This is a genomic window from Streptomyces sp. NPDC033845, from assembly GCF_055576225.1.
This window is the reverse complement of sequence record NZ_JBVIRI010000001.1, coordinates 55,273-169,551: the sequence shown is the minus strand read 5'-3', so window position 1 is coordinate 169,551 and position 114,279 is coordinate 55,273. Positions and strand designations below refer to the sequence as shown.

Sequence of the window (114,279 nt, the reverse complement as noted above, 5' to 3'; positions counted from 1 at the left end):
CGGCCCGCTGCCGGGCCGCCGCCCGGGAGGCCCGTACCGTGGTCAGCGCGCCCAGCCCCCGCGCGTGGTCGGTGCGCGGCTCGCGGGCCAGCCCCGAGTCCACCACCACCCGGACCCCCGGCACGGTCAGCGAGGACTCCGCCACCGCCGTCGTCAGGATCACCCGGCGCCGCCCGCCGTCCTCCGGCCCGGCCAGCACCGCGTCCTGCACGGCCGCCGGGGCCCGCCCGTGGATCTGCAGCAGCTCCGCGTCCGCCCCGGCCAGCTGCCCGGCCACCCGGGAGATCTCGCCGACCCCGGGCAGGAACACCAGCACGTCCCCGGGCCGCTCCGCCAGCGCCCGCCGCACCACCCCCGCCACGTGCGCCAGCTGCGCCGGGTCCACCCGCATCCCGTGCGGCGGCCGCACCGGCCGGACCGGCGGCGCCCACACCACCTCGACCGGATGGGACACCCCGGCGGCCTCCACCACCGGAGCGTCGCCCAGCAGCCGGGACCAGCCCGCCGCGTCGGTGGTGGCCGAGGCCGCCAGCAGCCACAGCTCCGGCCGCAGCACCGCCCGTACGTCCAGCAGGAACGCCGCCGCCGTGTCCGCGTCCAGATGCCGCTCGTGGCATTCGTCCAGCACCACCGCGTCCACGCCCGCCAGCTCGGGGTCCCGCTGGAGCCGCTGGAGCAGCACACCGGTGGTCATCACCTCCACCGCGCAGTCCGGGCCCACCACCCGCTCGCCGCGCACCGTGAAGCCCACCGCGCCGCCGACCCGCTCGCCCAGCAGCCAGGCCATCCGCCGGGCCGCCGCGCGCACCGCGATCCGCCGCGGCTCCGCGACGATCACCCGCCGCCGCGGGCCGCCACCCGTCAGCCCCGCCAGCACCAGCGGCACCAGCGTGGTCTTGCCGGTGCCCGGCGGCGCGCACAGCACCGCCCGGCCGTGCCCCTCCAGGGCGGCCAGCAGCGGGGGGACGGCCGTCCCGACCGGCAGGGCGTCCAGGGCCTCCGAGCGCAGCGCCACGGTTCAGCCCCGCCCGGCCCGCTCGCAGACGAACACCGCGGTGCCCGGGATCAGGTTGCCGCGCAGCGGGGACCAGCCGCCCCACTCCTGCCCGTTCCAGGCCGGCCATTCCGGCTCCACCAGGTCGACCAGCCGGAACCCGCCGGCCACCACGTCCCGGACCCGGTCGCCCAGCGTCCGGTGGTGTTCCACGTACACCGCGCGCCCCTGCTCGTCCTGTTCCACGTACGGGGTGCGGTCGAAGTAGGAGGCGGAGACCGTCAGCCCCTCCGGGCCCGGCTCGTCGGGGAAGGCCCAGCGGATCGGGTGGGTGACGGAGAAGACCCAGCGGCCGCCGGGCCGCAGCACCCGGTGCACCTCGCGCATCACGTTCACCGGGTCGGCGACGAAGGGGACCGCGCCGTAGGCCGAGCAGGCCAGGTCGAAGGAGCCGTCCCGGAACGGCAGCGCCCCCGCGTCCGCCTCCACCAGCGGCACCTCCCCGCCGATCCGCAGCGCGTGCTGGAGCTGGCGGTGCGAGAGGTCCAGGGCCACCGGGCGCGCCCCGCGGGCGGCCAGCCAGCGCGAGCACTGGGCGGCGCCGGCGCCGATCTCCAGCACGTCCTTGCCGCGCAGCTCCTCCGCCGGACCCAGCAGGCCGGCCTCCGCCTCGTCGAGGCCCTCGGGGCCCCAGACGAAGCGGTCGTCGCCCAGGAACGCGCCGTGCTCGCTCTGGTACTCGTCGGCGTTGCGGTCCCACCAGCCGCGGCTGGCCCGGCTGCTCTCCGCTTCCCCGGCGTCACGCCGGGTGGCCTCGGCCTCGTCCGAGAGCTCGTTCGCACCCTCCGGGGCGTCTTCGGGTGTGTAGTCCTCTTGGTTCATGGGGCCCATCGTCGTAGTCTGCCGGTCAGCCGGAAGGTTCGTGGAGAAGCTTCGGGACGGGCCGGAACCTGCTCCAGGGGCCGCCCGCCCGCGAGTTGAGTGCCGGGTTCGAGGCTGTTCGCCCGGGGTGGGCGCCTTCGCGCATTGACCCTGTCCGGCTGCCCCCGTATGCTACAAGTTGCGCTGCGAGCCTGTGCTCCTCAGACCTAGCAGGCTGCGCTCGCGTCTGTTGCAGTCCCCTCGGTTTTAGAGGCCTTCAGGCCTCCTTGGCTGTCCGGCGTATCAGAGGCGATAAGGGCTCCCGGCGTAGCAGTACCTACGACTTTCTGTCCGTAACCGGAGCCCTTTCCCACATGACGAGCAGCACCGAGACCACCGCCACCACCCCTCCGCAGGTAGCGGTCAACGACATCGGTAACGAGGAAGCATTCCTCGCCGCGATCGACGAGACGATCAAGTACTTCAACGACGGCGACATCGTCGACGGCGTCATCGTGAAGGTCGACCGGGACGAGGTCCTGCTCGACATCGGTTACAAGACCGAGGGCGTGATCCCGAGCCGCGAGCTCTCGATCAAGCACGACGTCGACCCGAACGAGGTCGTCAAGGTCGGCGACGAGATCGAGGCCCTGGTTCTCCAGAAGGAGGACAAGGAAGGCCGTCTCATCCTGTCCAAGAAGCGCGCTCAGTACGAGCGTGCCTGGGGCACGATCGAGAAGATCAAGGAAGAAGACGGCATCGTCACCGGTACCGTCATCGAGGTCGTCAAGGGTGGTCTCATCCTCGACATCGGCCTCCGTGGCTTCCTGCCGGCCTCTCTCGTCGAGATGCGTCGTGTCCGCGACCTCCAGCCCTACGTGGGCAAGGAGCTCGAGGCCAAGATCATCGAGCTGGACAAGAACCGCAACAACGTGGTCCTGTCCCGCCGCGCCTGGCTGGAGCAGACCCAGTCCGAGGTCCGCCAGACGTTCCTCACCACCCTGCAGAAGGGTCAGGTCCGCTCCGGCGTCGTCTCCTCGATCGTCAACTTCGGTGCCTTCGTGGACCTGGGTGGCGTCGACGGTCTCGTGCACGTCTCCGAGCTGTCCTGGAAGCACATCGACCACCCGTCCGAGGTCGTCGAGGTCGGTCAGGAAGTCACCGTCGAGGTCCTCGACGTGGACATGGACCGCGAGCGCGTCTCCCTGTCGCTGAAGGCGACCCAGGAAGACCCGTGGCAGCAGTTCGCCCGGACCCACCAGATCGGTCAGGTCGTCCCGGGTAAGGTCACCAAGCTGGTTCCGTTCGGTGCGTTCGTCCGCGTGGACGAGGGCATCGAGGGTCTGGTCCACATCTCCGAGCTGGCCGAGCGCCACGTGGAGATCCCGGAGCAGGTCGTCCAGGTCAACGACGAGATCTTCGTCAAGGTCATCGACATCGACCTTGAGCGTCGCCGGATCTCGCTGTCGCTGAAGCAGGCCAACGAGTCCTTCGGTGCCGACCCGGCCTCGGTCGAGTTCGACCCGACCCTCTACGGCATGGCCGCGTCGTACGACGACCAGGGCAACTACATCTACCCCGAGGGCTTCGATCCCGAGACCAACGACTGGCTCGAGGGCTTCGACACCCAGCGCGAGACCTGGGAGCGCCAGTACGCCGAGGCGCAGGTCCGCTTCGAGCAGCACCAGGCCCAGGTCATCAAGAGCCGCGAGGCCGACGAGGCCGCCGCTGCCGAGGGCGCTGCCGCCCCGGCCGCCGGTGGCAACGCCGGTGCGGGCATCTCCGGTGGTTCGTACTCCTCGGAGTCCGACGAGACCTCCGGCGCGCTCGCCTCGGACGAGGCCCTGGCCGCGCTCCGCGAGAAGCTGGCCGGCGGCCAGAGCTGATCGCAGGCGCAGTCTTCGCACTCCGGTGCGAGCTGAGCTGAAACGGTAAGGCCCGTCCCCTTCGGGGGGCGGGCCTTGCCGCGTTTTCCGCCCCCGGTTCCCCAACGGGGGAATGGGGGCGCGGCTTTGAGTGTTCCTGTCAGAGAACGCGGCGAGGAGGAGTGGTGGCGGTGCTGGATCCAAAGGGGCTGTACGAGTGGGACGCGAAGGGCTTGGCGGTGGCCGACCTGGCCCTGGCGCAGGACTCGGCGGGGCTGGTCATGCTCTACCACTTCGAGGGGTACATCGACGCGGGTGAGACCGGGGAGCAGATCGTCGAGCGCCTCCTGGACACCCTCCCGCACCAGCTGGTCGCCTCCTTCGACGTCGACCGGCTGATCGACTACCGGGCCCGGCGTCCGCTCCTCACCTTCCAGCGGGACCAATGGACCGACTTCGAGGAGCCGAAGCTGGAGGTCCGGCTGGTGCAGGACGCCACCGGCGCGCCCTTCCTGCTGCTGTCCGGACCCGAACCGGACGTGGAATGGGAGCGGTTCGCCGTCGCCGTCCGGCAGATCGTCGAGCGGCTCGGGGTCCGGCTGTCGGTCAACTTCCACGGCATCCCCATGGGCGTCCCGCACACCCGGCCCGTCGGCATCACCCCGCACGGCAACCGCACCGACCTGATGCCCGGACACCGCAGCCCCTTCGATGAGGCCCAGGTGCCCGGCAGCGCCGAGTCCCTGGTGGAGTTCCGGCTCGGACAGGCCGGCCACGACGTCCTGGGCGTCGCCGCCCACGTCCCGCACTACATCGCCCGCTCGCCCTACCCGGACGCGGCACTGACCGCCCTGGAGGCCATCACGGCCGCCACCGGCCTGGTCCTGCCGGGGGTCGCCCACGGGCTGCGGACCGAGGCGCACCGCACCCAGACCGAGATCGACCGGCAGATCCGGGAGGGCGACGAGGAACTGGTCACCCTGATCCAGGGCCTGGAGCACCAGTACGACGCGGCCGCCGGGGCGGAGACCCGCGGCAACATGATCGCCGAACCGGCCGAGATCCCCTCCGCCGACGAGATCGGCCGCGAGTTCGAACGCTTCCTCGCGGAACGTGAGGGCGACTCGTAGGCGGAGCGTTAAGCTGCGGCCCATGCTGAAGGTGGGCCTTACGGGCGGGATCGGAGCCGGCAAGAGCGAGGTATCGCGGCTGCTGGCGGGGTACGGGGCAGTGGTCGTGGACGCGGACCGCATCGCCCGGGAGGTCGTGGAGCCGGGCACGCCCGGACTGGCCGCCGTGGTGGCGGCCTTCGGGGAGGAGGTCCTCACCCCCGAAGGCACCCTCGACCGGCCCCGGCTCGGCGCCGTGGTCTTCGGCGACCCGGCCCAGCTCGCCCGCCTCAACGCGATCGTCCACCCGCTGGTCGGCGCCCGCTCGGCCGAGCTGGAAGCCGCCGCCGGACCGGAGGCCATCGTGGTCCACGACGTGCCGCTGCTCGCCGAGAACGGCCTCGCCCCGCTCTACGACCTGGTCGTCGTGGTCGACGCCCGGCCGGAGACCCAGCTGGCCCGGCTGACCGCCCTGCGCGGGATGACCGAGGAGGAGGCCCGGGCCCGGATGGCGGCCCAGGCCACCCGCGAGCAGCGCCTCGCCGTGGCCACCCTCGTCATCGACAACGACGGGCCGCTGGAGGCGCTGGAACCCCAGGTCCGCAAGGTCTGGGAAGACCTCCGGGCCAGGGCCGCGGCGGAATAGGGGCCCGGAGCCGGGCGTTGAACACGCCCAGCAAGGGAAGGAGACCCCCTGTGTCAGACACCAGGCCCACGCCCGCCAGCAGCCCCGAGACGCATGTCATCGACTACCGCGCCGCCGAGCAGCTGCTGGCCGCGCGGGACCCGCGGGGGGCCGTCCGGCTCCTCGACTCGGTCATAGCCGCCCATCCCGAGAACACCGCGGCCCGGCTGCTGCGCGCCCGCGCCTTCTTCGCCGCCGCGCAACTGCGCCCCGCCGAGCTGGAGTTCGAGCTCGTACTGGAACGGGAGCCGGACAACGCCTTCGCGCACTTCGCGCTGGCCCGCACCTTCGAACGGGCCGGCCGCCCCGGCCCGGCCCGCAAGCACTTCCGGCTGGCCGCCGCACTGGACCCGCAGCCCGAGTACCTGGCGGCGGCCCGCTTCGAGGACTGACCGGCCCCCGGACGGGTTCCGTCCCCCGTCCCGTCCCGTCCCCCGTCCCGCCCCGTCCGCTAGTGGGAGCGGGGCGGAGGCTCGTAGGGCGGGACCTCGGGACCGGGCTGGAAGTGCGGCCCCTGCCGGATGTGCCGCAGGACGACCACCAGGTCCACCAGCACGATCACGGCCAGCACCGCACAGGCGGCCGCCCAGCCGGGCCGGCCGGCCAGCGCGAAGGCGGCCGTCCCCCCGGCCGCCCACAGCAGCCCCCAGACGCCCAGCCACAGCCGGAGCCGCAGCGGACTCCGCGCGGTGGCGGGCTCGTTTCCGGAACGCACGGCCCTCACCTCCCGGCCGCGGCCTCCTCCGGCCACGGCTCTCCAGGCCCCGGTTCCATGGTCCCACCCGAGGACGGTTACGGGTTGAGCTTGTTGACCGCCGTGACCGTGGACTTCTTGAAGGCGGGCACCGGGCCGTCGGCCAGATATCCCATCTGGCTCCACTTCACCACGGTCACCGTGGCACCGTCCCGCCCGATGCCGTACAGGCCCACGCCCGGCTCGGACTCGGGGATCGAGCTGTGCACCCCGTAGACGTGCGCCCCCTCCTCGACCTTCAGCTTCCCGTAGTCCTGCCAGGAGGCGGTGCCGCCCGGGGTCTTCCGCAGCCAGTCGGCGGCGCACCCGGCCACCTTCGCCTCCAGCGCGGCGGCCAGCTTGACGGCGGCCGCCTCCGAGGCCGCCCGTACGGAGATCTGGAGCGCACCGGTGTCGAACTCGGTGCTGAAGGTGCGGTGCCAGACGTTCGTCTTCGGCAGCACGCCCCCCTCCAGGCAGAACACCGGCCACTCCGGCAGCCCCTTGGCGACCGGGCCGCTGGTCCAGGCCGAGGAGGGGTGGCGGGGCAGGTCCTTGCCGGTGATGAACCCCGGCGCGGTGGCCGCGGCCGTGCTGGCGGCCGGTGTGGTGGCCGAGGCGGTGAGGGTGAGGGCGGCGGTGGCGGCCAGCACGGCGCCGAGCGTGGCGCCGATACGCTTGATCATGGTGGTGCTCCCCGTGGTCTTGATCGTGGTCGTCGTCGTGATCGTGATCGTGGTCGTGAGACCTGGTCGGCCGCCGTGCGGACCGCGGTGGGAGGCCGCTGCGACCTGTTGCTCCGCCAGCATTCCCCGGGGCCGGGGTGTCGGGCGACGGAACGCGGCGGATCCGGGACACTGGAACGGCGATACGTGCTGCCACCTGGGGAAACACCCCCGGCCTGGAACGGGCCGATGGGACGGCGGGACGGTCGGCGGAGTCGGGGACAGGGACGGGGACGGGGACGGGGGGGACGTGCCGTGGAGGAGACGGAGAGGTTCGCGCGGCTGATGCGCGAACTGAAGGAACGGTCCGGGCTGAGTTACGGGGTGCTGGCGCGCAAGCTGCACACCAGCACCTCGACCCTGCACCGGTACTGCAAGGGGGAGGCGCTGCCCGCCGAGTTCGCGGTGGTGGACCGGTTCGCCCGCGCCTGCGGGGCGACCCAGCCGGAGGCGGTGGACCTGCACCGAGCCTGGCTCCTGGCGGACGCCCGCCGCCGCGCCACCCCGCGCCCGGCCCCGGAGCCCGGGGCTGCGGCCACGGCTTCGGCTACGCCTACGACCACGGCTTCGGCCGGGCCCGCGCCATCGGCCGGGCCGGCGGAAGCCGGGGCCCTGCCGGGCCCGGCGGCCGAGCCCGGAGCCGGGCGGGCGCCGGCCGGCGCGGCGGACCACGGGGCGAGGCCGGCACCGGGAGCCGGACCAGGAACAGGATCCGGGACCTGGAAGGGGGCCGGACCGACCGGTTCCGAGGCGGCCCCGGTGCCCGGGAAGGCCCCGGAGGCGCGCCCCCGGGCGGACGCGGCGGCCGGCGCGGCCGGCGCGCGTCCGGAGCCCGGGGCGGAGACCGCGGCCGCGGACAGCGCGGATATCGCGGACGTCGTGGACGTGGCGGATACCGGTGGGGCGGGGCGGGAGCCCTGGTACCGGCGGCGGCGCGCGGTGGGCGGGGCCGTCGCCGGGGTGGTCGCGGCCGCGCTGGCCGCCGCGGCGCTGACCTCGGCGGGATCACCCGGCACGGACCGGCAGGCGGCGGGCCCCGCCCGCTCCGCGACGGCCACCGGCGGCACCGGCCCGGCCGCGACCCCGCCCCCCGGCGACGACGCGCGCCCCGGCGCGACCACGGGCCCGTCCCGGTCCCCGGGCGCCTCCCCGACCCGCAGCGCCACCGGTACCGGCACGGCTCCCGGTGGCGGCGACGGCGCGACGGCCGGGCCGCCGCCCACCAAGGCTCCCGGCACCACGGCGGCCCCGGCCCGACTGCGGACCTCCGTCCGCACCCATGTCTGGGCGAACGGCTGCGACCAGGCCTATCTGATCGGGCAGCGCCCGGAAGCGGTACCGCCACCGCCCGTGGAGGCGGAGGCCCGGGCCTGGGCCGACGCCCGCCGGGCCGTCCACGCCGAACGCCAGATCGTCGAGGTGACCGTGCACGGCGCCGGGTCCGGCGCCGTCGTCCTGGAGGACCTGGAGGTACGGGTCACCGGACGCCGTACCCCGCCCCCCGGGGGCGTCTTCCTGATGTCCCCGGGCTGCGGCGGCTCCCTCACCCCGGCGACCTTCGCGGTGAACCTGGACGCGCCCCGCCCGCTGGCCCGGCCGGTGGACGGCAGCGACGCGGGGAACCCCCTCCCGGCGCCGCGGTTCCCCCTGCGGGTCAGCGCCGAGGACCCGGCGGTCCTGCGGATCGACGCCACCACCACCGGCTGCGACTGCGAGTGGTACGCCGAGCTCCGCTGGACCGGCCCGGACGGCCCGGGCGTGACCCGCATCGACGACCGCGGCCGCCCGCTGCGCACCGCCGCCGCCCCCGACCGCCCCCGCTACGCCTTCGCCACCGAACTGGGCCACTGGTCCACCGACTGACCCCGGGCCCCCGGCCCCCGCCCCCGGCCCGGGTGCGCGTGTGCAGGTCAGGGCGTTGTCGGTGGGCGGATCTAGACTCGGCGGCAAGGGAGGGCGCCCGCTGCCGCGGGCCGTCGCCGCCGAGTCGAGGAAGGGGAGCCGCGCATGCCCACACCGCCGCCGGTGGTGCCGGTAACGGCCGTGCCCGCCCCCGTTCCCGCGCCCTCGCCGGACCCGGTGCTGCGGCGGGCGGCTGCCGTGTTCCTTCCCGCCGCCGTGCCCCGGGAGGGCCGGGTCGCCTTCTGGAGCCCGGAGGGCGAGCCGCTGCCCGGCGCGGCCCCGGCCACCGGCAACGGGAACGGCATCGGCACGGCCCCGCCGCCCGCAGGGCATGGCGCGGCGACGCTCACCGTCGTCCGGCCGCACGGCCCGTCCGGAGTGCGCGGCCGCGCGGTGCCCGCGGTGGTGCTCGGGGTGGCCGAGGCGCTGCCGCTGCTGGCCGCCGCCCCCGAGGACCGCGGCGCGCACCCGGCCACCCGCTGCTGGGGGGTCGCCGCCCGGCAGGCCCTCGCCCTGGTCGCCCGGGGACGGCTTCTCCCCGGCCTCACCCCCGAGGGGGACGACGCCTGGCGGGCCGGCCCGCTGGACGCCGAGGACATCGCGGCGCTCCGGGCCGTCGCCGCCGCCCTGCCGTACGAGGGGTACGCCACCCCGCTGCCCGGCCGCCGGCCCCTCCACCTGCCCGAACCGGAGGCGCTGCTCCGGGCGTTCCTCGACGCCGTCGCCGACACCCTGCCCCGCACCCCGGCCGGGCCGGCCGCGTTCGGCCGGCCCTTCGCCGCGGCCGAGCCGCAGCGGCTGCCCGGTATGGCCGAATGGGCCGCGCAGGTCGCGGCCGGCTCCGACGCGGGCATCGGACTCTCCCTCCGGCTCGACCTCTCCTCGTACCGCCTGTTCGACGAGGCCGAACCGGAGGACGTGCACCGCGCCGGGGCCGCCGTGGTCCAGCTGCACAGCCTCGCCGACCCCACCCTGGTCACCGACGCCGCCCAGCTGTGGGCGGGCACCGCGGCCTCCGGGTTCGGGCCCCGGGCCCGGGTGGAGACGGTGCTGGCGCTGCGCCGGGCCGCCCGGGTCTGGCCCCCGCTGCTGCGGCTGCTCGACCAGCCGGTGCCCGACGTCCTGGCGCTGTCCGATCCCGAGCTGGAGGACCTCCTCGGGGCCGCCGCGACCGCGCTGGCCGCCGCCGGGGTCCTGGTGCACTGGCCGCGCCGGCTCGCCCGTACGCTCACCGCCACCGCCGTGGTGCGGTCCACCGCGCCCGGGTCCGCCACCGACGGCACCGCCTTCTTCGACGCCGCCGGGCTGTTCGCCTTCTCCTGGGAGCTGGCGCTGGGCGGCGACCGGCTGACCCCTGGGGAGATGGACGCCCTGGCGCAGGCCCACCGGCCCGTGGTGCGGCTCCGCGACCAGTGGGTGCGGGTGGACCCCGAGCTGGTCCGCAAGGCCCGCCGGCGGGAGCTGGGGCTGCTGGATCCGGTGGACGCGCTGGCCATGGCTTTGGGCGGCACCGCCGAGGTCCCGGGGGAGCCCGAACCCGTCCCGGTGGTGCCGGCGGGCGCCCTCGCGGCCCTGCGCGACCGGCTGACCGGGGAGCTCGTGCCGCTGCCCCAGCCGCCGGGGCTCGCCGCGACCCTGCGGGACTACCAGCTGCGCGGTCTGGCCTGGCTGGACCGGATGACCTCGCTGGGTCTGGGGGGCTGTCTGGCGGACGACATGGGCTTGGGCAAGACGGTGACGCTGATCGCGCTGCATCTGCACCGGGCGCGGCCGGAGCCGACGCTGGTGGTGTGTCCGGCCTCGCTGCTGGGGAACTGGCAGCGGGAGATCGGGCGGTTCGCGCCGGGGGTGCCGGTGCGCCGGTTCCACGGCGGCGGGCGGACGCTGGAGGGCCTGGACGGGGAAGGCGGCGGGGGCGGTGGCGGGTTCGTGCTGACCACGTACGGCACGATGCGGGCCGCGGCCCCGGTGCTGGCCGGGCAGGCGTGGGGGATGGTCGTGGCGGACGAGGCCCAGCATGTGAAGAACCCGCACTCGGCCACCGCCCGCGCCCTGCGGACCCTGCCCGCCCCGGCCCGGGTGGCCCTGACCGGGACCCCGGTGGAGAACAACCTCTCCGAACTGTGGGCCCTCCTCGACTGGACCACCCCCGGACTCCTGGGCCCCCTCACCGCCTTCCGGGCCCGGCACGCCCGGGCGGTGGAACAGCAGCAGCAGGAGGACGGGGGCAACGAGGAGGCGGTGGCCCGGCTGGCCGCGCTGGTGCGGCCGTTCCTGCTGCGCCGCAGGAAGTCCGACCCGGGCATCGCCCCGGAACTGCCGCCGAAGACCGAGACCGACCATCCCGTCTCCCTCACCCGGGAGCAGGTCTCGCTCTACCAGGCCGCGGTGGACGAGGCGATGGCGGTGATCGAGGCGAGCGAGGGCATCGAACGCCGCGGCATGATCATGAAGTTGCTGGGCTCGCTGAAGCAGATCTGCAACCACCCGGCGCAGTACCTGAAGGAGGAGCGGCCCCGGATCCCGCACCGTTCGGGGAAACTCGCCCTGCTGGACGAGTTGTTGGACACCATCCTGGCCGAGGGCGGCGCGGTGCTGGTCTTCACCCAGTACGTCACCATGGCCCGCCTGCTGGAACAACACCTCACCGACCGGGGCATCGGCGCCCAGCTCCTCCACGGCGGCACCCCGGTGCCCCGCCGCGAGGAACTCGTCGACCGCTTCCAGGCCGGCGAGATCCCCGTCTTCCTGCTCTCCCTCAAGGCCGCCGGCACCGGCCTCAACCTCACCCGCGCCGGCCATGTGATCCACTACGACCGCTGGTGGAACCCGGCCGTCGAGGAACAGGCCACCGACCGCGCCTACCGCATCGGACAGACCCAGCCCGTCCAGGTCCACCGCATCATCGCCGAAGGCACCGTCGAGGACCGGATCGCCGAGATGCTGGAGATGAAGCGGGCCCTGGCCGACGCCGTGCTCGGTTCCGGGGAAGCGGCCCTGACCGAGCTCACCGACCGGGAGCTCGCCGATCTCGTCTCCCTGCGCAGGCCGCTGTGATCACCGCCCGGGAGGACCGCCGCCGCACCTTCGACACGGTGCCCGAGGGCGCCGAGGCCACCAGCTGGTGGGGCCGGGCCTGGGTCTCGGCCCTGGAGCGGCAGTCCGGGGACCCGGCCCGGCTGGCCCGGGGCCGCGGCTACGCGGCCACCGGCCAGGTCGACACGATCACCGTCACCCCCGGCCGGATGGTGGCCTACGTCCGGGGCAGCCGCCCCCGCCCCTACCGCACCGAACTCGGCCTGCCCGTCCTCGGCGACGAGGAGTGGCAGGAGCTGCTGGGCTCCCTCGCGGCGGACCCGGGCGCGCTGGCCGCGCTGGTCGAGCGGGAGGTGCCGCGCTCGCTCGCCGACCGGATCCTGCCCGGCCCCGGGGAGCTCACCCCGCGCTGCTCCTGCCCCGACCCGGCCCGCCCGCCGTGCAAGCACGCGGCCGCCCTCTGCTACCGGGCGGCCCGGCTGCTCGACCAGGACCCGTTCCTCCTGCTGCTGCTCCGCGGCCGGGGCGAGCGCGAGCTCCTGGACGAACTGACCCGGCGCAACGCCGCCCACGCGGCCCGCGAACAGGCGCCGCCCGCCCCCGAGTTCCCCGGGGTCCCGGCCCGCGCCGCGGTGTCCCGTCCGCTCGGCCCGCTGCCGGCCCCGCCCGGCGTCCCCCCGGCGGTCGGTGCGCCCCCCGCCTGCCCGGCGGACCCGGCCGGACCCGACCCGCTGGCCCTGGACCAGCTGGCCTCGGACGCGGCGGCCCGGGCCCACGTACTGCTGCGCACCGGCGCGGACCCCCTCGCCGGGCTCGGCCTGTGGCAGGACGCGGTCCGGCTGGCCTCCGCCCACCCCACCGCGGGGCTCACCGCCACCGCCCGCCGGCTCTACCGCGACCTCGCCGCCGCCACCGGCCGCACCACCACCGACCTGGCCCGGGCCGCCGCGGCCTGGCGCCAGGGCGGCCCGGCCGGGCTGGCCGCCCTCGACGAACCCTGGGACCCCCCGGCCGGCCCCTTCGACCGGGCCCGCCCGCTGCTCCTGGCCGCCGGACTGGGCCCGTTCCGCCCCCGGCACAACCGCCTGACCGGCCCCACCCGCCAACTCCGCCTGGGCCGCGACGGCCTCTGGTACGCCTACGAGTCCCGCCCCTCCGAAGACGACTGGTGGCCCACCGGCACCCCGTCCCCCGACCCCCTCACCGCCCTCCGCACCTGACCACCGGCCGGCCGGGGCGAGCCGTACGGGCACACCCTGATCGCGGCGGGGAACTGGAACGTCCGGGTGCTGCCGCGCGGCGCGACCGGGCAGGTCGCGAAGGCCCTGCCCGGGGCCGTGGTGCTCGCGCCGCTGTGGGCCCGAGACGAGTAGGACAGTCATCAAAGCTGTGGGGTGAAGTACACGATGGAGTGAAATGAGTACCGACCCTATAACCCGTATGGGTTTACCGCGTTGTCTCCGGTGCGGGTGCAGCGCCCGCGGAAGGCCTCCGGAACGCACCGGAAGGCACCGGAAGGCAGGGGAACACACATGCTTCAGGGGCGTCGAAGTGGCTTGCTCGCGGCCGTGGTCGTGGGTGGCGCGGTCTCGGTCGGGGCGGGCGGGTTCGCGTTCGCCGACGCGGATGCCCAGGGACAGGCCGAGCGGTCCCCGGGGCTGCTGTCGGGGAACCTGGTGCAGCTGCCGGTGGACGCTCCGGTGAACGTCTGCGGGAACACCGTGAGCGTGGTCGGACTGCTCAACTCGGCCGCCGGCAACAGCTGTGCCAACGTGGACCGGAAGGGCTCCGGGCATACCGGGCCGGGGTCCTCGTCCCATCCGTCCAAACAGCAGGGCGGCGGCCAGGGGGGTCAGCACGGGGGAGCGTTCGCCGAGGGACGCGGAAAGGATTCGCCCGGACTGCTGTCCGGGAACGGGATCCAGCTGCCCGTGCAGGTCCCGGTGAACCTCAGCGGGAACTCCGTGAGCGTCGTCGGGATCGGCAACTCCTCCCACGGCAACACCTCGGTGAACGGGGCGAAGCCCCCCACCCGGCCGCAGCCCGTGAAGCCGGTCCAGCCGGTGCAGCCGCCGGTCACGGCCCGGCCGGTGACCCCGCCGAAGGTGTCGGAGCCGGTGCCCGTCCCGGCAGGCCCGATCGGCAGCTCGCTGGCGCAGACCGGGGCCGAGAACATGGGCCTGCTGCTGCCGGGGGCCGGCGCGCTGCTGCTCGGCGGCGCCCTGCTCTACCGGCGGTCCCGGATCAGCCAGGGCTGACCCGCCAGGCGTCCAGGATCGCGTCGATCCGCGGAGCCAGCCGGGCCCGTGCCCTGAACCGGGGCACTCCGGCAGCCAGGAGCGCGTCGTAGTCGGTGTCGTCGTGCCGGACAGCCGCCCGCACGGCCACCGACACGGCGAGCTCGTCCAGAGCCCGGCCGGCCGCACTGCGCCCGACCCGGCCGCTGCCGCGCACCGAGGCGTGCGCGGCGATGGCCAGCGCGCGGTCGGCCGGGCAGCCGGGGAACAGCCGGCCGATCTCGGCGGCGAAGGCCGCCGTGAACCGGATGTCCTCGGCGGCCCGGCGGGCCCGGGCCCGGTCCCGGTGCCGGGCCCGCACATCGGCGTCCGCCCGGCAGGAGGCCTCGGCCCGGGCCAGCGCGCCCACCTCGACGAACAGTCCCCGCCGCTCGTACCGGCGGTGCCGGCGGTCGAAGCGCACCACCACCACGCTGAGCGAACTCCCCTGCCGGGCGCGGCGGGTGAGCGCCGCGTCCCCGCGCGGCAGATAGACCAGGTGCCCGATCCGGGCGCAGTCCAGACAGCGGGGGACTCCGGCGGTCCGCACCAGATGGGGGAGCGGGCTCCGCCGGCACTGGGCGCAGCCGATCTGCTTCAGCGGCTCAAGCACCAGGAGATCCATGCGATCCGTGCGATCCGTGCGGTCCATGCGGAGTTGATACCGCCGACCGGGCCCCATATCACCTGGAGCGGGCTGCCGGTCGAGTTTTCGTCGAATTCGCCGAAACGGCTGGTATCGGTCCTATCGTAGCCAGATGCTCAAGACGCAGTTCCCGGCGGAGCCGGTGGTCGACCGGATCACCCTCCAGCCCGGTGATTCCACGGGTTGGCACTACCATCTGGTGCCGATCCACGCGCTCGTCGTCTCCGGCACCCTCACCCGGGTCCTGCACGACGGCAGGGTCGAAATCAGCCCGCCCGGCGCGAAGTTCGTCGAGGAGGCGGGCCGGGACCGGGTCCATGTGGGACTCAACCACGGCTCCGAGCCGGTGGTCCTCCAGGTCGTCTACGCCCTGCCGCCCGGAGTCCCGCTGTCCTTCGGCGCCCCGCGGCCCGCGGTCTGCGGACCGGCCTGCCGCCCGGCCCGCGGCAAGGTCCGGATCCCCGGTCAGACCAGGCGGCGGATCTCCCCGCGCACCCGGTAGAACCCGCCGGCGGCCGCGTGCAGCCCGTCCACCACATAGCGGGCTCCGGGCTCCCGGATGCCCCGGGGGAACTGCACGTTCCAGGAGGGGTCGTACTCCCCGGACACCACGTGAACCCGCAGCCGACCGCCCTGCTGCACGCACTCCACGACCACACCGCCGGCCGGGGCCGCGGCCACGCTCACCGTCGCCACCGCCGCCGCCGACACCGCCGGGGTGTAGACGGGCAGGGCCGCCGCGGACTTCACGTCCACCGCCTGCGGCACGGTGCCCTGCTGGGCCGCCCCGATGGCCGCCTCGGTGGCGTCCACGCACACCAGCGAACCGTCCGTGGTCACCAGGTAGAGGCGCTCGTCCAGATACTGCATCGACAGCGCCGAACCGCTGCCCGTGCCCAGCTTCCACAGCCGGTTGCCGTCCGCGTCGAAGCAGTACACGGAGGAGCTGGAGTCCCCGGCGAACACGTGCCGGCCGTCCGGGGAGGTGGCGCAGGAGTAGACCGCCGCGTCACAGCGGTACGAGGCCTCCACCGCGCCGGTCGCCTTCGACAGCCGCTGCACCGCGTTCCGTCCGGTCCCCGCGTACACCGTGTGCTCCTCCTGCCAGCCGAACAGCACCCCGCCGTTGGTGGCCGTGTGCCACAGCTCCCGGCCGCCGTCCGCCGCGTACGCCGTCACCCCGGAGGTGTGCCCGTGGTAGACCGCCCGGTCGTCCGCGCGGACCATCCAGGCGTGGTCGCCGCCGGACTTCCGTGACCACTGGAACTCCTCCTCGTGGTCGATGACGGTCAGCCCGCCCTTGGCGTCGGAGACGTTCAGCACGCCCTCGCGGATGTCCAGCCAGTAGATGTCCACGTCCTGCGCGATGTCGTACGCCCCGAACGGGACCTTCGCCGACAGGTCGTAGACCGTGCCGTCATCGCAGCCCGCGTAGATCCAGAACTCGTCCGCGACCAGGCACTTGACCCCGTCCGGCAGGGAGTACCGGGCCAGCACCTCGCCGCCGTGGCTGAGGGTGTAGACGTCGCCCGCCTGGTTCCCGACCCAGCAGCGGTCCTCGTCCACATGGATGCCGAACGCCGAGGCGCCGGTCCGGAACCGCCACAGCACCGGGGCCACCGCCCGCGCCGTGGACGGGGCGGAGGTCACCTGGCGGCGGGTCACCGACCGGGCGGCACGCCCGCCGAGCACGGCCGGGGCGTACCCCTTGCGGACCTTCTCGCCGACCTTCTTGGCGGCCGCCGCCCGGGCCTTCTCGGCGGTCGGGAACGAGGAGTGCTGCAGCTGGCCCTCGGCCCCGATCCGGCCGTACCGCACCGAGACGGCCGTGCCGTCCACGGTCACCTCGTAGAACTTGTGCGCACCGCCGCCGTCCTGGGACAGCTCCAGATACGTGGTCTCGCGAGCCATGACAGACCCCTCCCCAACACCGGGCCCGACGGCTTCTTTCCCGCCGGTGATCCCTCGTGGGAAAAGCTAGGCGCCGGCACTGACAATGGCCTGGTGCAGCGACCCGAGCGCCTCGAAGCGATCACCTGGGAACGGCTGGCCGAGCGGATCGCCGGCCACCTCGACGAACGGGCCCCCGAGGGCGCCCGGTTGCGGGTGGCCGTGGACGGCGCGCCCGCGGCCGGGACCGCCCACCCGGCCGGGCTGCTCGCCGAGGCCCTCCGGCTGCGGGGTCGCTCCGTGCTCACCGTGGCCGCCGACGGCTTCCTGCGGCCGGCCTCGCTCCGCTTCGAACACGGCCGCGAGGACGTCGACTCCTACCTCGGCGGCTGGTACGACACGGCCGCCCTCTGGCGCGAGGTGTTCGGCCCGCTGGAGGAGGGCGGCACCGGCCGGGTGCTGCCCGACCTCTGGGACCCGGTCACCGACCGGGCCACCCGCAGCCCGTACGTGGAACTCCCGCCGGGCGGGGTCCTGATCCTGCACGGGCCGCTGCTGCTCGGGAACTGGTTCCCCTTCGACTTCACCGCGCACATCGAGCTGTCCCCGGCGGCGCTGGCCCGCCGGACCGCGGAGGCCGAGCGGTGGACCCTGCCCGCGTTCGCCCGCTACGCGCTGGAGACCGGCCCGGCCGGGGCCGCCGACACCCTGGTCCGCGCGGACGATCCGCGCCGCCCCGCCTGGACCGGCCTCCCCGACTGACCGCCCGACCGGCGCCCCGCACCCTCCGCGGCCGCGCGCCGCCCGCGCGCCTCAGGCAGCCGCGCACGGCCCGCCGCCCGTGCCGGATCCGCGTACGGCAACAAGGCGATCCCGGCTCGGTGACGAACCGGATCCGGCCGTCGTGCGGCCGGATTCCGGCCCGCTACGGTGACGCCACGCTTCCCCGACGGCCCCGAGCGGAGGCCGCGCCGAGGGAACGCGGGGACCCGAGGGAGACGACCATGAGCGGACGCGGCGACACGGCACCGGCCGGCGGCAGACGGTCCCACCGGGCGGCCCCGGCGGCCCCGGCGGTCCTGACCGCCCTCGCGCTCTGCGCGGCCCTGGCCCTGACGGGATGCCAGGACGGCGGGGACGGCGCCGGAACGGCCGGCCCGCCGCCCGGTACGGCGACCTCCGCGCCCGCGCCCACCGCGCCCGCACCCGCCCCGCCCGCACCGGCCGGGTCGAAGACCCCCGCCGCACCCGCGAGCGGGCCCGCCGACGGGCCGACCGCGGGACCCGCGACGAAGCCCCCGGCCAAGCCCGCCGGCACACCGGTCGGCAAGCCCACGGCCGGGCCCGCCGGAACCCCGGCCCCCGCCCCGGGCTGCGACCACAAGATGCCCATCTCGCCGGACGAGATCGCGGTCAACCGCTACACCCCCGAGGGCGGCTTCCACAGCCTGATCGTCCGGCACGGCAACTGGGGCTGCGGCACCCCCGATTCGGACGGCGCCCCGTTCGAGCCGATCGGGGTGGAGACCTTCATCCCGATCGCCGCCGACGCGAAGATCACCGCGGTCACCCCGATCGTGCACAGCACCGAGAACCAGAAGATCACCCTCCAGCAGCTCATCGACTGGCTGTCCGCCCACCCCGACCAGGGCCTCGTCTTCCGCTACCACCTCGGCCCGGGCGCCGCCATCGACACCCTGGACCAGGTGTTCACCCCCTGAGGGCCACCGCGCGGCCCCCGAGTGCCGCCGCGCGGCCCCCGAGTGCCGCCGCCGGGCGGTTCAGACCGGCCGGCCGCCCAGCCGGGCGACCGCCAGGGCCGCCGCCGCACAGCCCTCCCGGACCGCGGCGGCGGTGGGCCGGCCCGCCAGCCGGGCCGCCAGGAACCCCCCGGTGAACGCGTCCCCGGCCCCGGTGGTGTCCACCGCCCGGACCGGCTCCGCCGCCACCTCGGCGGTCACCGCGCCCCGCTCCGCGACCAGCGCCCCGGCCGGACCCCGGGTCAGCACCACCAGCGGCACCCGCCGGCTCAGCGCGGCGGCCGCCGGGGCGGCCGGGGACCCGGCCGGCAGACCGGCCAGCAGCCGCGCCTCGTCCTCGTTCGGCAGCAGCACGTCCACCCCGGCGGCCGCCGCCAGGAACTCCTCCGCGCCCAGCCCGGAGAGGAACCCCGCCGAGGCCGGGTCCACGCTCACCGGGATCCCGCGCGCCCCGGCCTCCCGCAGCGCCAGCCGGGCCAGCTCCCGGCCCGTGGCGGCGAAGAACAGATAACCCGACAGGTGCAGATGGGCCACCCCGTCCAGCAGTCCGGGCGCCCAGTCGGCCGGCGACAGCCGGGGCGCGGCCCCCTTGTCGGTGAGGAAGGTCCGCTCCGCGTCCGGGCCGACCAGGGCCACCACGGTGCCGGTCGGCTCCACCGGATCGACCACCAGGTGCGGCCGGACACCGGCGGCCAGCAGGGCGTCGCGGTGCCAGTCCGCCGAGTCGGCCCCCACCCGGGCCAGCAGGGCCGTACCGGCCCCCTGGCGGGCCGCCCAGCAGGCCGCGTTGCCCCCGGCCCCGCCGGGCAGGGTGCGGATCCTGGCGGCCGTGTCCGTGGCCGGGGCCAGTGGCTCCGCGTGCACCGCGACCACATCGGTCACCACGTCCCCGACCACCAGCAGCCGGCCGCCGGCTCCGGTCACCGGGCCGCCCGGGCGGCCGCGATCCGCGCACCCAGCCGGACGTTCCCGCGGACGGCCGCCAGATTGGCCTCCAGCGAGGCCCCGCCAGTCGCCCGGACCAGGAAGTCCAGCAGGAACGGGGTCACCGCCTGCCCGGCGATCCCGCGCTCCCGGCAGGCCGCGAGGGCCTCCGCCAGCACCCGGTCGTGCAGCTCCGGATCCAACTGCTCGGCCGCGGCGACCGGGTTGGCGACCAGCAGCGCCGACTCCGGCCCGCCCAGAGCGTCCTGGGCGGCCATCACCGCCGCCACCTCCTCCGGCCGGTGCACCGTCCAGTCCACCGGCAGCCCGGAGTCGGCCAGGTAGAAGCCGGGGAACCGGTCCGTGCCGTAGCCCAGCACCGTCACCCCCAGGGTCTCCAGCCGCTGGAGGGTGGCCGGCACGTCCAGGATCGACTTCACCCCCGCGCACACCACCGTGATCCGGGTCCGCGCCAGCAGCGGCAGGTCCGCCGACTCGTCCTGGGAGAGCGTCCAGTCCCGGTGTACGCCCCCCAGCCCGCCGGTGGCGAACACCCGCACCCCGCCCCGGGCGGCCAGTAAGGCCGTACCGGACACGGTCGTGGCGCCGGTGGCCCCGGCGGCCATGGCCGGCGCCAGGTCCCGGTGCCCCAGCTTGCGCACCTCCCGGCCGCCCGCGATCCGCTCCAACTGCTCCTTGTCCAGGCCGATCCGGGGCACCCCGTCGAGCACCGCCACGGTGGCCGGCACCGCCCCCTCCGACCGCACCAGCTCCTCCAGCTCGACGCCCACCGCCAGATTGCGGGGGCGCGGCAGACCGTGCGCGAGGATCGTGGATTCGAGGGCGACCACCGGGCGTCCCCGGGCCAGCGCCTCGCGCACCTCTTCGGACAGGACCGGAACCACCGGGACCACCGGCTGCTGTTGTGGCATGTACCCATCCCTGGCACGGCCACCGGCCTCCCAAACCCGACGCCGGCCGCCCGAACCCGACGCCGGCCGCCCGAACCCGGAGCCGGCCGCCCGAACCCGGAGCCTCCCGAACCCGAACCCGAACCCGCAGCCGCCCGGCCCCCGCCCCGCCGCCCGGTCGACAGGGTGACGGGCGCGGCACGCCGATGGTGGACGTTGTGGTCACCCTGCGCGGCGGCCGGCCCCGGCTAGGGTGGCGCGCCATGAGCACCAGTGACCACGCCCCCGCCTCCTCCGCCCCCGCCTCCTTCGCCGTCTCGGTCCCCGATCTCGCGGACTCCGAACTGGAGGTGGAGGAGCTCGACCCGGCACAGGTCCTCGCCGGATCCCCGGTGATCACCGGCAAGGTGCTGTGGGAGTCCGCCGACGGCAGGCAGCTGCGCGGGATCTGGCAGATCACCCCCGGAGTGGTCACCGACACCGAGGCCGACGAACTGTTCGTGGTGGTCAGCGGCCGCGCCACCATCGAGGTGGAGGGCGGCGCGACCCTGGAGGTCGGGCCCGGCTCGGCCTGTGTGCTGCGCGAGGGCGACCGCACCACCTGGACCGTCCACGAGACGCTCCGCAAGGCCTACCACATCAGTCTGTAGCGGGGGTCCGCCGCGCGGTGAACAGGGCCAGGGCGGCCAGCGGCACCAGCAGCGCCGCCCCGGCGGCGTTCAGCCAGCCGTAGCCCGCCCGGGCGACGATCAGACCGGCCAGTGCCCCGCCCAGCCCGGCGGCCGTGTTCATCGTCAGGTCGGAGAGGCCCTGTACGGCGGCCCGGGCGGCCGTCGGCACCGAATCGGTGAGCAGCGCCGAGCCCGCGACCAGTCCGGCGGACCAGCCCAGCCCGAGCAGGAACAGGCCCGCCGCGGTCTGCCCGTGGCTCGCCCCGGCGGTGCCGGCCAGCAGCGCGGCCACGCTCAGCAGCCCGGCGGCCAGCCCGATCACCGTCAGCCGGCCGATCCGGTCCGCCAGCCACCCCCACACCGGGGAGAAGGCGAACATCCCGGCGATGTGCCCGCTGATCACCAGCCCGATCAGGTCCAGCGAGGCCCCGTGGTGGCTCAGGTCCAGCGGGGTCATCACCATGATCGACACCATGGTGGTGTGCGACACGGCCACGGTCACCAGCGCCAGCCGGGCCCGGGCCGAGGCCCGTACGGCGGCCAGCCCGGCCCGCAGCGACCGGGCCTGCGCGCCCTCCTCGCCCGGGCCGGCCAGCGCCCGCGCGGTCAGCAGCGGATCGGGCCGCAGCAGTACGGCCACCAGGGCGGCGGTGACCAGGAAGATCCCGGCGGCCCACAGGAACGGCCCCGCCGTCGCGGGGACGGAACTGTCGGCGAAGCTGCGGCTGGCGGGCGCCGACAGGTTCGGTCCCAGCACCGCGCCCAGCGTGGTGGCCCAGACCACCGTGGAGATCGCCCGGGCCCGGTGGTCGGGCGCCGCCAGGTCGGCGGCCGCGAACCGGGCCTGGAGGTTCGCCGAGGAGGCGGCGCCGAAGGCGCCCATGCCGAGCAGCAGCAGCGGGAAGCTCCCGACCACGGCGGCCAGGACGACCACCCCGGAGCCCAGCGCCCCGATCAGATAGGCGAGCACCAGCCCGGCCCGCCGGCCCCGCCGGGTCATCAGGGCCGCGAGCGGCAGCGACAGCACCGCCGTCCCGGCGACCGAGGCGCTGGAGGCCAGCCCGGACAGCGACTCGGTGCCGCTGACCTCGGTGGCCAGCACCGGGGCCAGCGCGATGCTGATGGGGACGCCCAGACCGCCGATGACCTGGCTGCTCATGAGGACGGCCCGGGTGCGGCGCTGCAGACCCGGGAGGTCCTCGGCGGATATCGGGCCGGAGCGGGAGGCCTTGGGGGCGCTGGTGGTCACGGCCGCAGTGTCGCACCCCGGGGCCGGGAACGTCAGAAGAGGGGAGGCGGAAGCACGCCCTCCAGGGCCAGCAGGGCGCGCTTGGTCTCCACGCCGCCGCCGAAGCCGCCGATCCCGCCGTCGTTCTCCACCACCCGGTGGCAGGGGACCACCAGCGGCAGCGGGTTCGAGCCCATGGCCGCGCCCACCGCCTGGGCGGCATCCGGCTGGCCGACCCGGGCGGCCAGCTCGCCGTACCCCACCACGGAGCCGTACGGCACCGAGGCGGCCAGCTCCCGCAGCACCAGGCGGTTGAAGCCGGACGACAGCCGCCAGTCCAGCGGCAGCTCGAAGCGGCGCAGCCGGCCCTCGAAGTAGGCGCGCAGCTGGCGGACCGGCTCGGCCAGCAGCAGCTCGGCGCCCGGGGCGGGGCGCCGGGCGTCGGCGCCCAGCCGGTCGATCAGCGGGCCGGCCGGATCCGGGCGGCCGGGGCCGGCGTGGAACTCGACCCGGACCAGGCCCTCCGCGGTGGCGGCCAGGAAGAGCGGCCCGATGTCGCTGTCGACCACGGTCCACTCCAGGCGCGGCCCGCGGGTCCCGGCGGCTTCGCGGGCGGCGCCGGTGTCACTGCTGTCAGGGGTGTGCACCCGACCACCGTACGGCCGGGCACCGACAGTCCCGCCCGGGTCCGGGCGGGACCGCCCGGGGTCAGAACCCGCCCACCGCCTCCCGGACCACGTCCGGGGCGTTGCTGATGATCCCGTCCACCCCCATCCCCTGCACCTTCCGGGCCAGCGCGGCGTCGTCCACGATCCAGGTGTCCACCTCCATGGGCCGTCCGTGCGCCCCGGTCACCCGGTGCACGGCGGAGACGAATTCGGCCGTGATGGTGGTGTGCCAGGGGTTGATCCGGTCGGTGAAGGCCCCGTAGGCGGGCAGGTCGGCCACCGCCGGGGTGCCCAGGAAGGCCGTGACCAGGTCGGGCCGCTCGGTGTGCACGATCCGTACGCAGTCGGCGCTGAAGCTCTGCACCACCAGCCGGTCCCGGACCTGCCGCCGGGTGAGCCAGCCGGTCTCGGAGAGCACCCGCAGGGTGTCCTTCTCGATGCCCGGGTACAGCTCGGGCTTCTTGATCTCCAGCAGCAGCCGCTGCCGGTTGGACCGCACCCGCTCCAGGTACTGGCGCAGGGTCGGCACCCGGGCCCCGGCGAACTCCGGGCGGAACCAGCTGCCCGCGTCCAGCCGGGCGATCTCGTCCGCGGTGAAGTCCGCGACCCGCCAGGGCGCCCGGTCGGGGAAGACCTTCCGGACGTCCGTGGTGCGGGTGAGGGTGTCGTCGTGGATCACGACCAGCTCGCCGTCCCGGGTGCGCTGGACGTCGTTCTCCACCCAGTCGAACCCCAGTTCCCGAGCGAGGTCGACGGCCGCCAGGGTGTTCTCCGGGGCGTACGCCGAAGCCCCCCGGTGGGCGTAGACCACGGGTGCGCCGACCAGCCGGAGCGGATCGCGGCCGGTCTCCGCGGAGACGGCCGTGCCGCCGCCGAGGACCATGGCCCAGCCAAGGAAGACGGCCGCCGCCGCGGTCATGGGTCGTACGTACATGCGCATTCCCCTCCTGCTGTGACTGACTCGTGTGACTGACTCGTGTGACTGACTCAGGTGCTGATGCACTTGATCGGGATCATCCGGTTCGTGATCATCGGCTCGCCACCGAACTACGACAAACGGCCCAGGAACTCGCACGTGGGCCTGACTGTCGGTGGGGGGTCGTACGGTGGTGTCATGCGGCCCGTATCGAAGATCGAACGCACGGTGGCCCCTTTCGAGGTGGTCAGTCCCTACCAGCCCAGCGGCGACCAGCCGGCGGCCATCGCCGAACTGGAGAAGCGCATCCGCGCGGGCGAGAAGGACGTCGTGCTGCTCGGCGCCACCGGCACCGGCAAGTCGGCGACCACCGCCTGGATGATCGAGAAGCTCCAGCGCCCGACCCTGGTCATGGCACCGAACAAGACCCTCGCGGCGCAGCTGGCGAACGAGTTCCGCGAGCTGCTGCCGAACAACGCCGTCGAATACTTCGTGTCGTACTACGACTACTACCAGCCCGAGGCGTACGTCCCGCAGTCCGACACGTACATCGAGAAGGACTCCTCCATCAACGAGGAGGTCGAGCGGCTGCGGCACTCGGCCACCAACTCGCTGCTCACCCGCCGTGACGTGATCGTGGTCGCCTCGGTGTCCTGCATCTACGGCCTGGGCACCCCGCAGGAGTACGTGGACCGCATGGTCCCGCTCAAGGTCGGCGACGAGATCGACCGGGACCAGCTGCTCCGCCGCTTCGTCGACATCCAGTACACCCGCAACGACCTGGCCTTCACCCGGGGCACCTTCCGGGTCCGCGGGGACACCATCGAGATCTTCCCGGTCTACGAGGAACTGGCCGTCCGCATCGAGATGTTCGGTGACGAGATCGAGGCCCTGTCCACCCTGCACCCGCTGACCGGCGAGGTGATCAGCGAGGACCGGATGCAGTACGTCTTCCCGGCCAGCCACTACATCGCCGGCCCCGAGCGGATGCAGAACGCGATCCGCGGGATCGAGACGGAGCTCGCCGACCGGCTCGCCGAACTGGAGAAGCAGGGCAAGCTGCTGGAGGCCCAGCGGCTGCGCATGCGCACCACCTACGACCTGGAGATGATGCAGCAGATCGGGTCCTGCTCCGGGATCGAGAACTACTCGCTGCACATGGACGGCCGCGAGCGCGGCACCGCCCCGCACACCCTGATCGACTACTTCCCGGAGGACTTCCTCCTCGTCATCGACGAGTCGCACGTCACCGTGCCGCAGATCGGCGCGATGTACGAGGGCGACGCCTCCCGCAAGCGGACCCTGGTGGACCACGGCTTCCGGCTGCCCTCGGCCCTCGACAACCGTCCGCTGAAGTGGGAGGAGTTCCTGGAGCGGATCGGCCAGACGGTCTACCTGTCGGCCACCCCCGGCAAGTACGAGCTCTCCCGCGGCGACGGGTTCGTCGAGCAGATCATCCGCCCCACCGGCCTCATCGACCCCGAGGTGGTCGTCAAGCCCACCGAGGGGCAGATCGACGACCTGGTGCACGAGATCCGGCAGCGGGTGGAGAAGGACGAACGGGTCCTGGTCACCACCCTCACCAAGAAGATGGCCGAGGACCTCACCGACTACTTCCTGGAGCTCGGCATCCAGGTCCGCTACCTGCACAGCGACGTGGACACCCTGCGCCGGATCGAGCTGCTGCGCGAGCTCCGGGCCGGCGAGTACGACGTGCTGGTCGGCATCAACCTGCTCCGCGAGGGCCTGGACCTGCCCGAGGTCTCCCTGGTCGCCATCCTGGACGCCGACAAGGAGGGCTTCCTGCGCTCCGGCACCTCGCTGATCCAGACCATCGGCCGGGCCGCCCGCAACGTCTCCGGCCAGGTCCATATGTACGCGGACAAGATGACCCCGGCGATGGAGAAGGCCATCGAGGAGACCAACCGGCGCCGGGAGAAGCAGGTCGCCTACAACACGGCCAACGGGATCGACCCGCAGCCGCTGCGCAAGAAGATCAACGACATCGTCGCGACCATCGCCCGCGAGGAGGTCGACACCGAGCAGCTGCTCGGCAGCGGCTACCGGCAGGGCAAGGAGGGCAAGGCCGCCAAGGCCCCGGTGCCCTCCCTGGCGGCCCACGGACCCAAGGCCGGGAAGGCGGCGGGCAAGGGCGCCAAGGGCGGGGCGGGCCAGCCGCCCACCGACCGTCCGGCCGCGGAACTCGCCGGGATCATCGAGGAGATGACCGAGCGGATGCGGGCGGCCGCGGCCGACCTCCAGTTCGAGGTCGCGGCCCGGATCCGGGACGAGGTCGGCGAACTGAAGAAGGAGCTCCGGCAGATGAAGGAGGCGGGCCTCGCCTGAGCCCGCGCCTTGTCAGTAGGGTTGGCCGGGTAGGTGGCGAACGAGAGGGGACAGCGCGTGACGGTCAACATGACCAAGGGCCAGGCCATCAGCCTCGAAAAGTCGGACGGGGGGACCCTGACGGCGGTCCGGATGGGCCTCGGCTGGCAGGCGGCGAAGCGGCGCGGACTCTTCGGATCCCGCACCCGGGAGATCGACCTGGACGCCTCGGCGGTGCTGTTCGCCGGCAAGGAGCCGCAGGACGTGGTGTTCTTCCAGCACCTCGTCAGCAACGACGGCTCGGTCCGGCACACCGGCGACAACCTGGTCGGCGGTGTCGGCCAGGGCGGCGACGACGAGGCCATCCTGGTCGACCTGGCCCGGGTTCCGGTCCACATCGACCAGATCGTCTTCACGGTGAACTCGTTCACCGGCCAGACCTTCCAGGAAGTACAGAACGCGTTCTGCCGGATCGTCGACGAGACCAACGGCCAGGAACTGGCCCGGTACACCCTCGACGGCGGCGGCCAGTACACCGCGCAGATCATGGCGAAGGTGCACCGGGTCGGCTCCGGCTGGCAGATGACGGCCCTGGGCAGCGCGGCCAACGGCCGCACCTTCCAGGACCTGCTGCCGGCCATCGCCGCACACGTGTAGGACGACAGCGCGACAACGGGGGAGGGGCTGCACGATGACGGCCGAACTGGTCCGGGGGCAGAACCACCCCCTGTCCGGCAGCCGGGTGGAGATCAGGGTCTCGGCGGGCACACCGCTGCTGGCCCTGGCCTCCACCGTGGACGACAGGGGCCGGCTCACCGGCCGTGACGCGCTGGCCCACCCCGGAGCCCCGGTGCTGCCCGGGCTCCGGGTCCCGGACTCCGTGGGCCGCCGGCACCGCATCGAGGTCGACCTCGACGCGGTGCCGGCGGAAGCCCTTCAGATCCGGGTGCTGCTGGTGCTGCCGCCCGGCGGCCCCGCCTCCTTCGGCGCGGTGCCCGCCTCCCATGTGAGCGTGGCCCCGCCCGCCGGCCCGGACGGGTCCGAGGCGGACGAGATCGCCGGGTTCACCCTCACCGGGCTGGACAGCGAGACCGCCGTGGTCGCCCTGGAGCTCTACCGCAGGCAGCAGGCCTGGAAGGTGCGCGCCGTGGGCCAGGGATACGCCGGCGGGCTCGGCGCCCTGCTGACCGACGGCGGGCTGCCCGCCCCGGAGGCCGAGGCGATCGCCGCGGTGGCCACCGGGCTGGTGCCCTCCGGCGACATCACCCTGGCGGCGATGCCCACCGCCGCCCCGCCGACCCTCCCCGCCGTCCCGGTGGTCCCGCCGGCCGTGCCGGTCACCCCGGTCACCCCGGCCGTGCCCCTCTCGGGGACCCCGCACCAGGGCGTCCCCGCCCCCGCCGGGGACACCGTCCCCCAGGGCGTGTCCACCGGGCCGTCCCCCATCGACTACGCGCATCCGCGGCGGTCCCGGCCCGTGCCGCCCCCGCCGCCGGTCGAACCGCCGGCCGCCGCGCCCGGCACGGCCCCCGGCACCCTCGGCGGGAACACCCCCGGCGCCCCGGCCGGCGGACCCCGGCCGGTGGCCGGCGACGCCGCCGGCTGGAGCCTGGACGAGCGCCTGTACAACCAGGTCTGGGGCATGTTCGAGGACCTGGCCAGGGCCGTCGCCGCCTACCGCGGCGCCGTGGAGTTCGCCGACTCCCGGATGGACCGCGAACTCGACGAACTGCTGTCCGACCCCCGGCACCGGCTGGGCGGCACCGGCAACACCGCCCGGGACGAGGCACTGGCCCGCAGGGAGGAGCTGGTCGAACGGGCCCGTTCCGTCCTCGACCGGGACCTCGCCCAGCTCAAGGCCGAGGCCGAGGTGGTGGAACCGGCCCTGCCCGCCGCGTACGCCGGCTGGGAGAACCCGGTCTGGCACGCCCACCGGGTGCCCGGGCCGGGGGAGGAGGCGCCGATGGCGGTCCGCCTCGGCGGCCTCCGGCTGCCCGAGAGCCCCGATCTCACCGTCCCCATGCTCGTCCGGCTCCCGATGGAGCGCGGGCTCTGGATCGACAACGGCCGCACCGGCTCCGAGGCCGCGATGGCCACGGACACCGACCGGCTGCGCCGGGCCGCGCTGGACGCGGCGGTGGCGCACATCGCGCGGATGCTCGCCGTGCACCCGGCCGGCCGCCTCTCCGTCCAGGTGATCGACGCGGCCGGGGCGGGGGCCGCGGCGCTGGCGCCGCTGGTCCGGGCCGGGGTGCTGGCCGCCCCGCCCGCCGCCGGACCGGAGGCCGTGGCCCGCACCCTGGACGGGCTCACCCGCCGGGTGGACCTGGTGCAGATGGCCCTGCGGGCCGGTGCCCCCGAGGACCTGCCGCCCGATCTGGACACCGCCGACCAGCTGCTGCTGGTCCACGACTTCCCGCACGGCTTCGACGACCGGGCCGTCACCCGGCTGCGGTACCTGGCCGACGAGGGGCCCCGGGTCGGGGTCCATCTGCTGATGGTCGCGGACCGTGACGAGGCCTCGGCGTACGGGCCGCTGCTGGACCCGCTCTGGCGGTCCATGATGCGGCTCTCCCCGGTCCCGGACGACCATCTCGCCGACCCCTGGGTGGGACACGCCTGGACCTTCCTGCCCGCCCTGCCGCCCGCCGGCAGCGCGGTCCTGGACCAGGTCCTCTCGGCGGTGGCGCAGATCCGGCGGACCCAGGGGAGGTGACCGGGCGGGCCCCGCCCACCACCCACGGCCCGTCGGCCGCCCGCCTTCGTGACCATCGGCAGACCAGCCCTTGGGATTCCCTTTACCTTTTGCCGCCCGGGAGGTTACTCTTGGGACCGCGGAGGGGAGTATTCCTGCTATTTCCTGCGCGGCGTTCCCGTCAATACGGACCGTGATCGAGTGATCATCGGTCCCGGGGCGCCGGCCCACGGCCGTCCGGCCGCCCGGGTGGAAGAGACCTCCGGCAGCGATGACGCTGACCTAGTGCCGTAGCCATCTGCCGGAGGCGTGGAAGTAGTGGACGTTTCGTTGACCCTCTGGGTGCTGACCATCGTCGGTCTCGGCATCCTCATCGGCGCCGATTTCTTCATCGGCCGCAAACCGCACGACGTCTCCATCAAGGAGGCGGGCATCTGGACGATCGTCTGGATCGTCCTGGCCGCCATCTTCGGCGTGGGCCTGCTCGTCTTCGGCAACGCCCAGGCGTCCGGAGAGTTCTTCGCGGGCTACATCACCGAGAAGTCGCTCAGCGTGGACAACCTGTTCGTCTTCGTCCTGATCATGGCGAAGTTCTCGGTGCCCTCACACCTCCAGCAGCGGGTGCTGCTGATCGGCGTACTGATCGCCCTGGTGCTCCGCGCGATCTTCATCGCGGCCGGTGCCGCGATCATCTCCAGCTTCGCCTGGGTCTTCTACATCTTCGGCGCGTTCCTCATCTACACCGCCTGGAAGCTCATCCAGGAGGCCCGCAAGGACGAGGACGACGAGGAGTTCGAGGAGAACCGCCTGCTGAAGACCGTGGAGAAGAAGTTCGGCGTCGCCGACCGCTACCACGGCACCAAGCTCTTCATCCGGCAGAACGGCAAGCGCGTCCTGACCCCGCTGATGGTGGTCATGCTCGCCATCGGCACCACCGACATCCTGTTCGCCCTGGACTCGATCCCCGCGATCTTCGGCCTCACCCAGGACCCGTACATCGTCTTCACCGCCAACGCCTTCGCCCTGATGGGTCTGCGCCAGCTGTACTTCCTCATCGGCGGACTGCTCAAGAAGCTGGTCCACCTCAGCTACGGCCTCTCCATCATCCTCGGGTTCATCGGCGTCAAGCTGGTGCTGCACGCCCTGCACGAGTCCGGGGTGCACGTCCCGCAGATCTCCATCCCGGTCTCCCTCGGCGTCATCTGCGGTGTCCTGGTGGTCACCACCATCACCAGCCTGATGGCCTCCAGGAAGCAGGAGAAGGCCGAGCTGGAAGCGGCCGGTACGGCCCCCGCCGACCGCGGCGTGGACGCCTGACCACCAGCACGACCACGGGCCCTTCCGGGGCTCACGCGGGGGCGGCCGCTTCGGCCGCCCCCGCTCCCGTGCGTTCCCGCACCAGCACCGGATGGGTCTCCGGGAGCAGCGCGAAGCAGGCCAGACTGAGCAGGGCGATCCCGGTGAGGTATCCGGCCACCGCCCAGGGCGGACCCGAACCGTCCGCCAGCGCGGTCGCCACCAGCGGGGTCAGTGCCCCGCCCAGCACCCCGCCCAGGTTGTAGCCGACGGCGGCGCCGGTGCAGCGGATCCGGGGCTCGTAGAGCTCCGGCAGATACGCGCCCACCACCGCGAACATGGTCACCATGGCGAACAGCGCCCCGGTGAAGCCCAGGGTCATCAGCAGCGGGTCCGCCGTCCGCAGCAGGGCCACCAGCGGGAACATCCACAGTGCCGAGGCCAGACAGCCGGCCAGGCACAGCGGCCGCCGCCCGTACCGGTCGCCGAGCAGCGCCACCAGCGGGGTCACCAGGCCCTTGAGGGCCACCGCCGCCATCACACAGGCCAGAACCACCGTCCGGTCCATCCGCAGGTGCTCGGTCGCGTACGCCAGGGACCAGGTGGTCACCGCGTAGAACACCGCGTAGCCCACGGCCAGTGCCCCGCCGGTGAGCAGCAGCAGCCGCCAGTGCCCGCGCACCACCTCGGCCAGCGGGGCGCTCGCGGTGTCCTTCCGCTCGGCCAGCTCGCGGAACTGCGGGGTCTCCGCCACCGAGCGGCGCAGCCACAGGCCGGCCAGGGCCAGCAGTCCGGCCGCCCAGAACGGCACCCGCCAGCCCCAGGAGGCGAACTGCGCCTCGCTCAGTCCCGCCGACAGCCCGAGCATCATGCCGTTGGCCAGCAGGAACCCGACCGCCGGGCCGATCTGGGGGAAGCTGGCCCACAGGCCGCGCCGCCGTTCCGGGGCGTGCTCGGCAGTCAGCAGCACCGCGCCGCCCCACTCGCCGCCCAGCCCGAAACCCTGGAGGAAGCGCAGCGCCACCAGCAGCACCGGGGCGGCGGCGCCGATGCTGCCGTACGTGGGGACGCAGCCCACCGCGACGGTCGCCAGACCGGTCAGCAGCAGCGAGAACAGCAGGACGGGCCGGCGGCCGTACCGGTCGCCGATATGGCCGAAGACCGCCGATCCCAGCGGGCGGGCCACGAAGCCGACGCCGAAGGTGGCGAAGGCGGCCAGGGTGCCGGCCAGCGGGGAGAAGGTGGGGAAGAACAGGGGGCCGAGCACCAGGGCGGCGGCCGTGCCGTAGACGAAGAAGTCGTAGAACTCGATGGCGGTGCCTGCCAGCGAGGCGAGGGCCAGCCGCAGCATGGACGGGGAGCGATCATCGCGCATGGTGCTCCACTTACCCCCTCCCGTCCGCCGGCGCGGGCGAACGGTGTTCCTCTACCGGAAGGGAGTGCACCGTAGCGCGGGGTTGACGCACGACCGCCGGGATCGCGCCATCCGCGATCCCGGCGGTCGAGTCCGGCGGTCGAATCCGGCCGGTGCCGGCTACCAGCCGCGCTCGCGCCACTCCGCGAGGTGCGGGCGCTCGGCGCCCAGGGTGGTGTCGTTGCCGTGTCCCGGGTAGACCCAGGCCTCGTCCGGCAGCTCGCCGAACAGCTTGGCCTCCACGTCGTCGAGGAGGTTCACGAAGGCCTGCGGGTCGCCCCAGGTGTTGCCGACCCCGCCGGGGAACAGGCAGTCGCCGGTGAACACGTGCGGGTGGCCGTGCGGGTCGTCGTAGACCAGCGCGATCGAGCCCGGGGTGTGCCCGACCAGGTGCCGGGCGGTCAGCTCCACCCGGCCGACCCGGACGGTATCCCCGTCCGCGACCAGGACGTCGGTGGGCACCGGGATGCCCTCCGCGTCGAAGGCGCCCGCGTAGGTGCGGGCCCCGGTCGCCTCGACCACGTCGGCCAGAGCGCCCCAGTGGTCCCCGTGCCGGTGGGTGGTGACCACCGAGGCGATGCCGCTGTCGCCGATCAGCGACAGCAGGGTCTCCGGCTCCGCCGCCGCGTCGATCAGCAGCTGCTCGTCGGTCGCCCGGCAGCGCAGGAGATAGGCGTTGTTGTTCATCGAGCCCACCGCGACCTTGGAAATCATCAGGTCCGGGAGTTCATGCACGTCGGCCGGACCGCCGACCTTGACCGCTCCGCTGTACGTCATGACCGCAATCCTAGAGCGGCGGCAGCTCGGGCAGGGGCCCGCCCGCGGTGCGGAGGGAGTCGCCCTTGTCGCCGCGGCCGGAGAGCCAGGCCAGCAGCTGGGCGGGGGTTCCGGTCACGGTGACCGCGGGCTCGCCGGCCGGGCCGGTGTGCCAGGTCCGGCCGTCGTCCGCGGCCAGCGCGGTGGGCGGCACCCCCGGGTGGCCGGACCAGCGGTCGGCGAGGAACTCGATCTCCCGGGCGGTGAACTCGGCCGGCAGGTCGGCGAGCTCGTAGCCGACGGCCAGGTCGACGTGGTGCAGCTCGACCTCGACGAGGCGGCGGAACGGCACCCGGGAGGCGCTGTCGGTGACCCCGTTGCGCAGTTCCACGGTCCGGGACCAGTCCTGGGGGGCCTCGGCGGCGGTCCGGAACCGGCTCCAGGAATCCTTGAGGTCCGTCAGCTGTTCTTCCAGGGGACGGCCGGCGTCGCGCGCGATGTCGGTGTCCCGGGCCTGGGCGCTCGGATACATCGGGCGGCCTTCCAGGACGTTGACGAGCGCGTCGGCGTTCCGGGCCAGGTGGGCCAGGATGTGGCCGCGGGTCCAGCCCGGGAGGTGTGACCGGGAGGCGAGTGCGGCGTTGTCCAGTTTCCCGGCCGCGGTCAGCAGTCGTTCGGTGGCCTCGCCCAGGACGTGCAGGTCGTGCACATGATCAATCATGGCCCGACCCTAGCCCGCACCACACGTTCGGGTGAAGCACCCGGCCGAGTGCCGGAATTCGAATGCACGTGCTATACGCTCGGAAGTCCTGACTCAGTCCAGACCCCATCCGATGCCGAGCCGCCCCCCATACCCTTGGGACGGGGGCCCGTGCCCCCACCCTCTCCAAGAAAGGTGCGGACCGGCGTGACCGACCGTCTCATCGTTCGTGGCGCTCGCGAGCACAACCTGAAGAACGTCTCGCTCGACCTGCCCCGCGACTCCCTCATCGTCTTCACCGGGCTGTCCGGATCGGGCAAGTCCTCCCTGGCCTTCGACACGATCTTCGCCGAGGGCCAGCGCCGGTACGTCGAGTCGCTCTCCTCGTACGCCCGCCAGTTCCTCGGCCAGATGGACAAGCCCGACGTCGACTTCATCGAAGGCCTCTCCCCGGCCGTCTCCATCGACCAGAAGTCGACCTCGCGCAACCCGCGCTCCACCGTGGGCACCATCACGGAGGTCTACGACTACCTCCGCCTGCTCTTCGCCCGCATCGGGAAGCCGCACTGCCCGGAATGCCGCCGGCCGATCTCCCGGCAGTCCCCGCAGGCCATCGTCGACAAGGTGCTCGCCCTCCCCGAGGGCAGCCGCTTCCAGGTGCTCTCCCCGCTGGTCCGGGAGCGCAAGGGCGAGTTCGTCGACCTCTTCGCCGACCTCCAGACCAAGGGCTACAGCCGGGCCCGGGTGGACGGGGAGACCGTCCAGCTCTCCGAGCCGCCGACCCTGAAGAAGCAGGAGAAGCACACCATCGAGGTGGTCGTCGACCGCCTCACCGTCAAGGAGGGCGCCAAGCGCCGGCTCACCGACTCGGTGGAGACCGCCCTCGGCCTCTCCGGCGGCATGGTCATCCTGGACTTCGTCGACCTCGCCGAGGACGACCCCGAGCGTGAGCGGATGTACTCCGAGCACCTCTACTGCCCCTACGACGACCTCTCCTTCGAGGAGCTGGAGCCCCGCTCCTTCTCCTTCAACTCCCCCTTCGGCGCCTGCCCGGACTGCACCGGCATCGGCACCCGGATGGAGGTCGACCCGGAGCTGATCATTCCCGACGAGGACAAGTCCCTCGACGAGGGAGCGGTCTCCCCGTGGTCCCTGGGCCATACCAAGGACTACTTCCAGCGGCTGATCGGGGCCCTCGCCGGCGAGCTCGGCTTCCGCACCGACATCCCCTGGGCCGGACTGCCCCAGCGGGCCAAGAAGGCCCTGCTCTACGGCCACAAGACCCAGATCGAGGTCCGCTACCGCAACCGGTACGGCCGCGAGCGGGCCTACACCACCGCCTTCGAAGGAGCCGTGCCGTTCGTCAAGCGGCGCCACTCCGAGGCCGAGAGCGACTCCAGCCGGGAGCGCTTCGAGGGCTATATGCGCGAGGTGCCCTGCCCCACCTGCGAGGGGTCCCGGCTCAAGCCGATCGTGCTGGCCGTGACCGTGATGGAGAAGTCCATCGCCGAGGTCTCCGCCATGTCGATCAGCGAATGCGCCGACTTCCTCGGCGAGCTCCGCCTCGACGCCCGCGACAAGAAGATCGCCGAGCGGGTGCTCAAGGAGGTCAACGAACGGCTCAAGTTCCTGGTCGACGTCGGCCTGGACTACCTCTCGCTGAACCGCGCGGCCGGCACCCTGTCCGGCGGCGAGGCCCAGCGCATCCGGCTGGCCACCCAGATCGGCTCCGGCCTCGTCGGCGTGCTCTACGTGCTGGACGAGCCCTCCATCGGCCTGCACCAGCGCGACAACCACCGGCTGATCGAGACCCTGGTCCGGCTCCGCGACATGGGCAACACCCTGATCGTCGTCGAGCACGACGAGGACACCATCAAGGTCGCCGACTGGGTGGTGGACATCGGCCCCGGCGCCGGCGAGCACGGCGGCAAGGTGGTGCACAGCGGCTCGCTGAAGGAGCTGCTGAAGAACCCCGAGTCGATGACCGGCCAGTACCTCTCGGGCAAGAAGACCATCGCCGTCCCGGACACCCGCCGGCCCACCGACCCGGCCCGCCGGCTCACCGTGCACGGCGCCCGCGAGAACAACCTCCGGGACATCTCGGTGTCCTTCCCGCTCGGTGTGCTCACCGCGGTCACCGGGGTCTCCGGCTCCGGGAAGTCCACCCTGGTCAACGACATCCTCTACACCCACCTGGCGCGGGAGCTCAACGGCGCCCGGACGGTGCCCGGCCGGCACACCCGGGTGGACGGCGACGACCTCGTCGACAAGGTGGTCCATGTCGACCAGTCGCCGATCGGCCGGACCCCCCGGTCCAACCCGGCGACCTACACCGGGGTCTTCGACCACGTCCGGAAACTGTTCGCGGAGACCATGGAGGCCAAGGTCCGGGGCTACCTCCCCGGCCGCTTCTCCTTCAACGTCAAGGGCGGCCGCTGCGAGAACTGCTCCGGCGACGGCACCATCAAGATCGAGATGAACTTCCTGCCGGACGTCTACGTCCCCTGCGAGGTCTGCCACGGGGCGCGGTACAACCGGGAGACCCTGGAGGTCCACTACAAGGGCAAGTCCATCGCCGAGGTGCTGGACATGCCGATCGAGGAGGCCCTGGGCTTCTTCGAGGCCGTCCCCACCATCGCCCGCCACCTGCGGACGCTCCACGAGGTCGGCCTCGGATACGTCCGGCTCGGCCAGTCCGCGCCCACCCTGTCGGGCGGCGAGGCCCAGCGGGTCAAGCTGGCCTCGGAGCTCCAGAAGCGCTCCACCGGGCGGACCGTCTACGTCCTGGACGAGCCGACCACCGGCCTGCACTTCGAGGACATCTCGAAGCTGATCAAGGTGCTGTCCGGGCTGGTCGACAAGGGGAACTCGGTGGTGGTCATCGAGCACAACCTGGACGTCATCAAGACCGCCGACTGGGTCATCGACATGGGCCCCGAGGGCGGTTACGGCGGCGGACTGGTGGTCGCCGAGGGAACCCCGGAGGAGGTGGCCGCCGTGGGCGAGAGCCACACCGGCAAGTTCCTCCGCGACGTCCTCGGCGCCGACCGGGTCTCCGACGCGGTCCCGGCACCGCGCCGCGCCGCGGCCGGGAAGAGCACCGCGGCCAAGGCCCCGGCCAGGAAGACGGCCGCGGCGAAGAAGGCCACCGCGGCGACCACCGCGGCCAAGAAGACCACCGCGGCCAAGAAGGCGGCCCCGGCCAAGAAGGCCACCGGGACCACCCGGGCCCGCAAGGCCTAGACGGAGGCCCCGGGAGCCCCCGGTCCGGCCGCCGTGCCGGGCCGGGGCTCCTGCCCCGCCGCGACGCGCGGCAGCAGCCGCTCCACCGGGGTGTCCAGATGCAGCTGGAGCAGCCGGTGCGGGAAGAAGAACCCGCTGTCCGTCCGGTAGAGCAGCACCCGCTCCTCCGCCGTGTGCAGGAACCGCCTCAGACGGTAGGGGGTGTGCCCCCGGCGGGCCAGGACCGCCCGGATGCTCCAGTGCCGCAGCACCGCCAGACCGCCGAACCGGAAGCCCCGCACCACCGCGAACAGCACGCCCAGCAGGATCGCCGCGTAACCCGCCCGGCGCAGGTCATGGCCGGGCGAGGCCAGGGCGATCAGCGTGAACAGCCCCAGGGCGGCCACCGCCAGCCCCGCGAACCCGTGCACCAGGGAGAAGCGGACCGTCCGGCGGATCCCCTCGTTCGGCCGGGGCCGCCGGTCCTGCAGCGAGGGCTCGAAGTTGTTCCCCAGCAGATAGACCAGGCCGAGCAGCGCGGCCGCCGCCGGACCGAGCCAGCGGGGCTCCGGGCTCAGCAGATGGACCACATAGCCGAGCAGGCACTCGATGGCCGCGAACACCACCACGGTCAGCGCACCGCGGACGATCCTGAACTTGGCCGCCGGATAGATCATCCGTTCCGTCCGCCACCAGGTCCACCGCAGCTGTTCCACCGGCTGGAACACCTCGGTGAAGCCCGCCTCCATCTGGGTGACCGACACCCAGAGGAAGGCCAGAGCCACCACCACCGGCCCCGGCGCCATCAGATCGACCTTGCCGACCCCGACCAGCAGGAACACCAGGAACACCATCAGCGGCCCGGTGGCCGCCACGGGCCCCGCCACCGCCCCGCGGGAGGAGTCCTCGCCCGCCTCGTCGGCCCGCAGGAAACCCTGCTCCGAGTGGTAGGCCGTGACCGCGCAGGTGATCGTCATGGTGGCGGCCAGCGCCGCGGCGCCCGCGACACTGGTGTGCAGCACCCCGGCGCTGACCGCCGCCGCCACCCACAGCACGGGCAGCCCCAGCGCGCAGACCGACATGGCCAGATTGGGGAGGATCCGGGGCACCAGCTGCTCCCGCCGGGACAGCCAGTCCAGGTCCAGCCGGTCCAGGTAGAACACGTGCTCCCCGCGCTCGGTGAGGGTGCGCGCCAGCCAGGTCAGCCAGGTCAGCGTCCGCTCCGGGGAGTCGTCGGGCCGCGGCCGCTCGCGGCGCAGGCACTCCCGGACGTACGCGTCGAAGATTCGGCCCCGGCGCTCCGCGAGACTGCCCGGCGCGCGGAGGTCGGTGGCCGGCCGGTTGCGGTAGGTGACCCGGATGAAGCCGAGCATCATCGGTGACCGGAGCAGCGTCCAGAGGTCCGGATCCTCCTCCAGCGCGGCGTGCACGTCCGCGAGGGCCTTCCGGTCTGCGGACAGGAAGTCCTGGACGTCCTGCCGGCTGGGCGGCTGGATCTCCACGTAGCGCAGGGACCGCAGGGAGAAGGCGAGCCGGCGCAGGTCGGCCTCGTCGGTGCGGCAGCCGACGGCCAGCCCGGGGCAGACGCGGCGCAGCCGCCGCAGTTCCGTCACGCATCGGGCCCGGTCGGGTTCCGGCACCTCGTCCAGCCCGTCCAGCACCGGCAGCAGCCGGTGCTCGCTCAGCCAGGTCCGCACCAGCACCCCGGACACCCCCGTGTACTGCCGGCTCATCGCGGCGACCAGCCATTCCTCGAAGGGCTCGCCCCGGTAGGTGTCCAGGCGCAGGAAGACCGGGACGTACGGGGGCCGGTCCTCGTCGGGGCCCGCCAGCACCTCCGCGGCCAGCCGGTGGGCGAGCCGGGCCAGCTGGGTGGTCTTCCCCATGCCGGGTCTGCCGAGCACCACCAGGTCGTCGGTGTCCTCGTAGAGGGCGCGGACGCTGGTCACCGAGGTCGGCACCGGCACCGGTTCGGCCCGCCGGGCCCGGCGGCCGCGACGGCCGCGCCCCGGGCTCTCCTCCGACTGCTCCACCAGGATCAGGAACCGGGGCTGGAGGTAGTGGTGGGCCTCGGCCCGGCCCAGTTCCACGGCGGTCCGGTCCCGGACCTGTTTCACCAGCCGGCGGCGCAGACGTACGGCGGCCCTGTCCCGGCGGATCCGGCCCGGCCAGGTGAGCAGCATCAGCAGCCGGTCCAGCAGGGTCCGCAGCAGCCGGCGGACGGGATGCCGGCGCAGCGGGTGCCGGTGCGGGCCCGGGCCGCCGTCCGCTCCCGTCCCGGCGGCCGGGTCCGGGACCGGGTCCGGATCGGGGTCGGTGAGCCCCGGCAGCGGGGGAGCGGGCTCCTCGGCGGGGTCGGCCGGATCCGGTGCGGCATCGGCCCGGTGCCAGCGGGACTCCCACTCCGCCGGGTCGCCGCCCAGCGCCGACACCATGGCCAGGAACGGGCCGAGGAGCGGGCGCCGCTTCCCCGAGAAGCACTCCGAGACATAGGAGCGGCTGAGGTGGGAGGCCTCGGCCAGGGCGGTGACCGTGGGGCGTTCGGCGGGGTCCAGGGCCTCGTAGAGCTCGTCGTGGACCCGGCGCATCAGTACCACCCAGGGCCGGGACTCGGCGGTGGCCGCCGCCGGATCGGGCCGTTGGGGGCCCTTGGGCCGGAAGCCCGCGGGTACTGCCATCCGCTCTCCTCGTCCACGGGCCGTTCATCTGTGTTCACCCGTTCACGGCTGCCGGTCATCCCTGGTGGGCAGGGGTGCTGCTCCCCATCCTGGTCATCGGCGCGCCGTTTGTACGCCCAACGGGCTTGTCCGCGGCAACTGTTGGCGGATCCACCGAGGACCGCCCGCCGCCCGCCGTCCACAGCCGTCCCACCTCCGAGGAGCCGCACATGACCGCCGCCCGACTGCTCGCCCCGCTCGCCGGGCTGTCGACCGCCGTCCTCGCGTGGACCGACCTGCCGGCCCGGGCCCCCTGGTGGCTGGTGGCCGCCCTCGCGTTCACGGCTCTGCTGGTCTGGCGGGCCGAGGCGCTGGTGAACGCCCGCAACGAGGCCCGCCGGGGGTTCCACGAGCACCGGCTGCTGGGCCAGGTGCCGCGCCGTCAGGCCCTGGCGTATCTGCGGGAGATCAGCCGGGACCGGGCCGGCGCGGCCCCCGCAGAGCCCGAGCAGCCCGGGCAGCCGTCCGGCCCGGACGGCGGCGCGGCCTGACCGGTCCGCCCGGTCAGGTGGCGATGCCCACCGCGCGGCCGATGTACGAGGACTCCGTCAGCGAGCGGAGCAGCGCGTCCGCCACATCGGCGCGGGGGATGGAGCGGCCGGCCGGCACATTGCCGTCCAGCACCCGCCGGTAGCGGCCGGTGCGCGGCCGGTTCAGCAGCCGGGGCGGGCGGATCACCGTCCAGTCCACCCCCTCGCTGGCGGTGAGCTCCTCCTCCATCACCGCCAGGTCGGCGTACAGCTCCCGCAGCGCCCTGCGCAGCAGGGGCAGCACCACGGCCCGGGTCAGCACCCCGTCCTCCGGGACGTCCGGGCCCACCGGGGCCGCGCTCACCACCGACAGCCGGCGCACCCCGGCCCGGCCCATGGCGGGCAGCAGCGCCCGGGCCGCCGGGCCGGTCACCGGGGCCGCCTTGGCCCGCCTGTTGGTGCCGGCGCCCAGGGCCGACAGGACCGCGTCCCGCCCCTCCAGCACCGGTACCAGGGCGTCCGCGTCGGTCAGGTCGGCCACCGTGGCCACCCGCAGCCGGGGATGGGCCGGCACCTCCAGCCGGGCCGGATCCCGGACCACCGCGGTGACCTCGTGGTCCGCGTCCACGGCCTGCCGGACCACCTCCCGGCCCACCCCGCCGCTGGCACCGAACACCGTGAGTCTCATGGGCCCCCCAGGGCAACGGTCGGACCGCGGTCCGACGAAGGTCAGCAGTGCATTGACGCACGGCCGGCCGCAGCCGCGCCGGTGGTTCGCTACAGCTCCGCCAGAAGCGGAGGCTCCGCTCCGGCCCGGGTGCAGGTCAGGGCCGCGGCCCGGGCGGCGAACGCGAGGGCGGCCGGCCAGTCGTCCGGGGCCGGCCCGGACAGCCGGTACAGCAGCGCCGCGTTGACCGTGTCCCCGGCCCCGATGGTGTCGACCACCCGGACCGGGACCCCCGGCACCGCGTGCTCCTCGCCGGTCCGGGTGGTCACCGCCAGGCCCGCCGCGCCCCGGGTCAGCACCACCGCCGAGGCCCCCGCCGCCAGCCAGTCCGCGGGCCGGCCGCCCAGCCACTCGGCGTCCTCCTCGGACAGCTTCAGCACCGACACGTAGGGCAGCCAGGACCGGAACCGGGCCCGGTAGGCCTCCGGGTCCGCGATCAGCGCGGGCCGGATGTTGGGGTCCAGCAGGGTGAACAGCCCGCGCCGGGACTCCCGCAGCAGCAGCGCCTCGTAGGCGCTCGCGCCCGGTTCCAGCACCAGCGAGCAGGTGCCCAGGGCCAGTGCCCGGGCCGCCGCCGGCAGCCGGTCCGGGAGGGTGAACAGCCGGTCCGCGGTGCCCTCGGTGTAGAAGCCGTACGCCGCCGAGCCGTCCGGGGCCAGCGAGGGCACCGCCAGGGTGGTGGGCTCGGGTCCGCGCCGGACCAGCGACAGGTCCACCCCGGCCGCCCGCAGCCCGGCCAGCAGGGTCTCGCCGAAGCCGTCGGTGGACACCCTCGAACAGAAGGCCGTCCCGGCGCCGAGCCGGCCCAGGGCCAGCGCCGTGTTGTACGGGCCGCCGCCCGGCCGGGGCAGCAGGGCGCCCGGCGGCCGGTCCAGCGGTACCAGGTCGATCAGGGCTTCTCCACCGACGACGATCACATCCGGAACCTATACCGGCCGGGGCGGTCCGGGCCCCCGCCGGTAGGCTCGGAAGCAGCACCGGCACCACCCGCACTGCCCGCACCACCCGTACCGCCCGCACCACCCGTACCGCTTCTGGGAGACACGCCATGTCCGCGCAGCCCGCCGCCCGCCGTACCGTGCTCAAGGGCGCCGCCGCCCTCGCCGGGGCCGTCGGCGCCGGAGCGGGCCTCTCCGCCTGCTCCACCGCCGGGAACAGCGGCGGCCGCACCCCCGCCGTCCCGACCGCCCCGGTGGAACTGTGACCGGCCTCCGAGGTCCCGGTCGGCGGGTCCAAGCTCTACCGGGAGCGGAAGCTGCTGGTCAGCTGCCCGGCGGAGGGCCAGTACAAGGCGTTCAGCGCCCAGTGCACGCACGCCGGATGCGTCCTCGACAAGATCGTGGAGAGCGAGGGGGTCCAGCAGGGGAACTGCCCCTGCCACGGCAGCCGCTTCGACGCCGCCACCGGCAAGGTGCTGAGCGGTCCCGCCGAGACCCCGCTGCCCGCCGTCCCGGTCCGCGCCGAGGCGGGCAAACTCATCGCGGGCTGACCGCCCCCACCCCGACCGGCCCCACTCCGACCGGCACCGGCGACGGCACCGGCCCCTGCCCAGGGGCCCCGCTCACTCCCAGTCCCAGCCGATCCCCAGGATGCCCCGCCGGACCCCCTGCTCCACCAGGTGCACGCTGCGGTGCCGGCCGGACGGGGTGAGGTCCGCCAGCCCGGTCCGCGGCCCGCCCGGCCCGGCCTGCCCGAACCGGGCGCAGCGCACCGGCAGGGCCGCCTCGTCGAAGCGGACCTGGAGCACGTACTGCCCGCCCGCGAAGCTGAACCCGCGGACGTACTCGCTGCTGCGGCCGCCGGTGCCGTCCTCGAAGCCGTAGCCGAACACATGGGTGTCCCCGCTGCGCAGCCGGGCGTCGAACAGCAGCTCGGCCACCACCACCCCGCTGTCCGGGTCCCAGCGGACCCGGCCGGTGCGGCAGTTCTCCGCCGCCCGGACCCGCACCCGGGCCGGATCGCAGCCGGGATCGCCCTGGTGGATGGCGAGATAGCGGTCCACCCCGTCCCGGTGGGCCCGCACCACGTGCTGGGAGTCGCGGCCCTCCAGCTCGCGGCGGGGCCCGATGCGCACCCGCTCGTGGTGCCCGAGGGTGTGCAGTCCGCCGTCGGTGGGCAGCTCCATCCCGGCGAGCAGTGCCTCCACCACCTCCCCGACGCCCACCAGGGTGCGGTAGGGCCGGCCGGACGGGCGGACCGGCTCGGGGGAGCCGTCCGACCGGGACAGCAGCCGGACCAGGGAGCCGGCCGGGATCTCCAGGATCCGCTCCAGCGCCCGGACCGCCTTGAGGGACTCCGGGCGGGAGGGCCGGCGGGCGCCCTGCTGCCAGTAGCTGAGACTGGTCACCCCCAGCTTGATGCCGCGGGCGGCGAGCCGGTGCTGCACCCGGTGCAGCGGCAGTCCGCGCGCGGCCAGCGCGGCCCGCAGGGCCAGGTGGAAGGGGCCGGCCCTGAGCAGCTGTTCGAGATCGGCGGGATCCGGGCCGGCGGCCGTGGTCCCGGCCCCGGCCGGCCCGCCGGTCGGAGGCGTGGGGTGCATGGCGGCTCCTCAGGTGAACGTTCACGCCGGACGGTGCGGGAGGTTCCGCCGGTGCGCCCGTGGTCCAGGTGAAAGGACGACCGGCGTTCACACCGCGGTCCCGCCGTTCACACCGCGATGTCACCGCGTATTGAAGCGTGTTGACCGGGCCCCGACAACACCACGATGCTCCTGGACAGCGTCCGGACGCGCTCCTCCACCCCCACTCCCCCCTGGGAGGAACGCGATGCGCAACCGAAAGGGACGGCTCTCCCTGGCCGCCTTCGTCACCGCCCTGCTGTTCGCACTGCCCGCCGGAACGGCGACCGCCGCCGATGCCGGTACCGCCGCCCGCACCACCGCCGCCACCGCGGCCGCCGACCCCGCGGCGCCCGCGGCCGCCCTCGCCGCCAAGCGGCTGAACATCACCATGCAGGCCCAGCAGAAGACCAACTGGTGCTGGGCCGCCGGCGGGAACACCATCGCCACCTGGTTCGGCCGCGGCTACAGCCAGAACCAGTTCTGCAACGCCTCCTTCAACCGCCAGCAGGGCACCGAGTGCCCCAACAACCAGGCCACCCTGGGCAATGTGCAGACCGGACTCCGCTGGGCCGGGATCAACCCCGGCTCCTATGTGAACGGCTGGCTCCAGTACTCCACCGTGCAGACCGAGATCAACGCCAACCGGCCGGTCGAGACCCGGATCCAGTGGTCCAACGGCGGCGGCCACATGCACGTGCTCTACGGCTACGACACCGCGAACAGCTGGGTCTACTGGGGTGACCCGTGGCCCTCCAGCGACCGCTACAACTGGGCCTCGCACGCCTGGTACGTCAACAACAACACCTTCTCCTGGACCCACTCGCTCTACCGGATCGGGGCGTGACCGCCATGAGCCTCCGCGCAGCCGCCGCCACCGGCGCACTGACCGCCGCCCTGGCAGCCGTACTCGCCCTGGCCCCGACCGCCACCGCCGCGGCCCCCGTCCCGCAGCCGCAGACCGCCACCGCCGAGGTGCGCACCGCCGCCCGCCAGGCGGCCGGCTCGCCCGCCACCCTGGCCACCCTGTCCCGGTTCTTCGCCCGCGAGGGCAGGGTCGGCCTCGCCGCCGCCCGCCCCGAGGTGGCCCCCGAGGTGGTACCGGTGCACTACCTCTCCCCGGAGTTCGTCGCCGGGAAGCCCGGCGCACCGGTGGCCCGGCTGGAGTTCATGGCCGGCCAGGCCGTCTCCTCCGACGGCCAGCGGGCCGCCCTGTGGACCGCGAGGACCGAGGCCGGCTGGCAGGTGGTCAACATCGCGACCGGCGACGACGAGTTCCGCTACGCCCGGCTCGGCGCGGCGAAGCTGCCCGGCGGCACGGTGTTCCGGGAACCGCAGATCGATGCCTGGTACGTCGCCGGAGGCGGGCGGGTGCTCCCGCTCGACGAGGACGCGGTACGCGCCGTCGGAGACCGGGGGGTGACCCTCGGCGCGTACCGTGCCCGGGTCGCGGCGGCCTACGGGGACAAGCTGCCGGGCTCGGCGTACGCCAAGGGCGGCAAGGCGGGCGGCTACGCCCCGGCCGGGGCCGGAGCGGACGCCGCCGACGGGGCGCGGGCGGCCGGGCCCGCCTCCGCCGCGGCGGGCGGAGCGGCCGCCGCCGGCATCGGGCTGGGCGTCGGCGCCCTGGCCCTGGGCGGCGCGGCCCTGGCGCTGCGCCGCTCCCGCCGCACCACCCCGACGGCCCGGGGCTGCTGACCCGGCCCCCCCACGGGCCCGGCCGGTACCCCACGGACCGGCCGGGCCGCACCGGGTACCCCGCCCGCCGCCCGTTCCGGCGGTCTGGGCCGGGGCCCGGTGTCGGTCCGCGCCAGTAGGGTGGCGGCATGGCCGACCCTTCCAGCTACCGCCCCAAGCCGGGGCAGGTCCCCGACTCCCCGGGGGTCTACCGCTTCCGCGACGAGCACCGCCGGGTGATCTACGTCGGGAAGGCCAAGAGCCTGCGCCAGCGGCTGGCGAACTACTTCCAGGACCTGGCCGGGCTGCACCCCCGGACCGCCACCATGGTGACCACCGCGGCCTCCGTCGAGTGGACCGTGGTGGCCACCGAGGTGGAGGCGCTGCAGCTGGAGTACTCCTGGATCAAGGAGTACGACCCCCGGTTCAACGTCAAGTACCGCGACGACAAGAGCTATCCCTCGCTCGCCGTCACCTTGAACGAGGAGTACCCGAGGGTCCAGGTGATGCGCGGACCCAAGAAGAAGGGCGTCCGCTACTTCGGGCCCTACGCCCACGCCTGGGCGATCCGCGAGACCGTGGACCTGATGCTCCGGGTCTTCCCCGTCCGCACCTGCTCCGCCGGGGTGTTCAAACGGTCCGCGCAGATCGGCCGGCCCTGTCTGCTGGGCTACATCGGCAAGTGCTCGGCCCCCTGCGTCGGCCGGGTCACCCCCGAGGAGCACCGCGAACTCGCCGAGGGGTTCTGCGAGTTCATGGCCGGCCGGACCGGCGCCCAGCTCGGCCGCCTCGAAGCCCGGATGCACGAGGCCGCCGAGGAGATGGAGTACGAGAAGGCCGCCCGGCTCCGCGACGACATGGCGGCCCTGCGCAGCGCCATGGAGAAGAGCGCGGTCGTCCTCGCCGACGCCACCGACGCCGACCTGATCGCCGTCGCCGAGGACGAGCTGGAGGCCGCCGTCCAGATCTTCCACGTCCGCGGCGGCCGGGTCCGCGGCCAGCGCGGCTGGGTCACCGACAAGGTCGAGGCGGTGGACACGGCCGGCCTGGTCGAACACGCCCTCCAGCAGCTCTACGGCGAGGAGACCGGCGACAGCGTGCCCAAGGAGGTGCTGGTCCCGGCCCTCCCCGAGGACGCGCCCGCCCTCGGCCAGTGGCTCGCCGAGCGCCGCGGCTCCCAGGTCAGCCTGCGGATCCCGCAGCGCGGCGACAAGCGGTCCCTGATGGAGACCGTGCACCGCAACGCCCAGCAGTCCCTGGTGCTCCACAAGACCCGCCGGGCCAGCGACCTGACCACCCGCTCCCGGGCCCTGGAGGAGATCGCCGAGGCCCTGGACCTGGACGGCGCCCCGCTGCGCATCGAGTGCTTCGACATCTCCCACCTCCAGGGCGACGACGTGGTCGCCTCGATGGTGGTCTTCGAGGACGGGCTGGCCCGCAAGAGCGAGTACCGGCGCTTCCAGATCAAGTCCTTCGAGGGCCAGGACGACGTCCGGTCCATGCACGAGGTGGTCTCCCGCCGGTTCCGCCGCTATCTGCGGGACAAGATGAACACCGGGGAGTGGGAGCCGGAGGACGGCGAGGACGGCCCGCCCGAGGACGACGGCCGCCCCAAGCGGTTCGCCTACCCGCCCCAGCTGGTGGTGGTCGACGGCGGACAGCCCCAGGTGGCCGCGGCCCAGCGGGCCCTGACCGAGCTCGGCATCGACGACGTGGCCGTCTGCGGCCTGGCCAAGCGGCTGGAGGAGGTCTGGCTGCCCGGCGAGGACGACCCCGTGGTGCTGCCCCGCACCAGCGAGGGCCTCTACCTGCTGCAACGGGTCCGTGACGAAGCGCACAGGTTCGCCATCCAGTACCAGCGCAACAAGCGCGGCAAGCGGCTCAAGGCCGGACCGCTGGACGAGGTGCCCGGCCTGGGCGAAACCCGCAAGCAGGCCCTGATCAAGCACTTCGGTTCGGTCAAGAAGCTGAGACAGGCCACAATTGAGCAGATCTGCGAGGTCCCCGGCATAGGCCGCAAGACGGCCGAGACCGTGGCCGCGGCCCTCGCGGGGATCACCCCCGCGGGTCCTGCCGTCAACACGGCGACAGGAGAGATCATTGAAGACGAGGGACCCGCGCCCGCGGGACCCTCGTCTGAACGGGGAGCCGACACATGACCGCGTACGACGGAGACGGAGCACAGGTGAGTACGGGCACGACAGTGGAGCCCGGCGAGGCCGCCGAGGCGGCCATCCCGGAGCTGGTGATCATCTCCGGCATGTCCGGAGCGGGCCGGAGCACGGCGGCCAAGTGCCTGGAGGACCTCGGCTGGTTCGTCGTCGACAACCTGCCCCCGGCCCTCATCCCCACCATGGTCGAACTGGGCGCCCGCTCCCAGGGCAACGTGGCCCGGATCGCGGTGGTCGTCGACGTCCGCGGCCGGCAGTTCTTCGACGCCCTCCGGGAGTCCCTCGCCGACCTGGAGACCCGCGGGGTCACCCGGCGCATCGTCTTCCTGGAGTCCTCCGACGACGCCCTGGTCCGCCGCTTCGAATCGGTCCGCCGCCCGCACCCCCTCCAGGGCGACGGCCGCATCGTCGACGGCATCGCCGCCGAACGCGACCTGCTGCGCGAGCTGCGCGGGGACGCCGACCTGGTGATCGACACCTCCAGCCTGAACGTCCACGAGCTGCGCGCCAAGATGGACGCCCAGTTCGCCGGCGACGAGGAGCCCGAGCTCCGCGCCACCGTGATGTCCTTCGGCTACAAGTACGGCCTGCCGGTGGACGCCGACCTGGTGGTGGACTGCCGGTTCATCCCCAACCCGCACTGGGTCCCGGAACTGCGCCCCTTCACCGGCCTCAACGAGGAGGTGTCCGGCTACGTCTTCAACCAGCCCGGCGCCAAGGAGTTCCTCGACCGCTACGCCGAGCTCCTCCAGCTGATCGCCACCGGCTACCGCCGCGAGGGCAAGCGCTACGTGACCATCGCCGTCGGCTGCACCGGCGGCAAGCACCGCAGCGTGGCCATGTCCGAGAAGCTCGCCGCCCGCCTGGCCTCCGAGGGTGTCGAGACCGTCGTCGTCCACCGGGACATGGGGCGCGAGTGACCGGACGGAGCCTGCGGCTGCGCCGCCTGCGCCGGCTGACCGCGGGACGTGACGAGACGTCCCGGGCGGCCCGCCGGGGCGGCGCCCAGCCCAAGGTGGTCGCCCTGGGCGGCGGCCGGGGCCTGTCGGCCTCGCTCGCCGCGCTGCGGCGGATCACCGGCGACCTCACCGCCGTGGTGACCGTCGCCGACGACGGCGGCTCCAGCGGCCGGCTCCGGGAGGAGCTCGGCGTGCTGCCCCCGGGTGACCTGCGCAAGGCGCTGGCCGCCCTCTGCGGGGACGACGACTGGGGCCAGACCTGGGCCCGGGTCATCCAGCACCGCTTCGAATCCCAGGGCGACCTGCACGAACACGCGGTCGGCAATCTGCTGATCGTCGCCCTGTGGGAACAGCTCGGCGACCCCGTCCAGGCCCTGGACCTGGTCGGGAAGCTGCTGGGCGCGCACGGCCGGGTGCTGCCCATGTCGGCCGTCCCGCTGGAGCTCCAGGCCCTGGTCCGCGGCCACGACCCGGCCCGCCCGGAGGCCGTGGACACCGTCCGCGGCCAGGCCACGGTGGCCCTCACCCCCGGCGAGGTGCTGTCCGTCCAGGTGGTCCCCGAGGACCCGCCGGCCGTCCCGGAGGCGGTCGAGGCCGTACTGGACGCCGACTGGGTGGTGCTCGGCCCCGGCTCCTGGTTCTCCTCGGTGATCCCCCACCTGCTGGTGCCGGAACTGCTCGACGCGCTGTCCCGGACGAAGGCCCGGCGGGTCCTCTCGCTGAACCTCGCACCGCAACCCGGCGAAACAGAGGGCTTCTCTCCGCAGCGTCATTTGGAGGTTTTGGCCCGACACGCCCCTAAACTCGCCCTGGACGTGGTGCTGGCCGACCAGGCCGCCGTGCCCGACCGCGAGTCCCTCGCCGATGCCGCAAAACGCCTCGGTGCCGCGGTCGAGCTGGCGCCGGTGGCCAGGGAAGACGGTTCTCCGAAGCACGACCCGGAGCTCCTGGCCGCCGCGTACGACCGTATTTTTCGGATGCATGGAAGGATCGGCCCATGGCGATGACGCCAGCGGTGAAGGACGAGATCTCCCGCCTGCCCGTCACCCGCACCTGCTGCAGGAAGGCGGAGGTCTCGGCGATTCTTCGGTTCGCGGGCGGGCTGCACCTGGTCAGCGGCCGGATCGTCATCGAGGCCGAGCTGGACACCGGGATCGCGGCCCGACGGCTCCGCAAGGACATCCTGGAGATCTTCGGCCACTCCTCGGACCTGGTGGTGATGGCCCCCGGCGGTCTGCGGCGCGGCAGCCGGTACGTGGTCCGGGTCGTCGCCGGCGGCGACCAGCTGGCCCGGCAGACCGGGCTGGTGGACGGCCGCGGACGGCCCATCCGGGGGCTGCCCCCGCAGGTGGTCTCCGGGGCCACCTGTGACGCGGAGGCCGCCTGGCGCGGTGCCTTCCTGGCCCACGGCTCGCTCACCGAACCCGGCCGGTCCTCCTCCCTGGAGGTCACCTGCCCGGGCCCGGAAGCCGCCCTGGCCCTGGTGGGTGCCGCCCGCCGGCTGTCCATCGCCGCCAAGGCCCGCGAGGTCCGCGGGGTCGACCGGGTCGTGGTCCGCGACGGGGACGCCATCGGCGCCCTGCTGACCCGGCTGGGCGCCCACGAGTCGGTGCTGGCCTGGGAAGAGCGCCGGATGCGCCGCGAGGTCCGGGCCACCGCCAACCGGCTGGCCAACTTCGACGACGCCAACCTGCGCCGCTCGGCACGGGCTGCCGTCGCCGCCGGAGCCCGGGTCCAGCGGGCCCTGGAGATCCTCGGCGAGGAGGTCCCCGAACACCTCGCCGCGGCCGGCCGGCTCCGCATGGAGCACAAGCAGGCCTCCCTGGAGGAGCTGGGCGCCCTGGCCGACCCGCCGCTCACCAAGGACGCCGTCGCCGGCCGGATCCGCCGGCTGCTGGCCATGGCCGACAAGCGGGCCCAGGACCTGGGCATCCCGGGCACCGAGTCCAACCTCAGTGAGGAACTCGCCGACAACCTGGCCGGCTGACCACCCCCGCAACCCCCTCCCGGCCTCGGCCGGGAGGGGGTTTCGCGCCTTCGGTCCGGCACGCCCCATTGACATGGGCATGGGCGGGTCGTGAGCCTGTCGTCCGACGCTTTCGTGGCTGACGACGCCCAGGGGGGCACATGAGGCACCGCGCGAGATCGATCCTCGCTGCCAGCGCACTCGTCTTCGGTTCGCTCGCCGCCGTACCGGTGGCCCAGGCACAGACACCCGCCCAGGCGCGGGCGACCGACGGAACCGGCACACCGGCCGGGGCCGACGAGGTCCGGGTCTACCGGGCCGACATCACCAGGGAACAGGTCCCGCTCGTCCTCGCCGCCGGCCAGGACGCCCACGAGCTCGGCGAACGGGCACCCGAGAAGGGCACCGCCCGGGTCGAGCTCTTCCTCACCGGAGCCCAGGCCCGGCAGCTCGGCGCCCAGGGCGTCAAGCTCACCGAGAACCGCACCCCGGCCGGCGCCTCGGCCCGCGCCAGGGCCGCCGGGGACGGGGTCTTCCGCCCCTACAGCGGCTCCGGCGGCCTCGCCGAGGAGATCGCCCGCACCGCCCAGGACCACCCCGGCATCGCCAAGGTGGTCTCCATCGGCAAGACCGTGCGGGGCAAGGACATCCTCGCCGTCAAGGTCACCAAGAACGCCCGCAAGGCCAAGGACGGCTCCAAGCCCTCCGTGCTCTACATGTCCAACCAGCACGCCCGTGAGTGGATCACCCCGGAGATGACCCGCCGGCTGCTCCACCACTACACGGACGGCTACGGCAAGGACGCGCGGATCACCAAGCTGGTCGACACCACCGAGCTGTGGTTCCTGCTCTCCGCCAACCCCGACGGCTACGACTACACCCACGCTCCCGACGGCGACCGGCTCTGGCGCAAGAACCTCCGCGACAACAACGGCGACGGGAAGACCACCACCGGGGACGGGGTCGACCTCAACCGCAACTTCGCCTACAAGTGGGGCTACGACAACGAGGGCTCCTCGCCCAACCAGTCCAGCGAGACCTTCCGCGGCGCCGGCCCCAACTCCGAGCCCGAGACCGTCGCCCTGGACCGCTTCCAGAAGCGGATCGGCTTCGAGTACGGCATCAACTACCACTCCGCCGCCGAACTCCTCCTCTACGGCGTGGGCTGGCAGGTCGCCACCCCCACCCCCGACGACGTCCTTTACAAGGCCCTCGCCGGCACCCCCGAGAACCCGGCCGTGCCCGGCTACTACCCGCAGCTGTCCTCCGAGCTCTACACCACCAACGGCGAGGCCGACGGCCACGCCGCCAACGTCAACGGCACGATGATGTTCACGCCGGAGATGACCACCTGCCGGACCGCCTCCCAGTCCGACCCGAACGACCCCTGGCGGCCCGAGGACTGCGCCTCCGGATTCAACTTCCCGGACGACGAGAAGCTGATCCAGGCCGAGTTCGCCAAGAACGTGCCCTTCGCCCTGGCCGTGGCCGAGACCGCGGCCCACCCCGACAAGCCCGTCTCCGTGGTGGGCCTGACCGCCCCCGACTTCACCCCCGACCCCTTCACCACCTCCTACGCGGCCCGCGGCGAGGACCAGGAGGTCTCCGTCACCGCCCGCAAGTCGCTGCGCGACAAGGAGCTCAACTACCGCGTCAACGGCGGCCGCACCCACGACCGGAACCTCAAGGCCTGGAAGGGCGGCGAGCGGTACGGCGGCGAGGACAACCTCTGGTTCGACGAGTACCGCGCCGAGATCGACGGAACCCGCCCCGGCGACAAGGTCGAGGTCTGGTTCACCGGCCGCGACCGCGCCACCGGCAAGCGCGTCACCAGCGAGCGCTTCACCTACACCGTCGCCCAGCGGCCCCGCGCCGACGTACTGGTGATCGCCGAGGAGGGGACCAAGGCCAAGCACGCCCAGACCTATGTGGACGCGCTCCGCGCCACCGGCCGCTCCGCCGCCGTCTGGGACGTGGCCGAGGGCGGCGCCCCGCACCCCCTCGGAGTGCTCTCCCACTTCCGCACCGCCGTGCACTACACCGGCGCCCAGGTGCCGGGCGGCGCCACCCAGCTCGCCGTCCGCTCCTTCCTCAACGAGGGCGGCAGGCTGATCGAGGCCGGCGAACGGGCCGGCGGCAACGTCCAGATCGGCCGGGCCGTCACCGACGACATCAGCCAGTACTACCTCGGCGCCTACGGCCGGGCCACGGTCAGGGGAGCCACCGGCTTCACCGGCGCCGGCGCGCTCAACGGCGCCACCGGCCCGCTCGCCGGGGCCGTGGACAACCCGCTCGACCTGCCCGGCTCCTACACCGTCACCTCCGACACCCTGGCACCGGAGCGGTTCCCGCAGTTCAAGAGCGCCCAGGGCGGCCAGTACGCCGGTGTGGTCAACCCCTACGCCCCGGCCGCCGGCGCCTGGATGGCCTCCGCCACCCATGACGACGACGACTGGAAGCGGCTGACCCGCACCGTGGACCTCACCGGGGTCACCGCGGCCGACGCGCCGGCCCTCAAGGCCGCCCTCAACTGGAACACCGAGCCGGGCTACGACCACGCCGTCCTGGAGGCCCGTACCGAGGGCGGCGACGACTGGACCACCCTGCCCGAGGCCGGCGGACTCACCTCCACCACCGTGCCCGAGGAGTGCGAGGCCGGGTTCTTCGTCAACGGCCACCCCTTCCTCCGCCGCTACCTCACCGTGGAGTCCGGCGGCTGCACCCCGGCCGGCACCAGCGGGGCCTGGAACAGCTTCACCGGCTCCTCGGCCGGCTGGAAGCAGGTCTCCTTCGACCTCAGCGCCTACGCCGGCAAGAAGGTCGAGCTCTCCTTCGCCTACATCACCGACCCCGGATCCGGGGGCCGGGGGGTCTTCCTGGACGAGGCCCGGCTCTCCACCCGGGGCGCCGACCAGCCCGCCGAGGGCTTCGAGACCTCCCTCGGGGAGTGGCGCGTCCAGCCCGCTCCGGCCGGAAGTCCCGAGGTTCCGGGAGATTGGTCCCGCTCCGGCGAACTGTTCAAGTCCTACGCCTCGGTCACTACGCGTGACACGGTCCTGCTGGGCTTCGGCCTGGAACACCTGCCGGCGGCCAAGGATCGCGCACAGCTGCTCGGCAAGGCCCTCAGGTCCCTGCACCGCTGACCCGCCCCTCACTCTCCGTAAGGGAGGAGAAAGTCCCTCGGAGCCCGTGCCGACACCAGTGGTACAGGCCCCGGGGGGCCTTCCGGGCGCGGATACGCGAGTGTCAGCGCCCGTTCGATGTCACTCAACGCCTCACGGAGAGGTAGGGTCGTAAGCGGTCGGGGACATCCCATACAGCTCGCCGGCAGGACAGGCCGGCGCACCAACGAGGAGATCGGTTCGTGACGATCCGCGTAGGCATCAATGGTTTTGGCCGTATCGGCCGCAACTACTTCCGGGCGCTCCTGGAGCAGGGGGCGGACATCGAGATTGTCGGTGTCAACGACCTGACCGACAACGCCACCCTCGTGCACCTTCTCAAGTACGACACCATCCTGGGCCGCCTCAAGGCCGAGGTGAGCCACACCGCCGACTCCATCACCGTCGGCGGCAACACCTTCAAGACCTTCGCCGAGCGCGACCCGGCGAACCTGCCCTGGGGCGAACTGGGCGCCGACATCGTCATCGAGTCGACCGGCATCTTCACCAAGAAGGCCGACGCCGCCAAGCACCTCGCCGCCGGCGCGAAGAAGGTCCTCATCTCGGCTCCGGCCAAGGACGAGGACATCACCATCGTGATGGGCGTCAACCAGGACAAGTACGACGCGGCCAACCACCACGTCATCTCCAACGCCTCCTGCACCACCAACTGCGTGGCGCCGATGGCCAAGGTCCTCCTGGAGAACTTCGGCATCGTCAAGGGCATGATGACCACGGTCCACGCCTACACCAACGACCAGCGGATCCTGGACTTCCCGCACTCGGACCTGCGCCGGGCGCGCGCGGCCGCCGAGAACATCATCCCGACCACCACCGGTGCCGCCAAGGCCACCGCGCTGGTGATCCCGGAGCTGGCGGGCAAGCTCGACGGCATCGCGATGCGCGTCCCGGTCCCCACCGGCTCCGTGACCGACCTGGTCATCGAGCTGGAGCGCGAGGTGACCAAGGACGAGGTCAACGCCGCGTTCCAGAAGGCCGCCGAGGGCCAGCTGAAGGGCATCCTCGACTACACCGAGGACGCGATCGTCTCCTCCGACATCGTGAACTGGCCGGCCTCCTGCACCTTCGACTCCTCCCTGACCATGGTCCAGGGCAAGAGCGTCAAGGTCGTCGGCTGGTACGACAACGAGTGGGGCTACTCCAACCGCCTCGTCGACCTCACCGTCTTCGTCGGCGGTCAGCTCTAAGTTTCGGAGCAGGCACCAACGATGTTGTGAAGCACAGGGCTCGGGCAGCGCGACGAAGCGCTGTACGGGCCCTGTCGCTTGCCACGTCCCTCGTTCCGGGCCCCGGGCCCGAAGGAGATCAGAGAAAACATGAAGACGATCGACCAACTGCTTTCCGAAGGCGTCGCCGGCAAGCGGGTGTTCGTCCGCGCCGACCTCAACGTGCCGCTGTCGAACGGTGCCATCACCGACGACGGCCGGATCCGCGCCGTGCAGCCGACCATCGCCAAGCTCGCCGAAGCCGGTGCGCGCGTGGTCGTCGCCTCGCACCTCGGCCGCCCCAAGGGCGCCCCGGACCCGGCCTTCTCGCTGGCCCCGGCCGCCGCCCGGCTCGGTGAACTCCTCGGCCAGGACGTCGCGTTCGCCACCGACACGGTCGGCCCCTCCGCCAAGGAGACGGTCGCCGCCCTCGCCGACGGCCAGGTCGCCGTCATCGAGAACCTGCGTTTCAACGCCGGTGAGACCGCGAAGGACGACGCCGAGCGCGGCGCCTTCGCCGACCAGCTCGCCGAGCTCGCCGACGTCTACGTCGGGGACGGCTTCGGCGCCGTCCACCGCAAGCACGCCTCGGTCTTCGACCTGCCCGCGCGGCTCCCGCACGCGGCCGGCTATCTGATCGCCACCGAGATCGGCGTCCTGAAGAAGCTCACGGACGAGGTCAAGCGCCCGTACGTGGTCGTCCTGGGCGGCGCCAAGGTCTCCGACAAGCTCGCCGTCATCGACGAGCTGCTCGGCAAGGCCGACCGCATCCTGATCGGCGGCGGCATGGCCTACACCTTCCTCAAGGCCCTCGGCCACGAGGTCGGGATCTCCCTCCTCCAGGAGGACCAGATCCCCGTGGTGACCGAGTACATGAAGCGCGCCAAGGACACCGGCGTCGAGCTGGTCCTGCCGGTGGACGTGCTGGTCTCCACCGAGTTCCCCGACCTCAAGGGCAAGACCCCGGCCGTCTTCGACACCGTGGACGCGGACGGCATCCCCGCGGACAAGGAGGGCCTGGACATCGGCCCGAAGACCCGCGAGCTGTACGCTGCGAAGATCGCCGACGCGGAGACGGTGTTCTGGAACGGCCCGGTGGGCGTCTTCGAGCACCCCGACTACGCCGGCGGCACCAAGGCCGTGGCGCAGGCCCTGCTCGACAGCCCCGGCTTCACCGTGGTGGGCGGCGGGGACTCGGCGGCCGCCGTGCGCACGCTCGGCTTCGACGAGGACGCCTTCGGCCACATCTCGACCGGCGGCGGCGCCAGCCTCGAATACCTCGAAGGCAAGACGCTCCCCGGCATCGCCGCACTGGAGGACTGAACAAAGTGACTGACCGTACCCCGCTGATGGCGGGCAACTGGAAGATGAACCTCAACCACCTGGAGGCCATCGCCCACGTCCAGAAGCTCGCCTTCGCGCTCGCCGACAAGGACTACGAGGCCGTCGAGGTCGCGGTGCTGGTGCCCTTCACCGACCTGCGCTCCGTCCAGACCCTCGTGGACGGCGACAAGCTGAAGATCAAGTACGGCGCCCAGGACATCTCGGCGCACGACTCCGGCGCCTACACCGGCGAGATCTCCGGCCCGATGCTCTCCAAGCTGAAGGTCGGCTACGTCGCCGTGGGCCACAGCGAGCGTCGCCAGTACCACGCCGAGAACGACGAGGTCTGCAACGCCAAGGTCAAGGCCGCCTACAAGCACGGGATCACCCCGATCCTCTGCGTCGGCGAGGGCCTGGACGTCCGCAAGGCCGGCGAGCAGGTGCCGTACACCCTGGCGCAGGTCGACGGCGGCCTCAAGGACCTCCCGGCGGAGCAGGCCGAGTCCATCGTGATCGCGTACGAGCCGGTCTGGGCGATCGGCACCGGCGAGGTCGCCACCCCCGAGGACGCCCAGGAGGTCTGCGGGGCGATCCGCGGCCGGCTGGCCGAGCTGTACTCCCAGGAGCTGGCCGACAAGGTCCGCATCCAGTACGGCGGCTCGGTGAAGTCCGGGAACATCGCCGCGATCATGGCGCAGCCCGATGTGGACGGCGCCCTGGTCGGCGGTGCCGCGCTGGACTCGGACGAGTTCGTCAAGATCGTCCGCTTCCGCGACCAGTGAGCATCGCAGTGAGTAGGCGGTAGGACGGATCCGTCGTACCCTTGCGGGGGCCGGGAGGGCTGAACCATCAGCCGCCGGCCCCCGCATCATCGAATCCAGGAAGTAGGGTCCAGCCGTGGTTATGGGGTTCCAGATCGCCCTGATGGTCTTCAGCGCGCTGCTGATGCTGCTGGTGCTCATGCACAAGGGCAAGGGCGGCGGCCTCTCCGACATGTTCGGCGGCGGCATGCAGTCCTCCGTCGGCGGCTCCTCGGTCGCCGAGCGCAACCTGGACCGGATCACCGTGGTGGTCGGTCTGCTCTGGTTCGCCTGCATCGTCGCCCTCGGCCTGCTGATGAAGTCCAGCACCTGACCCCAACTCGGGTACAGCGCGGTACACTCACGCTTCGCGGCACCATCACGCAGGGAGTTACGACCGTGGCAAGTGGCAACGCGATCCGTGGAAGTCGGGTCGGAGCGGGGCCGATGGGCGAGGCCGAGCGCGGCGAGTCCGCGCCCCGTCTGCGCATCTCCTTCTGGTGCTCCAACGGGCACGAGACACAGCCGAGCTTCGCCAGCGACGCGCAGGTCCCGGACACCTGGGACTGCCCGCGCTGCGGGTTCCCCGCGGGCCAGGACCGGGAAGCCCCCCCGGCGCCGCCGCGCACCGAACCGTACAAGACCCACCTGGCGTACGTACGGGAACGGCGCACCGACGCCGACGGCGAGGCGATCCTCGCGGAGGCCCTCGCCAAGCTGCGGGGCGAGATCTGACCGTCTGACTTACGGGCCCGGCCCGCTGGACACCTTCTCCAGCGGGCCGGGCCCGTTTGTGCGCCTCGGTCCCGTTCCGATCCCTTAGGTTGGGGGGTGGCGGGGCTCAACAGGACGGAAGAGGGTTGATGTCCGACATGAAGGCAGAAGGCCGCGGCAGGCTGAACCGGACCCCCGAGTGGCTGGCACTCGGCAAGCACCGGGAGGAGCTGGGGCAGACGCACCTGCGGGACCTGTTCGCAGCGGACCCCGGTCGGGGCACCGGCTACACCCTGCGGGTCGGCGACCTGCACATCGACTACTCCAAGCACCTCGTCACCGACGAGACGCTGGCACTGCTGCGGGAGCTCGCGGACGCGACGGGGGTCGCGGAGCTGCGCGAGGCCATGTTCCGCGGCGAGAAGATCAACATCACCGAGGACCGGGCGGTGCTGCACACCGCGCTGCGGGCCCCGGCCCAGGCCGTGGTCGAGGTGGACGGCGTGGACGTCGTCCCCGAGGTGCACGCGGTGCTCGACAAGATGGCGGACTTCGCCGACCGGGTCCGGTCGGGGGAGTGGACCGGGCACACCGGCCGCCGCATCCGCAACGTGGTCAACGTGGGCATCGGCGGCTCCGACCTCGGTCCGGCGATGGCCTACGAGGTGCTGCGCACCTTCACCGACCGTACGCTGACCGTGCGCTTCGTCTCCAATGTGGACGGGGCGGACCTGCACGAGGCGGTGCACGGCCTGGACCCGGCCGAGACCCTGTTCATCATCGCCTCCAAGACCTTCACCACGGTGGAGACGATCACCAACGCCACGGCGGCCCGGGAGTGGCTGCTGGCCGGACTCGGTGGGGAACAGGCCGCCGTCGCCCGGCACTTCGTCGCCCTCTCCACCAACGAGGAGAAGGTCACCGAGTTCGGCATCGACCCCGCGAACATGTTCGGGTTCTGGGACTGGGTGGGCGGCCGCTACTCCTTCGACTCGGCCATCGGCCTCTCCCTGATGATCGCCGTCGGACCGGCGGCCTTCCGCGAGATGCTGGCCGGCTTCCGGCTGGTCGACGAGCACTTCCGGACCGCCCCGCCCGAGGAGAACGCCCCGCTGCTGCTGGGCCTGTTGGGGATCTGGTACGGCTCGTTCTTCGACGCCCAGTCGCACGCGGTCCTCCCGTACAGCCACTACCTCTCCAAGTTCACCGCCTACCTCCAGCAGTTGGACATGGAGTCCAACGGCAAGTCGGTGGACCGCGACGGCAACCCGGTGGACTGGCAGACCGGCCCGGTGGTCTGGGGCACCCCCGGCACCAACGGCCAGCACGCCTACTACCAGTTGATCCACCAGGGCACCAAGCTGATCCCGGCGGACTTCATCGGCTTCGCCCGCCCGGTCGCCGAACTCCCGGCCGGCCTCGCCGCCCAGCACGACCTGCTGATGGCGAACTTCTTCGCCCAGACCCAGGCGCTGGCCTTCGGCAAGACCCCCGAGGAGGTCCGGGCCGAAGGGGTCGCCGAGGAACTGGTCCCGCACAAGACCTTCCGCGGCAACCACCCGACCACCACCGTGCTGGCCGCCGAGCTCAGCCCCTCGGTGCTCGGCCAGCTGATCGCGCTGTACGAGCACAAGGTGTTCGTCCAGGGCGCGGTGTGGAACATCGACTCCTTCGACCAGTGGGGCGTGGAACTCGGCAAGGTGCTCGCCAAGCGCCTGGAGCCGGCCCTCACCGAGGGCGCGGAGGTGGCCGGGCTGGACCCGTCCACCGAGGCCCTGGTGGCCCGCTACCGGGAGCTGCGCGGCCGCGCCTGACCCGGACCGGCCGCCCGTACGGCGAGAGGGCCGCGCACCCCGGAGCGGGGTGCGCGGCCCTCGGCGCGCCGTACGGCCGGTGCCCGGCTCAGGACAGCGCGGGCGGGTACATCCCGGAGGGCAGCTTCGCGGCCGCCGTGCGGTCCAGCAGCCACAGGGTGCGGGCCCGGCCGTGGACGGCCGCGGCCGGGGCCTGGACCTCCCCGCCGCCGCCCAGGGCCAGGGCGACCGCCCCGGCCTTGTCCTCGCCGGCCGCCAGCAGCCACACCTCGCGGGCCGCGCAGATGGCCGACAGGGTCAGCGAGATCCGGGTGGGCGGCGGCTTGGGCGCGCCGTGCACCCCGACCACCGTCCGCAGGGTCTCCCGGGTCGCCGGGTGCTCCGGGAACAGCGAGGCCACGTGGGTGTCCGGGCCGACGCCCAGCATCAGCACGTCGAAGGTGGGGACCGGGCCGTGGTCCTCGGGGGCGGCGGCCGCCCGGAGCTCCTCGGCGTACGCGGCGGCCGCCGCGTCCACGTCCTCGCCGAAGGGCCCGTCCGAGGCGGGCATCACGTGCACCCGGGCCGGGTCCACCGGCACGGAGTCCAGCAGGGCCTCGCGGGCCTGGGTGTGGTTGCGTTCGGGGTCCTCGGCGGGCACGTACCGCTCGTCGCCCCACCAGATGTCCAGCCGGGCCCAGTCGACGGCGTCCCGGGCCGGGGCCTGGGCGAGCGCGGCCAGCAGGCCGTTGCCGTTGCGGCCGCCGGTCAGCACCACGGAGGCGCTGCCGCGGGCGGCCTGCGCGTCCACGATCCTGGTGATCAGCCGGGCCGCGGTGGCCTGGGCCATCAGGTCCTTGTCGCGGTGGACGACGACCTGAGGTGTCGTCATACCCATGGTGGTGCCGCCTTCTCGTTCGGGGCAGGGTTCGGGGAAGGAACCGCGGGGGGCCCGGCCGGCGCCCGTGAGGGCGGCCGGCCGGGCCCCTGGAGGCTACTTGCCCGGGTTCTTCTTCGCGGGGGCCTTCGCGGCCGGTTCGGCCGGAGCCGCCCCGGTCCCGGAGTCCTTGGCCGGAGCGGATCCGGAAGTGGCCGCGGACTTGGCCGGGCCGGAGCCGGCGGCCTTGGCGCGCGGGGCCGTTGCGGCCGCCGACGGGTCGGCCGGCCTGGTCGCCGCGATGGCGTCCGTGGGCTTGGCCAGGGTCAGCCGGTCCACGCCGAACTTCAGCGAGGTCTCGTACGTGTTGTCCGGGTCCAGCCGGCGGAGCTCCTCCGCCAGCAGTTCCGAGGTGTCCCGGCGCTTGAGGGCCACCGCGCGGTCCGGCTGCCCCGGCATGCACAGGGTGGCCAGGGCGCCGTCGGCCCGGTCCAGGACGATGTCCCCGCCCTCGGTCTCCAGCCGGACCGCGGTCAGTCCCGGCCCGCGGGACAGGTCCCGCTTCACCGGGACCTGGAGGCGGTCGGCCAGCCACATGCCGAGCAGCTCGCAGCTGGGGTTCTCGTCCTCGCCCTCGACGGTCGCCGAGGTCACCTTGAGCGCCTGCTGGTCCAGGGCCGCCGCCAGCATGGAGCGCCAGGGGGTGATCCGGGTCCAGGACAGGTCCGTGTCGCCCGGGGCGTACGCGGCGGCCCGGGCGCCCAGGGCCCCGATGGGGTCCTCGGCGGAGTAGGTGTCGGTGATCCGGCGCTGGCCCAGCGCGCCCAGCGGGTCGCCCGCCAGGTCGCTGGGGGCGCCCTCGGGCCACCAGACCACGACCGGGGCGTCCGGCAGCAGCAGCGGCAGGACCACTGACTGGGCGTGGTTGACCAGTTCGCCGTGCAGCCGCAGAACAACCGTTTCGCCAGTGCCGGAGTCCGTCCCGACGCGGATCTCCGCGTCGAGCCGGGCGTCCCGCCGCGAGCGCGGCGAACGGCTGGCCCGCTTGATCACCACGATGATCCGCGAGGGGTGCTCGTGGGAGGCCTCGTTCGCCGACTTCAGGGCGTCGTAGGCGTTCTCCTCGTCGGTGACGATGACCAGGGTCAGCACCATGCCGATGGCCGGCGTGCCGATGTCCCGGCGCGCCTGCACCAGCGCGGAGTTGATCCTGCTGGAGGTGGTCTCCGTGAGATCGATCTTCATGGCCGGCGCCAGCTCCGTCCGTCTCGTGCGAGCATCTCGTCCGCCTCGACCGGCCCCCAGGTGCCCGCCGGATACTGCGCGGGCTTGCCGTGGGTGTCCCAGTACTGCTCGATCGGGTCGAGGATGTTCCAGGACAGTTCGACCTCCTGGTGGCGCGGGAAGAGGTTCGCGTCGCCCAGCAGGACGTCCAGGATCAGCCGTTCGTAGGCCTCGGGGCTGGACTCGGTGAAGGACTCGCCGTAGGCGAAGTCCATGGTCACGTCCCGGACCTCCATGGAGGTCCCCGGCACCTTGGAGCCGAACCGGACGGTCACGCCCTCGTCCGGCTGCACCCGGATGACCAGGGCGTTCTGCCCCAGCTCCTCGGTGGCCCCGGACTCGAACGGCAGGTAGGGGGCCCGCTTGAAGACCACCGCGATCTCGGTGACCCGGCGGCCCAGCCGCTTGCCGGTCCGCAGGTAGAACGGGACCCCCGCCCAGCGGCGGTTGTTGATCTCCAGCCGGACGGCCGCGTAGGTGTCGGTCTTGGAGTTCGGGTCGATCCCGTCCTCCTCCAGATAGCCGACGACCTTCTCGCCGCCCTGCCAGGCGCCCGAGTACTGGCCGCGCACGGTGTGCTTGCCCAGGTCGTCCGGCAGCTCCACCGCCGTCAGCACCTTCAGCTTCTCGGCCACCAGCGCCTTGGGGTGGAAGGAGCCGGGCTCCTCCATCGCGGTGAGCGCCAGCAGCTGCAGCAGGTGGTTCTGGATGACGTCGCGGGCGGCGCCGATGCCGTCGTAGTAGCCGGCCCGGCCGCCGATGCCGATGTCCTCGGCCATGGTGATCTGCACGTGGTCCACGTACGACCGGTTCCAGATCGGCTCGAACATGGTGTTGGCGAAGCGGAGCGCCAGGATGTTCTGGACGGTCTCCTTGCCGAGGTAGTGGTCGATCCGGAAGACCTCGTCACGGGGGAAGACCTCGTGGACGATCTTGTTGAGTTCCTCCGCGCTCGCCAGGTCGTGGCCGAAGGGCTTCTCGATGACGGCACGCCGCCAGGAGCCCTCCTGCTGCGCGAGCCCGTGGTTCTTGAGCTGCTTGACCACCTTGGGGAAGAACTTCGGCGGCACCGACAGGTAGAAGGCGAAGTTGCCGCCCGTGCCCTGCTGCTTGTCGAGTTCCTGGATGGTCGTCTTCAGGGTCTCGAACGCCTCGTCGTCGTCGAAGTCGCCCTGGACGAACCGGCAGCCCTGCACCAGCTGCTGCCAGACCTCTTCCCGGAACGGGGTCCGCGAGTGCTCCTTGACGGCCTCGTAGACCTCCTGGGCGAAGTCCTCGTGCTCCCATTCACGGCGGGCGAAACCGATCAGCGAGAAGCCCGGTGGCAGCAGCCCCCGGTTCGCCAGGTCGTAGACGGCGGGCATCAGCTTCTTGCGCGACAGGTCACCCGTAACGCCGAAAATGACCAGGCCGGACGGCCCCGCGATGCGCGGGAGCCGCCGGTCCTGTGCGTCACGAAGCGGGTTCGCTCCGTTTACAGACAAAATGCTCAGTCCTCCGCAGGGGCGAGGCGCGCCAGCTCCGCCTCGGTCGACTTCAGCAGGTCGTTCCAGGACGCCTCGAACTTCTCGACGCCTTCGTCTTCGAGCAGCTGGACCACATCGTCGTACGAGATGCCGGCCTTCGCGACCGCGTCGAGTTCGGCGCGGGCCTGCTCGTAGGTGCCGCGGATGGTGTCACCGGTGACCACGCCGTGGTCGGCGGTTGCCTCCAGGGTGGCCTCCGGCATGGTGTTGACGGTGCCCGGGGCGACCAGGTCCACCACGTACAGGGTGTCCTTGTACGCGGGGTCCTTGACGCCGGTGGAGGCCCACAGCGGGCGCTGCTTGTTGGCCTGCGCCTTGTCCAGGGCCTCCCAGCGGGGGCCGGCGAAGACCTCTTCGAAGGCCTGGTAGGCCAGACGGGCGTTGGCGAGGGCCGCCTTGCCCTTCAGGGCCTTGGCCTCGTCGGTGCCGATGGTGTCGAGCCGCTTGTCGATCTCGGTGTCCACCCGGGACACGAAGAAGGAGGCCACCGAGTGGATCTTCGAGAGGTCCAGGCCCGCGGCCTTCGCCTTCTCCAGGCCCGCCAGGTAGGCGTCCATGACCTCGCGGTAGCGCTCCAGCGAGAAGATCAGCGTCACGTTGACGCTGATGCCCTTGCCGATGACCTCGGTGATCGCCGGCAGGCCGGCCTTGGTCGCCGGGATCTTGATCAGGGTGTTCGGCCGGTCCACCAGCCAGGCCAGCTGCTTGGCCTCGGCGATGGTCGCGGTGGTCTGGTGGGCCAGCCGGGGGTCGACCTCGATGGAGACCCGGCCGTCCTGGCCCTGGGTGGCGTCGTAGACCGGGCGGAGGATGTCCGCCGCGTCCCGGACGTCCGCCGTGGTGATCATCCGGAGGGCCTCTTCCACGGTCACCTTGCGGGCCGCGAGATCGGTCAGCTGCGGGGCGTAGCCCTCGCCGCCGCTGATCGCCTTCTGGAAGATCGCCGGGTTGGTGGTGACCCCGACCACGTGCTGCTGGTCGATGAGCTCGGCCAGGTTGCCGGACGTGATGCGCTTGCGGGACAGGTCGTCCAGCCAGATCGCCACGCCTTCGTCGGAGAGGCGCTTGAGTGCGTCTGTCATGGGAATTGCATCTCCTACTGGTGCTTGGGTACGGGCGTCAGCCCGCGGCGGCCGCGAGGGAGGCCTTGGCGGCGGCGGTCACGGCCTCGGGGGTGAAACCGAACTCGCGGAAGAGGACCTTGGCGTCGGCCGAGGCACCGAAGTGCTCCAGGGACACGATCCGGCCGGCGTCGCCGACGTACCGGTGCCAGGTCAGGCCGATGCCGGCCTCGACCGCGACCCGGGCCCTGACGGAGGCGGGCAGCACGCTCGCCCGGTACGCCTCGTCCTGCTCCTCGAACCACTCCACGGACGGCATCGAGACCACCCGGGTCGGGATGCCCTCGGCCTGGAGCTGCTCGCGGGCCGCGACGGCCAGCTGGACCTCGGAGCCGGTACCGATCAGCAGCACCTGGGCGTCGCCGCCCTCGGCCTCGAAGAGCACGTACCCGCCCTTGGCGGCGTCCTCGTTGCGGTCGTACACGGGCACGCCCTGACGGGTCAGCGCCAGACCGTGCGGGGCGCCCTTGCCGAAGACCTTGGTGTGCCGGCGCAGGATCTCGCGCCAGGCGATCGCGGTCTCGTTGGCGTCGGCCGGGCGGACCAGGTTCAGGCCCGGGATGGCGCGCAGCGAGGCGATGTGCTCGACCGGCTGGTGGGTCGGGCCGTCCTCGCCGAGGCCGATGGAGTCGTGCGTCCACACGTAGGTCACCGGCAGGTGCATCAGCGCGGAGAGCCGGACGGCGTTGCGCATGTAATCGGAGAACACCAGGAAGGTGCCGCCGTAGATGCGGGTGTGGCCGTGCAGCGCGATGCCGTTCATGGCCGCGGCCATCGAGTGCTCGCGGATGCCGAAGTGCACGGTGCGGCCGTACGGGTCGGCCTCCGGCAGCGGGTTGCCCGTCGGCAGGAACGAGGAGTTCTTGTCGATGGTGGTGTTGTTGGAGCCGGCCAGGTCGGCCGAGCCGCCCCACAGCTCCGGGATGACCGCGCCGAGCGCGCCGAGCACCTTGCCGGAGGCGGCGCGGGTGGCGACCGAGGAGCCGGTCTCGAAGACCGGGAGCTCGTCCTCCCAGCCCTCGGGGAGCTCGTTGGCCTGGATCCGGTCGAAGGAGGCGGCGCGCTCCGGGTTGGCGGTGCGCCAGGCGGAGAACTCCTTCTCCCACGCGGCCTTGGCGTCGCGGCCGCGGTCCAGGGCCTTGCGGGTGTGCGCGATGACCTCGTCGGAGACCTCGAAGGTCTGCTCCGGGTCGAAGCCCAGGACCCGCTTGGTGGCGGCCACCTCGTCGCCGCCGAGCGCCGAGCCGTGCGCGGCCTCGGTGCCCTGGGCGTGCGGGGCCGGCCAGGCGATGATCGAGCGGGCGGCGATGAAGGACGGACGCTCGGTCTCGGCCTTGGCCGCCTCCAGGGCCGCGTACAGGGCCTTGGGGTCGAGGTCGCCGTTGGCCTGCTGGGCGACCCGCTGGACGTGCCAGCCGTACGCCTCGTACCTCTTGAGGGTGTCCTCGGAGACGGCCGTCTCGGTGTCGCCCTCGATGGAGATGTGGTTGTCGTCCCACAGCAGCACCAGGTTGCCGAGCTTCTGGTGGCCCGCGAGGGAGGAGGCCTCGGCGGAGATGCCCTCCTGGAGGCAGCCGTCACCGGCGATCGCGTAGACCATGTGGTCGAAGGGGGAGGTGCCCGGGGCGGCCTCCGGGTCGAACAGACCGCGCTCGTAGCGGGCGGCCATGGCCATGCCCACCGCGTTGGCGACACCCTGGCCCAGCGGGCCGGTGGTGGTCTCCACGCCGGCCGTGTGGCCGTACTCCGGGTGGCCGGGGGTCTTGGAGCCCCAGGTGCGGAACGCCTTCAGGTCGTCCAGCTCCAGGCCGAAACCGGCCAGGTACAGCTGGGTGTAGAGGGTCAGCGACGAGTGGCCGGCGGAGAGCACGAAACGGTCGCGGCCCACCCACTCGGGATCCGCCGGGTCGTGCCGCATCACCTTCTGGAACAGGGTGTAGGCGGCGGGGGCGAGGCTCATCGCCGTCCCCGGGTGGCCGTTTCCGACCTTCTGGACCGCGTCCGCGGCCAGGATCCGGGCGGTGTCGACAGCCCGCTGGTCCAGTTCGGTCCATTCGAGCTCTGTGGTCGTCGGCTTGGTGCTCACCGTGGGTCAGGGCTCCTCTCCACATGTCTGGATGTCCCGGTGACGAACGGTGCACCGGCGCGATTCCGAGCCTACCCCCGCTGCGGCGTGCGGCTATTCGAGTGCCTCCGCTCCGTCACTACCCTGTCACCTCGCGACCCGCCGGACCGCTACGGCGGCCCGTGTTGCGGCGCTCGGCCCAACACGGGGCCACCCCCGCGCGGGGCGAGTGAAGGGCAGCGTCTAGAGTGGCGTGGTACGCGCAAGTCCTCACCGCTCCTTCACGCCCCTCATGCCCCGCATGACGGAGGCCATGTCGGTGTGTGAACCGGGCTTGCTGGGAGTCTTTCGTCAGGGGTGTGCGTGACGGCCGTCGAATCCCGTCCAGCGGGGGTGCTCGGGACGAGCCCCGCCCACCGGCCGTTCGGGGCCCGGGTCATGGCTTTCGTGGCACTGACCAAGCCGCGGATCATCGAGCTGCTGCTCATCACGACCGTGCCGGTCATGTTCCTCGCCGAACAGGGCGTCCCGTCGCTGTGGCTGGTCCTCGCCACCTGCGTCGGCGGCTACCTGTCGGCCGGCGGCGCCAACGCGCTGAACATGTACATCGACCGGGACATCGACGCGCTGATGGACCGTACGGCCCAGCGTCCGCTGGTCACCGGCATGGTCAGTCCGCGCGAGACCATCGTCTTCGGCGTCACCCTCGCGGTGGTGTCCACCCTGTGGTTCGGCCTGCTGGTCAACTGGCTGTCCGCGGCGCTCTCGCTCGGCGCGCTCCTCTTCTACGTGGTCGTCTACACGATGCTGCTGAAGCGGCGCACCACCCAGAACATCGTCTGGGGCGGGATCGCCGGCTGCCTGCCGGTGCTGATCGGCTGGTCCGCCGTCACCAACTCGATGTCCTGGGCCGCCGTCATCCTCTTCCTGGTCATCTTCTTCTGGACGCCGCCGCACTACTGGCCGCTGTCCATGAAGGTGAAGGAGGACTACGCGCGGGTCGGCGTGCCGATGCTGCCGGTGGTCGCGGGCAACCGGGTGGTCGCCCGGCAGATCGTCCTCTACAGCTGGGTGATGGTCGGCGTCTCGCTGCTGCTCACCCCGCTGGGCTACACCGGCTGGTTCTACACATCGGTGGCCCTGCTGGCCGGCGGCTGGTGGCTGTGGGAGGCGCACGCCCTGCACGCGCGGGCCAAGGCCGGTCTGACCGGAGGGAAGCTCAAGGAGATGCGGCTGTTCCACTGGTCGATCACCTATGTGTCGCTTCTCTTCGTCGCGGTGGCCGTGGATCCCTTCCTCCGTTGATTACCCGCCGGTAGCATGCCGTTCATGGCAGACACCAAGCAGGAGCGCACCGCGGCCAAGCTGGCCAAGCAGATCGGCGCGTTCAGCCGCGCCCACGGCGGTGCCGAGGGCCAGATCGCGTACATCGGCCAGGCCGGCACCCGGATCGTGCTCGTGGGCGAGGACGGCGGCTGGGGGGACCTGGTCGCCCCCAGCCGGGAGGTCGCCGCACTGGCGGCCGAGAAGGCCGGTCTGAGCCTCCAGGAGGAGTTCGACGGGGAGATGGCGGCCAAGGTCCGCACCGGCCCGTACGAATGGACCCGCATGGCGGGCATCCAACTGGGCGGCCCGGCCAACCCGCCGGCCGCCGCGGCGCCCGCGGCCGCCCCGGAGCCGGAGCCCGAGCCCGAGCCCGAGGCGGCTCCCAAAGCCGAGGCCGCTTCCGAGGCGGAGGAAGCGAAGCCCGGGGCCCAGGGGGACACCCCCTAGGGGCGATACCTCCGTACGGGGTCACCCGTTAGGAGGGGTGGAAGAAGCGCGCCGTCCACCACGGGATGCCCCGATGATCGACCGGTTGATCGAAACGCCACCCCTGGTGGACCACCACTGCCACGGTGTGCTCCGCACCGAGCTGGGCCTCGGGGGCTTCGAGGCCCACCTCTCGGGCTCCCGCGCCCCGGCCGCCGCCGGCACCACCTTCTTCGACACCCAGGCCGGATTCGCCGTGCGCAGATGGTGCCCCCCGCTGCTCGGCCTGGAGCCGCACGCCCCGCCCGCCCGCTATCTGGCGCGCCGCCGGGAGCTCGGCGTACTGGAATCCCGGCGGCGGCTCCTGGCCGGCTCGGGGATCGGTACCTTTCTGGTGGACACCGGGCTGCCCGGGGACCTGACCCGGCCCGCCGAACTGGCGGCGGCCGGCCGGGCCGCCGGATACGAGATCGTCCGGCTGGAACCGCTCGCCGTCCGGGTCGCCGACACCTCCGGCACCCCCGCCGCCTTCCTGGAGAACCTCGCCGAGGCGATCCGGGCGGCCGCCGTGGACGCCGTCGCCTTCACCTGCGGCGGACCGGCGGGCTGCGGACTGGAACTGGCCTTCGCCCCCGGGCCGCCCGGCGGCGGGGAGGTCCGGCAGGCGGCCGGCCGCTGGCTGGCCGGCCGGGCCGAGGGCGGACCGGTACGGGACCCGGTGCTGATCCGGCACCTGCTGTGGAGCGCGGTGGCCTCCGGGCTGCCGCTCCAGCTCCACACCGGCGGGGCGGACCCCGCCCGGCGGGCCGACCGGGCCGATCCGGCGCTGCTCACCGACTTCGTCCGGGCCACCGAGGGGCTGGGCACCGATCTGGTGCTGCTGCACGGCTACCCGCACCACCGGGGGACCGCCCAGCTGGCCGCGGCCTTCCCGCACGTCTACGCCGATCTGGGCCCGGCCCTCGGACACACCGGGGCCCGGGCCGCCGGGGTGCTCGCCGAGTTCCTCGAACGGGCGCCCTTCGGGAAACTGATGTTCTCCAGCGGGGGCCGTCAGCTGCCCGAACTGCACACGGTGGCCGCCCTGGTGTTCCGGGAGGCGCTGGGCCGGGTGCTGGGCGGCTGGGTGGCGGACGGGTCCTGGTCCGCGCGGGACGCCGAACGGGTGGCGGCCCTGCTGGCCGCGGAGAACGCCCGCCGGGTGTACCGGCTGGCGGCCCGGGCGGAGCCGCCGCGCCCGCCGGCCGCCCGGTCCGCCCCCGCGCTGCTGCCCTGAGGGGCCGGCCGGGGACGGACCGGGGGCCGGTCAGACGGAGGTCAGCTCGGGATCGGTCTGGGAGGGGATGCCCGCCCGCTCCTCGGGGCGCTCGCGCAGGCTGAGGACCAGCCGGAGGACGGCGATCCAGACCAGGCAGGAGCCGAGCATATGGGCGCCCACCAGGACCTCGGGGAGGTCGGTGAAGAACTGGACGTAGCCGATGGCGCCCTGGGCGAGCAGCACGACCAGCAGGTCGCGGGCCCGGGCCCGGGTGTCCAGGGGGGCGTCCGCCACCCGCAGCACCAGCCACATCGCCACCGCCAGGGCGCAGACCAGCCAGGCCGCGACGGCATGCACATGGGCGGTGGTGGCCCAGTCGAAGTCCATCCGCTTCACCTCGCTGCTGTCGCCCGCGTGCGGCCCCGAACCGGTCACCACGGTGCCCGCGGCGATCAGTACCAGGGTGGCGGCGACCAGCGCCCAGGACAGCTTGCGGACCGGTGCCGGGACGCGGGGCCGGGGGGCGCCGTCGCCCTCGCGGGCCCGCTGCCAGGTGAGCGCGGTCACCGTGATCAGCCCGGTGGCGAGCAGGAAGTGCCCGGCCACGCTGTAGGGGTTGAGGCCGGTCATCACGGTGATGCCGCCGAGCACCGCGTTGGCGAGGACCAGGGCGAACTGGGTCCAGCCGAGCCGGGTGAGCGAGCGCCGCCACGGCTTGGCGCAGCGGGCCGCCAGGATGGACCAGCCGACGGACGCGCTCAGCACGTACGTCAGCATCCGGTTGCCGAACTCGATGGCCCCGTGCACCCCCTGGGCGGGGGTGGCGAACAGGTTGTCGTCGGTGCACTTGGGCCAGGTGTCGCAGCCGAGACCGGATCCGGTCAGCCGCACCGCGCCGCCGGTGACGACGATGACCACCGTCATGACGAGGGCGGTCAGCGCGGCCCGCCGGACGATCCGGGGTGACGGGGTCCAGCGGCTGGCGATGTATGCGAAGGGGTTCAACACGCCCCATATCGTAGGCGACCCCTTGTGCAAAGATTCACGAGGGGTCGTCAGCTCGCGCCGCGGGTCCCGGCTCGGGGCTGCTGACCAGCCGGAACCGGGCGGCGGCCGGGTCCCCTTCGGTCTGCCACCAGACGTGCAGCCGCCAATACCCGGCGGAGCCGGGGCAGTCCGCGGACTCCTTGAAGCCGCGTACCAGTTCTGACGCTACGTCCTCTGCTGTCCTATTTCTTACATCTGAGGCGCTATGCCATGGATGGTCGAGTATGGTCCAGAGCCCGTCGGGCCCCCGCACCTCGAACCGCCAGACCGCCAGCCAGGGGGTCACCTCCAACATGGTGTGCACGTGCTCCGCGTCCAGCCGCAGCCCGGCCGCGATCCGGTCAGGCTCCAGACCCTGGATCCGGGCCGCCACCACCGCCTGCGGCAGCAGCGGCTCGGCCAGCAGCCCGTCGGTCCGCAACCGGGCCAGCGACTCGAAGGACAGGAAGCGCAGCCGCAGTTCCAGCTGGCGCCCGATGTGCTCCAGGGCCTCCTCGGCCTCCAGGGCCAGGTCCGGATCGGCGGGGCCGGTCAGCAGCAGCCCCCGGAAGTCGCTCTCCGCGTCCACCGCCCAGGCCACCGCGTCCTCGGCGAACCCCAGCTCGGCCAGCCGGTCCCCGAGGAACACCTTCGCCTGGGCCAGCCCCTGCCGGTTCACCGGATCGGTCTGGTCCAGGCCGCGCCACACGTCCACCGCGGTCCGGGTCAGCCCCACGGCCCGCTCACCGGCCGCCCGCTCCATCGGGCCGGGCCCCTCCACGGCGGCCGTGCCCAGCGGATAGCGCGGCAGCCGCAGCCCGTCGCTCAGCGGCCAGGCCAGCCAGACGCCCTGGTTGATCAGCCCGCGGGCGTACCAGCGGGTGTACTCGGGGGAGTGCTCGGCGGCCTGCTGCGCGTGCCGCAGGCCCTCCTCCACCGCGGACAGCGCCCCGGCCCGGTCCCCGTGCGCGAAGCGGCGGCCGGCCAGATCGGACAGCCGCAGGCCCAGCCGGGCCGCGCAGTCCGGATCGGTCCGGGCCGGCTCCCGCAACGCGGTGATCAGCTCGCCCAGCAGCCGGTCGGCCTCGTCGGGATCCGCGTGCGCGGCCCCCGACCGGATCCGTGCCCACTGCTCGTCCAGCCGCAGAACGGCCTCTCGCCGCGCCATGCCCGCCCCCCGGCGTCACCCCGCGAGGATCACCTCACGAGTGGAGGCGTCCATCCTCGCGGCTCGGCCGCGCACAGCGGAAGGGATTCACTCCCAGCGGAAGAAGCGGGCCGCGGCACCGAGCCCCAGCACCGACCAGACGGCCAGCACCGCCACCTGGCCCCAGGGCAGCGCGACACCGTCCCGGAGCACGTCACGGAGCCCCTCGGAGAGCGCCGAGATCGGCAGCAGTTCGAGGGCGGAGCGGACCGCCCCGGGGAACTTGTCCAGCGGCACGATCACCCCGCCGGCCACCAGCAGCAGCAGGAACACCAGATTGGCGGCCGCCAGGGTCACCTCGGCCTTCAGGGTGCCGGCCATCAGCAGCCCCAGCCCGGAGAAGGCGGCCGTACCGAGCAGCACCAGCAGGGCCACGGAGAGCGGGTTCCCCCGCGGGGACCAGCCCAGGGCCAGCGCGATCCCGGTCAGCAGGGCGATCTGGAGGACCTCGGTGACCAGCACCGACAGGGTCTTCGCGGCCATCAGCGCCCAGCGCGGCAGCGGGGAGGCGCCGAGCCGCTTCAGCACCCCGTAGCGCCGGTCGAAACCGGTGGCGATGGCCTGGCCGGTGAAGGCGGTGGACATCACGGCCAGCGCCAGCACCCCGGGGGCCAGGAAGTCCACGGACTTCCCGGCGCCGGTGTCGACGATGTCCACCACCGAGAACAGGGTCAGCAGCAGCGCCGGGATGATCACGGTGAGCAGCAGCTGCTCCCCGTTGCGGAGCAGCATCCGGGTCTCCAGCGCGGCCTGCGCGGCGACCATCCGGCCGACCGGGGCGGCCCCGGGCCGGGGGGTGAACGTGCCGGCGCTCATCCGCGCAGCTCCTTACCGGTGAGTTCCAAGAAGACGTCCTCCAGGGTGTGCCGCTCGACCGAGAGGCTGTCCGGCATCACCCCGTGCTGGGCGCACCAGGAGGCGACGGTGGCCAGCAGCTGTGGGTCGACCTCGGCGGTGACCCGGTAGACGCCGGGGGTGAGCTCGGCGGCCTGGGCGCCGTCCGGCAGCGCCTTCAGCAGGGAGGGCAGGTCCAGGGCGGGCCGGCCGGTGAAGCGCAGGGTGTTCTCGGCGCCGCCGCGGCACAGCTCCTCGGGGCTGCCGTCGGCGATGACCCGGCCGGCGTCGATGACGGCGACCCGGTCGGCGAGCTGCTCGGCCTCGTCCATGTGGTGGGTGGTGAGCACGACGGTGACCCCGTCGGCGCGCAGTTCCCGTACGAGGTCCCAGGTGGCGCGGCGGGCCTGCGGGTCCAGGCCGGCCGTGGGCTCGTCGAGGAAGACCAGCTCGGGGCGCCCGACCACGGCCATGGCCAGGGCGAGGCGCTGCTGCTGGCCGCCGGACAGCCGGCGGTAGGGGGTGCGGCCGCAGCCGCCCAGGCCGAGGCGTTCGACCAGGCCGTCCACGTCGAGCGGGTCGGCGTACAGCTTGGCCATGTGGCGGAGCATCTCCACGGCGCGGGCGCCGGAGTAGACCCCGCCGGACTGGAGCATCACCCCGATCCGCGGGCGCAGTGCCGCGGCGTCGGCGACCGGGTCGAGGCCGAGCACCCGGACCGTGCCGGAGTCCGGCCGGAGATAGCCCTCGGCGGTTTCCACAGTGGTCGTCTTGCCCGCGCCGTTGGGACCGAGGACCGCGGTGACCGAGGACCTCTCGACGGTGAGGTCCAGGCCGTCCACCGCTGTCTTGGTGCCGTACCGCTTCACCAGCTCGCGGATCCGCACGGCGGGGTCGTTGCTCATGCGGGTGAGTCTACGGAGCCCGGGGGCGCCCTCCGGACGGGCCCTTGGTCCCCGGGGGCGGGGGCCGCCGGGCCGCCGGCTGGTGACCTTTTCGGGCCGGCGGCGGGCCTCCGGCGGCCTAGCGTGGAACGGTGAACAGCATCGCGCAGAACGTCGAGGCCACCTCCGGGCAGGCCGAGCACAAGGCCCACGACCTGGGGCATCCGCCGCGGTACTTCGTGTCGGCGATGCTCGCGGGCGCGTACATCGGGATCGGTGAGGTGCTGCTGCTGGTGGCGATCTCGCCGTTCGTGGCGAAGGGCTCGGCGGCGGTGAAGCTGCTGGAGGGGGCGGTCTTCCCGATCGCCCTGACCATCGTGATGTTCGCCGGGGCCCAGCTGTTCACCAGCAACGTGATGGTGATGCTGGTCGGGGCGCTGTCCGGGCGGACCGGCTGGCGGGACCTGGTGCTGTCCTGGTCGCTGTCGCTGGCCGGGAACCTGGTCGGGGCCTTCGCCTTCGGGGCCATGGTGCACGCCTCGGGGGTGACCTCCGCGCCGCCCGCGAGGGCGATGCTGGCGGAGATGGTGCACGCCAAGATGGCGCTGAGCGGCGGGCAGCTGTTCTGGCGCGCGGTGCTCTGCAACATGCTGGTCTGCATCGCCATCTGGATGTTCACCCGGGCCCGCGGGGACGCCGCCAAGATCTTCGTGCTGTGGCTGCCGGTGGCGGTGTTCGTGGCCGTGGGATTCGAGCACTGCGTGGCGAACATGGCTCTTTTCAGTCTGGCGATCCTGGATGGCTCAGCAGCGTTCGGTGATCTTTTCCGAAATCTGATGTTCACCGTTCCCGGGAACATCGTGGGCGGGGGATTGCTGGTGGGAGCCGTGTACTGGTTCACCGGAGGGGCCCGGCGCGATCTCGGAGCGATGCCCTCCGCATAACTCTCCGTAGATAAATTAGGTAACCCTTAGTGATGGAGGCCACCGCGCGTGGCCTCCATCACGGCTTGTCGCGGCTCGCTTAATTACGCAACAATGGCGTTGTGAAATACGGCGAACGGCTGAACGAGACCCCCCAGGGGGAGCTCGCGACCGGGGAGCGGTCCACCCGCAACCGGGTCGCGCGGTCCATCCTGGACCACGGTCCGTCCACCGTCGCCGACCTCGCCCGGCGGCTCGGCCTCACCCAGGCCGCCGTCCGCCGCCACCTCGACACGCTCGTCACCGACGACGTGGTCGAACCCCGCGAGCAGCGCGTGTACGGAGCCCGCACCCGGGGCCGGCCCGCCAAGGTCTTCGCGCTCACCGACTGCGGGCGCGACGCCTTCGACCAGTCCTACGACGCCCTCGCTGCGGACGCCCTGCGCTGGATCGCGCAGTCCGCCGGCGGCGGCGAACAGGGCGAGGCGGCGGTCGCCGCCTTCGCGAAGGCCAGACTGGACGCCCAGGCCGAGGCCTACCGGGCGGCCGTGGACGCCGCGGACCCCGCGGAGCGCACCGAGGCCCTTGCCAAGGCGTTGACCGTGGACGGGTACGCTGCTACGGCGAAGAGCGCTCCCGGTCCGCACAGCGGCGAACAGCTCTGTCAGCACCACTGCCCGGTAGCCCATGTCGCCGAGCAGTTCCCGCAGCTGTGCGAGGCGGAGACCGAGGTCTTCTCCCGCCTGCTCGGGACGCATGTGCAGCGGCTCGCCACGATCGCCCACGGCGACGGGGTGTGCACGACCTTCATCCCGCGCGGCGCGGGGGCGGGCAGCGCACAGGCACACACACCAGCATCTGCAAGCACGGCCGGGAGGAACCCCGCATGACCACGGAGACTGCTCACCCTGAACTTGAGGGCCTGGGTAAGTACGAGTACGGCTGGGCCGACTCCGACGCGGCCGGCGCCGCCGCGAAGCGCGGCCTCAACGAGGACGTCGTCCGCGACATCTCGTCCAAGAAGAACGAGCCCGAGTGGATGCTGAAGCTCCGCCTCAAGGGCCTGAAGCTCTTCGACAAGAAGCCCATGCCGACCTGGGGCTCCGACCTCTCCGGCATCGACTTCGACAACATCAAGTACTTCGTCCGTTCCACCGAGAAGCAGGCCGCTTCCTGGGAGGAACTGCCCGAGGACATCAAGAACACGTACGACAAGCTCGGCATCCCGGAGGCGGAGAAGCAGCGCCTGGTCGCCGGTGTCGCCGCCCAGTACGAGTCCGAGGTCGTCTACCACCAGATCCGCGAGGACCTGGAGGAGCAGGGCGTCATCTTCGTCGACACCGACACCGCGCTGAAGGAGCACGAGGAACTCTTCAAGGAGTACTTCGGCACCGTCATCCCGGTCGGCGACAACAAGTTCGCCTCGCTGAACACGGCCGTGTGGTCGGGCGGATCGTTCATCTACGTGCCCAAGGGCGTGCAGGTGGAGATCCCCCTCCAGGCCTACTTCCGGATCAACACCGAGAACATGGGCCAGTTCGAGCGGACGCTGATCGTCGTCGACGAGGACGCCTACGTCCACTACGTCGAGGGCTGCACCGCCCCGATCTACTCCTCGGACTCGCTGCACAGCGCCGTGGTCGAGATCATCGTGAAGAAGGGCGGCCGCTGCCGCTACACGACGATCCAGAACTGGTCGAACAACGTCTACAACCTGGTCACCAAGCGCGCCGTGGCGTACGAGGGCGCGACCATGGAGTGGATCGACGGCAACATCGGTTCCAAGGTCACCATGAAGTACCCGGCCGTCTACCTGATGGGCGAGCACGCCAAGGGCGAGACCCTCTCCATCGCCTTCGCCGGCGAGGGCCAGCACCAGGACGCCGGCTCCAAGATGGTCCACATGGCGCCGAACACCTCCTCGAACATCGTCTCCAAGTCGGTGGCCCGGGGCGGCGGCCGCACCTCCTACCGCGGTCTGGTCGAGATCGGCGAGGGCGCGCCCGGCTCGAAGAGCAACGTCCTCTGCGACGCCCTGCTCGTCGACACCATCTCCCGCTCGGACACGTACCCCTACGTGGACGTCCGCGAGGACGACGTGACCATGGGCCACGAGGCGACCGTCTCCAAGGTCTCCGACGACCAGCTGTTCTACCTGATGCAGCGCGGGCTCACCGAGTTCGAGGCCATGGCCATGATCGTGCGCGGCTTCGTCGAGCCGATCGCGAAGGAGCTGCCCATGGAGTACGCCCTGGAGCTCAACCGGCTGATCGAGCTGCAGATGGAGGGCTCGGTCGGCTAGTACCGCCGCCCGGCCGCGCCATCCGCGCAGATCCCTTTGACGTGACGCAAGACGCAGGAAGAGAGCAAGACGACAGCCATGGCTGAGGCTCAGAACAACGCAGTGGGCTCCACCACCGCCGGCTCCATCGCGGTGGCGGCGGAGTCCACCGTCGCCACCCGGATGAGCGCACCGCCGTCCTTCGACGTGGCGGACTTCCCGGTGCCGCACGGCCGCGAGGAGGAGTGGCGGTTCACCCCGCTGGCGCGGCTGCGCGGACTCCACGACGGCAGCGCGGTCGCCAACGGCACCATGAAGGCCCAGATCGACGCCCCCGAGGGCGTCACGGTCGAGTCCGTGGACCGCGGCGACGAGCGCATCGGCAAGGCCGGCACCCCGGTGGACCGGGTCGCCGCCCAGGCCTTCTCCTCGTTCGCCAAGGCCACGGTCGTCACCGTGGCCAAGGAGACCGTGCTGGCCGAGCCCATCCGGGTCGCCCTGCACGGCGAGGGCGGCACGACCTTCGGTCACACCGTCTTCGACATCAAGCCCTTCGCCGAGGCGATCATCGTCATCGACCACACCGGTGACGGCGTCCGCGCCGCCAACGTCGACATCCTCGTCGGCGACGGCGCCAAGGTCACCTTCGTGTCCGTGCAGGACTGGGACGACACCGCCGTCCACACCTCCCAGCACAACGCGCTGATCGGCCGGGACGCCAGCTTCAAGTCCGTGGTCGTCACCTTCGGCGGCGACTTGGTCCGGCTCCACCCGCGGGTCACCTACGCGGGCCCCGGCGGCGAGGCCGAACTGCTCGGCCTGTACCTCACCGACGCCGGCCAGCACCAGGAGCACCGCCTCCTGGTCACCCACGACGCCCCGCACTGCACGTCCAACGTGATCTACAAGGGCGCCCTCCAGGGCGAAGGCGCCCACGCGGTGTGGATCGGCGACGTCCTCATCGAGAAGACCGCCGAGGGCACCGACACCTACGAGATGAACCGCAACCTGGTCCTCACGGACGGCGCGCGGGTCGACTCGGTACCGAACCTGGAGATCGAGACCGGCGAGATCGTCGGCGCCGGCCACGCCTCCGCGACCGGCCGCTTCGACGACGAGCAGCTCTTCTACCTCCAGGCCCGCGGCATCCCCGCGGACGAGGCCCGCCGCCTGGTGGTCCGCGGCTTCTTCGCCGAACTCATCCAGCAGATCGGTGTCACGGACATCGAGGAGCGCCTGATCACGAAGATCGAGGCCGAACTCGAGGCGTCCGCCTGATGACCTACGTCAAGGCCTGTTCGCTGAGCGAGCTGGAACAGGACACCCCCAAGCGGGTGGACCTGGACGGCACGCCGGTGTCCATCGTCTCCACCGAGGGGGAGGTGTTCGCGATCAACGACATCTGCTCGCACGCGAACGTGTCACTCTCCGAGGGCGAGGTCGAAGACTGCCAGATCGAGTGCTGGCTGCACGGCTCGGCGTTCGACCTGCGTACCGGCAAGCCGTCCGGGCTGCCCGCGACGCGCCCCGTTCCCGTATACCCCGTAAAGATCGAAGGGGGCAGCGTCCTCGTCGACGTGGCCGCCCCCCTCTCCCAGGAGTCCTGAGGCACCCATGGCAACGCTTGAAATCCACGACCTGCACGTCTCCGTCGAGGCCGAGAATGGCGCCCGCGAGATCCTCAAGGGTGTCGACCTCACCGTCAAGCAGGGTGAGACGCACGCCATCATGGGGCCGAACGGCTCGGGCAAGTCCACCCTGGCGTACTCGCTGGCCGGGCACCCGAAGTACACCATCACCGGTGGCACCGTGACCCTCGACGGCGAAGACGTCCTGGAGATGTCCGTCGACGAGCGCGCCCGCGCCGGCGTCTTCCTCGCCATGCAGTACCCGGTCGAGGTCCCCGGAGTCTCGGTCTCCAACTTCCTGCGGACCTCCGCCACCGCCGTCCGCGGCGAGGCCCCCAAGCTGCGCACCTGGGTGAAGGAGGTCAAGTCCGCGATGGAGCAGCTCCACATGGACCCGGCCTTCGCCGAGCGCAACGTCAACGAGGGCTTCTCCGGCGGCGAGAAGAAGCGCCACGAGATCCTCCAGCTGGAGCTCCTCAAGCCGAAGATCGCGATCCTCGACGAGACCGACTCCGGCCTGGACGTCGACGCCCTGCGCATCGTCTCCGAGGGCGTGAACCGGGTCCGCGAGGGCGGTGAGGTCGGCACCCTGCTGATCACCCACTACACGCGCATCCTCCGCTACATCAAGCCCGACTTCGTGCACGTGTTCGCGAACGGCCGCATCGCCGAGTCCGGCGGCGCCGAGCTCGCCGACCAGCTTGAGGCCGAGGGCTACGACAAGTACGTGAAGGGTGGCGCGACCGCGTGACACAGCTGCCTGGCCTCCTCGACATCGAGGCGATCCGCAAGGACTTCCCCCTGCTGGATCGTGTGGTCCACGACGGGAAGAAGATCGTCTATCTGGACAACGCGGCGACCTCGCAGAAGCCGCGCCAGGTACTCGACGCGCTGAGCGAGTACTACGAACAGCACAACGCCAACGTCCACCGCGGCGTGCACGTGCTGGCCGAGGAGGCCACGGCGTTGTACGAAGGCGCCCGTGACAAGGTCGCCGCCTTCATCAACGCGCCGAGCCGCGACGAGGTCATCTTCACGAAGAACGCCTCCGAGTCGCTCAACCTGGTCGCGAACATGCTCGGCTGGGCCGACGAGCCCTACCGGGTGGACCGCGACACCGAGATCGCCATCACCGAGATGGAGCACCACTCCAACATCGTCCCGTGGCAGCTGCTCGCGCAGCGCACCGGCGCGAAGCTGAAGTGGTTCGGCCTGACCGACGACGGCCGGCTCGACCTGTCCAACATCGAAGAGGTCATCACGGAGAAGACGAAGATCGTCTCCTTCACGCTGGTCTCCAACATCATGGGCACCGTCAACCCGGTCGAGGCGATCGTCCGGCGCGCCCAGGACGTCGGCGCCCTGGTGCTGATCGACGCCTCCCAGGCCGCCCCGCACATGCCCCTGGACGTCCAGGCCCTCGGCGCCGACTTCGTGGCCTTCACCGGCCACAAGATGTGCGGCCCGACCGGCATCGGCGTGCTCTGGGGCCGCCAGGAGCTGCTGGAGGACCTGCCCCCGTTCCTCGGCGGCGGCGAGATGATCGAGACCGTGTCCATGCACGCCTCGACCTACGCCCCGGCACCCCACAAGTTCGAGGCGGGCACCCCCCCGATCGCCCAGGCCGTCGGCCTCGGCGCGGCCGTGGACTACCTGTCCGCCATCGGCATGGACAAGATCGCCGCGCATGAGCACGCGATCACCGAGTACGCCGTCCGGCGCCTGCTGGAGGTCCCCGACCTGCGGATCATCGGCCCCACCACGGCCGAGGACCGCGGCGCCGCGATCTCCTTCACCCTCGGGGACATCCACCCGCACGACGTGGGCCAGGTCCTGGACGAGCAGGGCATCGCCGTCCGCGTGGGCCACCACTGCGCCCGCCCGGTCTGCCTGCGCTACGGAATTCCCGCGACCACCCGGGCGTCCTTCTACCTGTACTCCTCTCCGGCCGAGGTCGACGCACTCGTCGACGGGCTGGAGCACGTACGGAACTTCTTCGGGTAGAGGGGCGGCGCACCTGTGAAGCTGGATTCCATGTACCAGGAACTGATCCTGGACCACTACAAGCACCCGCACGGCCGAGGTCTGCGCGACGGCGACGCCGAGGTGCACCACGTCAATCCGACGTGCGGCGACGAGATCACCCTGCGCGTGAAGTACGACGGCGAGAAGCTGACGGACGTCAGCTACGAGGGCCAGGGCTGCTCCATCAGCCAGGCCAGCGCCTCCGTGCTGAACGAACTGCTGGTCGGCAAGGAACTCGCCGAGGCACAGAAGATCCAGGAAGTCTTCCTGGAGATGATGCAGTCGAAGGGCCGCACCGAGCCCGACGAGGCGATGGAGGAGGTGCTGGAGGACGCGGTCGCGTTCGTCGGCGTCTCCAAGTACCCGGCACGCGTGAAGTGTGCTCTGCTCAGCTGGATGGCGTGGAAGGACGCGACGGCCCAGGCTCTGGGCGGCGTGGAGAAGGAGACGACGGCATGACCGAGAACGCGACGCCCGAGGCGTCGATCAAGCCGGCCACCGAGGAGGAGGTCCGCGAGGCCCTCTACGACGTGGTCGACCCCGAGCTGGGCATCGACGTCGTCAACCTGGGCCTGATCTACGGCATCCACATCGACGACGCCAACATCGCCACCCTCGACATGACGCTCACCTCGGCGGCCTGCCCGCTCACGGACGTCATCGAGGACCAGGCGAAGTCCGCCACCGAGGGCATCGTGAACGAGCTCCGGATCAACTGGGTCTGGATGCCGCCGTGGGGCCCGGACAAGATCACCGACGACGGCCGCGAGCAGCTCCGCGCCCTCGGCTTCAACGTCTGAGCAGCAGCGCACCACCCAGGGGCCCCCTCCGCTTCGGCGCAGGGGGCCCCTGCTGTTCGCCCGGCGTACCCTCGGTGTGAACCCGGAATTCGGTCCGGGAGTGGACTCTTCTCGACGGCCGGCATGCCGTGCCGGCCACACACGAGAGGACCATCTGTGACCGTTCGTCTTTCGACCGCAGGCCGCCGCCGGGGAGCCGCCGGAGCGGCCGGGGCCGCGGCCCTGCTGGTGGCCGGGCTGACCGCCCCCGCGCACGCGGTGGCCGGCGGGGTCCCGGCGGCCGCCGATGTGACGGTCTCGCTGTCCGCCGGCCATCTGAGCGGCGCGGTGGGCGGGGAGGCCGAGCCGGCCGTGACCGTGGACATCGCCCAGGCCGGGGTCCCCGACGGGTTCCTGCGGCTGCGCGTGGTGTCCTCCAGCAACCCGGCCGTGGCGGACGTGCGAGACGTGCGGCAGGAGCGGACCTGGACCGGTGACCGGCGGCTGACCGTCCGGGCCCGCGCCCAGGGCTACACCGACCTGACCCTGGAGGTGACCGGGCGGGGCGGGAAGACCGCCACGGCCGTCCTCTCCTACGCGGCCTCCGCCAAGGTCACCGGCGGGCTCGCCCCCCGCTATCTGACCGGCTCCTCGGACGCCTCCGCCGCGGTGCCGGTGGGCGGCGGGCACGTGCTGGTGGCCGACGACGAGTCCAATGTGATCCGGCTGTTCGACCGGACCCGCTCCGGCGGCCCGGTGAAGACCTGGGACCTAGGTCCGGCCCTGGGCCTGAAGAAGGAGGCCGACATCGAGGCCGCCACCCGGGTCGGGAACACCGTCTACTGGACCGGCTCGCTCGGCAACAACAAGGACGGCAAGTACAAGGCCGAGCGGAACACGGTCTTCACCACCACCGTCACCGGTTCGGGCGCCGGCACCGAGATCACCTTCGGCACCGCCTACCGGACCCTCCGCGAGGACCTGATCGCCTGGGACCGGGCCAACGGCGACCGCTACGGGTTCGCGGCCGGCACCGCCGCCGGACAGGTGCCCAAGCAGATCGACGGCTTCAACGTGGAGGGCCTGGAGTTCGCCCCCGGCTCCACCGGCACCGCCTACCTGGGCTTCCGCGCGCCGCTGGCGCCCGCCGCGCTCGGCGGCAAGGCCCTGGTCGTGCCGGTGGTCAACTTCGACCGGGTGGTGGCGGACGGCGCCAAGCCGGTGTTCGGCGCGGGCATCGAGCTGGACCTGGGCGGCCTGGCCGTCCGCGACATCCGCAGGAACGCCGCGAACCAGTACCTGATCCTGGCCGGCTCCTGGGCCGCCGACGACAACTCCGACCCCTACGCCCTCTACCAGTGGGACGGGGCCCCCGGACACGCCCCGGTGAAGCGGGCCGACCTGCCGACCACCGACCCGGGCGGCTGGGAGGCCGTCGTCGAGGTGCCCGACCTGCGGTGGCCCGGCGCACCGGTCCAGCTGATCACCGACAGCGGGGCGGCCGACCTCTACGGGGACGGCACCGAGGCCAAGGACCTGGACCACCCGGAGTGGAAGAAGTCCCGGTCCGCCTGGTTCCTGCTGCGCCGCTAGCCCGGCGCTTGCGGATCTTGCCGGGCGCTCAGGATGTGTACGGCTGTACGCAACGTTGTGTACAGTCGTACTCATGCCCTACGTACTGCTTGCCGCGGCCATCGCCGCCGAGGTCGCCGGAACCACCGCCATGAAGTACAGCGACGGTTTCAGCAGGCTCTGGCCCTCCCTCGGCACCCTGCTCGGCTACGCGATCGCCTTCACCCTCCTCGCCCAGACCCTGAAGTCGATGTCCGTGGGCACCGCCTATGCGATCTGGGCGGGCGTCGGCACCGCCGCCGTCGCCGCGATCGGCATGCTGTTCCTCGGGGAGTCCGCCGGAGCGGTGAAGATCACCGGGATCGCACTGGTGATCGCCGGAGTGGTCCTGCTCAACCTGGGCGGCGCGCACTGATGGCGGGCACCCGGAGGTACGACCCGGACCGGCGGGAACGGATCATCGACGCGGCCATCCGGGTGGTGGGCGCCAAGGGCATCGCCGGACTGAGCCACCGGACCGTGGCCGCCGAGGCCGATGTGCCGCTGGGCTCCACCACCTACCACTTCGCCACCCTCGACGAACTGCTGGTGGCCGCCCTGCGCCGGGCCAACGACGGGTTCGCCGCCGTGGTGGCCGCCTCCCCGGCGATGGCCGACCCGACGGCGGACCTGGCCGACGCGCTGGCCCGGCTGCTCGGCGAGCTGCTGGCCGCCGACCGGGGGCGCGTGGAGCTGGAGTACGAGCTCTACCTCGCGGCGCTGCGCCGCCCGGCCCTGCGCCCGGTGGCGGCGGAGTGGTGCGAGGCCATGGCGTCCGCTCTGACCGGCCGCACCGACCCGGCCACCGCCCGGGCCCTGGTGGCGCTGATGGACGGCATCGCCCTCCAGGCCCTCCTGACGGACCGGCCGTACGAGGAGGAGCACGCCCGCGAGGTCCTCGCCCGGATCCTCCGCCCGGCCTGAACCGGCCTGAACCGGCCTGAACCGGCCTGAACCGGCCTGAACCGGCCTGAACCGGCCTGAACCGGCCCGCACCGGCCCGCACCGGCCCGCACCGGTCCGCCGGGGCGCACCCGGGCGCGCCCCGGCGCCGTTCCGGTGCGCCACGCCGTACGACCGGCACATGAGACCGGTTCGCGGGCGCGGCCGGTCGCCGGTTAGGTTTCGGGCATGACTGCTACGCGTACCACCGGCGCCGTCGCCGCCGGACTTGCCACCATCACCCCCGACGGCACCGTCCTCGACACCTGGTTCCCCGCCCCCGAGCTGGCCGAGGAGCCCGGCCCGGCCGGCACCGAGCGCCTCACCGCCGAGCGGGCCGTGGAACTCCTCGGCGCCGCCGCGGCCAAGGCGCTCCGCTCGGACGCCGTCCGCGGGGTCGAGGTCGTCGCCGTGCGCACGGTCATCTCCTCGCTGGAGGACAAGCCGCTGGACGCCCACGACGCCTATCTGCGCCTGCACCTGCTGAGCACCCGACTTGTCAAGCCGCACGGCCAGAACCTGGACGGGGTCTTCGGGCTGCTCGCCAACGTGGCCTGGACCTCGCTGGGCCCGGTCGCCGTCGACCAGGTCGAGACCGTGCGCCTCAACGCCCGCGCCGAGGGCCTGCACCTCCAGGTGACCTCGATCGACAAGTTCCCGCGGCTCACCGACTACGTGGCCCCCAAGGGCGTCCGGATCGCCGACGCGGACCGGGTTCGGCTGGGCGCGCACCTGGCCGAGGGCACCACGGTCATGCACGAGGGCTTCGTCAACTTCAACGCGGGCACCCTGGGCACCTCCATGGTCGAGGGCCGCATCTCCGCGGGCGTGGTGGTCGGCGACGGCTCCGACATCGGCGGCGGCGCCTCCACCATGGGCACCCTGTCGGGCGGCGGCAAGCAGATCATCTCGATCGGCGAGCGCTGCCTGATCGGCGCCGAGGCGGGCGTCGGCATCGCGCTGGGCGACGAGTGCATCGTCGAGGCCGGCCTGTACGTCACCGCCGGCACCCGGGTCACCCTGCCGGACGGCCAGATCGTCAAGGCGCTGGAGCTCTCCGGCGCCAGCAACATCCTGTTCCGCCGCAACTCGGTCACCGGCGCCGTCGAGGCCCGCCCGAACAACGCGGTCTGGGGCGGCCTGAACGAGGTCCTGCACAGCCACAACTGACACCCGCGACCGGGCGCGGCCGGCCGGTGGCCGGAACACCACGAGCGCCCTCCCGCCATCGGCGGGAGGGCGCTCCGGCGTGTCAGTGGAGGGGGAGGGTGCGGATCAGTCCGGCGAAGGCCTGCTGCTCGGCCTCGGTGAGTTCCACCGACTCCATCGGGTGGGCGGCGGAGCCCCGCTGTGCCGGGATCACCGGGAGGCCGTCGAAGTCGGAGGGGTGGCTCTGGTGGAAGCGGCTGTCCCACAGCATGTGGCCCAGGCCCACCAGCCAGACGACTGCGGCCACGAACAGGACGGCGAGGCCGATTTCCTGGACCAGGGAGATGGAGGGGAACACGCGGTCCTCCCAGGGAGTGCGGGCGGGTACGGGACAAGATCGAGCGTGTGGCCACTCAACACCACAAATCGCCCCGGTGCGTAGGGCTGTGGCCAGGATCACGCCAGGGTCCAAAGTCCCGAACCCGTCGCCCGACGGGCCCCGGACCCGCTGTCCGAGGGGCCCCGGACGTGCCGGAGGGCCCGGCCGGGACGGCGGCCGGGCCCTCCGGGGTCGCTGGGGCTACGGGCGGAAGCGCAGCACCTGCGGGTCGTGGTCGCTGTTCTGGGCGGCGAACTCCGCGTTGATGTGGACGCTGTCGTACGTGAAGTTCTTGATCGCCGGGCTGGTCAGGATCTGGTCCAGCACCTGCGAGTTGCCCTGGTAGACGTAGGAGTACCGCTCCGACTTCGGCAGCGACTTGATCGCCGGGTACAGGGCGCCGCCGTCGGCGAGGGCCTTGGTGGTGTCGGAGAACTCGAAGTCGTTGATGTCGCCGAGGACCAGGACGTCGGCGTTCTTCTGCACCGCCAGCAGTTCCTTGACGAAGGCGTTCACCGACTGGGCCTGCAGCAGCCGCTTGGCCTCCGAGGAGCGGACCGGCGGCTGGTGGTGCGAGGTGAGGCCCTCGTCGCCGCCCTTGGAGCCGAAGTGGTTGGCGATCACGAAGACGGTCTTGCCGCGGAAGGTGAACTCGCCCGCCAGCGGCTTGCGGCTGGCCTCCCAGGCCGGGTTGGCCGGGTCGATCCGGCCGGGGGAGTGGGTGAGGGCGGCCTTGCCGGCCTCCCGGACGACCCCGGTGGCGGTCGTCGCGTCGCCCGGGGCGCGCTCGGTGAAGGAGACCCGCTCGGGGTTGAACAGGAACACCTGGCGGATGTTGCCGCCGGGCTCGCCGCCGTCCTTGTTGTTCTCCGGGTCGACGGTCCGCCACTGGTAGGCCGGGCCGCCCGCGGCCTTGATCGCGTCGGTGAACTTGGTGAGGGTCTGGTTCGCGGAGACGACCCCGTCGTTCTTGGCGCCGGTGTCGTCCTGGATCTCCTCCAGGGCCACGATGTCGGGGGAGGCGAGGTTCTCGACGACGGCCTTGGCCAGCGCGTCGAACTTCTCCTGCGGGTCGCTCGGGTCCAGGTTCTCGACGTTGTACGTGGCCACGGCGAGCTCGCCCTGGCCCTGCGCCTTGGTCTTCTCCGCCTTCAGGTTCTTGGACTGCACGGTGCCCAGGGTGCGGGCCACCAGGGTGTAGCCGCCGAACTGGTTGAAGTCGAGGGGGCCCTCGGTGACACCGGTCAGCCGGTCGCCGACGTTCGCCACCGGGAAGGGCTTCTCGGAGACGGGGGCGAGCTGCTGGACCTGGATCCGGCCGGTGTTCTGCGAGTCGTAGGAGCCGTAGAGGGTGCCGCCGCGGGCGGTGTTGTTCTCCCAGCCCTTCACGGTGACCCAGAGCTCGGAGTACGGGTCGGTGGCGCCGACCACCCGGGAGGTCCCGATCCGGACCGAGGTGCCCTCCAGGGACTCGTAGTAGTCCAGGGCGTACCGCCACGGCTCCAGGGTGAGGCCGTTGATGCTGCCGCCGGCGGCCGGGTCGCCCGCCGGGGCGTAGGCCTCGGGCACCGTGTACTCGTTGATGCGGACGGCCTCGGGCAGCGCGTTCCCCGAGGAGACCACGGTGACCGTGGGCTTGGAGATCTGCGTCACGGACTGGTTGCCGGAGGTCAGGCCGCCGGGGACGTACTCCCCGACCAGGCCGGAGACCTTGACGGCGTCGCCGACCGCGACGGTGGGCACCGAGCTGGTGAAGACGAACACGCCTTCGCTGGTGGCCTCGTCGTCGTCGGCCTGGGGGTCCTGGAACCAGAAGCCGCGCGAGCCGTAGGTCCGGACACCGGTCACGATGCCCTCGACGTCGGCGACCTGCTTGCCGACCAGGGGCGATATGCGGGTGGTGCCCTGGATGTCGTGGATGCGCACCGGGTCGGCGGACACGGCGCCTTCGGCCGCGTCGGCGGAACCGGCGAGCAGGCCGGTGGCGAGCGCGGTCGCCACGACGGCCGCGACGGCGGCGGAACGGGTATGCGAGGAACGCATGGGCGGGACTCCGGTGGTGAGGGTGTGAGGGAAATCGGAGCGGCGGTGCGGTCTGTCGTCATCGCTGCGATAGATCTACGCGCGTCAATTTCCTGTTTGGGAAGGCCTGTTGTCAAGGCCTCCAGGGGATACGTGATCTGACTGTCGGATGAACCAAAGGGGTCGGCGGGTCACCGGCTGGCCGGGGGCACCCCGATTGCGTCTACGCTGGACCGCTGTTCCCCCACCTGCCGTTTGTTGTGCGAGGAGTACCCCTCATGTCCGCTGAGCCCCATACCCCGCTGCCGCCGGTACGGCTGCAGCCCGAGGCGGACCTGGCCCGGGCGGCCCTCGCCACCCCCGTGTTCTCACGGGCCGTACGGCTCGCCCGGTGGGCCGGGCCGGGCACCCGGGTCGGGGCCGGCGGGGAACTCCTGGACGTGCAGCTGGCCGAGGCCGCCGAACTGCTGGGCCTCGGCGCCGACCCGGACGGGCCGGCGCACGCGAGCCAGGCCTGGCGGGTGGCCGTGGACGCCGGGCTGGTCGAGGTGACCGAGCCCGAGGACGTGGAACGGGACGCGGACGAGGGCGGCTTCGCCAGCGCCGAGCCCGGCGAGGACCTGGCCCTGGTCACCTCGGGCACCCCCGCCGACGTACTGGACCTGTGGCTGGCTGCCCTCGACTCCGTCCTCGCCGACGCGGCGGTGCCCGATCTGGAGGACCTGGTCGACGCCCTGGACGCGGGCGGCGAGATCGACTTCGAACAGCTGGACTGGGACCCGCAGCGCGAGGCCGACTTCCTCGACGGGGTGCTCGCCAACCTCTACCTGCTGACCGTCGCCGAGGGCGGCGCCTCCGACGGGCCGGTCCCGCTGCCGGTGCTCGCCGCCTCCATGGTGGTGCCCGAGGACATGGGGGAGCCCACCGAGGAGGTGCTGGAGCAGGTCTCCGACGCGATGATGCGGCTGGACGACCAGTTCCGGCAGCTGGAGCCGATCGGGCTGGTGGAGTTCCGGCCGGTGGACGAGGCGCTGATGGCCGAGGCGGAGGACGAGGAACTCCTCGGCCCGGAGCCGGCGGGCGGTGCCGGCGGGGCCGGTGAGTTCGGTGAGTTCGGTGAGTTCGGTGAGGAGGAGGACGTCTCCCGGTACGGGCTGGTGCGGCTGACCGCGCTCGGGCTGTACGGCATCCGGGCCCGGATGCTGGAGGCCGGCGTCGGTGCCCCCGCCGTGGGCGACCTCGCCGGACAGGGCGCCGACGTGCTGCTCGACGAGGTGTCCGGGTTCTCCGAGGCCACCGCGCAGGCGGAGTTCGAGCTGTGGCTGGCGTCCGGCCGCGAGCTGCCCGGTGCGGTGGCCGAGCTGCTCGCCGCCGCCCGGGGCGCGGACGAGGGCGGGCCGCTGCGCCGGCTCCGCTGCCAGCAGGCCCTCTCGCTGGCCGGTACGGTCTCCGACACCGGTACGGGCACCCCGGCGGCCGTGGAGGCCGTGGTGCGGGCCGTCCTGGACGACCCGGAGCTCGGCGGACTGGCCCGGGTCTGGCTGGCCGAACGCGGCGCCGCCGATGTGCCCGCCCCCGGCGAGGCCATGGTGTTCTGGCTGACCGTGGACACCCTCGCCGCCCAGCTGGCGGCCGGCGGGGAGCCGGCCGAACTGTCCGGGCTGATGGAGGCCCTGACCGACCGGCACACCGGCTTCTTCGACGCCGTGTGGCGGGTGGACCACCCGGCCACGGCCGAGGTGCTGGAGGCGATGGGCCGGCTGCACCCGGACCGGGTGTCCGCCAAGGAGGCCCGCAAGGCGGCCTTCAAGGCCCGCTCCAAGCGGCCCTGACGGCCGGGCCCTGACGGCCGCCGGGCCTGACGGCCGGTCCGCGCTGCCCGGGCCCGTGCTGCCGGGCAGCCCTGCCGGGGCGGTGCTGCCGGGCCGTGTTGCCGGGCCCAAGCTGCCCGGCCGCCCTGCCGGGGCGGTGCTGCCGAGCCGCCCTGCCGGGGCCGTGTTGCCGGGCCGCCCTGCCGGGGCCGTGTTGCCGGGCCCAAGCTGCCCGGCCGCCCTGCCGGGCCCAAGCTGCCGGGCCCCGCTGTCGGGGTCGTGCTGCCGGGCCGCGCCGCCGGGCCCGTGTTGCCGGGCCCGTGCTGCCGAGCCGCCCTGCCGGGCCCGTGCTGCCGGGACGTGCTGCCGAGCCACCCTGCCGGGCCCAAGCTGCCGGGCCTCGCTGTCGGGGTCGTGCTGCCGGGCCGCGCCGCCGGGCCGCCCTGCCGGGGTCGTGCTGCCGGGCCGCGCCGCCGGGCCGCCCTGCCGGGGTCGTGCTGCCGGGTCGTGCTCCGCCCGGCGAGGCACGGCACCGGACGGCGTGGGCCGACCCGGCAGGATCAGAGAGGAGACGGGCCGAGAGCCGTCCCGGCAGCGCCGGCACGCGTTCGAACGCGCCGTTTCCCGGCCGGAGTCGGCCATTCGGGGCGGGGAGAAGAGGACGCCCGGCGGCAGCGGGGAATTCAGCCGCCGTTCACGTGCGGGCGGGAGCGTGTGCGCCGACCGCACGTCAGGCGCACCGACTCCCCACCCCTGGAGACCCCATGCCGCTCAGCCGCCGAGATTTCGCCGCCCGTACCGTGCTCGCCGGGGCGGGGGTCGCCCTCACCGGCACGGTCGGCGCCCTGGCCACCGCCCCGGGCGCGCTGGCGGCGGACGACAGCACCCTGCACGACGAGCACGGCCGGCCCTGCGCCCCCGGCTACGGCCCGCTGCTGCCCGACCCGGCCGGTCTGCTGGCCCTGCCGGCCGGGTTCTCCTACCGGGTGCTGACCCACAGCGGGGTCACCCGGCTGGAGTCCGGCGAGTACACCCCCTCCAACCACGACGGCACGGCGGCCTTCGCCGGGCACCGCGGGGTCACCCTGCTCGTCAACAACCACGAGCTCAAGGGCGCCCGTTCGGGCTGGGCGCACCCGGTGCCGCTGACCGAGGGGCTGGTCTACGACCCGGCCGCGGCGGGCGGCTGCACGGTGGTCGAGGTCCGGCGGGGCGGCGAGGTCGCCGAGTGGGTGGGCATCGCCGGGACCTCCACCAACTGCGCGGGCGGCGCCACCGACTGGGGCACCTGGCTGACCTGCGAGGAGAACTCGGACCTGGCCGGCAAGAACGGGATGACCAAGGACCACGGCTACTGCTTCGAGGTCGACCCGCACGACCGCCGGGCCAACCGGGACCCCAAGCCGATCAAGGCCTTCGGCCGGTACGACCACGAGGCCGTGGTGATCGACCCGAAGAAGGGCCACGCCTACCTCACCGAGGACGCCTCCGGCCCCAACGGGCTGCTCTACCGCTGGACCCCGCCGGAGGGCTTCCGGCACGGCCGGGGCCGGCTGCGGACCCTGGCCGACGACGCCGGGGTGCTGGCCGCGGCCAAGTGCTTCGACAGCTCCGGCCGCTTCGTGGACGACCTGTCGCGGGCCACCCGGATCGGCACCGTCTACGGGGTGGACTGGGTCACCGTCCCGGACCGGGACGGGCGCACCACCGCGGTCCGCAAGCAGTTCGGGGAGGGCGCGGTGACCCGGGGCCGCAAGCTGGAGGGGATGTGGTGGGCGGACGGCGGCGCCTACTTCGTGTCCTCCTACGCCCGGGAGGAGAGCCCCGGTGCCGCGCACGACGGCCAGGTGTGGTTCTACGACCCGAAGCGGCGGACCATCCGGCTGACGGTGCTCCTCGGGGTGAACCAGGACCCCTCGGCGGAGGGCGGCTACGACGGCCCGGACAACATCACGGTCTCCCCGTACGGCGGGCTGATCATCGCCGAGGACGGTTCCGGGCTCCAGCACCTCTTCGGTGCCACCGAGTCCGGGCGGACCTATCCGCTGGCCCGCAACGACCTCAACATCGGGACGGCGGAGGAGCCGGAGTTCTCGGAGTTCACCGGGGTCTGCTTCGCACCGGACGGGCGGACCCTGTTCGCCAACATCCAGGACCCGGGGATCATGTTGGCGATCACCGGCCCCTGGCGCCGCAAGCACTGACCTTCGGCGGGGCCGGCCCCTTCGGCGGCCGGCCCGTCAGCAGGAAGCGGCGGCCGCCACCTCGGCCTGGTGGGCGGCGGCCCATTCGGCGAGGAGGAACTCATACGCCTCGGAGGGCCACTCCTCGCCCTCGGCGCGGGAGTCGACCAGACGCCGGATCGCCTCGTTCGCCTCGGCGGCGGACGGGCGGGCGGGACCCGGGTTCGGGGGCGTCTCGTACATGCTTCCAAGGTTACGGGCGGGCACTGACAGTCACCTCCGGTTTTGAGGTGGGGTCGGTCACCCGGGGTGGTGCGGGCCGGGGCGGAAGGACCGCCTCCGGCCCGCCCACCTGCTCAGAGGGCCTGGGCGGCGGGCTTGACCATGCCGCGCACTGTGCGGGACTTCACAAACTCGCCCATGGCCGTCATCTCCCATTCGCCCGAGAACTGCCGGATCAGCTTGGCCATCATGACCCCGGTCTGCGGCTCGGCGGAGGTGAGGTCGAAGCGGACCAGCTCCTCGTCGGTGGCCGCGTCGATCAGCCGGCAGTAGGCCTTGGCCACATCGGTGAACTTCTGGCCGGAGAAGGAGTTCACGGTGAAGACCAGGCCGGTGGCCTCGGCGGGGAGCCGGCCCAGGTCCACCACGATCACCTCGTCGTCACCGGCGCCCTCGCCGGTGAGGTTGTCGCCCGAGTGCTTGACGGCCCCGCCCAGGATGGACAGCCGGCCGAAGTAGCAGCTGTCGATGTGGTTGCGCTGCGGGCCGTAGGCGATGACCGAGGCGTCGAGGTCGATGTCCTTGCCGCGGTACGCCGGCTCCCAGCCGAGGCCCATCTTGACCTGGGAGAGCAGCGGGCGGCCGCCCTTGACCAGGGACACCGTCTGGTTCTTCTGGAGGCTGACCCGCCCCTTGTCCAGATTGATCTTCCCGGCGCCGGGGGCGGCGACCCCGGCACCCAGGGTGGGCGCGGGCGGGGCGGCCGGCATCGGCGGCGCGGCGATGGTCGGCGGGGACACCGGCGCGGCGGCCGGCACGGGCGCGGGGGCCGCCGGGGCGGCGGGCTCCTCCTCGACCGAGACGCCGAAGTCGGTGGCGATCCCGGCGAGGCCGTTGGCATAGCCCTGGCCGACCGCGCGGACCTTCCAGGCGCCGCCGCGGAGGTAGACCTCGACGACCACCAGCGCGGTCTCGGTGCCCAGCTGCGGCGGGGTGAAGGTGGCGATCACCGCTCCGCCGTCCGCGGCGCGCACGGTCGCCGTGGGCTCGATGCCCTGGAAGGTCTGGCCCGCCGCGTCCGGGCTGGCGGTGACCACGATGCGCTCGATGCCCGGGGGCAGGGCGGCGGTGTCCACGGTGATCGAGTCCGGTGCCGCGCCGCCGCCGGACCGGTAGGTGACACCGGGGCCGGTCGGCTGGTTGTAGAAGATGAAATCGGCGTCGGAGCGCACCTTGCCGTCCGCGCCGAGCAGCAGCCCCGACACGTCGAGCCGCACCGGAGCGGCCACGTCGACCGTCACGCGGACGGTGTTGAGCGGCAGGTTCGAACCAGGGGTCATAGCGGTCATGCCCCCTCAACGACCGAGGTGCTTTTGCCGTTCCCTTACCTTCGGGGCAATTCGGAATCAGCGGCGGCCGGAATTGCGCGGGTGGTTCTTCGCCATGCGCTCGTTGCCGAACTTGTACGCCCCGGTCCAGCGGGCCATCACCAGCTGGGCGTCCCCGGACTCGACCTCGGCCAGGAACTTGTCCGCGCGGCCCCCGCGCAGGGTGGTGGCGGAACGGCCGCGGTGGGTGATGAGGACGGTGCCGTCGGGGCGCCGTTCGTAGGTGAATCCATGGGGTCTGGGCATGCGCCGAAGCCTGCCCCGCGGCGGGCGGGGCGGGCAACGCAATATCGGCGGCGGTCCGGTGCGGCCGGTCAGGGGGTGACGCGGCGGGGGAGTCCCAGCGGGTTGGCCTCGCGGAGCTCCGGCGGCAGCAGCGGGTCGGGGACGGACTGGTAGACCACCGGGCGCAGCCAGCGCTCGATCGCGGTCCCGCCGACCGAGGTGGAGTGCGAGGTCGCGGCCGGGTAGGGGCCGCCGTGGTGCTGGGCGGGGGCCACCGCCACCCCGGTCGGCCACTGGTCGACCACCACCCGGCCGGCCAGCCCGGTCACCCGTTCGAGCAGCTCGGCGGCCGGTCCGGCGCCGCCGGCGGCCTCGGCCGCCGACAGCTGGAGGGTGGCGGTCAGGTTCCCGGGCAGCCGGTCGAGGACCTCGGCGGCCTCGGCGGGGCCGGTGTAGCGGGCCAGTACGGTCACCGGGCCGAAGCACTCCTCCAGCAGCACCGCGTACGCCGGGTCGGCGAGGGCGGCGGCCGGTACGGACAGGAAGCCGGCCCGGACGGTCCGCACCCCGCCGTCCGCGTCCGAGCCGCCGGTGTCCGAGCCGCCGGTGTGCGAGCCGGCCGCTTCGGAGCCGCCCGCGTCCGGGTCCGTGCCGCCGGTTCCGGGGCCGGTCTCCGGGCCGGGCCCGGCCGGCACCGGGGCGGTCACGGCCGGCAGCGCGGCCCGTTCGGCGACCCCGGCGAGGAAGTTCTCGCGCATCCGCAGATCGAGCAGCACTCCCGGACCGGTCTCGCCGAGGGCCTTGCCCAGGGCCCCCGCCAGCCGGTCGCCGTCCGCCCCCTCCGGGACCAGGACCAGCCCGGGCTTGACGCAGAACTGGCCGACGCCCAGGGTCATCGCCCCCGCCAGACCGGCGCCGATCTCCTCGGCGCGCTCGGCGGCGGCGTCCGGGGTGACCACGACCGGGTTCAGGGAGCCCAGTTCGCCGTGGAAGGGGATCGGGACCGGGCGGGCGGCCGCCGCGTCGAACAGGGCCCGGCCGCCGCGCACGGATCCGGTGAACCCGGCGGCCGAGACCAGCGGGTGCCGGATCAGGTCCAGGCCGGCCTCGAAGCCGTGGACCACGGAGACCACCCCGGCCGGCAGCCCGGCGCCGACGGCGGCCTCGCGCAGCAGCCCGGCGCACAGTTCGGAGGTGGCCGGATGGTCCGGGTGGGCCTTGACCACGACCGGGCAGCCGGCCGCCAGGGCGCTGGCGGTGTCCCCGCCGGGCACCGAGAAGGCCAGCGGGAAGTTGGAGGCGGCGTAGACGGCGACCACGCCGAGCGGCACCTTGAAACGGCGCAGTCCGGGGCGCGGCGGGCTGAGCGCCGGATCCGGGCGGTCGATCCGGATGTCCAGGTACGAGCCCTCCGCCACGGCGTCGGCGAAGGCCCGCAGCTGGTCGGTGGTGCGGGCCAGCTCGCCGGTCAGCCGGGCCGGGCCGAGGGCCGTCTCCGCGTCGGCGGTGGCGACGATCCGTTCGGCGGCGGCCGCCAGCAGGTCGGCGGCCCCGCGCAGGAAGGCGATCCGCGCGGTGCGGTCGGCGAGCGCGGCACGGGCGGCGTGCGCGGACCGTACCGCCTCGTCCAGCTCCCGGGGTGTGGCCTCGGCCGCAACCTGCTCGCGCCGCTTCCCGGTGCGGGGGTCCACACTCCAGACTGGTGTCGCTGCCATGCCCGCTGCCTCCTGGACCGTTCAGTATTCTGAACGCCGTTCCGGTGGATGAATGATCGAACCTGCTGCGGACTCTATTTCCGCGTCCACCGGGTGACAAGTGGCCCCCAGGGGCGACCAGGAGGGGAAGGACAGCCGATGACCACAGCGGACACGGCGGCCGGGCCGGGGGCGGCACCGGTCAAATCGGCCGTGCGCACGGTCCTGTTGCTGGAGCACTTCGCGGCCCGGCCCGGACTGCACAGCCTGGCCGACATCCAGCAGGACCTGGGACTGCCCAAGTCCAGCCTGTACATGCTGCTGCGCACCCTGGTGGAGCTCGGCTGGGTGGAGACCGACGCGGGCGGCACCCGGTACGGGATCGGGGTGCGGGCCCTGCTGGTCGGCAGCTCCTACATCGACGGGGACGAGGTGGTCGCGGCGGCCCGGCCGGCCCTGGACCGGCTGTCGGACGAGACCACCGAGACCATCCACCTGGCCCGCCTGGACGGCACCAGCGTGGTCTACCTGGCCACCCGGCAGTCCCGGCACCACCTGCGGCCGTTCACCCGGGTCGGCCGCCGGCTGCCGGTGCACTCCACCGCGCTGGGCAAGGCGCTGCTGGCCACGCACACCGACGACGAGGTGCGCCGGCTGCTGCCCGAACGGCTGGAGGCGGTCACCCAGCACACCATCACCGACCGGGAGCGGCTGATCGAGGAGCTGGCGCTGGTCCGGGAGCAGGGCTACGCGGTGGACCGCGAGGAGAACACCCTGGGACTGCGCTGCTTCGGGGTGTCCATCCCCTACCGCACTCCGGCCCGGGACGCGGTCAGCTGCTCGGTGCCGGCGGCCCGGCTGGGGGCGGGGCACGAACTCGCGATCCGGACGGCGCTGTTCGAGGCGCGGGACCGGCTGGCCCTGGCCACCCGCCGGATGTGAGGCACGGGGCGGACCCGGCGCGGGGCCCGGGCGGCCAGATGAAGAAACACTGAGAACCCCGCCACAATCGGGGCAGAGCGGAACGGCCGGGGCCCGCGGAGCGTCATCCAGGGGGATGAACAAGACGATCAGGCGTGCGTCGGTCTTCTGTCTGCTGCTGGTCCTGGCCCTGCTGGTCCGGGTCACCTGGGTGCAGGCATACCAAGGCCAGGCCCTCGCAGAAGACGACCACAACCAGCGGAACACGATCGCGGCCTACGCGAACCCGCTGGGCAACATCATCGTGGGCGGGGAGGCGATCACCGGCTCCCAGAAGACGGGGGGCAAGACCTACGGCTACAAGCGGACCTACACCCAGGGCGACCTCTACGCGCCCGTGACCGGCTACAGCTCGCAGGCCTTCGGGAAGACCCAGCTCGAATACGTCTACCGGCAGGTCCTGGACGGCTCCGACAACCGGCTCAAGACCCCGATGGACGTCATCACCAACAAGCGCTCCGACCCGGGCAACGTGCTGACCACCATCGACGCGGAGGTCCAGAAGGCCGGCTACGAGGCGCTCAAGGGGAAGAAGGGCGCCGCCGTCGCCCTCGACCCGGCCACCGGGGCGATCCTCGGCATGGTGGTCAACCCCTCCTACGACCCGAACCGGATCACCAGCGCCCTCGACTCGGAGGCCTGGAAGGAGCTCTCCGCCGACCAGGGCAAGGCGCTGGAGAACCTGGCCGCCCGCAACCCGATGGCCCCCGGTTCCACCTTCAAGCTGGTCACCCTCGCCGCCGCCCTGGAGAACGGCCTGGTCGACTCCCTGGACACCCCGACCGGCATCCCCGACCCGTACACCATCCCCGGCACCCGGACCCTGCTGAAGAGCGAGGCCGGCTCGGCGGCCTGCGACGACGTGTCGGTGCGCACCGCGCTCCGGCTGTCCTGCAACAACGTCTTCGCCGAGCTCGCGAACCGGCTGGGCCAGGCCAGGATGCTGGAGATGACCGAGAAGTTCGGGTTCAACCAGAAGCAGCGGATCCCGTTCCGCGCCGACCCGGGCAAGTACCCCACGGACAAGATGTCCAAGGACCAGGTGGCGCAGACCGGAATCGGCCAGTTCGACGTACAGGCCACCCCGCTCCAGATGGCCATGGTCACCGCCGCCATCGAGAACGGCGGCGAGCTCGTCGACCCCCACGTGGTCTCCGAGGTCACCGACTCCGGCGGGAACGTCCTGGAGTCCTTCAAGGACCCCGCCTCCCGCCGGGTGGTCAGCGAGTCCACCGCCGAGAAGATCCGGGACGCCATGCGGACCGTGGTCGCCGAGGGCGGCGGCAAGAAGGCCGCGGTCTCCGGCGCCGAGGTGGGCGGCAAGACCGGTACCGCCCAGCGCGGGGTCAACAACAGCATCCCGCCGCTGGCCTGGTTCACCTCGTACGGGAAGCTCGGCGGCAAGCAGATCGCCGTGGCCGTCATGATCGAGAACTCGGACACCGACCGCTCCGAGATCGGCGGCGGCAAGCTGGCCGCCCCGGTGGCCCAGAAGATGATGCAGGCCTGGCTGAAGAAGGGCTAGACCGCCCGGCCGAGGGCGAGGGCCGGGAACGCGCCGGGAACCGGAGGGGGTCCCGGCGCGTTCTTGTCCGCATGATCAGAGCCGCGCTGCCCGTCGACCTCGACGCGATCACCGCCCTGCACGCCCGGGCCCGCGCCACCTACTACCGGGGCCGGATCCCGGAGGAGGCCTACAGCGGGGCCGAGGAACTGGAACGCACCCGCGAGGGCTGGACCCGGGCGGTGGCCCGGGCCGACGGCGGGGTGCTCTGCGCCGAACGGGACGGAGCGCTCGCCGGGGTCGCCGCCTTCCGCGCGGTCGACGGCCAGATGACCCTCACCCAGCTGCACGTGGACCCCGACCACTGGCGCAGCGGCATCGGCGCCGCCCTCCACGCGGCCTGCCTCACCGCCTGGCGCCGGGCCGGGGCCCGGCGGATCCGGCTGGAGGTCTACGAGCACAACCTGCGCGCCCAGTCCTTCTACACCGCCCTCGGCTGGCGCCCGGCCGGAACCGCCGCCCCCACCGGCTCGCACCGCACCCTCTGGCTCACGCTCCCGGAACCGTCCGGGGAATGAGACGCGGGCGGGGGACGTTGCACCGCGTGACCCCCCTCCCGGAGAGAAGAAGGACCATGCGCGTCGAGATCTGGTCGGACATCGCCTGCCCCTGGTGCTACATCGGCAAGGCCCGCTTCGAAGAGGGGCTGGCCGCGTTCCCGCACCGGGACGCCGTCGAGGTGGTCTTCCGGTCCTTCGAGCTCGACCCCCGCAGCGAGCGGGGCGCCAGCGCCCCGGTCGTGGAGATGCTGGCCCGCAAGTACGGGCGCACCCTCGACGAGGCCCGGGCCATGGAGGAGCACGTCGCCGCCACCGCGCGGGCCGAGGGCCTCGCCTACCGGACCGACGGCCGGGACCACGGCAACACCTTCGACATCCACCGGCTGCTGCACCTGGCCGCCGCCCGCGGCCGCCAGAACGCCCTGCTCGACCTGGCCTTCCGCACCAACTTCGGCGAGCTGGAGTCGGTCTTCGACCCCGAGGTGCTGGCCCGGATCGCGGTGGCCGCCGGGCTCGACGAGGCGGAGGTCCGCGCGGTGCTCACCGACCCGGCCGCCTACGCCGAGGAGGTCCGCGCCGACGAGCGCGAGGCGGCCGAACTCGGCGCGAACGCCGTCCCGTTCTTCGTCCTCGACCGGCGCTACGGGATCTCCGGCGGGCAGCCCGCCGAGGTCTTCACCCGCGCCCTGGAGCAGGCCTGGGCGGGCCGGGAGCCGGAAGGCGACCCGGCCGCCGCCGAGGCCTGCGGCCCGGACGAGGCCTGCGCGGTACCCGGAGCCTGACTCTCGGCGTGGCCGTCCCGGGCCGCGCCGCGAACCCCGTCCCGGGCCCGCCCCGGGCCCCGGTTCGGGTCCTGCCATAAGGATTCCTTGGTGAAGTCATGCGGAATTCGCCAATGGACAGGGGTACGGATCCCGGCGAGAGTGGGCGCATGGACCTGTCACTGGCCGCGGCCGAGTTCGCCCACTCCACCACCTATCTGAACACCGCCACCTGCGGGGTGATGCCCCGCGCCGCGGTGGCGGAGGTCCGCGCGCTCGCCGAGTCCGCCGGGGCCGGTGTGCCCGCCGGGTTCGGCGACTTCGGCCGGGTGAACGCCGCCCGGGAGTCCTACGCCCGGCTGGTCCGGGTGGATCCGGGCCGGGTGGCGGTCGGTTCGGCCGTCGCCACCCATGTGGCCCTGGTCGCGGCCTCGTTGCCGGCCGGGGCCGAAGTCCTCTTCGCCGAGGGGGACTTCGCCTCGGTCATCAACCCGTTCACGGTCCGCGGGGACCTCAAGGCCCGGTTCGTGCCGCTGGAGGCGCTCGCCGGGGAGGTCCGCGAGGACACCGCCCTGGTCGCCGTCAGCGCCGTGCAGTCCGCCGACGGCCGGATCGCCGCGCTGCCGGAGATCCGCCGGGCCACCGCCGGGTACGGGGTGCCGATGCTGGTGGACTCCACCCAGGCGGTGGGCTGGCTGCCGTTCGACGCGTCCCCGTACGACTACACCGTCACGGGCGGCTACAAGTGGCTGCTGGGCGCGCGCGGGGCCTCCTACCTGACGGTCTCGGAGGCCGCCCAGGAGACCCTGGTGCCGCTCCACGCGGGCTGGGTGGCGGCCCGCGACCCGTGGGCGGAGACCTACGGGCCGATGCGCGAGCTCGCCCCGGACGCCCGCCGGTTCGACGAGTCCCCGGCCTTCCTGCCCTACCACGCGGCCGCGCCCGCGCTGGACCTGCTGGAGCGGGTCGGCATCGAGGCGGTGCACGCCCACGGCACCGCCCTGGCCGCCCGCTACCGGTCCGGGCTGGCCCGTCTCGGGCTGTCCCCGGTGCCCGGGGACTCGGCGATCGTCTCGGTGCCGGGGCTGGAGTCCCGGCAGCCGGACCTGGCCCGGGCCGGGATCCTCACGGCGGCCCGCAACGGCACCCTCCGCGCCTCGTTCCACCTCTACAACACCGAGGCCGATGTGGACCGCCTGCTGGACGTGCTCTCCGGCTGACACGCCCGCCCGCCCAGCCCGCCGGCCCCGGCCCTGCGCTGCGCTGCGGGCGGGCCCGGTCAGCCCGCCCGGGCCGCCGTCCACGCCGAGTCCGCGGCCGCCAGGGCGGCTTCCGCGGGCCGGTCCAGGGCCGCCGCCAGGGCCGCCAGCGAGGCCCGGACCACCGCCGGGTCCGCCGCCGTGCCGTAGTGGTTGACCCGGACCATCTCCCCGGCCAGCGCACCGCCGCCGGCCGCCAGCGGCGCCGACGGATCGGCGGCCAGGGCCTTCGCGACGGCCTCGGAGGCGGCCGGCACCCGCAGGGTGGTGGCCACCGGCGCGGCCTCCGCCGCCACCGTCACGTACGGGGCCAGGCCGAGCGCCAGCGCCCCCGCCCGGGTCGCCGCGGCCGCGGCCGAGTGGCGGGCCAGCAGCGCCGGCAGCCCCTCCGCCGCGATCCGGTCCAGACAGGCCTCCAGCGCCAGCATCTCCAGCTGGGCCGGGGCGTGCAGCAGGGTCCGGCGGCCGCCGTCGATCCAGCGTTCCTTCCAGTCCAGCAGCGACAGGTAGGAGCGGCGCGGGGCCGCCGGGTTCGCCGCGAACCGCTCCCAGGCCCGCTCCGACACCGAGACCGCCGACACCCCGGCCGGCCCGCCCATCGCCTTCTGCGCCCCGATCACGCACAGGTCCACGCCCCAGGCGTCCGGCAACAGCGGCTCGGCGCCCACCGAGGCCACCGCGTCCAGCATGAACAGGGCCCCGTGGGCCCGGACCGCCTCGCCGATCTCCGCCACCGGGTTGGTGTTCCCGGTCGCCGCCTCGGCGTGCACCAGGGACACGAAGTCGATCTCCGGGCGCTCCGCGAGGGCGGCCGCCACCTGATCGGCCGTCACGGCCGTGTCGAAGGGCACCGCCAGGTCCACCACGGTGGCCCCGCAGTCCCGCAGCCAGTTCCCGAACGTGGTCCCGTACGGGCCCGTCACCACGTTCAGCGCGGTGGAGCCGGGCCGGGCCCCGGACCGGATGCAGCCCTCCAGCGGCAGCAGCGCCTCGCCCTGGGCGATCACCACGTCCTGGCGGGTGCCGAGGAGTTCGGCGACCCCCCGTTCGATCGAGGCGAAACGCTCCGGGGTGAGCGGGGGCAGGTCCAGCAGGGGGTGGGTCACGGCGGTGCTCTCTTCGTCCGGAGGTAACCCGCCGAGCCTACCCAGGACGTGCGTACAGTGCCCGTATGAGCGAAGTGCTGCATGTGAAGGGGCGCGTGCTGGTCGGGCCCGAGGAGGTCCGCGACGAGCTCTGGGTGGTCGGCGGGCGGATCACCTACGAGCGTCCGCGCACCGCCGCCGCCGCGGACACCGTCACCGTCTCCGGCTGGGTGCTGCCCGGTCTGGTGGACGCCCACTGCCATGTCGGACTGGACGCGCACGGCGCGGTGGACGAGGCGACCAGCGAGAAGCAGGCGCTGACCGACCGGGACGCGGGCACCCTGCTGATCCGCGACGCCGGCTCGGCCGCCGACACCCGCTGGATCGACGGCCGCCCCGACCTGCCGAAGATCATCCGGGCCGGCCGGCACATCGCCCGCAGCCGCCGCTACATCCGCAACTACGCCCATGAGATCGAGCCGGCCGACCTGGTGGAGTACGTGGCCCGGGAGGCCCGGCGCGGCGACGGCTGGGTGAAGCTGGTGGGGGACTGGATCGACCGGGACGCCGGGGACCTGACGGCCTGCTGGCCGCGGGCCGAGGTGCAGACGGCCATCGCCGAGGCGCACCGGCTGGGCGCCCGGGTCACCGCGCACTGCTTCGCCGAGGACTCGCTGCGCGATCTGGTGGAGGCCGGGATCGACTGCGTGGAGCACGCGACGGGTCTCACCGAGGACACCATCCCGCTGTTCGCCGAGCGGGGCGTGGCGATCGTGCCCACCCTGGTCAACATCGCCACCTTCCCCCGGCTCGCCGACGGCGGCGAGGCCAAGTTCCCGCGCTGGTCCGCGCATATGCGGCGGCTGTACGAGCGGCGCTACGACACGGTGCGGTCGGCCTTCGACGCGGGCGTCCCGGTGTACGTGGGGACGGACGCGGGCGGTTCGCTGCCGCACGGCCTGGTGGCGGCCGAGGCGGCCGAGCTGGTGAAGGCCGGCATCCCGGTGCCGGACGTGCTGTCCGCGACCGCCTGGGGGGCCCGGGAGTGGCTGGGCCGGCCCGGGCTGACCGAAGGGGCCCCCGGCGACCTGGTGGTGTACGGGTCGGACCCGCGGGCGGACGTGTCGGTGCTCGCCGATCCGTTGCGGGTGGTGCTGGAGGGACGGGTGCGGGCCTGACCCGGGCGGGGCGTCCGGTTGACGCGGCCGTGACGGGAGGGGGCGGCTGGTCGTTGGGACGCCCCTTTCGGGCAGATTTCTGGGGCAGGAGAGAACCGCCGTTCCAGATGGGGCGTCAAGAATCGAATATGTGCATGGAAACCACCCTTTGGGGTGAACTCACCTCAGGTTGCCGCCTGTTCACTCTCCGTGCGTAAAACTTCCGGGGTCGAAGCCTTCGGCGCGCGCGATGTCCCCCATTGGCGCCCCGGGGCTCCCCAACTCCCTGAGGGGTTTCACCACCTTGAACAGCAACACCTTCCGCATGCCCGCACTCCTCCTGGCCGCCGCCGCCCCCGTCGCCCTCCTCGCCGCCGGCCCCGCCCAGGCCACCGGCGGCACCGGCGGCGGCGCGGGCCGGGCGGGTGCGGTCGTCCTCCGCGCCGGACTGGACGTCGGCCTGCTCAACAAGACCGTCCAGGTGCCCCTCAAGGCCACCCTGAACGAGGTCAGCGCACCGGCCTCGGCCGAGAAGACCGCGCTGACGGTCACCCTGGACGGGGTCGAGCAGGGCAGGCCGGTGAGCGTGCTGCGCGCGGACGTGGCGAGCGCCAAGGCCACCGCGGACAAGAAGCGGGCCGCCGCCGAGGTGAAGCTGCTGAACGCCAAGGTGCACGTGCCCGGACTGCCGCTGCTCTCGCTGATCCAGCTGGAACAGGTCACCTCCAAGGCGGTCTGCGAGGCCGGCCGGCGGCCGGTGGCCACCGCCAACGTGCTCGGCTCGGTGACCGTGCTCGGCAAGCGGACCACCCTGTCCGCGGGCGGCCCCATCAGGGTCGAGGTGCCCGGGATCGGCGAGGTCAGCCTGGTGCTCTCCGGGACCGAGACCACCTCCCGCACCGCCGCCGCGTCCGCGCTGAAGCTCAACGTGTCGGTGAACCCGCTCAAGCTCAACGTGGCCGAGGTCGAGGGGGAGCTGGTCCTCGCCGAGTCCCACTGCACCTCCCCGGCCGCCGCCCCCTCCGCGAAGCCCACGCCCCCGAGCACGCCCCCGGCCATCCCCGAACCGGCCCGGCCCGATGTGAAGCCGCAGGCCAACCTGGCCGAGACCGGCGGCAGTTCCCTCACCCCGTACGTCGCCGGGGGAGCCCTGCTGCTGCTCGGCACGGGCGCCGGAGCCCTGGTCCTCACCCGCCGCGGCCGCGCCTGACGGGCGGCCCGGGGCCCGGCCCCGGAGCCGCCCGGCAGGCTACGGCCGGGTGGCCCGGGTCAGGCCCTGGGCCGCGGCCCCCCGGGAGCGCACCGCCTCGGACACCTGCCGGTCCACGGCCCGGTAGTCGGCCCGCCCCGGAGTCCCGGCGCAGGAGGTGCACACCACCCGGAACGGCGGGCCCATGTCGGAGAACTGGGTGAAGAACTCGGCCTTCACCACCTCCCAGCGGCCCGGCCGGTCCGCCGAGGGGGCGAAGGTGAAACGGGGGATCGAGGACTGGTTGCCGCGCTTCTTGTCCGCGGGCACGAAGCTGGCGACCTGGTCGCCCATCCCGAACACCACCCAGGTCCCGTTGATCTTCTCGTAGGGCTGCGGCACATGGTTGTGCGTGCCCAGGATCAGATCGATGTCGGGCAGCCCGTCGGTGGTGGCGGCGGTCAGCTCCCGGGCCAGCCGCCGCTGCTGCTCGTCGGGGGCGGTCTGCCACTCGGTGCCCCAGTGCACGCTGAGCACCACCACGTCGGCCCCCGCCGCCCGGGCCGCCCGGGCGTCCGCGAGGACCCGGTCCCGGTCGAGCAGGGAGACCGCCCAGGGCCTGCCCCCGGGCAGCGGGATGCCGTTGGTGCCGTAGGTGTAGGAGAGGTGCGCGATCCGGGCGCCGCCCGCCTCCAGCAGCGCCGGGGTCCGGGCCTCGGCCGCCGTGCGGGCCGATCCGGTGTGCCGGATCCCGGCCCGGTCGAGGTGGTCCAGGGTGCGGACCAGTCCTTCCCAGCCGGCGTCTAGGGTGTGGTTCGAGGCGGTGGAACAGCTGTCGTAGCCGGTGGCCTTGAGGGCGTCGGCCAGCTGGTGCGGGGCCTTGAAGGTCGGATAGCCGGTGTAGGGGCCGCCGGGCCGGCCGTACGGTATCTCGTGGTGGCAGATCGCCACGTCGGCGGACTCCACCACCGGCCGCACCCCGGCGAGTATCTTCCGGAAGTCATGGCCGCCCGCACCGGAGCCGGCCGCGTCGGCCGCCGCCCGCTGGATGATCGACGGGTACGGGATGATGTCCCCGGTCCCCACCAGGGTGAACGGCCGGCCCGCCGGGCCGGTGGCCTGCCGGCCGGGCAGCGCGGGCGGGCTCACGGCCGGTGCCAGCCGCTGCGGCGCGCCGGCCGGACCGTCCCCGCCGAGGACCGCCGTCCCCCCGTACACCCCGGCCCCCACCGCGGCCAGCACCGCCACCGCCGCCCCGGCCTTCGCGAACCCCCGCATGACTGCCTCCCCTTGGCGTGTTCCCGACACTCTCGCACGGGGTTCCCGCAACCGCGCCGGGGTCGGCCCGCTACGGCGTGGTGAGGGTCAGCGCCGCGTCCAGGGCCTGGAGGAACCGGCCGGTGGTGGCCCGGTCCCGGACCGCGATCCGCAGCCAGTCCCGGTCCAGGCCCGGGAAGGTGTCGCCGCGGCGGACCGCGAAGCCCAGCGCCCGCAGCCGGGCCCGCACCTCCGGCGCCCGGTCCACCCGGATCAGCACGAACGGGCCCTCCGCGGTGCCCACCGAGGTCACCTCCTCGAACTCCGCCAGCCCCGCCAGCAGATGGGCCCGGTCCACCGCGATCCGGCGGGCCGCCTCCGCCGCCTCCGCCAGCGCCGCCGGCTCCATACAGGCCTCCGCCGCCACCAGCGCCGGGGTCGACACCGGCCACAGCGGCCGGACCCGCTCCAGCTCGGCCACCAGCTCCGGCTCGGCCAGCACGTAGCCGATCCGCAGCCCGGCCAGCCCCCAGGTCTTCGTCAGGCTCCGCAGCACCACCAGACCCGGCAGGTCGGTGCGGCCGGCCAGCGCCTCCCGCTCGCCCGGCACGGCGTCGAGGAACGCCTCGTCCACCACCAGGGTCCGCCCCGGCCGGGCCAGCGAGGCCAGCACCGCCGCCGGGTGCAGCACCGAGGTCGGATTGGTCGGATTGCCGACCACCACCAGGTCCGCGTCCGCCGGCACCGCCGCCGGATCCAGCCGGAAGCCCTCCGAGGCCCGCAGCAGCACCCGCTCCACCCGGTGCCCGGCGTCCCGCAGCGCCGCCTCCGGCTCGGTGAACTGCGGATGCACCACCACCGGCCGGACGGCCCGTACGGCGCGCGCGATCAGCACGAACGCCTCCGCCGCCCCGGCCGTCAGCAGCACCCGCTCGGCCGGCAGCCCGTGCCGGGCCGCCACCGCCCGCCGCGCCGACCGGCCGTCCGGGTAGGCGGCCAGAGAGGTCAGCGATCCGGCGATCCGCTCCCGCAGCCAGCCGGGCGGGGTGTCCGCCCGGACGTTGACCGCCAGATCGGTCAGCCCGGCCCCGGAGTCCAGCACCTCCGCGTCCCCGTGGTGCCGCAGATCGTGCGCCGGCTCGGTGGCCACCGCGCAGGTCGCCGCCGCCGACCGCCTTTTGGGCACGAGCAGTTCACCGCCCGCCGCGAGCGCCGCCGCCTCCGCCACCGAAGGGGTGCCCACCGCCTCGGCGGCCACCCGGCCGGGCGCCCCGGGCACCGCGACCCGCGCCAGCTCGGCGGCCGGATAGGTCCGCAGCGGCACACCGAAACGTTCCGCCGCACCGCTGATCCCGGCCTCCCCGCCCTTGCCGGCCACCGTGGCCAGCGCCACCACCGCCCCGGGCCCCAAACCGGCCGCCCGCAGCGCCTCCTCGATCAGCGAGCACACCTCCGCCACCGGCACCCCGGCCCGGCCGCCGACCCCGACCACCACACGCTCGCTCTCGCCCATCCGGGGTCCTTTCTCCTTCGTCACACGGTTGTCGGCCGCCGCTCCGCGCGCGGACGTGCGCACGGAGCCGACAGTCGGTATTCAGGGGCACATGGCCGTGATCGTGGCATTGGGCGCATTCCTCATGACCCTGGCGGGCGGTTGGACGGCGCAGCGCGTCACCGACCGCCGCCATCTGGTGCTCGGCCTGGCCGGCGGGCTGATGCTCGGGGTGGTGGGCCTGGACCTGCTGCCCGAGGCGATGGGCGCGGCCGGTCGCCCCGTGTTCGGCGTCCCGATGGCCCTGCTGCTGTTCGTCGGGGGCTTCCTGGTGGCCCATGTCGTCGAACGCCTGCTGGCGGTCCGGCAGGCCGCCCACGGCGGCACCGGCGGTCCCCACGGGCACGACGGGGGCCAGGGCGAGCGGGTCCCCCAGGTCGGACTGACCGCCGCCGCGGCCATGGTCGGCCACAGCCTCGCCGACGGGGTGGCCCTCGGCGCGGCCTTCCAGGTCGGCGGCGGGATGGGGGTGGCCGTGGCGCTGGCCGTGATCACCCACGACTTCGCCGACGGGTTCAACACCTACACCCTCACCCGGCTCTACGGGAACGCCCGCCGCAAGGCCCTGCTGATGCTGTTCGCGGACGCCCTCGCCCCGGTCGTCGGAGCCGCCTCCACCCTGCTGTTCACCCTGCCGGAGGAACCGCTCGGCGCCTATCTCGGGTTCTTCGGCGGGGTCCTGCTCTATCTCGCCGCCGCCGAGATCCTGCCCGAGGCGCACCACGACCACCCCGCCCTGTCCACCCTCCTGTGCACCGTGGGCGGGGTGGCCGGCATCTGGCTGGTCGTCGGCATCGCCGAGTGAGCTCATCGGGCCGGGACGGCCGCTGCCACCGCGGCCGCGGCCGCGGCCGCGAACCGGAGGGCCACCGAAGGCTCCGCCGCCCAGTGCGTGTGCAGATAGCTGGCGTGCACCCCGCCCTGCACGAACCCCTCCACCCGGCGCTCCGGATGCACGAACCCCCAGGCCGGCGCGGCACCCGCACCCGGCTCCACCACCGTCCGGTGGAACTCGTGACCGCGCAGCCGGCCGCCCGCCGGGGACAGCACGCTGTCCGAGACCGCCACCGCCTCCCGGTAGCCCAGGGTCAGCCGCTCCGACATCCGCGCCTCGGCGTCGACCACCCCGCACATCGGCTTCCCGTCCAGCGACCGGGCCAGGTACAGCAGCCCGGCGCACTCGGCGGCGATCGGCGCCCCCGAGGCCGCCAGCCCCGCCACGGCCGCCCGCAGCGCCCCGTTCTCCGACAGCTCCGGTGCGTACACCTCCGGGAAGCCGCCGCCGATCACCAGCGCCCCGGTGCCCTCGGGCAGCGCCTCCTCGCGCAGCGGGTCGAAGGGGACCACCTCGGCCCCGGCCGCGGTGAGGAGCTCGGCGTGCTCGGCGTACGAGAAGGTGAACGCCGGACCGCCCGCTATCGCGACCACCGGCCGCCGGCCGCCGCCCGGACCGGAGGGGACGGCCCGCTCGCGGCCGTCCGCCACGGCCCCGGCGAGCGCGCCCGCCGGGGACCACGGCTCGCAGTCCAGCGGCGGCGCGGTCCGGGCCAGCGCCATCAGCGCGTCCAGATCGCAGCCGGACCGGACCTGCTCCGCCAGGGCCGCCACCGAGGCCAGCGCGTCCGCCCGCCGCTCGGCGACCGGCACCAGCCCCAGGTGCCGGGAGGGCGCGGCCACCTGGGGGGCCCGGCGCAGCACCCCGAGCACCGGCATCCCGGCCTCCTCCAGGGCCTCCCGCAGCATCACCTCGTGCCGGTCCGACCCCACCTTGTTGAGGATCACCCCGCCCAGCCGCACCCGCGGGTCGAAGGAGGCGAACCCGTGCACCAGCGCCGCCACCGACCGCGACTGCGAGGAGGCGTCCACCACCAGCACCACCGGGGCCCGCAGCAGCTTCGCCACATGCGCGGTCGAGGCCAGCTCGCCCCGCCCGGCGGCCCCGTCGTACAGCCCCATCACGCCCTCGACCACGGCCAGGTCGCAGCCGGCGGCCCCGTGCGCGAACAGCGGGCCGACCAGCTCCGGCCCGCACAGGAACGCGTCGAGGTTGCGGCCCGGCCGCCCGGTGGCCAGCGCGTGGTAGCCGGGGTCGATGTAGTCGGGCCCGGCCTTGTGCGGGGACACGGCCAGGCCGCGCTCCGCGAACGCGGCCATCAGGCCCGTCGCGACGGTGGTCTTGCCGCTCCCGGAGGACGGCGCGGCGATCACCAGCCGCGGAATGCTCACCGAGGTCACCACTCGATGCCCTTCTGGCCCTTCTGGCCGGTGTCCATGGGGTGCTTCACCTTGGTCATCTCGGTGACCAGGTCGGCGAACTCCACCAGCTTCTCCGGCGCGTTCCGGCCGGTGATCACCACGTGCTGGGTGCCGGGACGGGTGCGCAGCACCTCGATCACCTCGTCCACGTCGATCCAGCCCCAGTGCATCGGGTACGCGAACTCGTCCAGCACGTACAGCCGGTGGGTCTCGGCCGCCAGGTCCCGCTTGACCTGCTCCCAGCCCTCCTTCGCCGCCTGCTCGTTGTCGAGCTGGGCGTCGCGCTGCACCCAGGACCAGCCCTCGCCCATCTTGTGCCAGACCACCGGGCCGCCCTCGCCGGAGGCGCCCAGCACCTTCAGCGCGTTCTCCTCGCCGACCTTCCACTTGGCCGACTTCACGAACTGGAACACCCCGACCGGCCAGCCCTGGTTCCAGGCGCGCAGCGCCAGCCCGAAGGCCGCCGTGGACTTGCCCTTGCCGGGTCCGGTGTGGACGAAGACCAGCGGCCGGTTGCGGCGCTGACGGGTGGTGAGACCGTCGTCGGGAACGACGGCAGGCTGTCCCTGAGGCATTACGCGGCCCTCCTGTGGGCGGATGGCGGTGCGGACACCGCGGTACGTACGTTCTTGACCAGGCCCGCGAGCGCGTCGGCCCGCAACCCGTCGAGGGTGACGGCGGGGCCGCCCAGGTCCGCGGCCAGCGCCCCGGCCAGACCCAGGCGCACCGGACCGGACTCGCAGTCCACGACCACCGAGGCGGTGCCGCCCGCCGCCAGCAGCCGGGCCGCCCGCTCCCCGGCCGCCCGCGGGTCCCCGCCGGGCGGGCCCGCCGACGTGGCCCGGCCGTCGGTGACCACCACCAGCAGCGGCCGCCGCGAGGGGTCCCGCAGCCGCTCCACCCGCAGCACCTCGTGGGCCTTGAGCAGCCCGGCGGCCAGCGGGGTGCGGCCACCGGTGGGCAGCAGCTCCAGCCGGGCGGCCGCCGCGTCCACCGAGGAGGTGGGCGGCAGCGCCAGCTCGGCACCGGCCCCCCGGAAGGTGATCAGACCGACCTTGTCCCGCCGCTGGTAGGCGTCCAGCAGCAGGGACAGCACCGCGCCCTTCACGGCGCTCATCCGCTTGCGGGCCGCCATCGAGCCGGAGGCGTCGACCACGAACAGCACCAGATTGCCCTCGCGGCCCTCCCGGGTGGCCCGCCGCAGATCGTCCTTGCGGATCACCAGACCCCGCCCGGCCCGGCCCCGGGCCTTCTGGTGCGGGGCGGCGGCCTGCACGGTCGCCGCCAGGTGCAGCGAGTCCAGCCGGCCGCGCGGGGGCTGCGAGCCCGTCGTCCGGCCGTGCGCGGTCCGGGCGCGGGAGCGCCGCCCGGCGGCGCCCTCACCCAGCCCGGGAACGCTCAGCATCCGGGTCCTGAACGGCGCGGCGGCGCGCACCGCGGCCTGGGTGGGCGCATCGGCGGCCCCGGTGCCCGCGCCGGGCTCCGGCCCCGGCCCCGGTTCCGGGGCCTCGGCCCGGGCCGGCTCCGGTTCCGGCTCCTGCTCCGGAGCGCCGGGGCCCGGCTCCGGACCGGTGCCGTCCACCGGCGGCTCCCCGGCGGACGGGTCCTCCTGCGGGCCGCCCTGCGGCGGCATCCCGCCGCCGCCCCCGTCCGGTCCGCCGTCCCCGCCGCCGTCCCCGTCCGGTTCCGGCTCCGGGTCGGGCTCCGGGTCCTCGTCCGGGAAGGAGTCCAGGATCCGGTCCAGCAACTCCTCGTCCAGGCCCGGCGCGTCGAAGGGGTTGCGGCGCCGCCGGTGCGGCAGCGCCAGCAGGGCCGCCTGCCGGACGTCCTCCCGGCCGACCTCGGTGCGCCCGGCCCAGGCGGCCAGCGCGGTCGCCGTCCGGGCCATCACGATGTCCGCCCGCATGCCGTCCACCTCGAACGCGGCACAGGCGGCCGCGATCCGCAGCAGCGCCCCGTCGCCGAGGCGGACCTGCGGCAGCAGGGCCCGCGCGGCCACCACCCGGTCCCGGACCTCGGCCTCCTCGCCGGCCCAGCGGCCCGCGAAGCCCGCGGGATCGTCCTCGTACGCGAGCCGGCGGCGGACCACCTCCACCCGCTGGAGCGGCTCCCGGGAGGCGGCGACCTCCACGGTCAGCCCGAACCGGTCCAGGAGCTGCGGGCGCAGCTCGCCCTCCTCCGGGTTCATGGTGCCGACCAGCAGGAACCGGGCGGCGTGCCGCACCGAGACCCCCTCGCGCTCCACGTAGGAGGCGCCCATGGCGGCCGCGTCCAGCAGCAGGTCGATCAGGTGGTCGTGGAGCAGGTTGACCTCGTCGACGTACAGGATGCCGCGGTGCGCGTCGGCCAGCAGGCCCGGCTCGAAGGACTTCACGCCCTCGGACAGGGCCCGTTCGATGTCGAGGGCGCCGACCAGGCGGTCCTCGGAGGCGCCGACCGGCAGCTCCACCATCCGGGCCGGCCGGGCGGTCCCCCCGGAGCCCTGGTGCGGGCCGTCCGGGCACTGCGGGTCCGGGGCGGCGGGCGCACAGGAGAACCGGCAGCCGGGGACCACCTCCACCTGCGGGAGCAGCGCCGACAGGGCGCGTACGGCGGTGGACTTGGCGGTGCCCTTCTCGCCGCGGACCAGGACCCCGCCGACCGCCGGACTCACGGCGTTCAGCAGCAGCGCCAACCGCAGGTCGGACTGGCCGACCACCGCGGTGAACGGGTAGGGCGTGCTCATTTCGCTCCTTCGGAAGGGGGGAGGGCGGGCGCGCCCGGCGGCAGGAAGGGCAGGCCGGCCGGGGCGCCCCCCTCGATGAGACGGAGCAGGGCGTCGGTGTCCGCGTGTTCCTCGATCAGGTCGCCGAGCAGGTCGAGCTGTTCCTCGCGCAGGGCGCCGAAGGAGGTGTCGGGGGCGGGCACGAAGCGGCGGCCGGACTGTGCGGCGACCTCCCGCAGGAAGGCCCGGCGGAAGCCGTCGGACTCCAGCGAGCCGTGCCAGTGGGTGCCCCACACGGCCCCGACCCGGCAGCCGTCGAGGAAGGGCTCGCCGCCGAGGACCTCGGCGACCCCGTGGTGGATCTCGTATCCGGTGACCTCCTCGCCGAGGGCCGTGCCGGACGGCCGGGCGAGGGTCTTCTCGCGGGCGAACCGGACCCGGACCGGCAGCAGGCCCAGCCCGTCGACCACTCCGGCCCGGGACTCGACCTCGTCCTCGATCCGCTCGCCCAGCAGCTGGAACCCGCCGCAGACGCCCAGTACCGGGCGCCCCTCGGCGGCCCGCCGGGCCAGCGCGTCGGCCAGGCCCCGCTCCCGCAGCCAGGCCAGCGCCTTCACGGTGCCCCGGGTGCCCGGTACGACCACGAGGTCGGCGTCGGCCAGCTCCTCGGCCCGGTCCACGAACCGCACCACCACGCCCGGTTCGGCGGCGAGCGCGTCCACATCGGTGAAGTTGGACATCAGCGGGACCGCGCAGACCGCGATCCGCAGCACGTCCTCGCCGGCCGGCGGGGCCACCACCGACTCGCGGACGGCCCCGCGCAGCGAGACCCGCAGTCCGTCCTCCTCGTCGATGCCCAGCCCGTGCCGGAAGGGCAGCACCCCGTAGGTGGCCCGGCCGGTGACCGAGCGGAGCATCTCCATGCCGGGCTCCAGCAGGGAGACGTCCCCGCGGAACTTGTTCACCAGATAGCCGGCGATCAGCGACTGGTCCTCGGGGGAGAGCAGGGCGGTCGTGCCGAAGAAGGAGGCGAAGACCCCGCCCCGGTCGATGTCCCCGACCACGACCACCGGGAACCGCGCGGCCCGCGCGATCCCCATGTTCACGATGTCGGTCCGGCGCAGGTTGATCTCGGCCGGGCTGCCCGCCCCCTCGCAGATCACGGCGTCATACGTGCCCCGCAACCGCTCCAGGCAGTCCGTGACCACGCCGAGCAGCTGTTCCCGGCCGCCGAGCGGGGTCCCGGCGGACGGGGCGCCGGTCTCCCCGAAGAACCCGCGGGCGCTCATCTCGCCCACCGGCTTGCCGAGCAGCACCACCTGGCTGCTGCGGTCGCTGCCGGGCTTGAGCAGCACCGGGTTCATCAGCGCGGTCGGCTCCACCATGGCGGCCTGCGCCTGCATGGCCTGGGCCCGGCCGATCTCCGCGCCCTCGCGGGTCACGAAGGAGTTCAGCGACATGTTCTGGGCCTTGAACGGGGCCACCTTGACGCCCTGGCGGGCCAGCCAGCGGCAGATGCCGGCGGTGACCACGCTCTTCCCGGCGTCCGAGGTGGTGCCGGCGATCAGCAGCCCGCCGCCGAGCCGCCCGCCGTCCTGTCGTGCGTTCACGCCGTTCCCCTCCTCACCCGGGCGGCCAGCAGCCGGCCCGCCACGCAGCCGGCCAGCGCCAGCCAGGTGACCTGCCGGGACAGCCGTACCGCCCGCTCGATGTCGGCGGTCTCCACCGGCCGCCCGGCCGCCCCGTTGAGCACGGCCCGGTGCTCCACCCGCCCGCCGTAGGCCAGGGTGCCGCCGAGCCGGACGCCGAGGGCGCCGGCGAAGGAGGCCTCCACCGGGCCGGCGTTGGGGCTCGGGTGCGCGGCCGCGTCGGAACGCCAGGCCCGGACGGCCCCCCGACGGTCCGGCCCGGCCAGCGCGGCGGCCAGGGCGGTCAGCCGGGCGCCCGGCCAGCCCGCCAGGTCGTCGAGCCGGGCGGAGGCCCAGCCGTAGCGCAGGTGGCGGGGGGACTTGTGGCCGACCATCGCGTCCAGGGTGTTCACGGCGCGGAAGGCCAGCAGTCCGGGCACACCGCCGACGGCCCCCCACACCAGGGCGCCGACCACGGCGTCGGAGGTGTTCTCGGCGACCGACTCCACGACGGCGCGGGCGATCTGCCTGTCGTCCAGGGACTGCGGATCGCGTCCGCAGAGATGGGGGAGCCGCTCGCGGGCCACCTCGGTGTCCCCGGCGGCCAGCGCACCGCCGATGGCCCGGGCCTCCCGGCCCAGCGAGGTGCCGCCGACGACGGCCCAGGTGGCCGCGGCGGTCAGGGCGATCCGGGCGGCGGCCGGACGGGAGCGCACGGCCCGGGCGGCCAGCACCCCCACGGCGGTGGCTCCGCCGGCGCACACCAGGGTGTGCAGCACGCCCCGGGAGCGGCGGTCGGCCCAGAGGGAGCGTTCGACGGCTGCGGCGGTCCTTCCGAAGGCGGCGACGGGGTGCCCGCGGCGGGGATCCCCGAGGATCCGGTCGCCGATCAGGCCCGCCGTCACGCCGTACGCGAAGACGCGATCGGCACGCATGGGGCAGGTAGGTCCTCACTCAGGGTCCGCGCCCTGGTTCGACGGGTCGGGCGGCGAGAGTTCCTGGCTCCCGGCGGGCGGGGACCGAGTGGTCCGCGCCCTCCGGTGACGTGGCGGGACCGCGCCGGATTCGCACCGGACTTCCTCTGCTGCCGCCGTAGTGGCCCGGGCAGTCCACCACGCACGGCGAACTCCGGTCAACTCGCGGTTGACCTGCTGAAACGAGTGCTCCCCCCGGACGGATCCGGGGGGAGCACTCGGTGATCGGGATGGCGGCGGCCGTCAGGCGACGATCAGGTAGATCCCGTAGGCCACGGCCGCGGTGCAGAGCGCGAAGCAGGCGTAGGCACCGGTGCGGGCCAGGGTGGCCGTCCCGCCCTGGTCGGTGGCCGCTTCGTGCTTGGAGAGGCCCAGCAGGCCCAGGGTGAACAGGGCCACGAGGGCGACGGTGGCGGAGAGGCTGACCCCGAAGACGGAGCCGAGAGCTGCCCAGTCGATCTTCATACTGCCGAAACCTTCTCTGGAGTTCAGACCGCGGCGGCCGGAGCCGCCGGGGCCTCGCCGGACGCGTGGGCGCCGGGGGCGGGGATGGTGGCCTTCAGGTCCTCGTCGGTGACGGCGGCGGTGCTGCCGGCCGGCGGCACGGTGACGGCGGCCATCGCGGTGGTGACCACGCCGGGCTCCTCGGCCGGGGTGCCGGCCTCGTCGAGCTCGTTGACGTTGGTGTGGTCGACGACCTGGCGGCGGGAGATCAGCCAGATGGCGAGGCAGGAACCGACCAGGAAGACGGTGACGGCGGCGATGCCGATGTCACCGGTCCGCATGACCAGCTCGGCCAGGGCCGAGACCAGCGCGGCGGCCGGCAGGGTCAGGCCCCAGGCGACGAACATGCGGGTGGCGGTGGACCAGCGGACCACACCGCCCTTGCGGCCGAGCCCGGCACCCATGACCGCGCCGGAGCACGAGTGGGTGGTGGAGAGCGAGAAGCCCAGGGTGGAGGAGGCCAGGATGACGCTGGCGGCCGAGGTCTGGGCGGCGAAGCCCTGCTGCGGCTGCAGGTCGGTCAGGCCCTTGCCCATGGTGCGGATGATGCGCCAGCCGCCCAGGTAGGTGCCGAGGGCGATGGCCACACCGGCCGAGACGATGACCCACACCGGCGGGTTGGAGCCGGGGGCCAGGGCCCCGCCGGCGACCAGGGCCAGGGTGATGATGCCCATCGTCTTCTGGGCGTCGTTGGTGCCGTGCGCCAGCGAGACCAGGCCCGCGGAGGCGATCTGACCGGCCCGGTAGCCCTTGGCCGAGGTCTTCTCGCCGACGTTCTTGCCCGCCGCGTAGGTGACCTTGGTGGCCAGGTAGGCGGCCAGACCGGCCACGATGGGCGCGGCGATCGCGGGGATGAGCACCTTGGTGACCACGACGCCGCCGTTGACGGCCCCCATGCCGGCGGACGCGACCGCGGCACCGATGAGGCCGCCCATCAGGGCGTGGGAGGAGCTGGAGGGAAGGCCGACCAGCCAGGTGACGAGGTTCCAGAGGATCGCGCCGACCAGCGCCGCGAAGATCACCTCCGGCTGGATGCCGTCCTCGTTGACCAGGCCCTTGGAGATCGTCTTGGCGACCTCCACGGACATGAACGCGCCGACGAGGTTCAGTACGGCGGACATGGCCACCGCCGTCTTGGGCTTGAGGGCGCCGGTCGAGATGGTGGTGGCCATCGCGTTGGCTGTGTCGTGGAAACCGTTCGTGAAGTCGAACACGAGAGCGGTGATGATCACGATCCCGAGGAGAAGCGTTATGTGCTCCATTTACCCAGGCTTCTGTTTGGCGTCAGTGGCTCGGCGAACGTAGGCAACCTAGATGAACGAAAAGTGAACTGGGCGGGGCGG

99 protein-coding genes and 2 pseudogenes (1 of these 101 only partly in view) are annotated in these 114,279 nt (G+C 73.4%); 58 read left to right on the top strand and 43 right to left on the bottom strand.

Annotated features, from left to right (window positions below; genetic code table 11):
- Positions 1–1,015, bottom strand: the 5' portion of a protein-coding gene (locus tag ACZ50K_RS00780) for an ATP-dependent RNA helicase (RefSeq protein ID WP_468895613.1). The gene continues 1,775 nt to the left of window position 1, outside the view; 1,015 of the gene's 2,790 nt are visible here — the first part of the coding sequence; its start codon is at positions 1,013–1,015; its stop codon lies off the left edge, out of view.
- A 3-nt stretch (positions 1,016–1,018) separates the two neighbouring features.
- On the bottom strand, positions 1,019–1,876 hold the full coding sequence (locus tag ACZ50K_RS00775) for a class I SAM-dependent methyltransferase (protein WP_468895610.1): 858 nt from the start codon (positions 1,874–1,876) through the stop codon (positions 1,019–1,021).
- Between the two features lie 353 nt (positions 1,877–2,229).
- On the opposite strand from ACZ50K_RS00775, the gene rpsA reads away from it, so the two are divergent.
- The 4 genes from rpsA (at position 2,230) to ACZ50K_RS00755 (ending at position 5,906) form a co-directional block, all read left to right on the top strand.
- A complete protein-coding gene (rpsA, locus tag ACZ50K_RS00770) occupies positions 2,230–3,741 on the top strand; it encodes a 30S ribosomal protein S1 (protein WP_468895607.1) in 1,512 nt (503 codons plus the stop codon).
- A gap of 170 nt (positions 3,742–3,911) precedes the next feature.
- A complete protein-coding gene (locus ACZ50K_RS00765; RefSeq protein ID WP_468895604.1) occupies positions 3,912–4,850 on the top strand; it encodes a PAC2 family protein in 939 nt (312 codons plus the stop codon).
- A 22-nt stretch (positions 4,851–4,872) separates the two neighbouring features.
- A complete protein-coding gene (gene coaE, locus ACZ50K_RS00760; RefSeq protein ID WP_468895602.1) occupies positions 4,873–5,475 on the top strand; it encodes a dephospho-CoA kinase in 603 nt (200 codons plus the stop codon).
- A gap of 50 nt (positions 5,476–5,525) precedes the next feature.
- Positions 5,526–5,906 (top strand): tetratricopeptide repeat protein, encoded by a 381-nt coding sequence (locus ACZ50K_RS00755; RefSeq protein WP_468895599.1) that lies wholly within the window; start codon positions 5,526–5,528, stop codon positions 5,904–5,906.
- Positions 5,907–5,965: 59 nt separating this feature from the next.
- Here the strand turns inward: ACZ50K_RS00755 and ACZ50K_RS00750 are convergent, their stop codons facing one another.
- Positions 5,966–6,229 carry a DUF6343 family protein gene (locus tag ACZ50K_RS00750; RefSeq protein WP_468895596.1) on the bottom strand — a complete coding sequence of 88 codons (264 nt, stop codon included), beginning with the start codon at positions 6,227–6,229 and terminating at the stop codon, positions 5,966–5,968.
- Positions 6,230–6,306: 77 nt separating this feature from the next.
- Positions 6,307–6,933 (bottom strand): hypothetical protein, encoded by a 627-nt coding sequence (locus tag ACZ50K_RS00745; protein ID WP_468895593.1) that lies wholly within the window; start codon positions 6,931–6,933, stop codon positions 6,307–6,309.
- A 294-nt stretch (positions 6,934–7,227) separates the two neighbouring features.
- Here ACZ50K_RS00745 and ACZ50K_RS00740 point away from each other — a divergent pair, with 294 nt between their 5' ends.
- The 4 genes from ACZ50K_RS00740 to ACZ50K_RS00725 all read left to right on the top strand — a co-directional run bounded on the left by ACZ50K_RS00740 (position 7,228) and on the right by ACZ50K_RS00725 (position 14,168).
- Complete coding sequence (locus tag ACZ50K_RS00740; protein WP_468895590.1) at positions 7,228–8,835, top strand: helix-turn-helix domain-containing protein; 1,608 nt, start codon at positions 7,228–7,230, stop codon at positions 8,833–8,835.
- 216 nt (positions 8,836–9,051) lie between these two features.
- Positions 9,052–11,931, top strand: a complete 2,880-nt coding sequence (locus tag ACZ50K_RS00735; protein WP_468897139.1) for a DEAD/DEAH box helicase — start codon at positions 9,052–9,054, stop codon at positions 11,929–11,931.
- Positions 11,928–13,130, top strand: coding sequence for an SWIM zinc finger family protein (locus ACZ50K_RS00730; RefSeq protein WP_468895587.1), 1,203 nt, complete (start codon positions 11,928–11,930; stop codon positions 13,128–13,130). Before ACZ50K_RS00735 ends, ACZ50K_RS00730 begins: the two co-directional genes overlap by 4 nt.
- A gap of 336 nt (positions 13,131–13,466) precedes the next feature.
- On the top strand, positions 13,467–14,168 hold the full coding sequence (locus ACZ50K_RS00725; protein WP_468895585.1) for a chaplin: 702 nt from the start codon (positions 13,467–13,469) through the stop codon (positions 14,166–14,168).
- Here the strand turns inward: ACZ50K_RS00725 and ACZ50K_RS00720 are convergent.
- On the bottom strand, positions 14,155–14,838 hold the full coding sequence (locus ACZ50K_RS00720; protein WP_468895583.1) for a DUF2293 domain-containing protein: 684 nt from the start codon (positions 14,836–14,838) through the stop codon (positions 14,155–14,157). The two genes, ACZ50K_RS00725 and ACZ50K_RS00720, sit on opposite strands and share 14 nt — an antisense overlap.
- 106 nt (positions 14,839–14,944) lie before the next feature.
- Between ACZ50K_RS00720 and ACZ50K_RS00715 the strand changes: the two genes are divergently transcribed.
- Positions 14,945–15,334, top strand: a complete 390-nt coding sequence (locus ACZ50K_RS00715; protein WP_468895580.1) for a cupin domain-containing protein — start codon at positions 14,945–14,947, stop codon at positions 15,332–15,334.
- Here ACZ50K_RS00715 and ACZ50K_RS00710 read toward each other — a convergent pair.
- Entirely contained in the window at positions 15,298–16,743 is a 1,446-nt protein-coding gene (locus ACZ50K_RS00710) for a WGR domain-containing protein (RefSeq protein WP_468895577.1), read from the bottom strand. The two genes, ACZ50K_RS00715 and ACZ50K_RS00710, sit on opposite strands and share 37 nt — an antisense overlap.
- A gap of 93 nt (positions 16,744–16,836) precedes the next feature.
- Here ACZ50K_RS00710 and ACZ50K_RS00705 point away from each other — a divergent pair, with 93 nt between their 5' ends.
- Both ACZ50K_RS00705 and ACZ50K_RS00700 read left to right on the top strand, forming a co-directional pair.
- Positions 16,837–17,484, top strand: coding sequence for a nucleoside/nucleotide kinase family protein (locus tag ACZ50K_RS00705; protein ID WP_468895574.1), 648 nt, complete (start codon positions 16,837–16,839; stop codon positions 17,482–17,484).
- 242 nt (positions 17,485–17,726) lie between these two features.
- A complete protein-coding gene (locus tag ACZ50K_RS00700) occupies positions 17,727–18,443 on the top strand; it encodes a hypothetical protein (RefSeq protein WP_468895571.1) in 717 nt (238 codons plus the stop codon).
- A 60-nt stretch (positions 18,444–18,503) separates the two neighbouring features.
- Here the strand turns inward: ACZ50K_RS00700 and ACZ50K_RS00695 are convergent, their stop codons facing one another.
- Together ACZ50K_RS00695 and ACZ50K_RS00690 are read right to left on the bottom strand one after the other, a co-directional pair.
- Complete coding sequence (locus ACZ50K_RS00695) at positions 18,504–19,406, bottom strand: carbohydrate kinase family protein (protein WP_468895568.1); 903 nt, start codon at positions 19,404–19,406, stop codon at positions 18,504–18,506.
- Positions 19,403–20,338 carry a pseudouridine-5'-phosphate glycosidase gene (locus ACZ50K_RS00690; RefSeq protein ID WP_468895565.1) on the bottom strand — a complete coding sequence of 312 codons (936 nt, stop codon included), beginning with the start codon at positions 20,336–20,338 and terminating at the stop codon, positions 19,403–19,405. The genes ACZ50K_RS00695 and ACZ50K_RS00690 overlap by 4 nt, the downstream gene beginning before the upstream one ends.
- Before the next feature lie 242 nt (positions 20,339–20,580).
- On the opposite strand from ACZ50K_RS00690, the gene ACZ50K_RS00685 reads away from it, so the two are divergent.
- Complete coding sequence (locus tag ACZ50K_RS00685) at positions 20,581–20,967, top strand: cupin domain-containing protein (protein ID WP_468895563.1); 387 nt, start codon at positions 20,581–20,583, stop codon at positions 20,965–20,967.
- On the opposite strand, the gene ACZ50K_RS00680 is transcribed toward ACZ50K_RS00685, so the two are convergent.
- The 3 genes from ACZ50K_RS00680 to ACZ50K_RS00670 form a co-directional block, all read right to left on the bottom strand.
- The gene (locus ACZ50K_RS00680; protein WP_468895560.1) at positions 20,957–22,237 is read right to left on the bottom strand and encodes an MFS transporter; all 1,281 of its coding nucleotides are present in this window, start codon (positions 22,235–22,237) and stop codon (positions 20,957–20,959) included. The genes ACZ50K_RS00685 and ACZ50K_RS00680 overlap by 11 nt on opposite strands.
- 32 nt (positions 22,238–22,269) lie before the next feature.
- Positions 22,270–22,797 (bottom strand): methylated-DNA--[protein]-cysteine S-methyltransferase, encoded by a 528-nt coding sequence (locus ACZ50K_RS00675; RefSeq protein WP_468897137.1) that lies wholly within the window; start codon positions 22,795–22,797, stop codon positions 22,270–22,272.
- A 127-nt stretch (positions 22,798–22,924) separates the two neighbouring features.
- Complete coding sequence (locus tag ACZ50K_RS00670) at positions 22,925–23,818, bottom strand: glycerophosphodiester phosphodiesterase (RefSeq protein ID WP_468895557.1); 894 nt, start codon at positions 23,816–23,818, stop codon at positions 22,925–22,927.
- A gap of 180 nt (positions 23,819–23,998) precedes the next feature.
- Here ACZ50K_RS00670 and uvrB point away from each other — a divergent pair, with 180 nt between their 5' ends.
- The 4 genes from uvrB to ACZ50K_RS00650 all read left to right on the top strand — a co-directional run bounded on the left by uvrB (position 23,999) and on the right by ACZ50K_RS00650 (position 30,137).
- Entirely contained in the window at positions 23,999–26,146 is a 2,148-nt protein-coding gene (gene uvrB, locus ACZ50K_RS00665; protein WP_468895554.1) for an excinuclease ABC subunit UvrB, read from the top strand.
- 57 nt (positions 26,147–26,203) lie between these two features.
- Complete coding sequence (locus ACZ50K_RS00660; protein WP_468895551.1) at positions 26,204–26,782, top strand: TerD family protein; 579 nt, start codon at positions 26,204–26,206, stop codon at positions 26,780–26,782.
- Between the two features lie 34 nt (positions 26,783–26,816).
- Entirely contained in the window at positions 26,817–28,841 is a 2,025-nt protein-coding gene (locus ACZ50K_RS00655) for a TerD family protein (RefSeq protein ID WP_468895548.1), read from the top strand.
- A gap of 297 nt (positions 28,842–29,138) precedes the next feature.
- A complete protein-coding gene (locus ACZ50K_RS00650) occupies positions 29,139–30,137 on the top strand; it encodes a TerC family protein (protein ID WP_468895545.1) in 999 nt (332 codons plus the stop codon).
- Positions 30,138–30,168: 31 nt separating this feature from the next.
- On the opposite strand, the gene ACZ50K_RS00645 is transcribed toward ACZ50K_RS00650, so the two are convergent.
- The 3 genes from ACZ50K_RS00645 to ACZ50K_RS00635 all read right to left on the bottom strand — a co-directional run bounded on the left by ACZ50K_RS00645 (position 30,169) and on the right by ACZ50K_RS00635 (position 33,007).
- A complete protein-coding gene (locus tag ACZ50K_RS00645) occupies positions 30,169–31,467 on the bottom strand; it encodes an MFS transporter (protein WP_468897135.1) in 1,299 nt (432 codons plus the stop codon).
- A gap of 183 nt (positions 31,468–31,650) precedes the next feature.
- Positions 31,651–32,307: an MBL fold metallo-hydrolase gene (locus ACZ50K_RS00640; RefSeq protein WP_468895542.1), complete on the bottom strand. Its 657-nt coding sequence runs from the start codon at positions 32,305–32,307 to the stop codon at positions 31,651–31,653.
- Positions 32,308–32,317: 10 nt separating this feature from the next.
- Entirely contained in the window at positions 32,318–33,007 is a 690-nt protein-coding gene (locus tag ACZ50K_RS00635) for a maleylpyruvate isomerase family mycothiol-dependent enzyme (RefSeq protein WP_468895539.1), read from the bottom strand.
- Between the two features lie 186 nt (positions 33,008–33,193).
- Between ACZ50K_RS00635 and uvrA the strand changes: the two genes are divergently transcribed.
- Complete coding sequence (gene uvrA, locus ACZ50K_RS00630; protein ID WP_468895536.1) at positions 33,194–36,229, top strand: excinuclease ABC subunit UvrA; 3,036 nt, start codon at positions 33,194–33,196, stop codon at positions 36,227–36,229.
- Here uvrA and ACZ50K_RS00625 read toward each other — a convergent pair.
- The gene (locus ACZ50K_RS00625) at positions 36,226–38,886 is read right to left on the bottom strand and encodes an NACHT domain-containing protein (RefSeq protein WP_468895533.1); all 2,661 of its coding nucleotides are present in this window, start codon (positions 38,884–38,886) and stop codon (positions 36,226–36,228) included. The genes uvrA and ACZ50K_RS00625 overlap by 4 nt on opposite strands.
- A 209-nt stretch (positions 38,887–39,095) precedes the next feature.
- Between ACZ50K_RS00625 and ACZ50K_RS00620 the strand changes: the two genes are divergently transcribed.
- Positions 39,096–39,416: a hypothetical protein gene (locus ACZ50K_RS00620; protein WP_468895531.1), complete on the top strand. Its 321-nt coding sequence runs from the start codon at positions 39,096–39,098 to the stop codon at positions 39,414–39,416.
- Between the two features lie 13 nt (positions 39,417–39,429).
- Here the strand turns inward: ACZ50K_RS00620 and ACZ50K_RS00615 are convergent, their stop codons facing one another.
- Together ACZ50K_RS00615 and ACZ50K_RS00610 are read right to left on the bottom strand one after the other, a co-directional pair.
- On the bottom strand, positions 39,430–40,083 hold the full coding sequence (locus tag ACZ50K_RS00615) for an NAD(P)-dependent oxidoreductase (RefSeq protein WP_468895528.1): 654 nt from the start codon (positions 40,081–40,083) through the stop codon (positions 39,430–39,432).
- Between the two features lie 89 nt (positions 40,084–40,172).
- Positions 40,173–41,039 carry a carbohydrate kinase family protein gene (locus ACZ50K_RS00610; RefSeq protein ID WP_468895525.1) on the bottom strand — a complete coding sequence of 289 codons (867 nt, stop codon included), beginning with the start codon at positions 41,037–41,039 and terminating at the stop codon, positions 40,173–40,175.
- 131 nt (positions 41,040–41,170) lie between these two features.
- On the opposite strand from ACZ50K_RS00610, the pseudogene ACZ50K_RS00605 reads away from it, so the two are divergent.
- Positions 41,171–41,611: pseudogene (locus tag ACZ50K_RS00605) on the top strand (Rieske (2Fe-2S) protein).
- A 72-nt stretch (positions 41,612–41,683) separates the two neighbouring features.
- Here ACZ50K_RS00605 and ACZ50K_RS00600 read toward each other — a convergent pair.
- Complete coding sequence (locus tag ACZ50K_RS00600; RefSeq protein WP_468895522.1) at positions 41,684–42,661, bottom strand: hypothetical protein; 978 nt, start codon at positions 42,659–42,661, stop codon at positions 41,684–41,686.
- A gap of 226 nt (positions 42,662–42,887) precedes the next feature.
- On the opposite strand from ACZ50K_RS00600, the gene ACZ50K_RS00595 reads away from it, so the two are divergent.
- The 13 genes from ACZ50K_RS00595 to pgi all read left to right on the top strand — a co-directional run bounded on the left by ACZ50K_RS00595 (position 42,888) and on the right by pgi (position 58,490).
- Positions 42,888–43,526 (top strand): papain-like cysteine protease family protein, encoded by a 639-nt coding sequence (locus ACZ50K_RS00595; protein WP_468895519.1) that lies wholly within the window; start codon positions 42,888–42,890, stop codon positions 43,524–43,526.
- On the top strand, positions 43,523–44,377 hold the full coding sequence (locus tag ACZ50K_RS00590) for a hypothetical protein (protein ID WP_468895516.1): 855 nt from the start codon (positions 43,523–43,525) through the stop codon (positions 44,375–44,377). The genes ACZ50K_RS00595 and ACZ50K_RS00590 overlap by 4 nt, the downstream gene beginning before the upstream one ends.
- 128 nt (positions 44,378–44,505) lie before the next feature.
- Entirely contained in the window at positions 44,506–46,515 is a 2,010-nt protein-coding gene (gene uvrC, locus ACZ50K_RS00585) for an excinuclease ABC subunit UvrC (protein ID WP_468895513.1), read from the top strand.
- On the top strand, positions 46,512–47,447 hold the full coding sequence (gene rapZ, locus ACZ50K_RS00580; RefSeq protein WP_468895510.1) for an RNase adapter RapZ: 936 nt from the start codon (positions 46,512–46,514) through the stop codon (positions 47,445–47,447). The genes uvrC and rapZ overlap by 4 nt, the downstream gene beginning before the upstream one ends.
- Positions 47,444–48,493, top strand: coding sequence for a gluconeogenesis factor YvcK family protein (locus ACZ50K_RS00575; protein WP_468895507.1), 1,050 nt, complete (start codon positions 47,444–47,446; stop codon positions 48,491–48,493). Before rapZ ends, ACZ50K_RS00575 begins: the two co-directional genes overlap by 4 nt.
- Positions 48,484–49,473: a DNA-binding protein WhiA gene (gene whiA, locus ACZ50K_RS00570; protein WP_114057080.1), complete on the top strand. Its 990-nt coding sequence runs from the start codon at positions 48,484–48,486 to the stop codon at positions 49,471–49,473. Before ACZ50K_RS00575 ends, whiA begins: the two co-directional genes overlap by 10 nt.
- Before the next feature lie 140 nt (positions 49,474–49,613).
- Positions 49,614–52,595: a M14 family metallopeptidase gene (locus tag ACZ50K_RS00565; protein WP_468895504.1), complete on the top strand. Its 2,982-nt coding sequence runs from the start codon at positions 49,614–49,616 to the stop codon at positions 52,593–52,595.
- Positions 52,596–52,816: 221 nt separating this feature from the next.
- A complete protein-coding gene (gene gap / locus ACZ50K_RS00560; protein WP_468895501.1) occupies positions 52,817–53,821 on the top strand; it encodes a type I glyceraldehyde-3-phosphate dehydrogenase in 1,005 nt (334 codons plus the stop codon).
- Positions 53,822–53,950: 129 nt separating this feature from the next.
- The gene (locus tag ACZ50K_RS00555; protein ID WP_468895498.1) at positions 53,951–55,162 is read left to right on the top strand and encodes a phosphoglycerate kinase; all 1,212 of its coding nucleotides are present in this window, start codon (positions 53,951–53,953) and stop codon (positions 55,160–55,162) included.
- A 5-nt stretch (positions 55,163–55,167) separates the two neighbouring features.
- Entirely contained in the window at positions 55,168–55,944 is a 777-nt protein-coding gene (gene tpiA, locus ACZ50K_RS00550; protein WP_468895495.1) for a triose-phosphate isomerase, read from the top strand.
- 121 nt (positions 55,945–56,065) lie between these two features.
- Complete coding sequence (gene secG, locus ACZ50K_RS00545) at positions 56,066–56,296, top strand: preprotein translocase subunit SecG (RefSeq protein WP_468897133.1); 231 nt, start codon at positions 56,066–56,068, stop codon at positions 56,294–56,296.
- Positions 56,297–56,361: 65 nt separating this feature from the next.
- A complete protein-coding gene (locus tag ACZ50K_RS00540) occupies positions 56,362–56,697 on the top strand; it encodes an RNA polymerase-binding protein RbpA (RefSeq protein WP_468895492.1) in 336 nt (111 codons plus the stop codon).
- A 137-nt stretch (positions 56,698–56,834) separates the two neighbouring features.
- Entirely contained in the window at positions 56,835–58,490 is a 1,656-nt protein-coding gene (gene pgi, locus ACZ50K_RS00535; RefSeq protein WP_468897131.1) for a glucose-6-phosphate isomerase, read from the top strand.
- An 88-nt stretch (positions 58,491–58,578) separates the two neighbouring features.
- On the opposite strand, the gene pgl is transcribed toward pgi, so the two are convergent.
- The 5 genes from pgl to tkt all read right to left on the bottom strand — a co-directional run bounded on the left by pgl (position 58,579) and on the right by tkt (position 65,363).
- Entirely contained in the window at positions 58,579–59,361 is a 783-nt protein-coding gene (pgl, locus tag ACZ50K_RS00530) for a 6-phosphogluconolactonase (protein WP_468895489.1), read from the bottom strand.
- Between the two features lie 102 nt (positions 59,362–59,463).
- Positions 59,464–60,591 carry a glucose-6-phosphate dehydrogenase assembly protein OpcA gene (opcA, locus tag ACZ50K_RS00525; protein ID WP_468895486.1) on the bottom strand — a complete coding sequence of 376 codons (1,128 nt, stop codon included), beginning with the start codon at positions 60,589–60,591 and terminating at the stop codon, positions 59,464–59,466.
- Positions 60,588–62,117 (bottom strand): glucose-6-phosphate dehydrogenase, encoded by a 1,530-nt coding sequence (gene zwf / locus ACZ50K_RS00520; protein ID WP_468897129.1) that lies wholly within the window; start codon positions 62,115–62,117, stop codon positions 60,588–60,590. The genes opcA and zwf overlap by 4 nt, the downstream gene beginning before the upstream one ends.
- Positions 62,118–62,119: 2 nt before the next feature.
- Positions 62,120–63,238 (bottom strand): transaldolase, encoded by a 1,119-nt coding sequence (gene tal / locus ACZ50K_RS00515; protein ID WP_468895483.1) that lies wholly within the window; start codon positions 63,236–63,238, stop codon positions 62,120–62,122.
- Positions 63,239–63,275: 37 nt separating this feature from the next.
- Positions 63,276–65,363, bottom strand: a complete 2,088-nt coding sequence (gene tkt, locus ACZ50K_RS00510; protein ID WP_468895480.1) for a transketolase — start codon at positions 65,361–65,363, stop codon at positions 63,276–63,278.
- A gap of 336 nt (positions 65,364–65,699) precedes the next feature.
- Between tkt and ACZ50K_RS00505 the strand changes: the two genes are divergently transcribed.
- The 3 genes and pseudogenes from ACZ50K_RS00505 (at position 65,700) to ACZ50K_RS00495 (ending at position 68,370) form a co-directional block, all read left to right on the top strand.
- Positions 65,700–66,647 (top strand): heme o synthase, encoded by a 948-nt coding sequence (locus ACZ50K_RS00505; RefSeq protein ID WP_468895477.1) that lies wholly within the window; start codon positions 65,700–65,702, stop codon positions 66,645–66,647.
- Positions 66,648–66,671: 24 nt separating this feature from the next.
- Positions 66,672–66,983, top strand: a pseudogene (locus tag ACZ50K_RS00500) (hypothetical protein); the annotation flags it as partial.
- Between the two features lie 217 nt (positions 66,984–67,200).
- Positions 67,201–68,370 carry an amidohydrolase family protein gene (locus ACZ50K_RS00495; RefSeq protein ID WP_468897127.1) on the top strand — a complete coding sequence of 390 codons (1,170 nt, stop codon included), beginning with the start codon at positions 67,201–67,203 and terminating at the stop codon, positions 68,368–68,370.
- A gap of 30 nt (positions 68,371–68,400) precedes the next feature.
- On the opposite strand, the gene ACZ50K_RS00490 is transcribed toward ACZ50K_RS00495, so the two are convergent.
- The 4 genes from ACZ50K_RS00490 to ACZ50K_RS00475 form a co-directional block, all read right to left on the bottom strand.
- A complete protein-coding gene (locus tag ACZ50K_RS00490) occupies positions 68,401–69,390 on the bottom strand; it encodes a COX15/CtaA family protein (RefSeq protein ID WP_468895474.1) in 990 nt (329 codons plus the stop codon).
- A gap of 4 nt (positions 69,391–69,394) precedes the next feature.
- Positions 69,395–70,546: a hypothetical protein gene (locus ACZ50K_RS00485; protein ID WP_468895471.1), complete on the bottom strand. Its 1,152-nt coding sequence runs from the start codon at positions 70,544–70,546 to the stop codon at positions 69,395–69,397.
- 87 nt (positions 70,547–70,633) lie between these two features.
- On the bottom strand, positions 70,634–71,401 hold the full coding sequence (locus ACZ50K_RS00480; RefSeq protein ID WP_468895468.1) for an ABC transporter permease: 768 nt from the start codon (positions 71,399–71,401) through the stop codon (positions 70,634–70,636).
- Positions 71,398–72,324: an ABC transporter ATP-binding protein gene (locus ACZ50K_RS00475; RefSeq protein ID WP_468895465.1), complete on the bottom strand. Its 927-nt coding sequence runs from the start codon at positions 72,322–72,324 to the stop codon at positions 71,398–71,400. The genes ACZ50K_RS00480 and ACZ50K_RS00475 overlap by 4 nt, the downstream gene beginning before the upstream one ends.
- Positions 72,325–72,455: 131 nt before the next feature.
- Between ACZ50K_RS00475 and ACZ50K_RS00470 the strand changes: the two genes are divergently transcribed.
- The 13 genes from ACZ50K_RS00470 to dapD all read left to right on the top strand — a co-directional run bounded on the left by ACZ50K_RS00470 (position 72,456) and on the right by dapD (position 83,662).
- Positions 72,456–73,247, top strand: a complete 792-nt coding sequence (locus ACZ50K_RS00470; protein ID WP_468895462.1) for a formate/nitrite transporter family protein — start codon at positions 72,456–72,458, stop codon at positions 73,245–73,247.
- Between the two features lie 119 nt (positions 73,248–73,366).
- Positions 73,367–74,116 (top strand): helix-turn-helix transcriptional regulator, encoded by a 750-nt coding sequence (locus ACZ50K_RS00465; protein ID WP_468897125.1) that lies wholly within the window; start codon positions 73,367–73,369, stop codon positions 74,114–74,116.
- Positions 74,113–75,528 (top strand): Fe-S cluster assembly protein SufB, encoded by a 1,416-nt coding sequence (gene sufB / locus ACZ50K_RS00460; RefSeq protein WP_468895459.1) that lies wholly within the window; start codon positions 74,113–74,115, stop codon positions 75,526–75,528. The genes ACZ50K_RS00465 and sufB overlap by 4 nt, the downstream gene beginning before the upstream one ends.
- Positions 75,529–75,606: 78 nt before the next feature.
- Positions 75,607–76,785 carry a Fe-S cluster assembly protein SufD gene (gene sufD / locus ACZ50K_RS00455; RefSeq protein WP_468895456.1) on the top strand — a complete coding sequence of 393 codons (1,179 nt, stop codon included), beginning with the start codon at positions 75,607–75,609 and terminating at the stop codon, positions 76,783–76,785.
- Entirely contained in the window at positions 76,785–77,114 is a 330-nt protein-coding gene (locus ACZ50K_RS00450; protein WP_468895453.1) for a bifunctional 3-phenylpropionate/cinnamic acid dioxygenase ferredoxin subunit, read from the top strand. Before sufD ends, ACZ50K_RS00450 begins: the two co-directional genes overlap by 1 nt.
- Before the next feature lie 7 nt (positions 77,115–77,121).
- A complete protein-coding gene (gene sufC / locus ACZ50K_RS00445) occupies positions 77,122–77,886 on the top strand; it encodes a Fe-S cluster assembly ATPase SufC (protein WP_468895450.1) in 765 nt (254 codons plus the stop codon).
- A complete protein-coding gene (locus tag ACZ50K_RS00440) occupies positions 77,883–79,139 on the top strand; it encodes a cysteine desulfurase (protein ID WP_468895447.1) in 1,257 nt (418 codons plus the stop codon). Before sufC ends, ACZ50K_RS00440 begins: the two co-directional genes overlap by 4 nt.
- 15 nt (positions 79,140–79,154) lie before the next feature.
- On the top strand, positions 79,155–79,619 hold the full coding sequence (sufU, locus tag ACZ50K_RS00435) for a Fe-S cluster assembly sulfur transfer protein SufU (protein WP_468895444.1): 465 nt from the start codon (positions 79,155–79,157) through the stop codon (positions 79,617–79,619).
- Positions 79,616–79,960 (top strand): metal-sulfur cluster assembly factor, encoded by a 345-nt coding sequence (locus tag ACZ50K_RS00430; protein ID WP_007263433.1) that lies wholly within the window; start codon positions 79,616–79,618, stop codon positions 79,958–79,960. The genes sufU and ACZ50K_RS00430 overlap by 4 nt, the downstream gene beginning before the upstream one ends.
- 156 nt (positions 79,961–80,116) lie before the next feature.
- The gene (locus ACZ50K_RS00425; protein WP_468895441.1) at positions 80,117–81,532 is read left to right on the top strand and encodes a hypothetical protein; all 1,416 of its coding nucleotides are present in this window, start codon (positions 80,117–80,119) and stop codon (positions 81,530–81,532) included.
- A 73-nt stretch (positions 81,533–81,605) separates the two neighbouring features.
- On the top strand, positions 81,606–81,926 hold the full coding sequence (locus tag ACZ50K_RS00420; protein ID WP_468895438.1) for a DMT family transporter: 321 nt from the start codon (positions 81,606–81,608) through the stop codon (positions 81,924–81,926).
- On the top strand, positions 81,926–82,474 hold the full coding sequence (locus ACZ50K_RS00415; protein WP_468895434.1) for a TetR/AcrR family transcriptional regulator: 549 nt from the start codon (positions 81,926–81,928) through the stop codon (positions 82,472–82,474). The genes ACZ50K_RS00420 and ACZ50K_RS00415 overlap by 1 nt, the downstream gene beginning before the upstream one ends.
- Positions 82,475–82,681: 207 nt before the next feature.
- Positions 82,682–83,662 carry a 2,3,4,5-tetrahydropyridine-2,6-dicarboxylate N-succinyltransferase gene (dapD, locus tag ACZ50K_RS00410; RefSeq protein WP_468895431.1) on the top strand — a complete coding sequence of 327 codons (981 nt, stop codon included), beginning with the start codon at positions 82,682–82,684 and terminating at the stop codon, positions 83,660–83,662.
- Between the two features lie 82 nt (positions 83,663–83,744).
- On the opposite strand, the gene ACZ50K_RS00405 is transcribed toward dapD, so the two are convergent.
- Positions 83,745–83,999 carry a hypothetical protein gene (locus tag ACZ50K_RS00405; protein WP_468895428.1) on the bottom strand — a complete coding sequence of 85 codons (255 nt, stop codon included), beginning with the start codon at positions 83,997–83,999 and terminating at the stop codon, positions 83,745–83,747.
- Between the two features lie 222 nt (positions 84,000–84,221).
- On the bottom strand, positions 84,222–86,063 hold the full coding sequence (locus ACZ50K_RS00400) for an endonuclease/exonuclease/phosphatase family protein (RefSeq protein WP_468895425.1): 1,842 nt from the start codon (positions 86,061–86,063) through the stop codon (positions 84,222–84,224).
- 257 nt (positions 86,064–86,320) lie between these two features.
- Here ACZ50K_RS00400 and ACZ50K_RS00395 point away from each other — a divergent pair, with 257 nt between their 5' ends.
- Entirely contained in the window at positions 86,321–87,874 is a 1,554-nt protein-coding gene (locus ACZ50K_RS00395) for a hypothetical protein (RefSeq protein ID WP_468895422.1), read from the top strand.
- A 743-nt stretch (positions 87,875–88,617) separates the two neighbouring features.
- The gene (locus ACZ50K_RS00390) at positions 88,618–90,057 is read left to right on the top strand and encodes an alkaline phosphatase PhoX (protein ID WP_468895420.1); all 1,440 of its coding nucleotides are present in this window, start codon (positions 88,618–88,620) and stop codon (positions 90,055–90,057) included.
- A gap of 36 nt (positions 90,058–90,093) precedes the next feature.
- On the opposite strand, the gene ACZ50K_RS00385 is transcribed toward ACZ50K_RS00390, so the two are convergent.
- The 4 genes from ACZ50K_RS00385 to ACZ50K_RS00370 all read right to left on the bottom strand — a co-directional run bounded on the left by ACZ50K_RS00385 (position 90,094) and on the right by ACZ50K_RS00370 (position 93,586).
- Positions 90,094–90,279 carry a hypothetical protein gene (locus ACZ50K_RS00385; protein ID WP_468895417.1) on the bottom strand — a complete coding sequence of 62 codons (186 nt, stop codon included), beginning with the start codon at positions 90,277–90,279 and terminating at the stop codon, positions 90,094–90,096.
- Between the two features lie 113 nt (positions 90,280–90,392).
- Positions 90,393–91,598, bottom strand: coding sequence for a TerD family protein (locus ACZ50K_RS00380; protein ID WP_468897123.1), 1,206 nt, complete (start codon positions 91,596–91,598; stop codon positions 90,393–90,395).
- Between the two features lie 66 nt (positions 91,599–91,664).
- Positions 91,665–91,892, bottom strand: coding sequence for a hypothetical protein (locus tag ACZ50K_RS00375; RefSeq protein WP_468895414.1), 228 nt, complete (start codon positions 91,890–91,892; stop codon positions 91,665–91,667).
- A 68-nt stretch (positions 91,893–91,960) separates the two neighbouring features.
- Positions 91,961–93,586 (bottom strand): aldehyde dehydrogenase family protein, encoded by a 1,626-nt coding sequence (locus tag ACZ50K_RS00370; RefSeq protein WP_468895411.1) that lies wholly within the window; start codon positions 93,584–93,586, stop codon positions 91,961–91,963.
- A 138-nt stretch (positions 93,587–93,724) separates the two neighbouring features.
- On the opposite strand from ACZ50K_RS00370, the gene ACZ50K_RS00365 reads away from it, so the two are divergent.
- From ACZ50K_RS00365 to ACZ50K_RS00345, 5 genes are all read left to right on the top strand, one after another.
- Complete coding sequence (locus tag ACZ50K_RS00365; protein ID WP_468895408.1) at positions 93,725–94,507, top strand: IclR family transcriptional regulator; 783 nt, start codon at positions 93,725–93,727, stop codon at positions 94,505–94,507.
- A 115-nt stretch (positions 94,508–94,622) separates the two neighbouring features.
- On the top strand, positions 94,623–96,071 hold the full coding sequence (locus ACZ50K_RS00360) for a peptidoglycan D,D-transpeptidase FtsI family protein (RefSeq protein WP_468895405.1): 1,449 nt from the start codon (positions 94,623–94,625) through the stop codon (positions 96,069–96,071).
- 71 nt (positions 96,072–96,142) lie between these two features.
- Positions 96,143–96,628, top strand: coding sequence for a GNAT family N-acetyltransferase (locus ACZ50K_RS00355; protein WP_468895402.1), 486 nt, complete (start codon positions 96,143–96,145; stop codon positions 96,626–96,628).
- Positions 96,629–96,684: 56 nt separating this feature from the next.
- Positions 96,685–97,392, top strand: a complete 708-nt coding sequence (locus ACZ50K_RS00350; protein ID WP_468895399.1) for a DsbA family oxidoreductase — start codon at positions 96,685–96,687, stop codon at positions 97,390–97,392.
- Positions 97,393–97,541: 149 nt separating this feature from the next.
- The gene (locus ACZ50K_RS00345; protein ID WP_468895396.1) at positions 97,542–98,591 is read left to right on the top strand and encodes an aminotransferase class V-fold PLP-dependent enzyme; all 1,050 of its coding nucleotides are present in this window, start codon (positions 97,542–97,544) and stop codon (positions 98,589–98,591) included.
- Between the two features lie 59 nt (positions 98,592–98,650).
- On the opposite strand, the gene ACZ50K_RS00340 is transcribed toward ACZ50K_RS00345, so the two are convergent.
- Positions 98,651–99,736: a pyridoxal-phosphate-dependent aminotransferase family protein gene (locus ACZ50K_RS00340; protein WP_468895393.1), complete on the bottom strand. Its 1,086-nt coding sequence runs from the start codon at positions 99,734–99,736 to the stop codon at positions 98,651–98,653.
- A gap of 65 nt (positions 99,737–99,801) precedes the next feature.
- On the opposite strand from ACZ50K_RS00340, the gene ACZ50K_RS00335 reads away from it, so the two are divergent.
- Both ACZ50K_RS00335 and ACZ50K_RS00330 read left to right on the top strand, forming a co-directional pair.
- The gene (locus ACZ50K_RS00335) at positions 99,802–100,893 is read left to right on the top strand and encodes an amidohydrolase family protein (RefSeq protein WP_468895390.1); all 1,092 of its coding nucleotides are present in this window, start codon (positions 99,802–99,804) and stop codon (positions 100,891–100,893) included.
- A 283-nt stretch (positions 100,894–101,176) separates the two neighbouring features.
- Positions 101,177–102,082 carry an SCO1860 family LAETG-anchored protein gene (locus ACZ50K_RS00330; protein WP_468895387.1) on the top strand — a complete coding sequence of 302 codons (906 nt, stop codon included), beginning with the start codon at positions 101,177–101,179 and terminating at the stop codon, positions 102,080–102,082.
- Positions 102,083–102,121: 39 nt separating this feature from the next.
- Here ACZ50K_RS00330 and ACZ50K_RS00325 read toward each other — a convergent pair whose 3' ends face one another.
- Both ACZ50K_RS00325 and cobC read right to left on the bottom strand, forming a co-directional pair.
- Positions 102,122–103,339, bottom strand: a complete 1,218-nt coding sequence (locus tag ACZ50K_RS00325; protein ID WP_468895384.1) for a CapA family protein — start codon at positions 103,337–103,339, stop codon at positions 102,122–102,124.
- A 70-nt stretch (positions 103,340–103,409) separates the two neighbouring features.
- Positions 103,410–104,831, bottom strand: a complete 1,422-nt coding sequence (gene cobC, locus ACZ50K_RS00320; RefSeq protein WP_468895381.1) for an Rv2231c family pyridoxal phosphate-dependent protein CobC — start codon at positions 104,829–104,831, stop codon at positions 103,410–103,412.
- Positions 104,832–104,922: 91 nt separating this feature from the next.
- Between cobC and ACZ50K_RS00315 the strand changes: the two genes are divergently transcribed.
- Positions 104,923–105,675, top strand: coding sequence for a ZIP family metal transporter (locus ACZ50K_RS00315; RefSeq protein ID WP_468895379.1), 753 nt, complete (start codon positions 104,923–104,925; stop codon positions 105,673–105,675).
- A 2-nt stretch (positions 105,676–105,677) separates the two neighbouring features.
- Here the strand turns inward: ACZ50K_RS00315 and ACZ50K_RS00310 are convergent, their stop codons facing one another.
- The 7 genes from ACZ50K_RS00310 to ACZ50K_RS00280 form a co-directional block, all read right to left on the bottom strand.
- A complete protein-coding gene (locus ACZ50K_RS00310; protein WP_468895376.1) occupies positions 105,678–107,096 on the bottom strand; it encodes a cobyrinate a,c-diamide synthase in 1,419 nt (472 codons plus the stop codon).
- 5 nt (positions 107,097–107,101) lie between these two features.
- A complete protein-coding gene (gene cobO, locus ACZ50K_RS00305; RefSeq protein WP_468895373.1) occupies positions 107,102–107,701 on the bottom strand; it encodes a cob(I)yrinic acid a,c-diamide adenosyltransferase in 600 nt (199 codons plus the stop codon).
- Positions 107,701–109,851: a putative cobaltochelatase gene (locus ACZ50K_RS00300; protein ID WP_468895370.1), complete on the bottom strand. Its 2,151-nt coding sequence runs from the start codon at positions 109,849–109,851 to the stop codon at positions 107,701–107,703. The genes cobO and ACZ50K_RS00300 overlap by 1 nt, the downstream gene beginning before the upstream one ends.
- Positions 109,848–111,440: a cobyric acid synthase gene (locus ACZ50K_RS00295; protein ID WP_468895367.1), complete on the bottom strand. Its 1,593-nt coding sequence runs from the start codon at positions 111,438–111,440 to the stop codon at positions 109,848–109,850. The genes ACZ50K_RS00300 and ACZ50K_RS00295 overlap by 4 nt, the downstream gene beginning before the upstream one ends.
- Entirely contained in the window at positions 111,437–112,393 is a 957-nt protein-coding gene (locus tag ACZ50K_RS00290) for a cobalamin biosynthesis protein (protein WP_468895364.1), read from the bottom strand. Before ACZ50K_RS00290 ends, ACZ50K_RS00295 begins: the two co-directional genes overlap by 4 nt.
- A gap of 282 nt (positions 112,394–112,675) precedes the next feature.
- Positions 112,676–112,897, bottom strand: coding sequence for a hypothetical protein (locus tag ACZ50K_RS00285; RefSeq protein WP_468895361.1), 222 nt, complete (start codon positions 112,895–112,897; stop codon positions 112,676–112,678).
- Positions 112,898–112,920: 23 nt separating this feature from the next.
- Positions 112,921–114,198, bottom strand: coding sequence for an inorganic phosphate transporter (locus tag ACZ50K_RS00280; RefSeq protein WP_468895358.1), 1,278 nt, complete (start codon positions 114,196–114,198; stop codon positions 112,921–112,923).
- Between the last annotated feature and the right edge of the window lie 81 nt (positions 114,199–114,279).

Bases quoted from the DNA above. Each gene is read 5' to 3' on its own strand.
- ACZ50K_RS00775 (WP_468895610.1), bottom strand. From the start codon at position 1,876: ATGAACCAAGAGGACTACACACCCGAAGACGCCCCGGAGGGTGCGAAC.
- rpsA (WP_468895607.1), top strand. From the start codon at position 2,230: ATGACGAGCAGCACCGAGACCACCGCCACCACCCCTCCGCAGGTAGCG.
- coaE (WP_468895602.1), top strand. From the start codon at position 4,873: ATGCTGAAGGTGGGCCTTACGGGCGGGATCGGAGCCGGCAAGAGCGAG.
- ACZ50K_RS00745 (WP_468895593.1), bottom strand. From the start codon at position 6,933: ATGATCAAGCGTATCGGCGCCACGCTCGGCGCCGTGCTGGCCGCCACC.
- ACZ50K_RS00720 (WP_468895583.1), bottom strand. From the start codon at position 14,838: ATGGACCGCACGGATCGCACGGATCGCATGGATCTCCTGGTGCTTGAG.
- ACZ50K_RS00715 (WP_468895580.1), top strand. From the start codon at position 14,945: ATGCTCAAGACGCAGTTCCCGGCGGAGCCGGTGGTCGACCGGATCACC.
- ACZ50K_RS00710 (WP_468895577.1), bottom strand. From the start codon at position 16,743: ATGGCTCGCGAGACCACGTATCTGGAGCTGTCCCAGGACGGCGGCGGT.
- ACZ50K_RS00700 (WP_468895571.1), top strand. From the start codon at position 17,727: ATGAGCGGACGCGGCGACACGGCACCGGCCGGCGGCAGACGGTCCCAC.
- ACZ50K_RS00690 (WP_468895565.1), bottom strand. From the start codon at position 20,338: ATGCCACAACAGCAGCCGGTGGTCCCGGTGGTTCCGGTCCTGTCCGAA.
- ACZ50K_RS00685 (WP_468895563.1), top strand. From the start codon at position 20,581: ATGAGCACCAGTGACCACGCCCCCGCCTCCTCCGCCCCCGCCTCCTTC.
- ACZ50K_RS00670 (WP_468895557.1), bottom strand. From the start codon at position 23,818: ATGTACGTACGACCCATGACCGCGGCGGCGGCCGTCTTCCTTGGCTGG.
- uvrB (WP_468895554.1), top strand. From the start codon at position 23,999: ATGCGGCCCGTATCGAAGATCGAACGCACGGTGGCCCCTTTCGAGGTG.
- ACZ50K_RS00655 (WP_468895548.1), top strand. From the start codon at position 26,817: ATGACGGCCGAACTGGTCCGGGGGCAGAACCACCCCCTGTCCGGCAGC.
- ACZ50K_RS00645 (WP_468897135.1), bottom strand. From the start codon at position 31,467: ATGCTGCGGCTGGCCCTCGCCTCGCTGGCAGGCACCGCCATCGAGTTC.
- ACZ50K_RS00640 (WP_468895542.1), bottom strand. From the start codon at position 32,307: ATGACGTACAGCGGAGCGGTCAAGGTCGGCGGTCCGGCCGACGTGCAT.
- ACZ50K_RS00635 (WP_468895539.1), bottom strand. From the start codon at position 33,007: ATGATTGATCATGTGCACGACCTGCACGTCCTGGGCGAGGCCACCGAA.
- ACZ50K_RS00625 (WP_468895533.1), bottom strand. From the start codon at position 38,886: ATGGCAGTACCCGCGGGCTTCCGGCCCAAGGGCCCCCAACGGCCCGAT.
- ACZ50K_RS00620 (WP_468895531.1), top strand. From the start codon at position 39,096: ATGACCGCCGCCCGACTGCTCGCCCCGCTCGCCGGGCTGTCGACCGCC.
- ACZ50K_RS00615 (WP_468895528.1), bottom strand. From the start codon at position 40,083: ATGAGACTCACGGTGTTCGGTGCCAGCGGCGGGGTGGGCCGGGAGGTG.
- ACZ50K_RS00600 (WP_468895522.1), bottom strand. From the start codon at position 42,661: ATGCACCCCACGCCTCCGACCGGCGGGCCGGCCGGGGCCGGGACCACG.
- ACZ50K_RS00595 (WP_468895519.1), top strand. From the start codon at position 42,888: ATGCGCAACCGAAAGGGACGGCTCTCCCTGGCCGCCTTCGTCACCGCC.
- uvrC (WP_468895513.1), top strand. From the start codon at position 44,506: ATGGCCGACCCTTCCAGCTACCGCCCCAAGCCGGGGCAGGTCCCCGAC.
- rapZ (WP_468895510.1), top strand. From the start codon at position 46,512: ATGACCGCGTACGACGGAGACGGAGCACAGGTGAGTACGGGCACGACA.
- whiA (WP_114057080.1), top strand. From the start codon at position 48,484: ATGGCGATGACGCCAGCGGTGAAGGACGAGATCTCCCGCCTGCCCGTC.
- ACZ50K_RS00565 (WP_468895504.1), top strand. From the start codon at position 49,614: ATGAGGCACCGCGCGAGATCGATCCTCGCTGCCAGCGCACTCGTCTTC.
- ACZ50K_RS00555 (WP_468895498.1), top strand. From the start codon at position 53,951: ATGAAGACGATCGACCAACTGCTTTCCGAAGGCGTCGCCGGCAAGCGG.
- secG (WP_468897133.1), top strand. From the start codon at position 56,066: ATGGGGTTCCAGATCGCCCTGATGGTCTTCAGCGCGCTGCTGATGCTG.
- pgi (WP_468897131.1), top strand. From the start codon at position 56,835: ATGAAGGCAGAAGGCCGCGGCAGGCTGAACCGGACCCCCGAGTGGCTG.
- pgl (WP_468895489.1), bottom strand. From the start codon at position 59,361: ATGACGACACCTCAGGTCGTCGTCCACCGCGACAAGGACCTGATGGCC.
- opcA (WP_468895486.1), bottom strand. From the start codon at position 60,591: ATGAAGATCGATCTCACGGAGACCACCTCCAGCAGGATCAACTCCGCG.
- tal (WP_468895483.1), bottom strand. From the start codon at position 63,238: ATGACAGACGCACTCAAGCGCCTCTCCGACGAAGGCGTGGCGATCTGG.
- ACZ50K_RS00485 (WP_468895471.1), bottom strand. From the start codon at position 70,546: ATGGCGCGGCGAGAGGCCGTTCTGCGGCTGGACGAGCAGTGGGCACGG.
- ACZ50K_RS00480 (WP_468895468.1), bottom strand. From the start codon at position 71,401: ATGAGCGCCGGCACGTTCACCCCCCGGCCCGGGGCCGCCCCGGTCGGC.
- ACZ50K_RS00475 (WP_468895465.1), bottom strand. From the start codon at position 72,324: ATGAGCAACGACCCCGCCGTGCGGATCCGCGAGCTGGTGAAGCGGTAC.
- sufB (WP_468895459.1), top strand. From the start codon at position 74,113: ATGACCACGGAGACTGCTCACCCTGAACTTGAGGGCCTGGGTAAGTAC.
- sufD (WP_468895456.1), top strand. From the start codon at position 75,607: ATGGCTGAGGCTCAGAACAACGCAGTGGGCTCCACCACCGCCGGCTCC.
- ACZ50K_RS00450 (WP_468895453.1), top strand. From the start codon at position 76,785: ATGACCTACGTCAAGGCCTGTTCGCTGAGCGAGCTGGAACAGGACACC.
- sufC (WP_468895450.1), top strand. From the start codon at position 77,122: ATGGCAACGCTTGAAATCCACGACCTGCACGTCTCCGTCGAGGCCGAG.
- ACZ50K_RS00430 (WP_007263433.1), top strand. From the start codon at position 79,616: ATGACCGAGAACGCGACGCCCGAGGCGTCGATCAAGCCGGCCACCGAG.
- ACZ50K_RS00420 (WP_468895438.1), top strand. From the start codon at position 81,606: ATGCCCTACGTACTGCTTGCCGCGGCCATCGCCGCCGAGGTCGCCGGA.
- ACZ50K_RS00415 (WP_468895434.1), top strand. From the start codon at position 81,926: ATGGCGGGCACCCGGAGGTACGACCCGGACCGGCGGGAACGGATCATC.
- dapD (WP_468895431.1), top strand. From the start codon at position 82,682: ATGACTGCTACGCGTACCACCGGCGCCGTCGCCGCCGGACTTGCCACC.
- ACZ50K_RS00400 (WP_468895425.1), bottom strand. From the start codon at position 86,063: ATGCGTTCCTCGCATACCCGTTCCGCCGCCGTCGCGGCCGTCGTGGCG.
- ACZ50K_RS00395 (WP_468895422.1), top strand. From the start codon at position 86,321: ATGTCCGCTGAGCCCCATACCCCGCTGCCGCCGGTACGGCTGCAGCCC.
- ACZ50K_RS00390 (WP_468895420.1), top strand. From the start codon at position 88,618: ATGCCGCTCAGCCGCCGAGATTTCGCCGCCCGTACCGTGCTCGCCGGG.
- ACZ50K_RS00385 (WP_468895417.1), bottom strand. From the start codon at position 90,279: ATGTACGAGACGCCCCCGAACCCGGGTCCCGCCCGCCCGTCCGCCGCC.
- ACZ50K_RS00380 (WP_468897123.1), bottom strand. From the start codon at position 91,598: ATGACCCCTGGTTCGAACCTGCCGCTCAACACCGTCCGCGTGACGGTC.
- ACZ50K_RS00375 (WP_468895414.1), bottom strand. From the start codon at position 91,892: ATGCCCAGACCCCATGGATTCACCTACGAACGGCGCCCCGACGGCACC.
- ACZ50K_RS00370 (WP_468895411.1), bottom strand. From the start codon at position 93,586: ATGGCAGCGACACCAGTCTGGAGTGTGGACCCCCGCACCGGGAAGCGG.
- ACZ50K_RS00365 (WP_468895408.1), top strand. From the start codon at position 93,725: ATGACCACAGCGGACACGGCGGCCGGGCCGGGGGCGGCACCGGTCAAA.
- ACZ50K_RS00360 (WP_468895405.1), top strand. From the start codon at position 94,623: ATGAACAAGACGATCAGGCGTGCGTCGGTCTTCTGTCTGCTGCTGGTC.
- ACZ50K_RS00355 (WP_468895402.1), top strand. From the start codon at position 96,143: ATGATCAGAGCCGCGCTGCCCGTCGACCTCGACGCGATCACCGCCCTG.
- ACZ50K_RS00350 (WP_468895399.1), top strand. From the start codon at position 96,685: ATGCGCGTCGAGATCTGGTCGGACATCGCCTGCCCCTGGTGCTACATC.
- ACZ50K_RS00345 (WP_468895396.1), top strand. From the start codon at position 97,542: ATGGACCTGTCACTGGCCGCGGCCGAGTTCGCCCACTCCACCACCTAT.
- ACZ50K_RS00335 (WP_468895390.1), top strand. From the start codon at position 99,802: ATGAGCGAAGTGCTGCATGTGAAGGGGCGCGTGCTGGTCGGGCCCGAG.
- ACZ50K_RS00325 (WP_468895384.1), bottom strand. From the start codon at position 103,339: ATGCGGGGGTTCGCGAAGGCCGGGGCGGCGGTGGCGGTGCTGGCCGCG.
- cobC (WP_468895381.1), bottom strand. From the start codon at position 104,831: ATGGGCGAGAGCGAGCGTGTGGTGGTCGGGGTCGGCGGCCGGGCCGGG.
- ACZ50K_RS00315 (WP_468895379.1), top strand. From the start codon at position 104,923: ATGGCCGTGATCGTGGCATTGGGCGCATTCCTCATGACCCTGGCGGGC.
- cobO (WP_468895373.1), bottom strand. From the start codon at position 107,701: ATGCCTCAGGGACAGCCTGCCGTCGTTCCCGACGACGGTCTCACCACC.
- ACZ50K_RS00300 (WP_468895370.1), bottom strand. From the start codon at position 109,851: ATGAGCACGCCCTACCCGTTCACCGCGGTGGTCGGCCAGTCCGACCTG.
- ACZ50K_RS00290 (WP_468895364.1), bottom strand. From the start codon at position 112,393: ATGCGTGCCGATCGCGTCTTCGCGTACGGCGTGACGGCGGGCCTGATC.
- ACZ50K_RS00285 (WP_468895361.1), bottom strand. From the start codon at position 112,897: ATGAAGATCGACTGGGCAGCTCTCGGCTCCGTCTTCGGGGTCAGCCTC.
- ACZ50K_RS00280 (WP_468895358.1), bottom strand. From the start codon at position 114,198: ATGGAGCACATAACGCTTCTCCTCGGGATCGTGATCATCACCGCTCTC.